The organism is Rhizobium sp. FG113 (assembly GCF_057809895.1).
Map to the genome: position 1 here is coordinate 56,106 of NZ_JBMDKV010000010.1, position 113,268 is coordinate 169,373.

The window sequence follows — 113,268 nt, forward strand, 5'->3', positions numbered from 1 at the left end:
ACTGCATGAAGACGAGGTTCCAGATCTCGATGAAGCGATCGCCATCCTCTTCCGGCGAGCCGGGAGGGCCGCCCCAGATGTGGTCGCCGTGATCGTAGAAGATTTCCGAACAGGGGCCGCACGGGCCGGTGTCACCCATCGCCCAGAAATTATCGCTGGTCGGGATGCGGATGATCTTGTCGTCGGAGAGACCCGCGATCTTCTTCCAGAGATTAAAGGCTTCGTCGTCGGTGTGATAGACGGTGACCAAAAGGCGCTTGGCGTCGATGCCGAATTCCTTGGTGATCAGCGTCCAGGCATGCTCGATCGCCTGCTCCTTGAAGTAATCGCCGAAGGAGAAATTGCCGAGCATTTCGAAGAAGGTATGGTGGCGCGCGGTATAGCCGACATTGTCGAGGTCGTTATGCTTGCCGCCGGCGCGCACGCACTTCTGCGCGGTCGACGCCGTCTTGTAGGGGCGCTGCTCGAGGCCGGTGAAGACGTTCTTGAACTGCACCATGCCGGCGTTCGTGAACATCAGCGTCGGGTCGTTGCGCGGCACCAGCGGGCTCGATGAAACGATCTCGTGGCCGTTCTTCTTGAAGTAGTCGAGGAAGGTCGACCGGATTTCGTTCACACCGCTCATGCTATGCCCTTCAGTGCTGCCCAAGGCAGGTCAAATCTTGAAAATTCAGTGGCTTTTATCGCTGACGTTAACCACTGTCCAGCAGACAAACAAAACCGGCTGCATTCTGATCAAGGAATGCAGCCGGCTTTGAACTATTCAGTCGTGGATCGAGGCTTATTCGCCGTCGGAATCGTTGGCGTCGGGACCGCCATTTTGCAGCTGATCGGCGATCAGGCCGGCGTTCTGGCGGATCGAGGTTTCGATCTCGCGCATCAGCTCGGGATTATCCCGCAGGAAGGTCTTGGCGTTCTCGCGGCCCTGGCCGAGACGCTGGCTATTGTAAGAGAACCAGGCGCCGGACTTCTCGACGATGCCTGCCTTGACGCCGAGGTCGACCAGCTCGCCGGTCTTCGACACGCCTTCGCCATACATGATGTCGAATTCGACCTGCTTGAAGGGAGGCGCCATCTTGTTCTTGACGACCTTGACGCGCGTCTGGTTGCCGATCACCTCCTCGCGCTCCTTGACGGCGCCGATGCGGCGAATGTCGAGGCGAACCGAAGCGTAGAACTTCAGCGCGTTACCACCAGTCGTCGTTTCCGGCGAACCGAACATGACGCCGATCTTCATGCGGATCTGGTTGATGAAGATGACCATGGTCTTCGACTTCGAGATCGAGGCCGTCAGCTTGCGCAGCGCCTGGCTCATCAGTCGCGCCTGCAGACCAGGAAGGCTGTCGCCCATTTCGCCTTCGATTTCGGCGCGCGGCGTCAGTGCCGCAACCGAGTCCACGACCAGCACGTCGACAGCGCCGGAGCGCACCAGCGTGTCGGTGATTTCGAGTGCCTGCTCGCCGGTATCCGGCTGCGAGATCAGGAGATTGTGCAGATCGACGCCGAGCTTGCGAGCGTAAACTGGATCGAGCGCGTGTTCGGCGTCGACGAAGGCGCAGATGCCGCCCTTCTTCTGGGCTTCCGCGATCGTCTGCAGCGCCAGCGTCGTCTTACCCGAGCTTTCCGGCCCGTAAACCTCGATGATACGTCCCTTCGGAAGACCGCCGATCCCGAGTGCGATATCCAGTCCGAGAGAGCCCGTCGAAACGGTCTCGATCTCGACCACGCCCTCGTTCGAGCCGAGCTTCATGATAGAGCCCTTGCCGAACGACCGCTCGATCTGTGAGAGTGCCGCTTCAAGTGCCTTGCTTTTGTCCACCGATTTGTCCTCTACAAGCCGCAATGTATTCTGTGACATTCGATCCACCTTTAGGTTATTGAAGCCGCTCAAGCAATGTCGCCGCCGATGTCGATTTTGTACCGCATTTGTTCTCATCGCGCAAGTGCTGTTCAAAGCATTGAAAGAAAGAGGTAAAACGGCCTGTGTTCTACATTTGTTTTATCCATGCAAAGCAAGAGCTTACAGCACCTGGACGGCGGCTGACCGCGCTTCAGCAGGCCGCTCGATTCGGCCAAGACGGCATTTCGGAGCGATGAGATGAGCAAGAAGATTCTCGTTCTTGGCGGCGCCCATGTCGATCGCCGCGGCCGCATATCGGGCGCGACGGCAGATGGCGCCAGCAACCCCGGCTCCTGGTTCGAGGAAGCAGGCGGCGGCGGCTTCAACGCGGCCCGCAACCTCGCCCGCCTCGGCTTCGACGTTACGATGATCTCGCCGCGCGGCGGCGATCCGACCGGGGAGATGGTGAGCGAAGCGGCAGATCTCGCCGGCGTCAACGACCGCCCCTTCATCTTTCTCGACCGCAAGACCCCAAGCTATACCGCGATCATCGAGCGCGACGGCAATCTGGTGATCGCGCTGGCCGACATGGATCTCTACCGCATGTTCGTGCCGCGCCGCCTGTCGATCCGCTCGGTGCGCGACGCGTTTTCGGCGACCGACATGATCCTCTTCGATGCCAACCTGCCGGAGGAGACGCTGGTTTCGATCACCGCCCGTGCCAAAGCGCTCGGCAAGCCGGTGGCGGCGATCGCCATCTCGCCGGCGAAGGCGGTGAAGCTGAAGGCCTGCATTGATGGCATCGACTATCTCTTCCTCAACGAGGCCGAGGCCACCGCGCTGACCGGCGAGCGGCCGGAAAACCCCGTCCATTGGCCGTCACTGCTCGGTGATATCGGCCTCAGGGGCGGTGTCGTCACCCGGGGGCAGCGCGAGCTGATCGCCTTTTCCGCAGGCCACGTGGCGGCGCTGCAGCCGGCCAATGTCGAGCATGTGTCCGATGTGACCGGCGCCGGCGATTCCCTCGCCTCGGGCGTCATTGCAGCGCTTTTGCGCGGACTGCCGATGAACGAGGCAATCCGCGAGGGGGCCGCTGCGGCGGCGCTGACCGTCCAGTCGCCCAACGCGGTCAATGAAAATCTATCCGCCGATCTCCTAAAACAGGCTCTTGCTCTTGTCCCGCAGGCGAGAATTCTGCATTGAAACCCGATCAGACGAAATGGAAGATCCGATGACGAACACTCTCTCCTCCAAGCTGCCGATCACCTATTCCAAGGAAGTGGCGAGCGCCAAGCAGCGTGGCGCGCCGATCGTGGCGCTCGAATCGACGATCATCACCCACGGCATGCCCTACCCCGGGAATATCGAGATGGCCCGCAGCGTCGAATCGATCATCCGCGAACAGGGTGCCGTCCCCGCCACCATCGCCGTCATCCACGGCACGCTCCACATCGGGCTTGAAGCCGAAGAGCTCGAGCAGCTGGCCAAGGCCAAGGATGTGCTGAAGGTTTCGCGCGCCGACCTCGCCTTCGCGATCGCCGAGCGCCGCCATGGCGCCACCACCGTCGCCGCCACGATGATCGCCGCCGAACGCGCCGGCATCAAGGTCTTCGCCACCGGCGGCATCGGTGGCGTGCATCGCGGTGCCGAAGAGAGCTTCGACATCTCCGCCGACCTCGAAGAACTTGCCCGTACCGGCGTTATCGTCGTCTGCGCCGGCGCCAAGGCGATCCTCGACGTACCGAAGACGCTGGAAGTGCTGGAAACATCAGGCGTTCCCGTGGTCACCTACGAGAGCGAAGAATTCCCGGCCTTCTGGTCGCGCTCCTCCGGCCTGCGCAGCCCGCTGACGCTGAACAGCCCGGCGGCCATCGCCAATTTCCAGACGGTGCGCGAACAGCTCGGCATCGACGGCGGCATGCTGATCGCCAACCCGGTGCCTGAAGCCGACGAGATCCCGGCCGAAGAGATGGAGATCTACATCCAGCGCGCGCTTGATAGCGCCGAACGCGATGAAATCTCCGGCAAGGCGGTAACGCCCTACCTGCTGAGCACCATCTTCGACCTCACCGATGGCCAGAGCCTGAAGACCAATATCGCACTGGTGGAAAACAACGCCCGCCTCGCCGGCGAGATCGCGGTTGCGCTCAACGCCTGATATTTGATGGGGTGTGCCGCCGTGGCATGCCCCATTCATCCAGCGGCCTTCGCCAAATCATAAGATTGGAGCGAGCGGTCGCCTCCAGCCAATCTCCCTCCTTGTGGGGGAGATGTCCGGCAGGACAGAGGGGGGCTTCACACGGCACGCCCTATACAGGGACCGCCGACCGGCACAACGCTGCCAGCGCCCTCACCTACCCCTCAAGCGTCTCCTTGACCACCACAGCCAGCTGCTTCAGCGAAAACGGCTTCGGCAGGAAGCCGAACTTGGACTCTGGCGGCAGGTTGCGGGCGAATGCGTCCTCGGCATAGCCCGAGACGAAGATGAACTTCAGATCCGGATATTTCTTGCGCAGTTCGCGCAACAGCGACGGCCCGTCCATTTCAGGCATGACGACGTCGGAAACGACGATATCCACCTTGCCATCGAGTTCGTCCATGATGTCGAGCGCTTCGACACCCGATCCCGCTTCGTGAACCGTGTAGCCGCGCGTCTCCAGCATGCGCTTGCCGCCGCGACGCACCGCCTCCTCGTCTTCGACCAGGAGGATGACCGCAGATCCCGTCAGATCCTCCGGCTGCTCCGCCTTCGCCGACGACAGAGCAACGACGTTGTCTGCGCTTGGGGTGACCGCATCGGCCTCGGCAGCAATCGCCGGCTCGACGATGTGACGCGGCAGGAAGACACGGAAGGTCGTGCCCTTGCCGACTTCCGATTCCGGCTGGATGTAGCCGCCGGATTGCTTGACGATGCCGTAGACCATCGCAAGCCCAAGACCCGTGCCCTTGCCCACCTCCTTGGTGGTGAAGAAGGGTTCGAAGATCTTGTCCATGATCTCAGGCGCGATGCCGGTGCCGTTGTCGGACACCTCGACCAGAACCATGTCCTCATGCGGCATGTAGGAGTAATTGAAGGCAGCGACCTCGGCGGCCGTCGCGTTCTTCGTGCGCACCGTCAGCTTGCCGCCCTCCGGCATCGCGTCGCGCGCATTGACGCAGAGGTTGATCAGCACCTGCTCGAACTGCGACAGGTCGGTCTTCACGGGCCAGAGATCGCGCCCGTATTCGACGTCGAGCTTGACATTGGTGCCCGACAGCAGCCGGTCGACCAGCATCCTCAAGTCGCCGACGACATCGGTCAGATTGAGCACGCTCGGCCGCATTGTCTGCTTGCGCGAGAAGGCGAGCAACTGGCGCACCAGCACGGCGGCGCGGTTGGCGTTGCGCTTGATCTCCATCAGATCCGCAAAACCAGGATCGGCCGGCCGCGCCTGCAGCAGCAGATGGTCGGAGGAGAGCAGGATGGCGGTCAGCACGTTGTTGAAGTCGTGCGCGATGCCGCCGGCGAGCGTGCCCACGGCGTTCATCTTCTGCGTCTGCGCCATCTGCGCCTCAAGCGCCTTCTGCTCGGTCACCTCGACGGCGTAGACGATCGCCGCCTCTTCCGGCGCTTCGTCGCTCTGGTCGATGACGGCGTTGACATAGAAGCGGAAATGCCTGTTGTCGTCGGCCTGCGTCTTGGAATCGAGCGGCGGAATGTCGCCCTGCCGGTCCTTGGCAGCGGCAAGCGCGCCTTGCAGCCTCGGCTTGTCGACATCCTGCACGATGGTTTCGAACAGCGCGCCGTTCTCGACGTCATCGCGCGACACGATGCCGGAGAAGAGTTTGAGGAACGGCGCATTGGTCCTGAGGATACGGCCGTCGCCATCGACGGAGGCGATCGCCATCGGCGTATTGTTGAAGAAGCGCGTGAAACGCATCGACGCAGCCGACGCCGACTGGTCGCCGTCAGTGCTGTCGCGCCGCGTGAGGACGATAGAGCGGCTCTCGCCTGGCGCACCGTCGCGCATCGAGGTGACGCTGTGAACGATCTGCACCGGAACGCCCTGGCCGTTCGATTTCTTCAGGTCGAGATCGAGCGTCACCGTCTTCTGCAGGCCGGGATCGGCCTGCACGGACTGGATCAGCGCCAGCCCCTCGCCGGCCACCATGTCGCCGATCGTCATCGAGCCGGGAATGAACTTGGTGAGGTCGATCCCCAGCCACTCGGCAAGCGTCGCGTTGAGATAGAAGATTTCGCCCTTGCGGCCCGCCGAAAAGAAGCCGGCAGGCGCGTGGTCGAGATAATCGATGGCGTTCTGTAGCTCCTTGAAGAAACGCTCCTGGTCGTCGCGCTCCGAGGTGATGTCGCTGATCTGCCAGATATGCAGCGGCCTACCGCCGCTTTCTTCGCTCTGCAGGATACGCGCCTTCAGCCGGTACCAATGAGCACCGGAACCGTTCGGCGATGGCCCGAGCGCGCGCAGCAGCCGGAATTCCTCGCGTCCCTCGCGGCCCTCGCGCAGCCCGTTCGAGAGCCTATACAGCGCCTCGTTGGATTCGCGGTGGCGCGACAGAAGCGCTTCCAGCGTCTGCACCTCGGTCGGCTTACGCGCGCCGGTCAGCGCGCCATAGGCGGCATTGGCGTAGACGATCCGGCCCTTCTCGTCGGTGATCAGCGATCCGTCGGGATGGCTGTTGAGAAAGGCGCGGGCAAGGCTGTCCGACTGACGCTGCGGCATCACCTCGATGAAGCCGATGATCGACGACACCAGGAAAAAGATGCCGACCATGGCCAGCACGCCGAGAACGCCGAGCACCATCTCGTTGTCGAGCGAGGTCTTGAACACCACGAAGGCGGCGGCGACGCCGATCAGCACCAGCGCCAGAAGCAGGATCCGCACGGCGGTTCCCGCGCGCCCTCCCCGGTCCACGAGCGGTTCGCTAAAATTGTCGGCCTGACGGGATTTCGTCATGTACTTCCTCGCATTGCCCGCCGGCCTTCATTCGTGACTAACAGACGAAGCAGGAATCAGGCGCCTTTTCCTTCTTAGCAATTTGCTGCCTCGCCAAAAACACCACACTCCATGAAGAGTGATTGAATTCACAAGCTACAGCGCCAGTTTTGCCGTTAAATGTAGATTGAGACGTTCCACAGACATTGCGTCGCATCGTTCGGTGACTGGACAAGCCGCCTCCCCCTTGTCTAGGAAGCTTAAAAATCGTCATGTGGTTGAACGCCGCAAAGGAGTACGTGACTATGTTCGATGGCATCATGGAATCTTATGGCAGCCGCTTCATCATTGCCGCGGGCGGCGTGGCCATCGCCCTGCTGCTGCTCGTCGCGGTCCTCTGGATCATGCGCAACCGGGCATCCTCGCCCTTCGTTCGCGGCGGCCGCAACCGCCAGCCACGTCTTCAGGTTCTCGACGCCGCAGCAGTCGACGCCCGACGCCGCCTTGTGCTGGTGCGCCGCGACGATGTCGAACATCTGATCATGATCGGCGGCCCCTCCGATATCGTCATCGAAAGCCGCATCCTGCCGGATGGGCAGATCGAGACCGTCAGCGAGCCGGCACGCCCGGAAGCACCGCAGCCGGCCGCCCCCAGCGAGCGGCCCGCCGAGCCCGTGATGACGTCCGCCGTGACTGAGCCCGAGCCCGTGGTCATTGTCCCACCCGCACCGCGCCCGGCCCCCACGCGCGGCCTGTCGCCGATCGAAGAGTTTGCGCCAAGCGCCGAGCGCCTGGACACCCCACCGATCGCGCCGCCGCCGGCACCGCAGCATCAGGTCTTCGAGCCCGAGATCGAACCCGCTCCGCGCCCCGTCCCCGTGCCAGCCGCGCCGGTATCGATCACGCCGGCACCCGTCGCACCACGCCCGCAGCCTCCGGTATTCTCGCGGCCGGAGCCTGCGCCGATCGAAACGGCCGAAGCCGTCGATATTCTCGATTCGGCGCGCCAACGCGTCCTGACGCCGCAGAGGATCGAGCCGCAGGTGATGAGCCCGCCCACGCCGCCGCAGCGCGTCGACCTCTATCCGCCGGCACCGCAGGCGCCAACGCCGCAACCAGCCGCGTTCCAGCCCGTCGCTCGCCCGGCGCCTTCAGCCCAGCCCAGCGATTTCCAGCGTGTTCTGGAAGAGGAAATGACGAGCAATCTGGCGGCTGAGCGCCCAATGGCAGCGCAGAACATGCCGATGCACAATGCGCCGCCGGTTCAGAGCGCGCCCGCTCGCCCCGCGCCCTCAAACATGCCGCGCCGCGATCCCGAGATGGCTCCGATCACCGGCGCCGACGCCGCCCTTCAAAACGAGGTGGCCCGTATCTTCGGCGAAATGAGCGTCAACCGCGACAAATGACCGGCGGCGGCAACTGCCGCCCCTTTCATGCAAACAAAAAGGCACCGCGCGATGGCGGTGCCTTTTTTAGTTTGTGATGTAACCGGGATTATTCGTCCCGGTAGACTTTTTCACGACGCTCGTGGCGTTCTTGCGCTTCGATGGACAGCGTTGCGATCGGGCGAGCGTCGAGACGCTTGAGGCCGATCGGTTCACCGGTTTCCTCGCAATAGCCGTAAGTGCCTTCCTCAATACGCTGCAGTGCGGCGTCGATCTTGGATATCAGCTTTCTCTGGCGGTCACGGGCGCGCAGCTCGATGGCTCTGTCCGTCTCGGACGACGCCCTGTCGGCGAGATCCGGATGGTTTGCGCTTTCCTCGGCAAGATGCTCGAGGGTTTCGCGCGCCTCTCTGAGGATGTCGTTCTTCCAGGCAATCAGCTTCGCCCTGAAATAGGCGCGCTGGTTACCGTTCATGAACTCCTCCTCTTCCGAGGGCACGTATTTGCTAAGATCGATCTTCTCACTCAACGCGATTCTCCTGAAGAACATCTCATCTGGCGGCTGTATATCCCGACCACGGCGTCCGATTCAAGCCCAATCCGCTAGGTAAACACATTTTTAAATCTGTCACAATTTTGAGCTAACAGGCTATTTTTACGTCACTATTTTTTAAAGCCATCGTTTCAGCTTGCCAGCTGAAGTAGCAGGGCCTGTGCAACTTGCCCACTGGATTCCGCTCGCCGGTTGACGAAGACACCGGGCTGGCGCTACTGAAATAGATCAATCGACCGGGGACTTTCCGATGACCGCAATCGTGCCGCCGCCTTCCCGGATTTATCTTTTGAGACATGCCGAAGCGGCATTTCCCGCCCCCGGCCAGAGCGATTTCGACCGCCCGCTGAGCGAGCGCGGTTATGCCGCGGCCGAGATCCTGGCCGAAAACGCGGCCGACAAAAGCTACAAGCCCGACCTCGTCGTCAGCTCCACCGCCATACGCTGCCGCCAGACGGCGGACGCCGTGCACCGCGCGATGGGCGAAAACCTCGATATCCGCTTCGTCGACGCGCTTTATAACGCGACGCCCGAAATCTATCTCGATATCCTCGGCGCGCAGCAGGACATGGGCGCCGTCATGCTCGTCGGCCACAATCCCGTCATCGAGCAGACGCTCGAAGCGCTGATCGGCCACCAGCTACTGGCGCAGGCGCTGCCGAACGGCTTTCCGCCGGGCGGTCTGGCGGTGCTCGATTTCGACCAGGGCCGCAACAACTGGCGCCTGATCGACTTCATGATCGACTGACAGGCGCGCAACCTTCTTTTTCTTCGGCGTGCCGGTTCCTATATGGCGTCTACCAGCAATCGGAATTTCGCCTTGCCGCCAAGCATGACATCCTTCACCGACGACGCGCGCATCGCCTTCGACACCCTGTCGGACCGCGCCTCCGGCCTCGTCAACCCGACGATCCGCCTCGGCGTCACCGGCCTTTCGCGGGCGGGCAAGACGGTTTTCATCTCCTCGCTGGTCCATAACCTCCTGCATGGAGGCCGCCTGCCGCTGTTCGAGGCCGTCCAGTCGGGCCGCGTCTCCGCCGTCCGGCTCGAAGAGCAACCCGACGACAGCGTACCGCGCTTCCAGTATGAGGATCACATCAAGGCGCTGGTGAAAGACCGCATCTGGCCCGATTCCACGCGCGCCATCTCAGAGCTTCGGCTGACAATCGATTACCAAAGCGCCAGCGGCTGGAGCCGCTTCTTCTCGCCAGGCAGGCTCTCGATCGACATCGTCGATTATCCCGGCGAATGGCTGCTCGACCTGCCGCTGCTGGCCAAGGACTACCGCACCTTCAGCGAAGAGACGATCGCGCTGGCCCGCACCGGCATCCGCACGGAACTCTCCCAGCCATGGCTGGCGCTGACCGACGATTGCGACATCGCCGCCCCGGCAGACGAAATGCGCGCCCGCGAGCTCGCCACGGCCTTCGCCGATTACCTCAAGGCCTGCAAGGCCGACGAGCGTTCCCTCTCGACTCTCCCACCTGGCCGCTTCCTTCTGCCTGGCGATCTCGACGGCTCGCCGGCGCTGACCTTCGCGCCACTGGTGCTGCCGCCGACGGGAAAGCCCGAAAAGGGCTCGCTCTGGGCGATGATGGAACGGCGCTACGAGGCCTACAAGTCCGTGGTCGTCAAGCCGTTCTTCCGCGAACACTTCTCGCGCATCGACCGCCAGATCGTGCTTGTCGATGCGCTCCAAGCGATCAATCGCGGCCCAGAGGCCGTGCAGGATCTCGAGCGCGCGCTGACGGACGTGCTCGCCTGCTTCCGCCCGGGCACGAACTCGCTGCTGTCGTCGCTGCTCGGCCGCCGCATAGACCGCGTTCTGGTCGCGGCCACCAAGGCCGACCACCTGCATCACGAAAGCCACCACCGCCTCGATGCGCTGACGCGTCGCCTCGTCGACCGCGCCATCCAGCGTATCGGCATGGCGGGCGCCGGCATCGACGTCATGGCGCTTGCTTCGGTGCGGGCGACACGCGAGGCGACCGTCAAGCGCGACGGCCACGAATTGCCCGTCATCGTCGGCACGCCGATCGAGGGCGAGACGATTTCAGGCGAAACCTTCGACGGCATCAGGAAGACCGCGATCTTCCCCGGCGACCTGCCCGAAGACCCCTCCGCCCTCTTTGCAAGCATCGAATCGGGCGACGAGAATGTCCAACTGCCCGACGTGAACGTCGTCCGCTTTCGCCCGCCGAGCCTTGAGGAGACCGGCGGCGGCATCAAGCTGTCGGTGCCGCATATCCGGCTCGACCGGGCCATGCAGTTTCTGTTCGGAGATCGCCTCGCATGATCAAGCCGCCCGCCGACCAGCCCCCGCGCCGCGCGCCTGCCGCCTTCGCCTATGAGGACGAACGCGAGCAACCGGAGGCCAAAACCGGCCGAACGCCGGAGCCCCGCAAGCCGGCCGCCTTCTCAGGCGAGATCACGCTGACACCAGACGAGGACGATCCCTTCATCAATCCTGAAAAGGACATCCCGGCCCTGCCCGTCGCCCAGCCGCGCAAACGCGGCACCTCCTTCGGCAAGATCGCGCTTGGTGCTTTTGGCGTGCTGTTCTCGCTCGCCTTCGGGCTCTGGACCGACAGCCTGATCCGCAACCTCTTCAGCCGCGCCGATTGGCTGGGCTACACCGCGCTTGCCGCCGTCGGCATCGGCATCCTGGCTGTCATCGCCATGGTCGTCAGGGAAACGGCGGGCATGATGCGGCTGGCCGCCGTACAGACGATCAAGGCCGAGGCGGAAGCGGCGATCCTCGAGACCAAGCCCGCCAAGGCGCGTGCGCTGGTCAAGAGCCTGGAGCATCTGCTGTCAAACAAGCCGGAGACCGCGCGCGGTCGCGCCACGCTGAAGGCGGCCGAGACCGACATCATCGACGCCCCGCATCTGGTGGCGCTCGCCGAACGCGAACTGCTCGCACCGCTCGACCGACAGGCCCGCAGCCTCATCCTCAACGCCTCAAAACGCGTCTCGGTCGTCACCGCCGTCAGCCCGCGCGCCATCGTCGACCTGCTCTACGTTCTCTACGAGGCCGCCAAGCTCATCCGCGCCATGGCCGATCTCTACGGCGGCCGGCCCGGCACATTCGGCATGCTGCGGCTGATGCGCGACGTTCTCGCCCATCTCGCCGTCACCGGATCGATCGCCGTCGGCGACAGCCTCGTCCAGCAGGTTCTCGGCCACGGCTTGGCATCCAGGCTCTCGGCGCGTCTCGGCGAAGGTGTGATCAATGGATTGATGACCGCCCGCATCGGCATCGCCGCCATGGACCTCTGCCGCCCGCTGGCGTTCCGCGCCCTGAAGCGCCCGGGAATCGGTGACTTCATCGGCGATCTCACGCCATCGATGACGAAGAGTGATGGCAAAGGGCGGAATTGAGCCGAGATCCGTAAACCATTCGCTCCGAACGGTCGACTTCATAAATCCGATGCGATTCAATAGCTTATGCGAGGCAGGCCAGTGGCCTTCGGGCACCGAAAAGCCCGCAAATGCGCCGCTGTCGCCCCATTAGAAACCAAGCATTAACCATTTTTCGGCAAAACTTGGCACCAGTTAAGCGATATGGTTCGCCAAGGAAAATCCATGTACTCGCGCAAGTTTCTCTATCTCTTCGGTCTCGCGGCAATCGCCCTGTCGCCATTTGCCGAAACGGCTCCAGCAGCCACCGCCGCCACGCGTGACAAGGCATTCTTCGAATCCGTCGCGGGCTCCTGGAGAGGTCCAGGCGAAATCGTCGCCGGCAAGTACAAGGGCACCAAATTCACCTGCAACCTGATCGGCGAGCCCGTCACCGACGGCACCGGCGTCAAGCTCGACGGCAGCTGCCGCGTCGGCGTCTTCAAGCAGCCGATGAGCGCGCTGATCACCCAGTCCGGAAACAGCTACAAGGGCAAGTTCCTCGACGGCGCCGCCGGCAAGGGTCTCGACGTCGTCTCTGGCACCGTAACGGAAGACACCGTCGTGGTCGGCCTGAACCGTGCCAAGCTCAACGGCGCCATGATCGCCCGCGTCCGCGACGACAAGACGATGAACGTGACCGTCTCGGTCAAGGTCGAAAGCCAGATGATCCCCGTGATCGGCCTGACCCTGTCCCGCCAGGTCGACGAAATGACCGTCGGCTCGGTCGAATAATCAATAGAGACAAATGAAACACACGACGAAGCGGCCCAACGGCCGCTTCTTTCGTTTCAGGCGCCACGCCACCAATCCATGCTCTGATCGGCAACCTCGATCCCCTGGATATCGGCGCGAGCCAGCCAGTCGCGAACCGCGACACCCTTGACGATCAGATCGGGCGCGAAGTCGGCGAGCGGCATCAGCACGAAGCCGCGATCCGTCATCCGGGGATGCGGGAGCTCCAGCCTCGGCGCATCCTGGCTGATATCGTTGTATGTCAGCACATCGATATCGAGCGTGCGCGGCCCCCAGCGCTCGATGCGCTCCCGCTTCATGCCGCGCTCAATGTCGAGGCAGACATCGAGCAGCGCTTCCGGCTGAAGCGACGTCGACACTTCGGCGCAGCAATTGAAAAAGAACGACTGGTCCGTTTTGCCCCATGGCGGCGTGCGGTAGAGCCGGGAGACAGCGACGACGCGGCAATCCGCCCGCGCATCCAGCGCCTTGAGCGCCTGCGCCATGGAGTGGACGGGATCGCCGATATTGCCGCCAAGCCCAAGCGTGGCGGTCTCAAAAGCCATGTCAGACAAAATGTTCGACGCTCACCTGGACGAAATCAAGCACGCCGGGAACCGGCGCGTTCGGCTTGCGGACGGTAATCTTCGCCCGCTTGATCTGCGGGAACTTCTGACAGAGCCCCTTGGCGATATCGAGCGCCAGCGCCTCGATCAGATAACGTCGCTTGCCGGTGACGATTTCCTCGATGACGGTGAAGGCGATGCCGTAATTGACGGTATCATCGATCGAATCCGTCTCCAGCGCGGTGCCGGTCACGACATCGAGCTCGGCATCGACAAAGAAACGCTGCCCCAGAAACTCCTCTTCGTCGTGAACGCCGTGGCGGGCGAAGAAGGCGCAATTCTGCAAGGTGATAGTGTAGGTGGTGCTCATAACGTGCCCTTCCGCTCGAATGCGTCGCGTGCCTTCAGCATAGCATCAGTCACGGCAAGCGCGTCCCTGTTGATTGCGACATCGTGTACCCGAAAAATAGCGGCGCCCTTCAGTCTCAGGAGCACGCTGGTGGCCGCCGTGCCCGCATCGCGATCGGCCGCCTCGCGGCCCGTGACCGCACCGACGAACCGCTTGCGCGACGTGCCGGCCAGGATCGGAAAGCCAAGCCGCTGAAGCTCGTCGCAACGCGCCATCAGTTCGAGATTCTCTTGCGTATCCTTGGCAAAGCCGAAGCCGGGATCGAGAACGATGCGATCCCGCGCCACGCCGGCGCGTCCGGCGATCTCCAGGGACCGCTCCAGGAACAGAAATTGATCGGCGATAACATCATCCAGCTTGTCGCGGTCACGGCCCGTATGCATCACACAGATCCCCGCGCCGGTCTTCGCCGCGATATCGGCGATGTCAGGCTCCTTCTGCAGACCGAAGACATCGTTGACGATATGCGCACCGGCCTCGACGGCAAGGCGCGCGGTCTCGGCGCGATAGGTATCGATGGAAATCAGCGCCTCGGTCTTGCCGCGCAGCGCCTCGATGACAGGCAGCACCCGCGCCTGCTCCTCCCGCGCATCGACGCTCTCGGCATCCGGCCGCGTGGATTCGCCGCCAATGTCGATAATGCCGGCACCAGCCTCGACCGCATCCAGCGCATGCGCCACGGCCTTGTCGACGCTGTCGTAGCGACCGCCGTCGGAAAACGAGTCCGGCGTGACGTTGACGATCGCCATGATGACCGCGGTCGAGCCGAGCTCGATCTCGCGGCTGTGCCCGACGCGCCAGAAACTGCTGCCAAGCTTTGCCACCTGCATTCATCCTATCGATCGAAAAAACAGCGTCATCATATTGCGCTAGCGGTGGCTATGCCCCAAGCTCCCGCAAACTTCAACATGAGTATTTGCAGAATGCCGTCCGTGTCGCGTTATATGCCGCTCCTCCTCGCCATTTCCGTCTCGCTATCCGCTGGCTATCCCGCAAGCGCCGCCGTGGTGGCCACCAAGAGCTATTCCTATTTCAACATCAAAGGCAAAACCGCCGACGAACTGGACGAGCAGCTGAGCACGCGCGGCCCGACGGCCAACGGCTCGTCTGCCCGCCACCCCGGCGCCACCAAGATCCGTTTCGGCGGCGACGCCACCTATGTCGAGGAAAACGGCCGCTGCCGCGTCAGCACCGCGCGCGTGACCGTGCATACGCAGATCATCCTGCCGCGCTGGAACAACCGTCGCGGTGCCAGCCCTGAGCTGTCGATGATCTGGGACACGCTGTCGAGCGACATCAAGCGGCATGAGGAACGCCATGCCGAGATCGCCCGAACCCAGGCGCGCAACATGGAGCGCAAGATCCTGGCACTCCCCTCGCAGCCCAATTGCGAAGCCATGCAGGAGCTGGTGACGGAGGTATCGACACGTGGAATTGCCGAGCACGACAGGCTCCAGGCGCGATTCGATCAGGTCGAGGCGGTCAACTTCCAGAAGCGCATGCTGCGCCTGCTGAATAACCGCCTGAAACCATCGGGCGGCGAAAAATAGCTGATTCTCGGGCGAAAATCGACGGCCGAACCTTAGCCGCGCAATGAAAATTGTGCGAAACCGGCACGGCCCCAGCCAATGAATGGTAATTTCTCACCATAGATTTGTGAAACACAACGCGCTAATATTCAGTCATTCGAAAGTTCAGGTCCGTTAGCCGGGACTTTCGTTTTCTGGGTTCTCCTGGCGCGTTGCGAAGCCGCGGTCGATCCTCCCTTGGCCGTAGGTAATGCGCCTACCTCGCCTCGCTCGTCACATCGGCAAGCGAGGCTTTTTTTGGCCGGTTCATCCTCGGGAGGACTATGCTTCGGAGAATTAAGCCTGGCGTTCCGGCACGTGCACGGTCAGCCCATCCAGCGCCGCCTTCATGCGGATCTGACAGGAAAGACGCGAGGTCGGGCGAACGTCGAAGGCGAAATCGAGCATGTCTTCTTCCATCGCTTCGGGCGGACCGACGCGCTCGGTCCACTCCTCGTCGACGTAGACATGACAGGTCGCGCAAGCGCAGGCGCCGCCACATTCGGCTTCGATGCCCGGCACGGAGTTGCGCACGGCGTTTTCCATGACGGTCGATCCCTGATCGACATCAAGATCGAAGCGCGTACCGTCGAAAGCGACAATGGTCAGTTTGGGCATGGTGTTTTCCGGTGATCATCAATGGGATGGGTTTGGATTTTTACTTCCAACAATTACGCGAGGCAGTCAACAACGACCGCCCTTGTGCTCTTCATTCCAGATTTGGAAGCGACACGCTTGTCAGATTGCGCCACGCCAAGAGCAATAAAAAGACCCGCTGCTCCGCAATGGTGCAACGGGTCCCATGATCGAACACCTGATGGCGTCATTGCCGCCTAGCGGCAAAGCTTCAGGATGAAATTCTCCGCCTCGATGACGGCGACGCCGACGGCGGCCATGTTCGAAGCATCGCCGCAATTGCCCTCGAGCGCTTCGGCCGCGTCGCGAACCCTGAAGGCGCCGACGGCGCTTGCCGCGCCCTTGAGCTTGTGGGCGGCTGCTACGATCGCCTTGCCGTCGCCGGAAGACATGTCGTGCAGGCAAGCGCGCGCCTGACGCGCGAACATCTGCAGGACTTCAAGTTCAAGCGCCTTGTCGCCCATCGTCTGGTTGGCCAAGTGAACAAGGTCGACCGGCCGCTGTTGCGAGGGAACCTGTCCCTTGCCATGATCTGGCGCCGCGAACGCAATACTGACTGCTGCCATATGCCAATTCTCCCGTCTTAGGTCCCGCCGTTTGAATGATGTTGCGGGGGCGCAGTGCCAATCGCGTTAAATTCGGGCGCAATCAGGGCGAATTTCTCGTCATATGGTTAACGCCCGTCAAACACTTCTAACACATTGGATTTCAAGGCCGCGCTGGCGTTAATTCGGGTTAATCAAGCGTTAATAACTCGGCATTTGACCGAACGCATTAATTGTCTAGCAGGCCCGGATGTGTCACTACGATACGACTGGGAGAGCTCGGTTGTGGAAGCCTTTGCTCGCCAAGTGGATAATGGTAATGTTTTGATACCGTAAGTGTGCGAAAGCAGCTATCCACTCTGAAATGACATACTTATCCGCTCTACGAATTTTGGGCGGACAGGTTCAGAGGCAAGGTTTGTTCGGGTGACGCGGAAACCCGGATGCGTAGTAAACCGGCTGAGATGTAACGAGGCGTAACGGAATGGCGAACAACAAGTACAACGAATCGATCGAGGACAAGGCGTTCAAGGCGCTGGATGAAGCCCTGCAGATCGACTTCGAGGACGATGATACGCCGTCTCCACAAGTCAGGAAGCAAGACGCCTCGGAGGCAAAAGTGTCCGAAAAGCCAACTGTCCGCAATCAGCGTAAAGACGATGCCAAGCAGCAGCGCCCCGCCGCCACACCCCGCTCCCCGGAGCAGGGATCGCGCGCGCCGGCCTTTGCCGCCAACGACGGCAGCCGGGTCAGCCCCGCTTCGCTCTTGAAATCGCTCGACAACGGCTCCGCCCGTCCGGCGCTGCGCAACGCCACGCTCGTTTCGCTTTTGTGGATCGTCGGCGGCCTCGGCCTGATGTCGCTCCTCTATTCGCCACAGATCTGGCAGATCCGCTCGATTTCCGACCTAGTCGCCCTGCCCGGCGTGATCGCCGGTCTCGTCGGCATCATCATCCCGGTTCTCCTGTTCTACGCCTTCGCCATCATGATGGCGCGCGCCCAGGACATGCGAAACGCCGCCCGCTCGATGGCGGAAGTGGCGCTGCGCCTGTCCGAACCGGAAACAATCGCGTCGGAACGCATCATGACGGTCGGCCAGGCCGTTCGTCGTGAAGTCTCGGCCATGAACGAAGGCATTGAGCGCACCATCGCCCGCGCCTCCGAGCTCGAGACCCTCGTCCACTCCGAAGTCAACGCGCTGGAGCGCAGCTACGCCGACAACGAACTGCGCGTGCGCGGTCTCGTCCACGAACTCGGATCGGAGCGCGAGGCGATCGTCAACCACGCCGAGCGCATCCGCACCTCGATCGTCGGCGTTCACGACCAGTTGCGCGAAGACCTGTCGCTGGCCACCGAAGAAATCGCCGTTCGTCTTGCAACCTCGGGCGAAGCTTTCGCGTCGATGATCGATACGCGCGCCGCCACGATCACCGAGAAGTCGGAATCCGCCATCCAGTCGCTCGGCACCCTGCTTGCCGCCAAGACCGATTCGTTGCTGCAGACCCTGACCTCTTCCGGTTTCGCGCTCGCCAACGAGTTCGATAACCGCCTGGATTCGTTGACGTCCAGCCTCAGCGACCACGGCAACACCATTCTCAGCCAGTTCGAGACGCGTGCGTCCACGATGGACAGCAACGCCGAGAAGCTGAACGCTGCACTCAACGACCGCGCCCGCCAGCTGAACGAGATCCTGATCGCGCGCACCCGCGATATCAACGAGAGCCTGACCGGCGGCGAACGCACGATCACCAGCACGCTCGATGACGTTCTCGCCAAGCTGAACAGCACGCTCGACGAGCGCGGCACAAGCTTCCGCCACAGCCTGCAGTCCAGCGTCGATGACACCATCATGGACCTCGACCTGCGCTCCGGCTTCTTCGACGAGCGCCTGCAGGCGACCGTCGCCCAGCTGTCGACCTCCTTCGACGAACGCGTCGCCGAATTCGCCAACGCCTTCGACAAGCGCGCCGGCACGCTCGACACCAAGCTGATGGAGAGCCTGAACCGCATCAACGACACGCTGACTGGCGGCTCGGACTCGCTGAACGGCATCCTGAGCTCCAGCATCGAGCGCATCGGCTCGTCGCTGACCGACCAGTCCTTCGCGCTGACGACGGCGCTTTCGACCGGACGCGAAATCCTGGAAAGCACCCTCACCGACAAGGTGGACGAAGTGGCCAGCGCCATCGGCGCGCGCACCACGGAAATGACCTCGGCGCTCAGCCACGCCACCTCCGAAATCTCGCTGGCGCTCGCCTCCGGCACCTCTGAGCTTCACAACAACCTGTCGGCCCGCGCCACCGAATTCCGCGACACGCTGCTGTCGACGACGTCGGATCTGAGCTCGGCGGTTTCGGCCGGTACCGACCAGATCACCTCGGCCTTCGGCCGTGCCGATGAGCTGAACACCACGATCTCCAAGCGCGCTGAGGATATCACCCAGGCGCTGGATTCCGCCCATGAGCGCATCGACGACGTCATGTCGGCGCGCAGCGGCGTCTTCCTCGGCGCGCTGTCCGACAGCCAGTCGCGCTTCGAAAACACCCTTGCAAGCCGCTCGGAAGCGATCATCGAAGCCGTCACCGGCAGCCATGACCGCCTCGCCGATACGCTTGACGACAAGGCAATGGCGCTCGCGATCTCGCTCAACGAAAGCCAGAGCCGCTTCGAGGAGACGCTTGGCACGCAGGTCGATGCCATCGCCGGCTCCATCGCTTCCGGCCACGACCGTCTTGCCGAAACACTCGACGACCGCGCCATGGCGCTCGCCATTTCGCTCAATGAAGGCCACAGCCGTATCGAGGACACGCTCGGTTCGCATGCCGGCGCCATCTCGCAGTCGCTGGCAGCAGGCGAACGCAAGCTTGCCGACGCCATCGCTGAACGCAGCGCCGCATTCAACGCCTCCATGAACGAAGGCCGCAGCCTCATCGAGACCGCGCTCGACAGCCGCGCGGAAGCCATCTCGCAGTCGCTCGCCGCCGGCCAGGAGAAGCTAACAGAGGCGATCGACGACCGCGCCATGGCATTCGCCATTTCGCTCGACGACAGCCAGGGCCGGCTCGCCGATACGCTGGCGCACCACGCTGACGGCATCGCTGCCTCGCTCTCCAGCGGTCACGATCGCATTAGCGAAGCGCTCGAAGACAAGTCGATGGGCCTCGCGATTGCGCTCAACGAAGGCCACTCGCGCCTCGAAGACACGCTCGGCCGCCATGCCGGCAACATCGCGACCTCTCTCGCCAGCGGTCACGACCGGATCAACGAAGCCCTCGACGACAAGGCCATGGGTCTCGCGATCGCGCTCAACGAAGGCCATTCGCGCCTCGAGGATACGCTCGGCCACCATGCCGAAAGCATCGCGAACTCGCTGGTCAGCGGCCACGACCGGATCGAAAGCACGCTCTCGCAGAACGCCAAGTCGATCAACGACACGGTTGCCGACGTCCACGACCGCCTCGCCGACACGCTGGCCGAAAAGTCCATGGCGCTCGCCATCTCGCTCGGCGACAGCCAAAGCCGCTTCGACGAGGTTCTGGACGCGCGTACCAACGCGCTGATCGATAGCGTCGCCGGAGCCGAAGCCCGCGTCGCCGGCGCCTTCACCGACAAGGCCCAGGAAATCCGCGGCGCCTACACCGAAAACCAGCAGCGCCTGGAACGCACGCTCGCCGAGCACGCCTCCTCCATCTCCAGCACCATCACCGATGGCACTGATCGCATCGAAGGTGGCCTGACCTCGGCTGCCGACCGCTTCGAGGCGCTGACCGGCAATGCCACGACCAAGCTGGAAGACGGCCTCGTCTCGGCGCATGCCCGCATCCGCGCCACGCTCGATGACCGCACCCAGGCCATCAACTTGACGCTCAACGAAGCGCACAACCAGATCGGCGAAACGCTCTCCGACCAGGCGACGACCATCGGCGCCTCGATCGCCGCAAGCGTCAGCATGCTTGAAATGTCGCTGGAAGATCGCGAAGCCTCGATCCGCCAGGCGATCGACAACAGCGCCCAGTCGCTGGAAGACCGCCTGCGCGACAGCACCGGCAACATCGCCGGTCGCTTCCAGACCGCAGCCGACGAAATCTCCCGCTCTACCGAGAGCTTCGCCTCGCACCTCGACCAGTCGATCGAGGGCATGACCGGCCGCTTCGCCGATACCGGCTCGCGCGTCGAAGCCGGCCTCGCAGCACTTGAAAACCGCATCCGCGACGGCGTCGGCGGTGTTGCCCAGCAGGTCGATGCCGCAGGCGAACGCCTGACCGGCACGCTGACGGATGGCATCTCCAGGCTCGGCGCGCTGAGCGACGAGACCTCCGGCCGCATCGCCTCCGCCGTGGATGACAGCATTGCCAAGTTCTCCGAGACGATTGATGGCCGTACCAGCCACCTCGCCTCCGAGATCGACAGCCGCGCCGCCAGCCTGACTGATGGCATCGACGCCCGCACCGCAGGCATCGGCGAAGCCATGGACCGTGGCACCGCCAAGATCGACGAACGCCTGTCCACCATGGACCGCGCGCTCAACGTCGGCCTTGATGCCGTCAACCGCACCATCGAAGGCAAGGCTGCCGGCCTCGCCGCCTCGCTGCGCAGCGCGGTTGCCGACACCACGCAGGGCATGGACGAAGAAGCCACGCGCGCCGCGGCCTCCCTCAGCCAGACCGGCCAGCAGTTCGCCGAAGGCCTCGACGCCAAGAGCAACGATTTCGCCCGGTCGATGGGTGAGCGCTCCGAGCAGATCGTCGGCCGCGTCTCCGAGGCGCAGAACCGCCTCGCCGGCCAGGCCGCGGCCGTCGCCCAGACCTTCTCCGAAGCGGGCAACGCCATCATTAACAAGGTGGCCGAGGCCGAAACGCTGGTCAGCGGCCAGGTCGGTGCCATCTCCAAGGCACTGAACGACGCGCAGAACACCTTCGCCAGCCACGGCACCGATATCCGTACGACGATCGCAAGCGCCAGCGAAGAGATCGCCTCCACCATGGCCGATGTCGACCGTGCGCTCGAAGCACGCGGCAATGCGATCCGCAGCGGCCTTGAAGAGCGCTCGCGCGAACTCGATGGCACGCTCAACACGGTTGAGCAGGCGCTCGAAGCGCGTGGAAGCTCCATCCGCGCCGCCCTCGACGACCGCACCCGCGAGCTGAACTCCATGCTCGCAGGCCGCACGACCGAATTGTCGCGCATTCTCGACGAGACCGCCCGCCCGATGATCGATCGCTACGCGCAGACCGGCCGCGACGCCGCAGCGCAGATCACGTCTGCCGGCGAACAGAGTGCTGCACAGATCACCGCCGCCAGCGAGCAGAGTGCCGCACAGCTCACGGCGGCGAGCGACCAGAGCGCCGAGCGCCTGCGTGCCGAAAACACCGCTTTGATCGACGCGATCAACGCCCGCACCGAACGCGCCACCTCGGCCGTCGATGCAATCGAAAACAGCCTGCTCTCCAACGTCAACCGCCTGATCGACCGCCTGTCCGACAACAGCATGGTCATGGGCCAGATGATGAGCCGCGCGGCCGAAGAGCTGAGCGCAGTGGACGGCCGCCTCGGCGACACCACCTCGCGCTTCACCGACTCGGCCTCCAAGGCGGCTGAAATGGTCGCGGCCTCGACCCGCCTTCTCGAAGGCAAGGTCGATCGCCTGTCCGACATCTCCGGCCAGACGCTGTCGCAGGTCGGCAGCATCATCGGCCGCTTCGACGAGCACTCCAAGGTTCTGACGCAGGCCTCCAGCTTGCTCGGCGCCGCCCAGTCCAACCTCGTCTCGACGCTGGAAGATCGCGAATCCGCGCTGCAGACGCTCTCGGTCGGCCTCGTCCAGCGCTCGGAAGACATCGAAAAGACGATGCGCGCCCTCGGCAGCATGGTCGACTCTGCCTTCGATCGCGCCGAACAGCGCTCGAACCAGGTCAGCCACAATCTGCGCCAGGACGTCCAGTCCTCCTTCGCCGATATCAGCACCACGCTCTCGGATGCCGAAAAGCGCGCCGCCGAAGCAGCCGAAGCGATGCGCAGCAGCGTCAGCAAGGCCAGCGAAGACGTCAACGCGACGCTCGACACCACGCTTGGCAATGCCGAGCGCCGCTCCGGCGAACTCGCAAACCGCGTTCGCGGCGGCCTGACGGCGTCGCTGTCGGAAGTCGAGCGCATGATGGGCGACGCAGGTCGCCTGTCGGATGGCGCGGCACAGCAGATGCGTGAATCGCTGCGCGAAGCCGTCGACGAGGCCGTCGCCCGCTTCTCCGGCGCCACCGAGGAAATCCGCCGCTCCGCCGGCGATATCCGCAAGGAACTGGACATGACGCGCAGCGAGCTGAAGCGCGGCGCATTCGACCTGCCCGAGGAAGCCAAGGAGAGCGCCGCCGCCATGCGCCGCGCCGTCTCCGAGCAGATCAAGGCACTGCAGGACATCTCGCACATCGTCGGCCGCTCGACGCAGCAGCTCGAGGTTTCCGAGCCAGCCGCCCGCACGCTCGCCCAGCCCCAGCAGCCGCAGCCTGCCCCGCGCCAGGCGCCGGTGCAGCCCGCGATCCAGCAGCAGCCGCAGCCGGCTCCCGTTCCGGCCCCGGCCCCCACGCCGCTGCCGACCCCGGCCGCCGCCGCCATCCCGCCCTCCTCGATCGAAGGCTTCGGCCTGCGCGGTTCGCTCGGCACTGCGGCAGCAACGCCTGCGACGCCGCAGCGCGCTCCTGCTGTGACCCAGGCGCCTGCCGCATCGCCGGCATCCGGTGGTTGGATCAGCGACCTGCTGCGCGGCGCATCGCGCGACGAGAGTGCAGAAGAAGCAGTTGCCCGCCAGCCGGCACCCCGCGTAGAGGCACCAGCACCCCAGGCGCCGCGCGCCGGCGACAACCGCAATCCGCGCCATGTGGTGGAATCGCTGAACTCGCTCTCCGTCGACATCGCCCGCGCCATCGATCACGATGCCTCGGTCGATCTGTGGCGCCGCTACCAGCGTGGCGAACGCGACGTCTTCACGCGCCGCCTCTACACGCTGAAGGGCCAGCAGACCTTCGACGAGATCAAGCACAAGTATGACCGCGAGCCGGAATTCCGCACCGCCGTCAACCGCTACATCGCCGACTTCGAAAAGCTGCTCGCCGACGTCGCCCGCACCGACCGCGACCGGACGATCACCCAGTCCTACCTGACCTCCGACACCGGCAAGGTCTACACCATGCTCGCCCACGCGGCAGGCCGCCTGAACTAAGGCGCAACGAGAGACAAACAAAAAGGCCGCATCGGAAACGATGCGGCCTTTTTGTTCTGTTGGCTTGGGCTGAACGCTCAATGTCCGCAACCATCGCCGCACCAGATAACGGCGCCGGAAGCTCACTCCGCGGCAGCATTCTCCGTCAGCAAATGGCAAAGACTTGCCATTACCTCAGCAGCCTCCTTCAGCCCGGAGGCCACCACATGATCCGGCACGCCGTCGTCGATCAGCGTCGCAAGCTCTGCGAGGTCGTAGACGATGTGGCCGCGCCGTAGCTCGTTCTGGGCGAGATCGATGCCCAGTTCGGCATGCATGCGATGGATCGCTCTCGCGGCCGATATGACGAGCATCCGCTTCTGCGAGGCGTCGGCCACGTCAAGGCGATCCGAGGCTCGCGCGGTCTCTTGCGATTGCAGCAGATACGGGTGCATGACGTCCTCCTACTGGTCATCGAGCGATCGGCGGGCAGATCCTCCATCATGCCAGCGAATCGCCATTTAGTTGCATACTGAGGAATATTCACCAAAAACAACGCGGACTGCAACCCAGGGATTTATCAAGAAAAACAACATCTCTTTCGCCGTCCGCAGAGCCATCGACGTCCGCGCGGAAAGCTCGCTGAGAGCGGCGCCAAGGCCTCCGCAAGTCAAACAAAAAGGGCCGAACCCATAAGGTCCGGCCCTTCTATTTCAATTCACATCCACCCACCGGAAACCCGGTACGCGGAATTCTTACGCCTCGGCGTCCGGCGGCGTTTCGTCACCGGCCTCTGCGGCAGGCTCCTCGCCCGGCACAACGGCGGTCTCGTCGCCGTTCTCGGCACCTTCCTCGACCTCGTCTTCCGGATCGCGGATGCGCTCGACCGATACGACCTTCTCGTCCTTGGCGGTCGAGAAGATGGTCACGCCCTTGGTCGCGCGGCTGGCGATGCGGATACCACCAACCGGCACGCGGATGAGCTGACCACCATCCGAAACCAGCATGATCTGGTCGTTGTCGTCGACAGGGAAGGCGGCGACGAGTTCGCCGATTTCGCCCGTCTTCGACGTATCGGTGGCGCGGATGCCCTTGCCGCCACGGCCGGAGATGCGGAAATCGTAGGACGAGGATCGCTTGCCGTAGCCCTTCTCGGAAACCGTCAGCACGTACTGTTCGCGTGCCTTCAGCTCTTCGTAGCGCTCGTCGCTCAGCTGTCCCTCTTCGGTGACTTCCTCACCGACGAGCGCGATTTCTTCCGCCTCGCCCGTCGTCAGGCGACGCTCATTGGCAGCGCGCTTGAGGTAGGCGGCGCGTTCCCACGGCTCGGCATCGACATGGCCAACGATCGTCATCGAGATGATGCGGTCGTTGTCGCCGAGGTTGATCCCTCGTACGCCGATCGAGTTGCGGCCCGCGAAGACGCGGACGTCGTCGACCGCAAAGCGGATGCACTGGCCGAGCGCCGTCGTCAGAAGCACGTCGTCATGCTCGGTGCAGGTCTCGACGGAGAGGATTTCGTCGCCCTCTTCCTCGAGCTTCATCGCGATCTTGCCGTTGCGGTTGACCTGGACGAAGTCGCTGAGCTTGTTGCGGCGCACGGTGCCGCGCGTCGTCGAGAACATCACGTCGAGCGTTGCCCAGCTGTCCTCGTCCTCCGGCAGCGGCAGGATGGTGGTGATGCGCTCGCCTGGAGCCAGCGGCAGCATGTTGATCATCGCCTTGCCGCGAGAGGTCGGCGTGCCGATCGGCAGGCGATAGACCTTTTCCTTGTAGACGATGCCGCGCGAGGAGAAGAACAGAACTGGCGTATGCGTGTTGAGCACGAATAGCTGGCTAACGAAGTCTTCGTCACGCGTGGTCATGCCGGAGCGACCCTTGCCGCCGCGGCGCTGTGCGCGATAGGTCGTCAGCGGCACACGCTTGATGTAGCCGAGATGCGAGACGGTGACGACCATGTCCTCGCGGGCGATGAGATCTTCATCGTCCATCTCGAGACCGCCATCCATGATCTCGGTGCGGCGCGGCGTGCCGAACTCGTCGCGGACAGCAGCAAGCTCGTCCTTGACGATCGACTGGATGCGCACGCGCGACGACAGGATATCGAGGTAATCCTTGATTTCCTCGCCGATCTTGTTGAGTTCGTCGCCGATTTCATCGCGGCCAAGGGCCGTCAGACGGGCGAGACGCAGTTCGAGAATGGCCCGTGCCTGCTCTTCCGAGAGGTTGTAGGTCATGTCTTCGTTGATGCGGTGACGCGGATCGTCGATCAGGCTGATCAAGCTTTCGACGTCATGCGCCGGCCAGCGGCGGGTCATCAGCTCTTCGCGGGCGGACTGCGGATCCGGTGCCTGGCGGATGACGCGGATGACTTCGTCGATATTGGCGACAGCGATCGCCAGACCGACCAAGACGTGCGCGCGCTCGCGAGCCTTGCGCAGCAGGAACTTCGTACGCCGGCTAACGACTTCCTCGCGGAACGAAACGAAGGCGCGCAGCATGTCGAGCAGCTGCAGCTGTTCCGGCTTGCCGCCGTTCAGCGCCACCATGTTGCAGCCGAAAGAGGTCTGCAGCGGGGTATAGCGATAGAGCTGGTTCAGGATGACGTCGGCATTGGCGTCGCGCTTCAATTCGACGACGACGCGATAGCCCTGACGGTCGGATTCATCGCGCAGGTCGGAGATGCCCTCGATGCGCTTGTCGCGCACCAACTCGGCCATCTTCTCGATCATCGTCGACTTGTTCACCTGATACGGGATCTCGGTGATGATGATCTGCTCGCGATCGCCGCGCATCGGCTCGATCGTCGCGACACCGCGCATGATGACAGAGCCGCGACCCGTCTCGTAGGCCGAGCGGATGCCGGAACGGCCGAGGATCTTTGCGCCGGTCGGGAAGTCTGGACCAGGGATGATCTGCATCATCTCGGGCAGTTCGATCGCCGGATCGTCGATCAGCGCGATACAGCCATTGATGACTTCGACGAGATTGTGCGGCGGAATATTGGTCGCCATGCCGACGGCGATACCGCCGGCGCCGTTGACGAGCAGGTTCGGGAATTTCGCGGGGACGACCACGGGCTCGGAGAGCGTGCCGTCGTAGTTATCGCGGAAATCGACCGTTTCCTTGTCGAGATCGTCGAGCAGCGAATGCGCGGCCTTCTCGAGGCGGCATTCGGTGTAGCGTTCGGCCGCCGGCGGATCGCCGTCGACGGAGCCGAAATTGCCCTGGCCGTCGATGAGCGGAAGGCGAAGAGACCAGTCCTGCGCCATACGCGCCAGCGCGTCGTAGATCGCGGTGTTGCCGTGCGGATGGTATTTACCCATCACGTCCCCGGTCACGCGGGCGCATTTAACGTATTTCTTGTTCCAGTCGATGCCGAGCTCGGACATGCCGTAGAGGATGCGCCGGTGCACGGGCTTGAGGCCGTCGCGCACGTCAGGAAGCGCGCGGCTGACGATAACGCTCATCGCGTAATCGAGATACGACCGCTGCATTTCCTCCATAATGGAGATGGGCTCGATGCCTGGCGGGAGCTTCCCGCCGCCGGGGGGTGTTTGCTCAGTCAAAATGGATCACATCTCTTCTAGAATCACTTGAAGATTTATAGCGGAAAGGCTGTTCCTAAGCCAATTTTGCAGGAAGTTTTGAACAGGCTTTTACGGTCTAATCAGGGCAAATCGAGGCTTATCCGCCCCAGTCACCATCACGCACGCCGCGACATTTGCAAAATCGGTTTGCCCACATCACAATCGCGCGAAAACCAAGCCCGGATATGGGTATACGGAGACATGATGGCAAGCGCCGACCAACTGATCAACGCCTTCACAACCCTGCTCGTGACGATCGATCCGCCCGGCCTCGCGCCGATCTTTCTCGGCCTCACGGTCGGCATGAGCAGAGCCCAGCGCAAGCAGGTGGCGTTGCGCGGCACGATCATCGCTTTCATCATTCTTGCCGTCTTCGCACTCTTCGGATCGAGCGTGCTTGGCGTGCTCGGCATCTCGATCGGCGCCTTCCGCATCGCCGGCGGCCTGCTGCTCTTCTGGATCGCCTTCGAAATGGTGTTCGAGAAGCGCCAGGATCGCAAGGAGAAGACGGGCACGGCCGCGATCACCGTCGACCATATCCAGAACATCGCCGTCTTCCCGCTGGCGATCCCGCTGATCTCGGGCCCGGGCGCCATCTCCGCGACCATTCTGATCGCGGGCTCGATGCAGACGGCTTTCGAACTCGCGCAGCTGATCATCGTGATCGCCGCAAGCCTGCTCTTGCTCTTCCTCGCGCTGCTGATCGCCGACCGGCTGGACCGTTTCCTCGGCGTCACCGGCCGCGCCATCCTGACCCGCCTGCTCGGCGTCATCCTGGCGGCGCTCGCCACACAGTTCGTCGTGGATGGCATCAAGTCGGCGATGAACCTCGTTCCCTCGCCCGTCTGAGCTTTCAGTTAAAACGCAAACGGCGCACCCCAAGGCGCGCCGTCTGAATCCTTGCGATCGGTTGCACGATCAAAACGGAATATCGTCGTCGAGATCGCGCGAGAAGTTGCCGCCACCGCCGGAAGACGAACCACCGCCCGAGCCGCCACGGCCCGACGACTGCGAAGGCGAACCGTAATCGTCGCCATAACCGCCGCCGCCACCGAAATCACCACCGCCGGCATTGCCGCCACGGCCACCGCCGTAACCGCCGCCAGAACGATCGCCGCCACCTTCGCCGCGTCCATCAAGCATCGTCAGCGTCGACCCGAAGCCCTGCAGCACGACTTCCGTGGAATAACGGTCCTGGCCCTGCTGGTCCTGCCACTTGCGGGTCTGCAGCGCGCCTTCGATATAGAGCTTGGCGCCCTTCTTGACGTACTGCTCGACGACCTTGCACAGGCCTTCGTTGAAGACGACCACGGTGTGCCACTCGGTCTTTTCGCGGCGCTCGCCGGAATTGCGGTCGCGCCAGGTCTCCGATGTCGCGATGCGGAGGTTGGCGATCGGCCGGCCGTCCTGCGTCCGACGGATTTCGGGGTCTGCACCCACGTTTCCGATCAGAATTACCTTGTTCACGCTGCCAGCCATACTTTTCACCTTCTTGTCGTGTTGCCGATATTGCGAAGATCGCAACATGCGCAACGAAATTGACAACACCTTACCCCATCGGCCTTCGCCGGTGTGCGGTTGAGCTTCGTTAATCCACAACGAAATTTGTTCTTTATTTGTTCTATTTTATCATTATCATCGTGTCAACGGAATCGAAAAGCGTGAACCACAGGGATATTCAGCCTCGACTCGCCAGCCGGCATCACTACATAAAGGCTCTTCTTATCCCCCCGAGACATTGAAGCAGAAGACGATGAGCGAACTGAAGACGATTTCAATCCGTGGCGCGCGCGAGCACAATCTGAAGGGCATCGACCTCGATCTGCCGCGCAACAAGCTGATCGTCATGACCGGCCTGTCGGGATCGGGCAAATCCTCGCTCGCCTTCGACACCATCTATGCCGAGGGCCAGCGCCGTTATGTCGAGAGCCTGTCGGCCTATGCCCGCCAGTTCCTCGAGATGATGCAGAAGCCCGATGTCGACCAGATTGACGGCCTCTCGCCGGCAATCTCGATCGAGCAGAAGACGACCTCGCGCAACCCGCGCTCGACTGTTGGTACCGTCACCGAGATCTACGACTATATGCGCTTGCTCTTCGCGCGCGTCGGCGTTCCCTATTCGCCGGCCACCGGCCTGCCGATCGAGAGCCAGACCGTCAGCCAGATGGTCGACCGCATCCTGGCCTTCGAGGAAGGCACGCGCCTCTTCATCCTCGCGCCGCTCGTGCGCGGCCGCAAGGGCGAGTACAAGAAGGAACTCGCGGAGCTCATGAAAAAGGGCTTCCAGCGCGTCAAGATCGATGGCCAGTTCTACGAGATCGCCGACGCCCCTGCGCTCGACAAGAAGTACAAGCACGACATCGATATCGTCGTCGACCGCGTCGTCGTGCGCGCCGATATCTCGGCCCGCCTTGCCGACAGCCTTGAAACCTCGCTGAAGCTCGCCGACGGCCTCGCCATCGCCGAATTCGCCGACAAGCCGCTACCGGTGGAGGAAACCGCCGCCGGCGGCTCCGCCAACAAGTCGCTCAACGAGACGCACGAACGCGTGCTGTTCTCCGAAAAGTTCGCCTGCCCGGTCTCCGGCTTCACCATCTCGGAGATCGAGCCGCGTCTCTTCTCCTTCAACAATCCGGCCGGCGCCTGCCCGACCTGCGACGGCCTCGGTGCGCAGCAGAAGATCGACGCCAACCTGATCGTGCCGGAACCCGAGCGGACGCTGCGCGACGGCGCGATCGCTCCATGGGCCAAGTCGTCCTCGCCCTATTACAACCAGACGCTGGAAGCGCTCGGCAAGCATTTCGGCTTCAAGCTCGGCGCCCGCTGGAACGACCTCTCCGCCAAGGCGCAGGACGTGATCCTCAACGGCACCGAGGAGAAGATCGAGTTCCATTATGTCGATGGCGCCCGCTCCTACACGACGCACAAGAATTTCGAAGGCATCATCACCAACCTCGAGCGCCGCTGGAAGGAAACCGACAGCGCCTGGGCGCGCGAGGAGATCGAGCGCTACATGTCGGCAGCACCCTGCCCGTCCTGCAACGGCTTCCGCCTGAAGCCGGAAGCGTTGGCCGTGAAAGTCAACAAGCTGCATATCGGCCAGGTCACCGACATGTCGATCCGGATCGCCCGCGACTGGTTCGAGACGCTGCCTGACAGCTTCAACGCCAAGCAGAACGAGATCGCCGTCCGCATCCTGAAAGAGATCAGGGACCGCCTGCGCTTCCTGAACGATGTCGGCCTCGAATATCTGAGCCTCTCGCGCAACTCCGGCACGCTCTCGGGTGGCGAAAGCCAGCGTATCCGCCTGGCCTCGCAGATCGGCTCCGGCCTCACCGGCGTTCTCTACGTGCTCGACGAGCCATCGATCGGCCTGCACCAGCGCGACAACGCCCGCCTGCTGGAAACGCTGAAGCACCTGCGTGACATCGGCAACACCGTGATCGTCGTCGAGCATGACGAGGACGCCATCCTGCAGGCTGACGACGTCGTCGATATCGGCCCGGCCGCAGGCATCCATGGCGGCCAGGTCATCGCCCACGGCACGCCGCAGGACATCATGGCCAACCCGAAGTCACTGACCGGTAAATACCTGTCGGGTGAACTCGGCGTCACTGTTCCCGAGGAACGCCGCAAGGTGAAGAAGGGCAAGGAAATCAAGGTCGTCGGCGCCCGCGGCAATAACCTGAAGAACGTTACGGCATCGATCCCGCTTGGCGTCTTCACGGCGGTCACCGGTGTGTCCGGCGGCGGCAAGTCCACCTTCCTGATCGAGACGCTCTACAAGTCCGCCGCCCGCCGAGTAATGGGCGCGCGCGAAATCCCGGCGGATCACGACCGCATCGACGGCTTCGAGCATATCGACAAGGTCATCGATATCGACCAGTCGCCGATCGGCCGCACCCCGCGCTCCAATCCGGCCACCTATACCGGCGCCTTCACGCCGATTCGCGACTGGTTCGCCGGCCTGCCGGAAGCAAAGGCGCGCGGCTATCAGCCTGGCCGCTTCTCCTTCAACGTCAAGGGCGGACGCTGCGAGGCCTGCCAGGGCGACGGCGTCATCAAGATCGAGATGCACTTCCTGCCTGATGTCTACGTCACCTGCGACGTCTGCCACGGCAAGCGCTACAACCGCGAAACGCTCGACGTCACCTTCAAGCAGAAGTCGATCGCCGACGTGCTCGACATGACCGTCGAGGAAGGCGTCGAGTTCTTCGCCGCCGTCCCCGCCGTGCGCGACAAGCTGCAAGCCCTCTTCGATGTCGGCCTCGGCTACATCAAGGTCGGCCAGCAGGCGAACACGCTGTCGGGCGGCGAGGCCCAGCGCGTCAAGCTCGCCAAGGAACTCTCGAAGCGCTCGACCGGCCGCACGCTCTACATTCTCGACGAACCGACCACCGGCCTGCACTTCCACGACGTGGCAAAGCTGCTGGAAATGCTGCACGAACTGGTCAACCAGGGCAACTCGGTCGTCGTTATCGAGCACAACCTCGAAGTCATCAAGACCGCCGACTGGGTCCTCGACTTCGGCCCGGAAGGCGGCGACGGCGGCGGCGAGATCGTGGCGTCTGGCACGCCCGAGGCGATCGTCAAGGAAAAGCGGTCCTACACCGGCCAGTTCCTGAAAGAGCTGCTGGAGCGGCGGCCAGTGAAGAAGGTGCAGGCGGCGGAGTGAGCGATATCCTCTCCACGGTGCGTGTGCTGATCGCTGACGGCAAGTTCAGGGTCTCGGCACACGCACTGCAGGAGTTGTTGAACGACCATCTGCTGATCGAGCCGTTGGTGATGGATATATCGTCGGCGCTCGTCGTGGAGGAGTATCCTGAGTATCACAGGGGTTCCTGTGTTCTGGTCCTGCAGACGGACGAACGCGGACGCCCCATACATTTGCTTTGGGGCATCCCATCAGGCGCATCCGAACCGGCGGTGTTGATAACAGCATACATTCCCGATCCAGATCGCTGGAATGACGATTTCACCAGGAGGAAGCCACAATGACGAGACAGGCGTCGCAACTCATTCGTGAGGGGGAATATGCCGCCGAGGTCGTCGTGGAGCTTCACGACGATGGCGGCGAATGGTCCCCGACGGTAAGCCCGGAAGATATCCGCAAGCTTGATCGCGTACGTCGGGCTCTTCGTGCGCATGATTTCGAAGGTGCCGAGAAGGATGGACGCGTTTACCGCCTCGTGCCGCGCGAGGCTGACTATCCGAAGAGCGGTTTTGGCGAAAACGAACAGGATGGATTGAAGTCATGAAAAAACCCGGCACCATTCGCGTCGGCATCGGCGGCTGGACCTTCGAGCCCTGGCGCAACCACTTCTTCCCGTCCACGCTGAAGCAGAAGGACGAGCTGAATTATGCCAGCCGGCAGCTGAAGGTCATCGAGGTCAACGGCACCTATTACAGCTCACAGAAGCCTGAGACTTTCGCCAAGTGGGCGGCTGATGTCCCTGAAGGCTTCATCTTTTCGCTCAAGGCCAGTCGCTTCAGCACCAACCGCAAGATCCTCTCCGAGGCCGGTGAATCGGTCGAGCGTTTTCTCGGCCAGGGCATCGTCGAACTCGGCCCGCATCTCGGCCCCATCCTCTGGCAGTTCGCGCCGACGAAGAAGTTCGAGCCGGAGGATTTCGAGGGTTTCCTGAAGCTCTTGCCGGACAAGCAGGATGGCCTGCCGCTGAAGCATGTGGTCGAAGTCCGCCACGACAGCTTCAAGGTGCCTGAGTTCGTGGCGCTGCTGGCGAAATACGGCGTCGCCCCGGTTGTCGCCGAACATTTCGATTATCCGATGGTGGCGGATGTCACCGCCGATTTCGTCTATACGCGCCTGCAGAAGGGCTCGGACGAAATCAGGACCTGTTACCCGCCGAAGGAGCTGAAAGCCTGGGCCAAGCGCCTGGAGACATGGGCCGAGGGCAAGGTGCCTGATGATCTGCCGCTTATCGATAGCGACCGCAAGGTCAAGGTCGAGCCGCGCGACGTCTTCGCGTTCATGATCCACGAAGGCAAGGTCAACGCCCCCTTCGGCGCCATCGCGCTGCAGGAAGAGGTCGGCAAGTAGTCAGAGTGGCAAGACGTGGCTGACGAGGTCTTCCGCCGTCAGTCCCTTGCCAGCCCGGTTGCCCGCTTCGGCGTGCATGTAGACGCCGGCGGCGGCCGCCTCGAAGGCCGGCAGCCCCTGCGCCATCAGAGCGCCGATTATCCCCGCCAGCACATCGCCGGAGCCGGCGGTGGCTAGCCAGATCGGCGCGTTGGTGTTGATCAGCGCCCGACCATCCGGCGAGGCGATCACGGTGTCGGGCCCCTTGTAGACGATGGCCGCATTGGCCCGCGCCGCGGCCGCCAGCGCCTTGTCGGCCTTGCCGAGATTGGCATCCGCAGCGATATCCGGAAACAATCGCGAAAACTCGCCCTCATGCGGCGTAAGAACCAGCCGCGTCTCGCCTTCCGCGAACAATGCGAACAGCGCCTCGGGATCCTCGCGGAAGGATGTGATGCCATCCGCGTCGAGAACCAGATGCCGATGGGACAGTGCTGCCACGAAACCACGCGCCTTCTCGCCTGCCCCGAAGCCTGGCCCGAGCACGAAGCTGCGCAACCGCTCGTCCTTCAGCCAATCCAGGAGCTCGGCGTCCCCATCGACGCCGTGCAGCATCACGGCCGTCAGATGCGTCGCGTTCTCGTCCATGGCATCCGCGGGCGAGGCGATCGTCACCAGCCCGGCGCCGGCCTTCAATCCGGACATGGCCGACATCCGCGCAGCACCCGTCTTGCCCTTCTCGCCCGAAAAGACGACGAGGTGGCCGCGCTTGTACTTGTGCGTCTCCTGCCCGGATGATGGCAGCCACCGCTGCCACCGTTCCGGCCGGTTCTCCGCCAGCTTGCCCGATGCCTGCCCACGCACGATGCGTGCAGGTATACCGATATCGAGCACCTCAAGCACGCCGGAAAGCTCCCGACCCGGCATCAGCAGATGCCCCGGCTTGCGTGTCATGAACGTGATCGTGCGCTCGGCGGCAAATGCCGCCCCCAGCATCATGCCCGTCCGGCCGTCGATGCCGGATGGCAGGTCGACGGCAAGCACCGTCAGGCGAGCTTTCTCGATTCTTGCGATCACCGCTATGACCGCCTCGGGCACCGCCCGCGTCAACCCAGCCCCGAACAGCGCGTCGATAACAACATCACCTTCGGCAGGCTGGTATTCCTCGATAGGCGCCCCTTTACCCGACCAACCGCTAAAGGCCCGCGCAGCGTCGCCCTTCAGCCGATCGGGATCACCCAGATGAAACAGCGCGACCTCTACACCGCTATCCTGCAGGCACTGCGCCGCCACATACCCATCGCCGCCATTGTTACCGGGACCGCACAACACGACGGCCCGCCGCGCAGAGGGATAGTACCGCAGGAAGGCCGCCGCCACCCTGGCGCCTGCCTGCAGCATGAGGCCGAAACTGTCGATGCCCGAGGCCGCAGCGGCGGCATCGACCGCGGTCATTTCTGCGGGGGTGAGGAGAAGGTCTGCGAGTTGATTGTCCATTCAGCCATTGAAGCAGAATCCGCCTAAAAAACAACCGATTGGCGCAAAATCTGGAAGATCATTATTTGTTCATTTGCACATATTTTAATCGTGACAACAAGCCAGAAAGAAAGCATGAGACATCGTGAATATTCCTCGTTTCGGTCGAAATTTAAGCTTTTCGCTTGCAACCTGCGCCGTTTTTGACAAAAAAATCGTTGAAATTGCTGAAAATCGCTCGACTTTCGGTCTCCGGCTGCCATTTCCACGAAGATTCCGCTTTCCAACTGGCACGATAACTGCATTCTATCGGGGGGTGGGTATGAGCCTGCTATAACGGGAGAAGCGGAGAGTCATTTTCTCATGAAAAAGATCGAAGCGATCATTAAGCCCTTCAAGCTGGACGAAGTGAAGGAAGCCCTTCAGGAAGTTGGCCTGCAGGGGATCACAGTCACGGAAGCAAAGGGCTTCGGTCGCCAAAAAGGCCACACGGAATTGTACCGTGGCGCGGAGTATGTCGTCGATTTCCTGCCGAAGGTGAAGGTCGAAGTCGTCCTCGCCGACGAGAACGCGGAGGCCGTCATCGACGCGATCCGCAAGGCCGCGCAAACCGGCCGTATCGGCGACGGCAAGATTTTCGTATCCAATATCGAAGAAGTCATTCGTATCCGTACCGGCGAAACCGGTGTCGATGCGATCTGACCTGTTTGGTCCAGGCGAGGCAATCGTCTCGTCTTCTCAAATGAAGGAACCATTTTATGGCGACCGCAAGCGAAATCCTCAAGCAAATCAAGGATAACGACGTCAAGTTTGTTGACCTGCGCTTTACCGACCCAAAGGGCAAGCTGCAGCACGTCACGATGGACGTGGTTTGCGTCGATGAAGACATGTTCGCCGATGGCGTCATGTTCGACGGCTCCTCGATCGGCGGCTGGAAGGCGATCAACGAATCCGACATGGTGCTGATGCCCGACACGGAAACCGTCCACATGGACCCGTTCTTCGCGCAGTCCACCATGGTCATTCTCTGCGACATTCTCGATCCGGTCTCCGGCGAAGCCTATAACCGCGATCCGCGCGGCACCGCCAAGAAGGCTGAAGCCTATCTGAAGGCATCCGGTATCGGCGACACCGTCTTCGTGGGTCCTGAAGCCGAGTTCTTCATCTTCGACGACGTTCGCTACAAGGCCGACCCCTATAACACCGGCTTCAAGCTCGATTCGACCGAACTGCCGTCCAACGACGATACCGAATACGAGACCGGCAACCTCGGCCACCGTCCGCGCGTCAAGGGCGGCTATTTCCCGGTTCCGCCGATCGACAGCTGCCAGGACATGCGCTCCGAAATGCTGACGGTTCTCTCGGAAATGGGCGTCGTCGTCGAAAAGCACCACCACGAAGTGGCCGCTGCCCAGCACGAACTCGGCATCAAGTTCGACACGCTCGTTCGCAACGCCGACAAGATGCAGATCTACAAATACGTCGTGCACCAGGTCGCCAATGCCTATGGCAAGACGGCAACCTTCATGCCGAAGCCGATCTTCGGCGACAACGGCTCGGGCATGCACGTCCACATGTCGATCTGGAAGAGCGGCAAGCCGAGCTTCGCGGGTGATGAATATGCCGGTCTCTCCGAGAGCTGCCTCTACTTCATCGGCGGCATCATCAAGCATGCCAAGGCGCTGAACGCCTTCACCAACCCGTCGACGAACTCCTACAAGCGTCTCGTCCCGGGCTATGAAGCACCGGTTCTGCTCGCCTATTCGGCACGCAACCGCTCGGCCTCGTGCCGCATTCCGTTCGGCAGCAACCCGAAGGCAAAGCGCGTCGAAGTCCGCTTCCCGGATCCGATGGCGAACCCATACCTCGCCTTCGCCGCCATGCTGATGGCTGGCCTCGACGGCATCAAGAACAAGATCCATCCCGGCAAGGCCATGGACAAGGATCTCTACGACCTGCCGCCGAAGGAACTGAAGAAGATCCCGACGGTGTGCGGTTCGCTGCGCGAAGCGCTGGAAAGCCTGGACAAGGACCGCAAGTTCCTGACCGCCGGCGGCGTCTTCGACGACGACCAGATCGACTCGTTCATCGAGCTGAAGATGATCGAGGTCATGCGCTACGACATGACCCCGCATCCGGTCGAATACGACATGTACTACTCGGCGTAAGCCCTCAGAAAGCCCCGGTTCGCCGGGGCTTTCGTCTATCCGACGTCACGGAAACCTCGCGTTGATGTGACACTCATGTGACGAGTTCTCGCACAAATCTTGATTTGGGTGAGATCAATCACCAAATCAGGTGATGAAAGGAAGTCGTACCATGAAAGAAAGACTAGCTAAGTTCAGTATCGGCGAAGTGGTTCGGCACAAGGTATTTCCGTTTCGCGGCGTCATCTTCGATGTCGATCCGGAATTCGCGAATACGGAAGAATGGTGGAATTCTATTCCCGCCGACGTGCGCCCCAGCAAGGACCAGCCCTTCTACCACTTGCTCGCCGAAAACGAAGAAAACGAATACGTCGCCTACGTATCCGAACAGAACTTGATGAATGACGAAAGCGGCGAACCGCTTCGTAACGAACAGGTCTACCAGATTTTCGATATGGCACCGACGGGGCAGTTCAAACCCAAGATGAGCTTCACCCACTAAGTCGCTGCATATGCATTTCAAACCCCGCCTTCCCAGCGGGGTTTTTCTTTGGCCTGAACCCGGCCTGCAGGCAACAAAAAACCCGGCGCTAAGCCGGGTTTTTCGACAATCCATAAGGATCGATATTACTGGGCCTTGGCAGCCTTCTGGGCGTCTTCAAGCTTCTTGCGCGCTTCGTCGGCCTTCTTCTGCATGCTGTCCTGCAGGCTCTTCTGGCTTTCGGCGAGCTTGGAAGCGGAAACCGCTTCGCCGTCGAATGCGCCGGTGAAGCCTTCAAGCGAGATCTTGATCGGGTTCGGCGCACGGCGGAAGTTGATCGAGGTCAGAACCAGATCGGTGCCCTTCTTCAGGCTGGCGACCATGGCGTCAGTCAGCGGGATCTGCGCGACGCAACGATCCGGCATGCACATCAGGTAGTCGATCTTCTGCGGCTTGCCGCCGTCGATCTGCATGCCGATGCCCGGCGGGATCAGACGTGCCGGAGGAACGGAAACCTGCAGGCTCTTGTTGTTCACCTTGCCGGAAACGGTGATGAGGCCAACGCCCGTAACGAGCTGACCGCCGGTGGCCAGAACAACGTTCTGCACGACGCAGACGTCATTGTCTTCCTGCTTGTTGCAGGTCTTGTACCAACCAAGGCGCGGTGCGCCAGCAGCCTGTGCGCCAGCGTCGGCAGACGCATCCTGCGCATAAGAAGACACCGGAGCCACTGCGGCGCCAAGCATCACTGCCATTACGGACAGGGCTGCCCGTGTTTTCTTTTCAGACTTGAACATCATAACGAATTCCGTCTCCTGATATCCCGTTGGGACAGCCCATTTGCCGTCCTCACCAACAGGGTTGTTCGCATCTGACCTCTTAAAACAATGAGGCAAATGCATGACCCCCCGACTTCGGGGTCCCTGTTACATCGCGTTGCTGGAGATTTCCAGTGTTTCTTTGGCGTTTTGGGTATCGCCGGAAAGAATTTGCTCCTGATAGTGAATTGCGCGGCTGGCATGTTAGTCTGCCGCCGAATCGCGCCGTTTTCCGGAAAGGATTTCGACTATGCTCCGGATCGTTCTCCCCGTCGTCTTCACCCTGGTTTGCGGGGCAGCCGTTGCCGAACCCGTGCATGGCATCGCAATGCACGGCGCCCCTGCTCTACCTCAGGATTTCAAGCACCTGCCCTATGTCAATCCTGACGTGAAGAAGGGCGGCAAGATCTCCTATGGCGTCGTCGGCACCTACGACAACCTGAACCCTTTCATCCTGAAGAGCATGCGCACCACGGCGCGCGGCATGTGGGACCCTGAATACGGCAATCTGGTCTACGAAACGCTGATGCTGCGCTCGCGCGACGAGCCCTTCACGCTCTATGGCCTCCTGGCGCAATCCGTCGAATGGGACGACGACAGGACCTATATCCAGTTCAATCTGAACCCAGCCGCCAAATGGTCGGATGGCCAGCCGGTCACGCCCGATGACGTCATCTTCTCCTTCAACATCCTGAAGGAGAAAGGCCGCGTGCCCTTCAGCACGCGCCTCAACGCCGTCGAGAAGATGGAGAAAGTCGGCGATCACAGCGTCCGCTTCACCTTCAACGACAAGGCCGACCGCGAATTCCCACTGATTCTCGCCGGCTCGACGCCCATCCTCCCCAAACACGCGATCGACGCGGAGAATTTCGACCGCTCGACGCTGAAGCCGCCGATCGGCTCCGGTCCCTACAAGATCAAGTCGCTGAAGCCCGGCGAAAGCATCACCTTCGAGCGCGACCCGAATTACTGGGGCAAAGATCTCCCGGCCAAGGTCGGCCTCGACAATTACGACCAGATCACCGTGCAGTATTTCCTGCAGGACACGACATTGTTCGAATCGTTCAAGAAGGGCGACGTCGATATCTATCCGGATGGCAGCCCCGGCCATTGGGCGAGCGCCTATAATTTCCCGGCGGTCACATCGGGCAATGTCGTCAAGGATGAGTTTCAGCCCAAGCTGCCTTCTGGCATGTTCGGCTTCGTCTTCAACACCCGCCGACCGCTCTTCGACAATGTGAAGCTGCGCGAGGGCCTGTCGCTGATCTTCGACTTCGAATGGGCGAACAAGAACCTGTTCTCCAGCGCCTATATCAGGACGCAGAGCTACTGGCAGAACTCAGAGCTCTCCAGCTTCGGCGTACCGGCCGACGAGCGCGAACTGAAGCTGCTCGGCCCGATCAAGGATCGCATCGATCCTGCCATCCTCGACGGCACCTACAAGCTTCCTGTGACCGACGGTTCCGGCCGCGACCGCAATGTGCTGAAGCAGGCCGTCGAGCTCCTGAAACAGGCAGGCTACACGATCAAGAACGGCAAGATGAGCGACGCCAACGGCCGCCCGCTCGCCTTCGAGATAATGACGCAGAATACCGACCAGGAAAAACTCGCCGTCTCCTACCAGCGCTCGCTGCAACTGCTCGGCATCAACGCCTCGATCCGCACCGTCGATGATTCGCAGTATCAGAGCCGCACCAACACCTTCGACTACGACGTCATCGTCAAATCCTTCACCTCGTCGCTATCGCCTGGCATCGAGCAGGTCGGTCGCTGGTCGTCGGCCTCACGGGATCGCGACGGCACCGACAATTTCGCCGGCGTCGCCGATCCCGATGTCGATACGCTGATCCAGCACATCCTCAACGCGCGTTCGGCCGAGGATTTCACCGCCGCCGTCCGCTCGCACGACAGGCTGCTGCTGTCGGGTCACTACGTGCTGCCGCTCTATCACGTCGACAACCAGTGGGTCGCGCGCAGCAAGCGCATCGGCCACCCCGACCAGGTGCCGCTATACGGCTATCAGCTGCCCGCATGGTGGGATCAGAGCGTCCAATAACAGGTGGTTCTCTTTTCCTGCCTGGTTGAACTGGCCACCCTCAGCGACTAGATGGCTTCAAACGCCCTTTCGGGGCCAGCAATTCAGAAAAGGAAAGCCCATGGAACGCATAGTCATCGACGTCGTCTCGGATGTCGTCTGCCCCTGGTGCTATCTCGGCAAGGCGCGGCTGGAGCTCGCGATCGCGGAAGTCCAGGACGAAGTCGGCGTCGACGTCAACTGGCGCCCCTATCGCCTCAACCCGGACTATCCCCCGGAAGGCGTCGACCAGAAGGCAGCGCTTGAGAAAAAGCTTGGCGGTGCCGAGCGTGTCGCCGAAGGTCACAAGATGCTGACCGAACTCGGCCGCGAAGTCGGAATCAACTTCAATTTCGACGCCATCAAGATCGGCCCGAACACCCTCGACGCCCACCGCCTCATTCACTGGGCGATGATCGAGGATCGCGACAAGGCTGACCGCGTGGTCGATGGCCTGTTCAAGGCGAATTTCGAACAGGGCCTGAATGTCGGCGATCACGCCGTGCTGCTCGACATCGCCGAAAAATCCGGCCTCGACCGCGCTGTCACCGCCTCGCTGCTCACGTCGGATGCCGACAAGGGTCTCGTCGTCGAGGAAATCGAATCGGCGCAGAAGATGGGCGTCAACGGCGTCCCCTTCTTCATCTTCGACCAGCAATACGCCGTCAGCGGCGCCCAGACGCCTGATGTCATCGCGGGCGCGCTGCGCGACATCGCCAAGGCCAAGGCCGAAGCCCGCGCCGGGATGAACTAAGCAACATCTCTCCCCAAAGCAGCCTCACACTCTTCCCTCATCCCGGCCTTGAGCCGGGATCCAGCAGGCCCAAGTCTTTGGGCCGGAAGAGTCTTTTCGCCGCGCGGACGCGCGTCGGCTGGATCCCGGCACAAGGCCGGGATGAGGGGCGTAAGGGCGCTCGCACGACCACGACTGTGTGGCCGACGCCTGATCCGCCCTACTTCGCCAACTCCGCCAGCTGCGTCATGATCACAGCCGCCCCCTGCAGTCGCTTCTCCGGCGTCGGCAGGTCGCGGGTCAGGAACACGCTGTGGTCGGGGCGGATCTTCGCCATCGAGCCCTGCTTGGCGATATAGCCCACCAGATTGCCGGGGTTCGGGAATTCCTTGTTGCGGAACTGGATGACCACGCCCTTCGGCCCGGCATCCACCTTCTCCACATTGGCGATACGGCAGAGCGATTTGACGTAGACGATCTTCAAGAGATGCTGCACCTCGATCGGCATCGGCCCGAAGCGGTCGATCATCTCGGCGCCGAAGGCATCGATTTCCTTGAGCTCGGTGATCTCGCCGAGACGCCGGTAGAGTGCCATGCGCAGATGCAGGTCCGGCACGTAACCGTCGGGGATCATCACCGACGTGCCCACAGAAATCTGCGGCGACCAGCCGGTATCCTGGATTTCGTCGACGCCCTTCACCTCGGCCACCGCCTCTTCCAGCATCTGCTGGTAAAGTTCGAAGCCGACCTCCTTGATATGACCGGACTGCTCCTCGCCGAGCAGGTTGCCGGCGCCACGAATATCGAGGTCGTGGCTCGCAAGCTGGAAGCCGGCGCCGAGCGTATCGAGCGATTGCAGCACCTTCAGGCGCCGCTCGGCCGTCGCCGTCAGCACCTTGTTGACGGGCAGTGTGAACAGCGCGAAGGCGCGCACCTTGGAGCGGCCGACGCGGCCACGCAGCTGGTAGAGCTGCGCCAGGCCGAACATGTCGGCGCGGTGCACGATCAGCGTATTGGCCGTCGGCACGTCGAGACCGGATTCGACGATCGTCGTCGATAGCAGCACGTCGTAACGCCCCTCATAGAAGGCGTTCATGATGTCCTCAAGCTCGCCCGGCGGCATCTGGCCGTGGGCAATCGCAACCTTCAGTTCCGGCAAGTCGGACTGCAGGAAGGCGTGAACCTCTTCGAGATCGGCCAGACGCGGGCAGACATAGAAGCTCTGGCCGCCGCGATAATGCTCGCGCATCAGCGTCTCGCGGATCACGAGCGAATCGAACGGCGAGATGAAGGTGCGCACTGCCATGCGGTCGACCGGCGGCGTGGTGATCAGCGACAACTCGCGAACACCCGTCATCGCCAACTGCAGCGTGCGCGGGATCGGCGTCGCCGACAGCGTGAGCACGTGAACGTCGCTCTTCAGCTCCTTCAGCCGCTCCTTGTGCTTGACGCCGAAATGCTGCTCCTCGTCGATGATCAGCAGGCCGAGATTGGCGAACTGGATGCCGGAGCCGAGCAACGCATGCGTGCCGACGACGATATCGGTCTTCCCATCGGCGATTTCCTTCTTCGTCAGCGCCAGCTCCTTGGAGCCGACGAGGCGCGAGGCCTGTTGCACGCGCACCGGCAGACCGCGGAAGCGCTCGGAGAAGGTCTTGAAGTGCTGGCGCGACAGAAGCGTCGTGGGCACCACGACCGCCACCTGAATGCCGTTCATCGCCGCCACGAAGGCCGCGCGCAGTGCAACCTCGGTCTTGCCGAAGCCGACGTCACCGCAGACCAGGCGGTCCATCGGCCGCCCGGCGCCGAGATCGGAGCGCACCGCCTCGATGGCGTTGTCCTGATCTTCCGTCTCGTCGTAGGGGAAGCGCGCGGCGAACTCGTCATAGAGCCCCTCCGGCGTCGTCAGCACCGGCGCATGCCGCGTCAGCCGCTCGGCGGCGATGCGGATCAGGCCGTCAGCCATGTCGAGCAGGCGCTTCTTGAGCTTGGCCTTGCGCATCTGCCATGCGCCACCGCCGAGCTTGTCGAGCTGAGCCTCTGTCCCCTCGCCGCCATAGCGCGACAAAAGATCGATGTTTTCGACGGGCAGGAACAGCTTCGCCTCGTCGGCATATTGCAGCTCCAGGCACGCATGCTGCGCGCCGGCCGCCTGAATGGTCCTGAGCCCAATGAACCGGCCGATACCGTGCTCCGCATGCACGACAACAGAGCCTTCGTCGAGACCCGCGACCTCGGAGATGAAGTCGGCGGCCCGCTTGCGGCGCTTCGAGCGGCGCACCATGCGGTCGCCGAGAATATCCTGTTCGCCGATGACGACGAGATTGCCGACCTCGAAGCCCGTCTCCAGGCTGTAGACGCCGGCCGCAGCCTCGCCCTGCTCGAGCTTGTCGATCTCCTTCAGCGCCGCGATCGGCTTGACGCGCGCCAGCCCATGCTCGGCGAGAACCTGAAGCAACCGCTCCAGCGACCCTTCCGTCCAGGCAGTGATCAGCACCTTGGCGCCGCTCGCCCGCCTGTCGGCGATATGCTTGACGACAACGTCGAACACATTGACGCGCTCGGCATTGCCGCCGCCCTCGGCACTCGGCCGCGCCCAGCGTTCGCCCTGGCGGGCATCGAGGTTGACGACGCGGCGCGCCTCGCCCTCATGCTCGTTGAATGGCGTGATCCGCATCGCATCGAAAGCGTCGAGCGTTGCCGCAAACGTCTTGCCGTCGAGATAGAGCTGGCCGGGCACCACGGGCTTGTAGGGCGTGCCCTGCGACATGCCCTTGACCGGCTTGCCCGAATTCAGACGCGCATCGTAATAGTCGAAGACCAGCTTCGAGCGCTCCTCGGCAGCTTCCCGCACCGTATGGTCGGTGACCAAACGGAAGCCCTTGAGATAGTCGAAAACCGTCTCCAGCCGGTCGTAGAACAGCGGCAGCCAGTGTTCCATCCCAGGATAGCGCCGCCCTTCCGAGATCGCGAGATAGAGCGCGTCGTCGCGGGTCGCGGCACCGAAGGTCGAGAGATAATTCTTCCGAAAGCGGCTGATCGTATCGGGCGTCAGCGTCACCTCGCTCATCGGGTTGAGGTCGAGCGAGCGCACCTGCCCCGTCGTGCGTTGGCTGGCCGGATCAAAGCTGCGGATGCTCTCAAGCGTATCGCCGAAGAAATCGAGCCGCACCGGCTCTTCCGAGCCCGGCACGAAGACGTCGAGAATGCCGCCGCGCACAGCGTATTCGCCGACTTCGCGCACGGTGGCGACGCGGTCGAAACCATTGCGCTCCAGCCGTCCGGCGATGTCGTCCATCCGCACCTGGTTGCCCGGCCGCGCCGAGAACGTCAGGCTCTCGATCACATCCTGCGGCGCCACCTTCTGCAGCATGGCGTTGACGGTCACCAGCACGATCGCCGCATGCGGCTTCTTGCGGTGCGCGATCAGCCCGCCGAGTGCGGCGAGCCTGCGTGCGGAGGTGTCTGCGCTCGGTGACACGCGATCGTAAGGCAGACAGTCCCAGGCAGGCAGCGTCAGAACGGGAATGTCGGGCGCGACGAAACCGAGCATCTGCTCCAGATCGGCCATACGCTGCCCGTCGGAGAGCACATAGGCGACCGGCGCGCCGGCGCGGGCAAGCTCGGCCAGCAGCATCGGCTCCAGTCCGGCGGGCACATTGCCTATCGTCAGCGGCACGTTCAGCGCCGTCAGCTTCTTCGCATCAAAACCGGGGATCATCATCCATTCCTGGGCAGGCTGTCGGCGGGGTATTCGAAATCGGGCTTGTAGGCGCACAGGCGCGTAAACATCGGTGTCTGGAAACGCTCAGGGATCGGCCAGGTTCCCATGATCCAGCGCACCAGATCATTATCCTCTTCCGCCATGATCGTCTCGAACTCGTCGAGTTCCTCATCCGAGAGATCTGCGATCTCGCGCTCGGCGAACTGGCCGAACACCAGATCCATCTCGCGGATGCCGCGATGCCAGCAGCGGAACAATATCCGGCGGCGGCGGGGATCGAGATCGGCGCTCGAGAGTGTGACACCTGTCATGGCATAGCTTCCTGTTGATGCGCCTCTATAGACCCTCGAAAGCGGCTTGTCAGCCTTGCCAAGCACGCATTGTTCGTCGCATTTTGCCGGCATGCGCCCCGCCATTCTCGATCCGCTGTTCTCCTCCGTCTCCGGCCTGCCCGGCGTCGGCCCAAAGATCGCCGAACTGCTCGCCAAGCTCTTCGGCCGCGAGACGCCGGAGGATTGCCGTGTCGTCGATCTGCTCTTCCATGCACCGCACTCGCTGATCGACCGGCGCAACCAGCCGGGCATCGCGCGCGCGCCGCAGGGCGCCATCGTGACGATCACCGGCCGCGTCGACCGCCACCAGCCGCCGCCGAACAAGAAGAGCAACGTCCCCTACCGTGTCTTCCTGCACGACGAGACCGGCGAACTGACGCTCGTCTTCTTCCGCGGCCAGTCGACATGGCTGGAAAAACAGCTTCCTCTCGATGAAGAGGTCACCGTCAGCGGCAAGATAGACTGGTTCAACGGCCGCGCCTCGATGGTCCACCCGGATTACATCGTCAAAGCCAGCGAAGCGGAAAACCTGCCGCTGGTCGAGCCGATCTACCCGTTGACGGCGGGTCTTTCGCCAAAGACACTTCGCAAGATCATCGAAGCCGCCCTGCCGAAGACACCTGATTTCCCCGAATGGATCGACGCGGCGCTGGCCCAAAAGCAGGGCCTGCCCTCGACCGCCGATGCCTTCCACGGCCTGCACGAGCCGCGCGACCCCGCCGATATCGATCCGCAGGCGCCGGCCCGCCGCCGCCTTGCCTATGACGAGTTCCTGGCCGGCCAGCTGTCATTGGCGCTGGTGCGCCAACGATTGCGCAAGGTCGCCGGCCAGCCGGTGCATGCGACCGGCCATCTCAGCCGCCAGATCCTCGAAGCCTTGCCGTTTTCGCCCACGGCTAGCCAGACCGAGGCGATCGCGCAGATCCTGAAGGACATGGCGGGCGACGACCGCATGCTGCGCCTGCTGCAGGGCGATGTCGGCTCCGGCAAGACGCTGGTGGCGCTGATGGCGATGGCCGCCGTCATCGAAAGTGGCGGCCAGGCCGTGCTGATGGCGCCGACCGAAATCCTCGCCCGCCAGCATCACGCGACCATCGCCAAGTACACGGCCGCCGCCGGCATCCGCATCGAGGTGCTGACCGGCCGCACCAAGGGCAAGGAACGCGATGAGATCCTCGAGAGGATCGCGTCCGGCGAGGCCCAGATCGTCATCGGAACCCACGCGCTGTTCCAGGATACGGTCAACTACAAGAACCTGATGCTGGCTGTCGTCGACGAACAGCACCGCTTCGGTGTCCACCAGCGCCTTCGCCTGACCGCCAAGGGCATCACGCCGCACATGCTGGTCATGACCGCGACGCCGATCCCGCGCACGCTGGTGCTGGCAGCCTTCGGCGACATGGACGTCTCCAAGCTCACCGAGAAGCCCGCCGGCCGCAAGCCGATCCAGACGATCACCATCCCCACGGAGCGTATCGGCGATATCGTCGGGCGCCTGAAGGCGGCTTTGCGCGATGGCAAGAAGGCTTACTGGATCTGCCCGCTGGTCGAGGAATCTGAAGAGAGCGACCTGATGTCGGTCGAGGAGCGTCACGCCACGCTGGTGTCCGCACTCGGGCCCGGCATCGGCCTGATCCACGGCCGCATGAGCGGTGCGGAGAAGGACGCGGTGATGATGGCGTTCAAGTCAGGCGAAATCCGCCTCCTCGTCGCGACCACGGTCGTGGAAGTCGGCGTCGACGTGCCGGATGCGACGATCATGGTCATCGAGCACGCCGAGCGTTTCGGTCTGGCACAGTTGCACCAGCTGCGCGGCCGCGTCGGGCGCGGCGACGAGCCCTCCACCTGCATCCTGCTCTATCGCGGACCGCTGGGCGAAACCGGCCACGCGCGTCTCACGATCATGCGCGATACGGAAGATGGTTTCAGGATCGCCGAAGAGGATTTGAAGCTCCGCGGAGAAGGCGAATTGTTGGGAACGCGGCAGTCGGGAACCCCGGGCTTCAGGATTGCGAGCCTCGAGGCGCATGCCGATTTGCTGGAGATTGCCCGCAAGGATGCGGCCTATCTGATCGAGCGCGATCCGGACCTGACGTCCGAAAGGGGCAACGCCGTGCGCACCCTGCTCTACCTCTTCCGCCGCGACGAAGCGATCCGCTTCCTCCACGCCGGCTGACCGCCGATATTACCAGACATCGACAGCTTGAAAGGCGCCGCGCGACCAATAAGCCGCGCGGCGTATGACATCAGATCTGGGCGCCACGCGCCTTGGTCGTGGCGTCGAAGGCCTTCTGCACGTAGGTGTCGCGGTCGTAAACGTCGTTGAAATACTGGACGACGCCGTTCTTGTCCGGCCAGGCCGTAAAGTAGGCGATGTAGACGGGGAACTTCTGCGGCACCTGCACCGCGTGGTTCTTCCCGGTCGCGATTTCCTGACCGATCTTGTCGACCGTGGTGTTCAGAACGGCGGCCGCCATCGCGCGTGGATCTGCGAGACGCACACAGCCGTGGCTGAGCGCACGCATGTCACGCTTGAAGAAGCTCTTCGACGGCGTGTCGTGCATGTAGATCGCATGCGCGTTCGGGAACAGGATCTTCAGTTCGCCAAGCGCGTTGTCACCGCTCGGTGGCTGGCGCACGGAGACGTTCGCCGTCGAACCGTACCAGTCGACGCTGGACGACGGCACGGCGCGGCCGCCGACGGCGACTTCATAGCCCATGCGATCGAGATAGTTCGGGTCGGAGCGCAGCTTCGGCAGCATCTCGTTGATGATGATCGACTGCGGCACGCCCCAGAACGGGTTGAATTCGACCGTCTGGATCTGATCCTGGAAGAAGAATGTCTGGTGCGACGGCTGGCCGATCACCACGCGCATCGACAACTGTTCCTTGTTGTCGTTGTGGTAGTAGACCATGAAAGCCGGCTGATTGATGAAGACGTAGCGCGGGCCGAGATCGGCCGGCAGCCAGCGAGCCTGTTCCATCGCCACGACAACCTTCTCGATCTTCGAGCTGTTGCTGTCGCCGCCAGTCATCGTGCGAACGGTCGCCTGGCCGACGATGCCGTCAGGCTTCAAGCCATGTTCCTTCTGGAAGGCTTCGACCAACGTCACGATCTCGGGCGAGTAATCGATACCGCCGGTGTAGGCGGCCAGCGTCGCGGCGTTCTCGCTCTTCAGCGCGGCCGAGCCGTGCTTGTCGATCGCCTTGACGATGTTGGGGATTTCCGAAGAGGTTTCGCCGGGATGCAGCACGCCGCTGAGTTCGATCTTGATCGGCTGCTCGCCATTGCCCTCGCCCTTCAGCTTGGCAAGCTCGGCCTGCAACGCGACGAACTGCGGACCATTTGGCGTGCGGCTCGAGAGATAGGCGCCGACATCGGGGCTCATCCGTGCCAGCTTCAGCACAGGATCGAGATTGACCGTCTTGCGGGCGAAGTCGTGATAGCCGGAGAGCTTGTTCGGGTCGACGCGACCACGGATCGTGTCCTGCACATAGGCCAGGACCTTGGCCGACAGCGCCAGCTCGAACTGCGTCAGCGCGCGGTCGCGCATCGCGGGATCCGGGTTGGCCGGATCGACAGCGGGAACCTCGACGGTATAATCGGCCGGGTCGAGACCGACGGAACCGGCATTGGCGAGGAACGCCATCGCTGCCTTGGCGCGATCGTTGACCTCGGTGCCGGTAAGCCAGACCAGTTCGTTCTTGGTGTCGCCGTAGTAAGTCTCGAGAGCCTTGGCGACTTCGACAGGGGCGCGGACCTTGGCATCGATCAGATAGCGACGCTGCACCGACGGCGTGGCATCGCTCGGCGTACCGACGGCTGCGACCGCGCCGGTGACGACAGGATCGGTGAACTTGCCGGTGTCGACAAGCCGCATCGGATCCACCTTGTAGGTGTAGTAACGCGGTGCGGACACCTTCGGCAGCGGCGCGCTGGTATTGGCCTGCGGCGGCAGCATTTCAGGAGCCGGATTGATGATGGTGCTCTGGGTGCGGGCACGATCACCTCGGATCATGTCCATCAGCGTATAGGCATGCGCGGGTGCGACACCCATCGCGGCCATACCGCAGGAAAGTGCCAGTGCGGAAACCGCACCTTTCAAGAAGAATGTCATGCTTTTTCCAGTCCCAGTATCATGCTGTCTTCGGTCATGGGCATCGCCCAGCTCAAAACTCTCAACCACCCGTCGCTGTCAGGTGACATGGCAGAAACGGGACGCCACCGCCAGCCTCGAAGAACTCACTCTTCCGTAACGTAGCAAACCCGCCGCCTCCCGGCAGTTCACACAAAATTATGAAATTATTGGTTAATTTTTTACTTTATTTTCGCTTGCTCACACAGTCCCCCAAAAGACGTTGTTGGATAAAAAATAAGACGTGGCCAAAAAACCACGTATAGCGCAGTCGCTAATATGACTTCTCGGCTCATATTTTTTGATCCCCGCTGTTTTCTTAAGCTGGCTTGAGACCTATAAGACGGCATCTCCGCAGCCGCTCACGCGAAAGAAAGGCATGGCCATGACTTCCACCCGTATCGAAACCGATACTTTCGGCGAGATTGAAGTACAAAGCGACAAGTATTGGGGCGCGCAGGCGCAGCGCTCGCTCGGCAATTTCAAGATCGGTTGGGAGAAACAGCCGCTGTCGATCGTGCGCGCGCTGGGGATCGTCAAGCAGGCCGCCGCCCGCGCCAACATGGCGCTCGGCAAGCTCGAGCCCGCGGTCGGCAACGCCATCATCGACGCCGCCCAGGAAGTCATCGACGGCAAGCTCAACGACCACTTCCCGCTGGTCGTCTGGCAGACCGGCTCAGGCACCCAGTCGAACATGAACGCCAACGAGGTGATCTCCAACCGCGCGATCGAAATGCTTGGCGGCGTCATGGGCTCGAAGAAGCCGGTGCACCCGAACGACCACGTCAACATGAGCCAGTCGTCGAACGACACCTATCCGACGGCCATGCACATCGCCTGCGTCGAGCAGATCGTCCACCACCTGCTGCCGGGCCTGAAGCATCTGCATGCCGCGCTCGACATGAAGGTCACCGAGTTCAGCCACATCATCAAGATCGGCCGCACGCATACGCAGGACGCGACGCCGCTGACGCTTGGCCAGGAGTTCTCCGGTTACTCCGCGCAGGTCGCCTCCGCGATCGCCAATATCGAGCTGACACTGCCGGCACTCTCCAAGCTCGCCCAGGGCGGCACCGCCGTCGGCACCGGCCTCAACGCGCCCATCGGCTTTGCTGAGAAGGTCGCGGAAGAGATCTCCACTATTACCGCCCTGCCCTTCGTCACCGCGCCGAACAAGTTCGAGGCGCTGGCCTCGCATGACTCGATGGTCTTCGCCCATGGCGCAATCAACGCTGCCGCCGCCGCCCTCTTCAAGATCGCCAACGACATCCGCTTCCTCGGTTCCGGCCCGCGCGCCGGCCTTGGCGAACTGTCGCTGCCGGAAAACGAGCCCGGCTCCTCGATCATGCCCGGCAAGGTCAATCCGACGCAATCGGAAGCGCTGACGCAGGTCTGCGCCCACGTCTTCGGCAACAACGCCGCACTCACCTTCGCCGGCAGCCAGGGCCATTTCGAGCTCAACGTCTACAATCCGATGATGGCCTATAACTTCCTGCAGTCGGTGCAGCTGCTCGGCGACGCCGCCGTTTCCTTCACCGACAATTGCGTCGTCGGCATCGAAGCGCGCGAAGACAACATCAAGAAGGGCGTCGAGAACTCTCTGATGCTGGTGACGGCGCTCAACGGCCGTCTCGGCTACGACATCTGCGCCAAGATCGCCAAGACCGCGCACAAGAACGGCACGACGCTGCGCGAGGAAGCCGTCGGCGGCGGTTACCTGACGAACGAGGAGTTCGACCAGTACGTTCGCCCGGAAACCATGATCGGCCCCAAATAACTCCATCCCGGATCACAGATGAACCACCAGACACCGCCACGGCCTCCGTGGCGGTGTTTTTTTCATGCATTCTTGACCGTTTTTCGAAGGTTTTAGAATGATTGCAATTCGCACATTGCCCGCATAGACCGTCTGCGATTTCCATTCCGGCCCGCATGAAAGGTCATTCGATGGCTGACGATCTCTTCCCCCTTGGCAAAGACTCCACCCAGTACCGCAAGATCAGCAGCGACCACGTCTCTGTCGACAGTTTCAAGGGCCAGGATATCCTGACCGTCGAGCCCGAGGGCATTCGTCTGCTGGCCGAGACCGCCTTTGCCGACATCAACCATTTGCTGCGCCCCGGCCACCTGAAGCAGCTCGCCTCGATCCTGGACGACCCCGAGGCCACAGACAACGACCGCTTCGTCGCCTACGACCTCCTGAAAAACGCCAACATCGCCGCCGGCGGCATCCTGCCGATGTGCCAGGACACCGGCACCGCGATCATCATGGGCAAGAAGGGCCGCCGCGTCTGGACCGAGGGCGAGGACTATTCGGCGCTGGCCAAGGGCGTGATGGACGCCTACGAGAAGAAGAACCTGCGCTACTCGCAGCTGGCGCCGATCAAGATGTTCGAAGAGAAGAACACCAAGAACAACCTGCCGGCACAGATCGACATCTACGAAGAAGGCACGGACGAATATAATTTCCTCTTTGTGGCCAAGGGCGGCGGCTCGGCCAACAAGACCTTCCTTTATCAGGGCACGCCCTCGCTGCTCACGCACGACCGGATGATCGACTTTCTTAAGGAGAAGATCCTCACGTTAGGTACAGCAGCCTGTCCTCCCTACCATCTGGCGATCGTCATCGGCGGCACTTCGGCCGAGATGAACCTCAAGACCGTCAAGCTCGCCTCGACGCGCTATCTCGACGATCTCCCGACCGAGGGTTCGGAAAGCGGCCACGCCTTCCGCGATGTCGAGATGGAAAAGGAAATCCACAAGCTGACGCAGCAGATGGGCGTCGGCGCTCAGTTCGGCGGCAAGTATTTCTGTCATGACGTCCGCGTCATCCGCCTGCCCCGCCACGGCGCCTCGCTGCCGATCGGCCTCGGCGTCTCCTGTTCCGCCGACCGCCAGGCAAAGGGCAAGATCAACCGCGACGGCATCTTCGTCGAGCAGCTGGAAACCGATCCGTCCAAGTACATGCCTGAGATCGACGAGGCGAAGCTGTCGGAATCGATGGTCAAGATCGATCTCAACCAGCCGATGGCCGATATACTTGCCGAACTCAGCAAGCATCCGGTGAAGACCCGCCTGTCGCTGACAGGTACGATCATCGTCGCCCGCGACCTCGCACATTCGAAGATCCGCAAGCGGCTGGAAAAGGGCGAAGGCATGCCCGACTACATGAAGAACCACCCGGTCTACTACGCCGGCCCGGCCAAGACGCCCGCCGGTTACGCATCCGGCTCCTTCGGCCCGACCACGGCCGGCCGGATGGACAGCTACGTCGACCAGTTCCAGTCCTTCGGCGGCTCGATGATCATGCTCGCCAAGGGCAACCGCTCGCGCGCGGTCCGCGAGGCCTGCAAGACCCATGGCGGCTTCTATCTCGGCTCCATCGGCGGCCCGGCCGCCCGCCTGGCGCAGGATTGCATCCGCAAGGTCGAGGTGCTGGAATATCCGGAGCTCGGCATGGAAGCCGTCTGGAAGATCGAGGTCGAGGACTTCCCCGCCTTCATCGTCACTGACGACAAGGGCAACGACTTCTTCCAGGAATTCAACCTCGGCTGATTGTTTAGTGCGCAGTTGCGGTCACGCGGCCGCCAGCCACGTCGCTTTTGCTTGTCGCGATGTAATCGCTCGCGACAAGCACATCTTCGGCATTGACGCTTGCCAGTATTTCCGAAGTAAATGCACCATGAAAGAAGCCTTGTTGCTGGATCAGAAAAAGAGATCCGGCAATAACAGCGGCAGCGAGCACGGCTGGAGGCGAGTTATGGGACGTTTGCATGGCCTGTTGCTTTCTCCTGACACCGCTATGGTGCCTTGAAGCATAAGTTGCCACCTTATCGTCGTTCACAAAAGAACCGAGATCAGTAACCGATTGTCAATGAATCATTGACGACGCCAAGCACTGCGAATATCTCGCCCAGTTAATTTAAAGAAACATACCATCAGAACGCGCAGCCTCCATCCGACGTCGCGTGAATTCCGATATAAAAATCATATGGATAAGAACAGATCCGGAAACCGGAATAAAATTCACATGTAATCTCTGGTATATCCAACCTTAATCATTTCAAAACAATTGTAGCTTAAGAAATAAGAGAAGACTTTTGAGATGTACCAAAGGAGTGGCCGAATGACGACGGCTGTGGCGCCAAAGACGCAGGTCCCCGATGTGGCGAGCCAGATCACTTTTGCGATGCGCTCCATGGGTGTCGCGCCCATTCCGCGGAATTACGAACTCTTTTACGAGGCCTATATCGGCTCGAACCCGGCGCTGACCCGCGATCTCGCGGCTCTTGGCAATCTGGCGACGCAGGAAGAGCTCGATGCGCTGGGCAGCCAGCACTTCAGCCACGGCGCCGGCCGCGTCTTCGATGACGCACACACCCGCATCGCCGCCGAACTCGAATCGGTGCTGCGCGTTCTGCGCCAGGAGCAGACATCGCTCGAAAGCTACAACAGGCTGCTCGGCGAGACCTACAACCGCATCACCTCGAAGAACACATCCAGCGCCGACCTCATTCAGAATGCCTTGCATCTCCTGACCGAGGCGACCGGAAACACCATGGCGCACGGCGAGCGCACGGTCGAAAACGTCGTGCAGCGCTCCAATGAAATGGATCAGGTCCGGAAAGAGCTCGACGAATACAAGCGCATCGCCAATACGGATTCGCTGACCCGCCTCTCCAACCGCCGCGCCTTCGACGATCGCCTCGCCGCCGTCTTCAACAACCCGGCGATGCGTCCGATCACGGCGCTTGTCCTTGCCGACATCGATAACTTCAAGAAGATCAACGACACCTACGGCCATCCCGTCGGCGACAAGATCCTGGCGACTGTCGCCTCCGTCATCCGCGCCAACGTGCGCCGTGATGTCTTTGTCGCCCGCACCGGCGGTGAGGAATTCGCGTTGATCATCGAGGGCAATACGGCCGACGAAGTCATGGCCGTCGCCGAGCGCATTCGCCGCACGCTTGAAGCAACGCCGTTCAAGAACTCCCGCACGCGGATCAACTACGGACCGGTTACGGTATCGGTCGGCATCTGCATGGCATCGAGTGCCGAGGATGCGGGTGAGCTCTATCACAAGACCGACGTCGCGCTTTACGGCGCCAAGAACGCCGGCCGCAACTGCAGCATCCTCTTCGAGGACGGCATGCAGAAGGAATTCACCAAGAGCTGGCTGATCTACAAGGCCTGAGCCGCGACGCACCGCGGCCCGATATCGATGGCTACCACATCGTCCTGGCCGCGCGGGCGGCCCATTCGCGATCATAGGTCTCGTGATCGAACGCTTCCGTCGCCGCCTTCAGCATCAGGCCTGGCGTTGGAAGGCCTTTCGGATCGACGAACTTGTCGGGATTCCACAATTCGGAGCGGATCAGCGCCCGCGCGCACTGGAAATACACCTCCTCGATCGTCACCACGATAACAGTGCGCGGATGCTTGCCGTCCATCTCGAAGGAGGACAGCAGATTCTCGTCGTTGGAAACGACACCGCGTCCATTGATCCGCATCGTGGTATTCGACCCCGGAATGAGGAACATCAAGGCGAGCCTGGGATCGCGCACGATGTTCGACAGCGAATCGACCCGGTTGTTGCCGCGCCAGTCAGGCATCTGCAGCGTCTTGTCGTCGATGACGCGCACGACGCCGCCAAGGTCACCGCGCGGAGAACAGTCCAGCCCCTCTGGACCGACGGTCGCCAGCGCAACGAACGGCGAAGCCTCGATCATCTGCCGGTAGAGCGGCGTCAGGTATTTCGTCACCTTCGCCACGGAAGCTTCCGACAAGCCGCCGCCATAGATGGCGGTCAGTTCTTCGACGGTCTCGATGATTTTCATGGCCGTTCCATCGCGTTGTTTCTCCACAGTAATTAGCCGCCTAAAATGACGCTGGCGTGACATGCGCCATCTCGGTTGAGGTTAGGCGCGACGTCGCGCTCAGCGCGGCTTTTCCGATGTGTCGCGGTTCATGCCCTTCTCCCGCAACTCGTTCTCGTAGACAGCGAAAAGCTCTTCGCCGCGCTCGCCGAGTTCGCGCAGATACGACCATGTAAAGATGCCGGTGTCGTGCATGTCGTCGAAACCGATCCTGACGGCATAATTGCCTGTGGGCGTCATCGAGATGATCGCGACGTTGCGCTTGCCGGGCACCGTGACCTTCTGACCCGGCCCGTGGCCCTGCACTTCCGCCGACGGCGACAGGACGCGCAACATCTCGGCGCTGAGCGTGAAACTCTCACCATTATTGAAGGTGATGACCAGATGTTGCCGGTCTTTCGATACCTTCAGCTCCGTCGGCCAGATGTCGCTCATATGCTGCTCCTCTTCGTTTTGAGGAGTAGGCAATGCGCCTGTGCGAGGCAAGTTCAATTTATTGTAAGCGAGTGGCCTCTTGCTTGACGTTGCGGTGCACAGTACGCACATTGTCGGAAGATTGGAGACTGTAGTGAACAGCAAGGTTGGAACAATCGCCAACGCCGCACCCCTGGTGGCCGATGCGAAACCGATGATCGACCCGTTTCAGCGGGCCGTCACCTATCTGCGCGTCTCGGTGACCGATCGCTGCGATTTCCGCTGCACCTATTGCATGGCCGAGAACATGAACTTCCTGCCGAAGAAGGATCTTCTGACGCTGGAAGAGCTGAACAGGCTCTGTTCCGCCTTTATCGCCAAGGGCGTTCGCAAGCTGAGATTGACCGGCGGCGAGCCGCTGGTGCGCAAGAACATCATGCATCTCGTGCGCCAACTCGGCCAGCAGATCGGCTCCGGTCTCGACGAGCTGACGCTGACCACCAACGGCTCGCAGCTCGCGCGTTATGCCGACGAGCTCTATGATTGCGGTGTTCGCCGCATCAACGTGTCGCTGGATACGCTCAATCCCGACAAGTTTCGCGAGATCACCCGCTGGGGCGACTTCCACAAGGTCATGGAAGGGATTGACGCCGCCCAGAAGGCGGGCCTGCACATCAAGCTCAACGCTGTCGCCTTGAAGGATTTCAACGACGTCGAGATGCCCGAAATGATCCGCTTCGCCCACGGTCGCGGCATGGATCTGACCGTCATCGAGACGATGCCGATGGGCGAAATCGAGGAAGATCGCACCGATCGCTATCTGCCGCTCTCCAAGCTGCGCGCCGATCTCGAGAAGCAGTTCACCATGAGCGAAATCGGCTACCGCACCGGTGGCCCTGCCCGTTACGTCACCGTCGAGGAAACCGGCGGTCGCATGGGCTTCATCACCCCGATGACCCATAATTTCTGCGAGAGCTGCAACCGCGTGCGCCTCACCTGCACCGGCACGCTCTACATGTGTCTCGGCCAGAACGACGCCGCCGATCTGCGCTCCGCCGTGCGCGCCACCGAAGACGACGGCTTGCTCTACGCCGCGATCGACGAGGCGATCTCCCGCAAGCCCAAGGGCCACGACTTCATCATAGACCGCACCCACAATCGCCCCGCCGTCAGCCGCCACATGAGCGTCACCGGCGGGTGACCTTCTGCATGCGGTAGGTTGAGCAGCGTCATTGTGCACTGCGCAATCGAATTATGACAGCTGTGTCCAGCATTCGATTCCAATCGTCCCGCTCTCGCTCTACAAGAGCGCGGGATGGAATCGGAATCGCCTTATGCCGCGGTCAAGCAATACTCAGGGTGCGATCTATATGACGATCGCGATGGCCTTCTTTTCTGCGGGCGATGCGCTGTCGAAATCGGTCATAACGGAAATGAACGCAGGCCAGATCATGTGCATGCGCGGCGTCATCACCAGCGCGCTGGTCTACCTGATCGCCCGCCATATGGGCGCGCTGCGTTCCTGGCGCATCCTGCTACAGCCCATGGTCGCCACCCGCGTCATCTGCGAAATCCTCGCCGCCGCGACCTATATCACCGCGCTTGGCATGATGCCGCTTGCCAATGCATCCGCCATTCTCCAGTCATTGCCGCTGGTGGTCACCTTCGGCGCGGTCCTGTTCTTCGGCGAACCGGTGGGCTGGCGTCGCATGCTGGCCATCTTCGCCGGCCTGATCGGCGTGCTGATCATCGTTCGTCCTGATGCCGATGGCTTCACGCCAGCCGCATTGCTTTGCATCGCAAGCGTGCTCGTCACCGCCGGCCGCGACCTCGCCACCCGCAAGATCGATCCCGAAATCCCCTCGCTGATGATCACTGTCATCACAGCGATGGCGGTAACAGTATTCGGCGCGCTGCTCACGCCCGTGCTCGGCGGCTGGAAGCCTGTCACCACCACGTCCTTCTCGCATATTGCCGTGGCGGCGATCACCGTGCTGGTCGGCTATCAATGCATCATCGCCGCAATGCGCACAGGCGAAATCTCCTTCGTCGCGCCGCTGCGTTACACCAGCCTCATCTTCTCGGCTTTGCTCGGCTGGCTCTTCTTCTTCGAAGTCCCCGACAGCTGGACCGTGATCGGCGCCGCAATCGTCATCGCCTCCGGGCTCTACACCTTCTATCGTGAGGCCAAGCGGCGCGGCGCGCCGGTCGCACAGGAATCCGAACCGAGAGTACCGGTCTGATGGCCAAGACCCCAATCATCAACCCAGCGAGCGGCTTCACGCTCGACCGATCCAACATTCCGGGCGTCGTGCTTGCGGGCGGGCGTTCCTCGCGCATGGGCCGCGACAAGGCAGGCGTCACGCTGTCGGGCCGCACGCTTTTGGATCGCGTCATCGAGCAACTGTCGCCGCAGGTCATCTCCGTTGCCGTCAATGCCGACGCCGCACCAGAACGCTGCAACCGGCCGTTCATTCCCGATATCGTCCCCGGCAAGGCCGGCCCGATGGCCGGCATCCACGCCGCCATGGCGCATGGCGCAAGCCTGCCCGGCGTTACGCATGTCGCGACAGTCTCCGTCGACAGCCCATTCTTCCCGCACGATCTCATCGACTGGCTGGCGGCCGCCATCGACACCCCCATGAAGATCGCCATCGCCACCTCCGAGGGTCGCAGCCATCCCGTCTTCGGCCTCTGGCCGGTGGCGCTTGCCGACGACCTCGAAAGCTGGATCGCAACCGATGAGAAGCGCCGCGTTCGCGACTTCCTGTTACGGCATGACGTTACGGAAGTTGCCTTCCCGCTGCGCCCCACCCGCGCAAGCCTGCTCGACCCGTTCTTCAACGTCAACACGCCCGATGACCTCGCCGAGGCCGAACGCTGGATGAAGGTGCTGACATGACCGAGCGGCCCAAAATCTTCGGTATTTCCGGCTGGAAGAACTCCGGCAAGACAGGGCTTGCGGTTCGCCTCGTCGAGGAGTTCACCCGCCGCGGCTACCGAATCTCGACGATCAAGCATGCCCATCATGATTTCGACATCGACAAGGTCGGCGCCGATAGCTACCGCCATCGCCAGGCGGGCGCCCATGAGGTGACGATCGTCTCCGGCACGCGCTACGCCATCATGCACGAGCTGCGCGGCGCGGCCGAACCCAGCTTCGAGGAAATCCTCGCCCGTATCGCCCCTTGCGATCTCGTCCTCATCGAGGGCTACAAGCGCGAGCCGATCCCGAAGATCGAGGCCCGCCGGCTGGAATCGGCAAACCGCGAGCCGCTGGCGTCAGGCGATCCCCACATCGTCGCCATCGCCGCCGATCATCCGGTGGCAGACACCACCCTGCCCGTGTTCAACCTCGACGACACGCTTGCCATCGCCGATTTCATCGCGGCAACCGTCGCTCTCCCGCCTCTGAATTAAACACCGTCGGAAACAAGAAAGGCCGCCGATCGCCCGGCGGCCTTCCCATTGTCGATACTGCTGCGCGCTCTTAGTTGCGCGAGGCCACCGGCCGCACCAGCGCCGTCACGCGGCGAATGGTGACGCGGCGGTTTTCCTGCTCCGGTCCCTGCGTGTTGACCTTCAGGTAACGCTCGCCATAGCCCTGGGTCGCCAGGTTTTCCGGCGGGATGCCGTAGACGTCGGTCATCACGTTGGCGACCGATTCCGCGCGCTGGTCGGACAGGATCAGGTTGCTCTGGTCGGAACCAACAGCGTCGGTATGGCCTTCGATCAGGAAGGTCTCGGTCGGGTCCTTCTTCAGCACCTCGTTGATCGCGTCGGCCACCTTGCGCAGGCTGCGCGCCTGGCTCATCGGGATCTCGGCGCTACCGGTCGCGAACGTCACGGTATCCAAGTCGATACGGCGAACCTTGTCGCGGATACGTGCCGAATACTTCACTTCGTTCAGCGAGTAGACACGCTCGACAGGCTCGACCGGCGGCTCGCGCAGGAAGTCGTAATAGTCGCGATTGTCGTCGCTGCTGGTGTCCATGATGTAGTCCTGCAGCGGAATGCGCAGGCGCATCGGCGGCAGATCGGCACCCGGATCCTCGAAGTAGTCGCGGTCAGGATTATCGTAGAGGTCAGGCGTATAGTAGAGCACGTGCTCGCGGCCGCGATTGTCGATGCGCGAACGCTGGATGATGTCGCCGTAGCGGTTGCGCACCGTCACGATCTGGTAGCCGTCGCGATCAATCGTCTCGCGATAGCGGTCACGCGGCAGCTGCTCGTAGATCGGACGCTCGCCATCGCGCAGGAAGCGGCGGTCGTCATCGCCGCGAACATAGGTCTGGTTGTTGAACTGGATGATGACGCGGTTGTCGTCACCACGCTGGCCGAAATTCGCGCCATCGGGACGGGCGAATTGCGGGCGCTGGTCCAGACGCTGTCCCTGCTCGGCGGTGATCGCTTCGATCTTGATCGGCGCGGGCTTCGCGGCACCGGGCGCCGCCAGCTGCGCGTCGGCATCAGACTTCGGCACGCGTACCTGCTGCTCCTGACCGCGCTGCTTGTCACGGTCACGACGCGACTGCACACCGCCGGAACGATCCGCATCCTTGTCACTGTCGAGAACGGCCGCACCGTTCTGCACAGGCAGAACGACGGTTTCCGTGCTCTTGCTCGGATCGGCGGCGATTTCCTTGCGACGCTCCAGTTCCTGCGGCGTCACTTTTTCAGGGGCCGGGATCGGCTGCTCGGTCTGGGCAACGGGTGGCTGACCTGCCGGCGGCTGGCCGGCCTGATCAGCGGGCTGACCGGCTGGTGCACCCGGCTGGGCCGGAGCGACCTGTTCGCCCTGCTGCTGCGCGGGTGCTTCACCTGGCTTGCCCTGACCGGGCGCCACCTGGGGCTGCGCTTCGGCCGGCTGCTGAGACGGAACGGACGCCTTGCCCGCGGGTGCTTCCTGCGGCTTGGCGGCGTTATCGGGAGCCGGCTGCTCGGTGGCGGGCGCAGTCTCTGCGGCCGGCTTTTGCGCGGGCTCGGCCTGCGGTGCTTCGGCCGTCGGCTTCTTGTGCGGCTTTGCAGGCTGTTCGCTGCCATCGGCGGCGGCCGGCTTGCCGTTCTTGCGTGGCGGCTTTGCCTGTTCGGGCTGCGCCTGCTCGGCCTGCGGCTGTTCCGCCTGCGGGGCGGCCTGCTCGGCGGGCTGCTGCTGCGGCGTGGCTTCTTCCTGCTGCGGCTGCTGGTCACGCTTCTTGCGGCGCGGCTGTTCAGCCGGCTGCTCGGCGCTCGGTGCTGCCTGCTCCTGCTGTTCGGCGGCGGGCTGCTTCTGGCGGCGCGGCTTTTCAGCGGGCGCTTCCTGCTGGGCGGGCTCGGCTGCCTGCGGTTCTGCGGCAGGCTGTTCTGCAGCAGGCTGGCGCTTTCTCGGCTTCTCGGCGGGCGCTTCGGCCTGCGGTGCCGGTTCGGCGGCAGCCGGTGGAGCCTCGGCTGGCGCTTCCTGCTTGGGTGCCGGCGGCGCCTCGGCGGGAGGTTCAGCGGCCTTTGGCGCTTCGGCCGGTGCCTGCTGCTGTTCCTGTTCCTGCTGCTGGCGCTTCTTCAGAATCTCCTCTTCGGAGGTCGCATCCTGTGCTACCTCGAAGCTGCCCGCGACGGCCCGATGGCCTGCTCCGACCTCTTCGACGCTCGGCGCTGCCGCAAACACGTGCGCCGGGGGCAGCACAAGCGACAGGGACAGAAGCGGAAAGGCCGCGCTGGCAAACAATCTGGATTTCATTCCCATAAGGTTTCCTCGTTTCTTGTTTATTCTTCGCGTTCGCAACGACGTCTCTTTTCGGCACGCAAACAAGCCTTGCTAAACTGAGCACGCCAGGATTCGTTCCACGGTCTTAAGAATTGCCGCATTAACCCGGTATGAATATGACGGTCTGCAAAGGTTCAGCTTCGCCATAGTTGGCCAGCACGACAAGGCAGTGAAAGCAGTTGCAATCCGCGTAAAAAAGGTTTGATTATCGCGGCAAGGCGTTGCAAAGCAGCGTCCTGCTTCATGCCACCAAAAAAACAAAGGGATGGCATGCGGTAACCAACAGAGAGGACTCACATGCATATCTCCACCCGTTTTCTCGCAGCCGCCTCGATCGCCGCGATGTCTCTTTTCGCGGGCTCGGCAATGGCCGATGGCGAGAAGTATGTCATTGGTACGGACTCGACCTACCCGCCCTTCGAATATGTTGACGCAAGCGGCCAGTTCCTCGGCTTCGACATGGACATCGCCCGCGCGCTCTGCACCCAGATGAAGGCCGACTGCACCATCGTCAGCAGCGATTGGGACGGCATCATCCCCGGCCTCAACGCCAAGAAGTTCGACATGATCATCTCGTCGATGTCGATCACGCCCGAGCGTTCGAAGCTCGTCGACTTCACCAACAAGTATTACAACACCCCGCCGGCAGTCGCCGTGCCGAAGGACTCCACCGTCACCGACGTTGCCGGCCTCAAGGGCAAGACGATCGGCGCGCAGACCTCGACCACGCACGCCAACTACGCTGAAAAGCACCTGGCCGACACCGAGCTGAAGCTCTACCCGACGGCAGACGAGTACAAGCTCGACATCTCCAACGGTCGTATCGATGCCGTCATCGACGACGTCGTCGTTCTGTCGCAGTGGGTCAAGTCGGATGCCGGCGCATGCTGCAAGATCCTCACGACCCTGCCGGTCGACAAGGAAATCAACGGCGTTGGCGCCGGTATCGCTGTTCGCCAGGGCGATCCGCTCCGCGAAAAGCTGAACACGGCGATCGCGGCGATCCGTGCCGACGGCACCTACAAGAAGATCCAGGACAAGTATTTCGATTTCGACGTCTACGGCGCCGAATAAGCTGTAGGCCTAATAAATGCGATGGCGGGAGGCTTGCCCTTCCGCCATTTTTGTTTGACAAAGAGTGCAATATCAAGGCGGCAAAAGCCGCGAGGGGAAACTTGGCATGGGCGGATTGTCCTCCGCACTGGGTTCGCTCTGGACCTGGATTGGATATGTGTTTGACCCGCTATGCGGACCCGTCGGCATTTTCACATGGCTCGGCCAATCGACGATTCTGGCCTGTGGCGACACCGGCTGGGGCGATGAGATCGCCGCCGGCCTGAAGGTCACGGTCGCCGTCGCCCTTGTGACGCTCCCGATCGGCCTGTTGATCGGCTTCTTGGTGGCGCTCGGCCAGCAATCGGAAGAAAAGGCGGTACGCCTTGCCGCCGGCATCTACACCACCATCTTCCGCGGCCTGCCCGAACTGCTGACGCTGTTCATCATCTATTACGGCATGCAGATCCTGCTCCAGTCGCTGCTCGCCTGGTTCGGCTATGACGGCCGCATCGAGATCAACGCCTTCGTCTCCGGCGTCATCGCTCTGTCCGTCGTGTTCTCGTCCTATTGTTCGGAAGTGCTGCTGTCGGCGTTCCGCGCCATTCCCAAGGGCCAGTACGAAGCCGGCGACGCGCTCGGCCTGCATCGCGGCCGCACGATGGTGCTGATCATCCTGCCGCAGCTGGTGCGCATCGCCCTTCCCGGCCTCGTCAATCTCTGGATGATCCTCTTGAAGGATACGTCCTACGTCTCGATCATCGGCCTTGCCGACGTGCTGCGCCAGACGGGCGTGGCGGTGAAGGTCACCAAGGAGGCGTTTCTGTTCTACACACTGGCCTGCGGCATCTATCTCGGGCTTGCCATCATTTCCTCGTTCGGCCTGCGCTATATCGAACGTTGGGCGAAGCGCTCGGAGATTAGCCGATGAGCCACGCAGAGGTGCTGATCCCCCCGCAGCCGGCCCCGAAAAACCTCGCCAAGCCGCTGACGCTCGCCCGCGTCATGGGTTGCCTCGTGGTCGCCCTGTGGATCATCCTTGCTATCGCGCTGATCGGCATGATCATCGAGGGCTGGGATGTCGAGAAATTCACCCGCTACGGCCCGCGCTATCTGCACGGATTGATGACCACGATCGTGCTGGTTGCCGTCTCCGTCGTCTGCGGCGCAGTTCTCTCCGTTCCGCTCGCCTTCGCCCGCATGTCGAAGAACAAGGTCATCAACGGGCTTGCCTTCTGCTACGTCTACGTCTTCCGCGGCACGCCGCTGCTCGCCCAGCTCTTCCTGATCTACTACGGTCTCGGCCAGTTCCGGCCGCAGTTGGAATCCGTGGGCCTCTGGTGGTTCTTCCGCGATGCCTGGTATTGCGGCCTGTTCTCGATGACCATTAACACCGCCGCCTATCAGGCCGAGATCCTGCGCGGCGCTATCGAGAGCGTACCGCGCGGCCAGCATGAAGCAGCCTCCTCGCTCGGCATCCACAAGATCATCGCCTTCCGCAAGATCGTGCTGCCGCAGGCGCTGATCGTGGCGCTGCGCCCCTATGGCAACGAGATCATTCTGTTGATCAAGGGATCGGCCGTCGTCGCCATCATTACCGTACTCGACCTCATGGGCGAGACGCGCTACGCCTTCTCGCGCACCTTCGACTACCAGACCTATCTCTGGGCGGCGATCTTCTATCTCGCCATGGTCGAAAGCCTGAGGCACCTGTGGAACTGGATCGAGCGCCGCCTCACCCGCCACCTGAAGCGATAGGCCTCTTGGCAGCACTCTCGACAGAGGGCTGCCAAGCTATTGAAAATAAATAATGTTATCCATTTTCTTGTAGCCTTTTCGCAAGCTTCGCGTAACCATGTCATGCTCTCATTTAAACGGACGCTAATAAGCGCCGAATGGGAACAGCGAGGCATCAAATGCACAAGGACATGGAAAGACAGCTTCAGGGTTACGGCCTGACGACGGCCCAGATCCTCTATCGCATGCCGGATCATCACGCGATCCTGCAGACCTACATCTGGCAGGATTACGATCTTGCACCCGACTTTCCCGAAATGCGCGGCTTCCTGAAATTCTGGCAGGAGACGCTAGACGGACCGCTGCACTCGGTGCGCTACATTCACCGCAAGCTGATCTCGGCCACGGAATGGCGCGCTCTGAAAGGCGAGTTCATCATCAACTGAGCAGCCGCCATCAACGTCACCATTGCAAAACCGGGCCGCTCGCCTTAGAGGCAGGGCGACAAACGAATGATGGTGAGCAGACATGGCCCAGAAGATCGACGAAGAGGCACTCGCGGAAGCCTATAACCGCGCCCTTTCCCTGGAAAAGGCCGGCGATGTCGATGCCGCCGTGAAGGCCTACGAGGAAGTCCTGGCGATCGATCCCGACGATCACGGCGGTGCCGCCGTCCGTATCGCCGCCATGGGTCGTGGCGAGACACCGGCCAAGGCACCCGACGCCTACGTCGAGACCCTCTTCGACCAGCACGCCGAAGTCTTCGAGGACGTCCTCGTCGAGCAGCTCGGCTATCACGTACCCATGCTGGTGCGTCAGCGCCTGCAGGCGCTGAACCTCGGCCCCTTCAAGCGCCTGCTTGATCTCGGCTGCGGCACCGGCCTCACCGGAGGCACGCTGCGCGATCTCTGCGAGGAGATGACCGGCATCGACCTCTCGGAAAACATGGTCGAGATCGCCCATGAGAAGGACCTCTACGAGACGCTGTTCGTCGCCGAGGTCGAAGACTTCCTAGACGACAATGACGAAGAGCCCTTCGACATCATCACCGCCACCGACGTCCTGCCCTACCTGGGCGGCCTCGAGCCCCTGTTCTTCGGCGCCGCCGAGAACCTGACGCCCGGTGGCCTCTTCATCTTCTCCTCGGAAACCCTGCCCGCCGAAAAGCTAGCCGGCCGCGCCTACATGGTCGGCCCGCACCAGCGCTTCGCGCACTCCGAGGCTTACGTCCGCGAACGCCTCGACGCCACCGGCTTCGAATTGATCGAGATCACCGACATCAACGTGCGCATGGAAGACGGCCAGCCGACGCCGGGGCACCTGGTGATCGCGAAATTGCGCTAAACCCCGCGCAGGCGGATAATCGCTTGCCGCTTACATGACGACATGCTGATATCGCGCCATTCGACATCCCGGAATGGCGCGAAGGATCCGTTCTCATGACACTCGTCCTGCATCAGCATCCGCTTGCCTCCTTCTGCCACAAGGTGCTGATCTCGCTTTACGAAAGCGGCACGCCATTCGAGCGCGTGCTCGTCAATCTCGGCGACGAAGCCTCGCGTACGGCCTTTCTGGCGCTCTCGCCGCTCGGCAAGATGCCGGCGCTTGAGGATAAGAGCCACGGACGCACGGTTTTCGAGACCTCCATCATCATCGAGTATCTCCACCGCTATCATCCCGGCAGCGCGCGGCTGATCCCAGAGGATTTCGACGCGGCGCTGGATGTGCGTTTATGGGATCGCTTCTTCGATCACTACGTTCAGGAACCGATGCAGCAGATCGTCAGCGAGCGCATGCGCGCCGATGGGAGCGAGGCCAGAGCAGAAGAAGCCCGGCAGGCGCTGAAACGCGCCTATGCCGTGATTGAGGACCAGCTTGCGGCCGACGGCTGGATCACGGGAGAGAGCTTCACCATGGCCGATTGCGCCGCCGCACCCGGCCTGTTCTACGCCGAGACGCTGGTGCCTTACGGCAGCGACGTCCCGAAGCTTGCAGCCTATCATCAGCGCCTGATGGAGCGCCCGTCGGTGGCCAGGGTGCTTGAGGAAGCCATGCCCTATTTCAAATATTATCCCTACAAGGAAAACCTGCCCGCCCGCTTCAGGCCCACCGACGCCGAAGCTTGAGGCCCAGACTGAAGCATGACGGTCACCGATCAGTGACCGCCATCCGTTCCAAGAATGGCCGACAGCAACCGCCCCTCAAGCTCCGCCAGATCGGCATTGCCGTGACGGCGCGGATGCGGATGGGGAATGGCGAGGTCGAGCGACACCCTGCCCTCGTCGAGCACGATCACCCGGTCCGCCAGATGCACGGCCTCGCTGACATCATGCGTAACAAGCACGGCGGTGAAGCCGAGCTCCCGCCAAACGCGCGCCAAAAGCTCCTGCATGCTGATCCGGGTCAGCGCATCGAGCGCGCCAAGCGGCTCGTCCAGCGCCAGCACACCGGGACGGCTCACCAGCGCGCGGGCAAGCGCCACGCGCTGCCGCTGTCCGCCCGAAAGCCGCGCCGGCCACTCGCCGGCCTTCTCCGCCAGCTGCACTTCCGAGAGCACGGCCTCGACCTCCCGCGCCGCCAGGCGCCGGTCAATTTTGTCGCCAAGCCCGACCGCGACGTTATCGGCAACATCAAGCCATGGCAGCAGCCTCGGCTCCTGGAAGACGATACGCGCATTGGCCTCGCCGCCATCAGGCGTATCGAAAGTGAGCTCTCCCGACGTCGGCTCGTCCAGGCCCATGAGCGTGCGTAGAAGTGTGCTCTTGCCGCAACCACTCTTGCCGATCACGGCAACGAACTGCCCGGCTGGAATGTGCAGGTTGATCCCCCTGAGCACCCTGTTGGCACCAAAGCTCTTCTCCAACCCTTTCAGGGTGATCGCGGCGGCACCGCTGCGCGCGGGCCTATGCGCGTCGTGCGTATATTCCGGCGCATCGGCAACGCCCTGGAAGCGCTCATGTGCAATGAGGGTCATGGCCACTCTCCTACTTCTGATAGACCGGGTTCCACTTGAGCGCCCGGCGCTCGAGCGAACGGGCCACGACATCGGCGAGCTTGCCGAGAAGCGCGTAGATGACGAGCGCCAGCACAACGACATCGGTCATCATGAATTCGCGCGCATTATTGGCCATGTGGCCGATCCCCGACGACGCGGCGATCGATTCCGAGACGATCAGGGTCAGCCACATGATGCCGAGCGCATAGCGCAGCCCGACGAAGATCGACGGAAGCGCGCCGGGAAAGACCACCTTGCGAAACAGCGTCCAGTTGCTCATCCCGTAGACCCGTCCCATCTCGATCAGATCGCGATCGACATTGCGCACGCCGTGATAGGTATTGAGATAGACGGGAAACAGCACGCCGAGCGACGTCAGGAACAGCTTCGATTCCTCGCCGATCCCGAACCACAGGATGACGAGCGGGATCATCGCCAGATGCGGAATGGTGCGCAGCATCTGCAGCGTCGTATCGGTCAGCTGTTCAGAGAGCTTGGAGACGCCATTGGCGATCCCGAGCAGAAAGCCGATCGCCCCACCGACGACGAGCCCGGCAAAGGCCCGGCCGGCGCTGACGAGAATATCGTGCGGCAGCTGCCCTGAAAGCGTCGTCGACCAGAAAGCCAAAGCGACGTCAGCTGGCGACGGCATGATGCGCGACGAGATCCAGCCCAGCGAACAGCCGAGCTGCCACGCCGCGATGATGGCAAGCGGCACCAGACAGGGCAGCAACCGATCGCGCCCCGGCACCGGCAGCCGGAAACCTTGTTTCGGTGCCGTCCTGCCTGCTGTCCGCTCCGTCAGCGCGCGGCCGATCGGCGTATCGAATGTCGACATCGAGTTCTTCCTCGCCTCTGTGTCGCCACGGCCTCAAGCCCGCTGGCAGACATGCATGCGTTCATTGAAGCGCTGCCCGCGCGTGGCCGGCAGCGCATCCGTTCGATCAGGATCCGGAGACCACCTTGAGATTGCCGCCATGGCTGCCGCCACCGAAGACCTGCCGCTTGCCGAAATCGCTGTCGAAGCCGTGGCGCTGCTCCTTGCGGGTGATGCCGAGCTCCGGGAACAGCAGTTCGGCGACGCGATAGGCTTCTTCCAGATGCGGGTAGCCGGAGCCGATCACCGTATCGATGCCGACCTCCTGGTATTCGCGCAGCCGCGCGGCCACCGTCTTCGGCGAGCCGACCAGAGCCGTGCCGGCGCCGGCGCGCACCAGCCCGACGCCCGCCCACAGGTTCGGCGACACTTCGAGCTTGTCGCGGCGTCCACCATGCAGCGCCGCCATGCGCTTCTGGCCGACGGAATCGGATTCGTTGACGAAGCGCTGCTGCGCCTCCTGGATCGTCTCGTCGTCGAGCTTGGAGATCAGCCGGTCGGCCGCGGCCCAGGCCTCCTCGTCGGTTTCGCGAACGATGAAATGCAGGCGGATGCCGAAGCTGACCTCCCGGCCCTTCTCTGCAGCGGCGGCGCGCACCTTCTGAACCTTCTCGGCCACCTGCGCCGGCGGCTCGCCCCATGTCAGGTACTTGTCGACCCGGCCGACAGAGAAATCGATCCCGGCATCCGAGGAGCCGCCGAAATAGAGCGGAGGGCGCGGGTTCTGCACGGAGGGGAAACCGAGGCGCGCATTGGTCGCCTTGATATACTTGCCGTCATAGCTGGCGACACCCTTCTCCAGCAGTTCCTCGAACACAGTGAAGAACTCGTCGGCATGGGCGTAGCGCTCATCATGCGCCAGCGTGATGCCGTCGCCGGCAAGCTCGCCCGGACTGCCGCCGACGACGATGTTGAGCAGCAGCCGCCCGTTCGAGATGCGGTCGAGCGTCGTCGCCAGCCGCGCGTAGTAAGCGGGCGATGCCGTGCCGGGGCGGATGGCGACAAGGAACTGCAGCTTCTCCGTCTTGGTCGCAAGCGCTGCCGCCGTCACGAAGGATTCCTCGCAGGACACCCCGGTGGGGAGAAGTACGCCGGAATAGCCGAGACGGTCGGCGGCTTGAGCGATCTGCGTTAGGTAGTCGAATTCCGGCGCGCGGTTCAGGTCGTTGGAGCCGAGATAGGCGCCGTCTCCCGATGTCGGGATGAACCAGAGAAAATTGATGGGATCGTGCTTGCTGCTCATGGAAATGATCCTCTTGATCTCGAAAATTCGGGTCAGCTTGCGGGATGCCAGACGATATCGCTGACGGTCAGTTGCTTCGGCACGACGCCGAGCTTGAAGAAATCGTCGGCAAGCGCCTGCTGGTAGGTGAGTGCTTCATCGGGGACGAGCGAGACCTTGCCGAGATCGGCCTGGCTGCGCGTCAGCGTCACGCGGGTGATATCGGCGGGAACGCCGGTGATTTCGGCCAGTATCTTCACGGTCCCGTCGAGGTCCGCCTGCGCCGCCGCGCCGACCTTGGCGAGTTCATCGATCACATCGGCAATGACGTCGGGATGCGCTTCGGTGAAGGTAGCGTTGCCGAGGAAGTAGCCCCAATTGTCGAGCAGACCCTCGGATGTGGTGACCACGCGCGTCTGCGGATCGGCCTCGGCCACGGCGAAGAACGGATCCCAGATCGCCCAGGCGTCGATCGCCCCGTTCTTGAAGGCAGCACCCGCATCGGGTGGCGGCAGGTCGATTTCGGTGATGTCGGACAGCTGAAGCCCGGCCTTCGACAAGACCTTCAGCGCGAAGTTATGAGCGCTGGAGCCGCGCTTGTAGGCGACCTTCTTGCTCTTGAGGTCCTCGATCGTCTGGATCGGCGAATCCTTGTGGACCAGCAATCCATGAAACGCCGCCGGACCGCGATAGGCACCGACATAAAGCAGATTGCCGCCGGCAGCTTGCGCAAATAGCGGCGGCACGTCGCCAGTCACGCCGAAATCCAGCGCATCGGCTCCAACGGCCTCGAGCAAAGGCGGCCCCGAGGTGAATTCGTTCCACTCTACGGTCACGCCCCTGGCGGCCAGCCGCTTTTCCAATGCGCCGGTGCGCCGCGCCAACGCCAGCACGCCAAATTTCTGCCAGCCGATCCGGATCGTCGTCTCAGCGGCTTTTGCCGTCCGCACCTGAGGCAAGATCGTGGTCGCGGCAGCGGCCCCCAAAAGGCCGAATGTCTGTCTGCGGGTGAACATGCTGGGCTCTCTCCTCATGGCCACGCTTTGCGCTCTCAGGCCGTTTTCATGAGGCAATGATTTCATAGACTACTAATTAGATCGACATTATAAATTTTCTAGCCGAAACCAATGTGGGGAATAATTTTCCATATTCGCGGCACAAACCAACAGCCCGTGCCGCAACGTCACGACGCCCGATTTCGTCTCGGTGATCAGCTCGCCTTCGGGCGCCAGACGATATCGCCGGTCTTCAGCTGCTTCGGCACGATGCCGAGATTGTAGAATTCGTCGGCCAGCGCCTGCTGGTATGCGGCCGCGTCGTCGCTGATGGTCGACACGCCGCCAAGATCGGCACCCGCCCGTGTCAGCGTCACGCGGGTGATATCGGCGGGAACGCCTGTTATCTCGGAAAGCTCCTTGATCGTGTCGTCGAGCTTGCCCTGCGCGGACCGGCCGACCTTGGCGAGTTCATCGATGACATCGCTGACGACCTGCCCATTCGCATCGGTGAAACCGGCATTGGCGAGGAAGTAGCTGTAGGACGGCACGATCCCCTCAGCCGTGGACAGGATACGCGTCTGCGGATCGGCCTCGACGATGGCAAGATAGGGATCCCAGATCGACCATGCGTCGATGCTGCCGTTCTTGAAGGCGGCGGCCGCGTCCGGCGGCGACAGGTCGATAGGCTCTACGTCGTCGATCTTGAGGCCGGCCTTGCGCAGGATCTTGACGGTAACGTTATGGGCGCTCGATCCGCGCTTGAAGGCGACCTTCTTGCCCTTCAGGTCTTCGACTGTCTTGATATCGGAATCCGTGCGGACAACGATCGCCGAGCCGGCGGCACTGCCGCGATAGGTGCCGACATAATAGAGCTGGCCGCCGGCCGCCTGTGCGAATAGCGGCGGCACATCGCCCGTCGCCCCGAAATCGAGCGCGCCGGCCCCCAGCGCTTCCAGCAGCGGCGGCCCCGAGGTGAATTCGGACCAGCTGACGGTGATGCCCTTGTCGGCAAGCCGCTTCTCCAGCGCCCCTCTGCGCTTGGCGAGCGCCAGCACGCCGTTCTTCTGCCAGCCGATGCGAAACTCGGTGGCGGCGGCGCGCGCCGGCCGGATGGCGGGCAGTATGGCGGTTGCTGCAGCAGCGCCGAAAAGCCCCAGTGTCTGTCGACGAGAAATCATGGCTGTCCCCTTTCGATCAGCGTGCTCCGGGTCTGATCTCCGAAGCCGCTGTGTTGCGATGAGGGAAATTCTGCTGAAATCTATAAATTATATCGACAATTATGTTTGTGATTTTCGGCCCGCTCGAAATTATCCTGACCCGATTTCGGGCGTTGAACGGAAATTTGTTCCAACAGCGAACGCCTCGCATCATTTCGGCGGCTTTTCGCCCCGCCCTATTTGGGCTACTCCTCTTGCCGGCATTCATGAAAGGATAGGTACATGGCAAAAGTCGCATTCATCGGTCTCGGCGTCATGGGTTTTCCCATGGCAGGTCATCTGAAGGTGAAAGGCGGCCATGATGTCACGGTCTATAACCGAACCGCCGCCAAGGCGGCCGCCTGGGCCGAGAAATTCGGCGGCAAGTCGGCCCCAACGCCGGCCGAGGCCGCCCGCGACGCTGATTTCGTCTTCACCTGCGTCGGCAACGACGACGATCTCCGCTCGGTGACTTCAGGCAAGGACGGTGTTCTGCAGACGATGAAAGCGGGCGCGATCCTGATCGACAACACCACCGCCAGCGCCGATGTCGCCCGCGAACTCTACGCCGCCGCCAAGGAAAAAGGCGTGGGCTTCATCGACGCGCCTGTATCGGGCGGCCAGGCCGGCGCCGAGAATGGCGTGTTGACGGTCATGTGCGGTGCCGAGGACACCGTCTATGAGAAGGCCAAGCCCGTGATCGATGCCTTCGCCCGCATGGTCGGCCTGATGGGCGCGCCGGGTGCCGGACAGCTCACCAAGATGATCAACCAGATCTGCATCGCCGGCATCGTCCAAGGCCTCGCCGAGGGCATTCATTTCGGCAAGCGCGCCGGTCTCGATATCGAGAAGGTCGTCGATGTCATCTCCAAGGGTGCGGCCGGCTCTTGGCAGATGGAAAACCGCCACAAGACCATGAACGAGGGCAAATACGACTTCGGCTTCGCCATCGACTGGATGCGCAAGGATCTCGGCATCGTTCTCGACGAGGCCCGCAACAACGGCGCCAAGCTGCCCCTCACCGCGCTCGTCGATCAGTTCTACGGCGACGTCCAGGCCATGGGCGGCAATCGTTGGGACACGTCCTCGCTGCTCGCCCGCCTCGAAAAATGATCGGCCCCTCCTCCAGCGCAGCGGATTTGATCGCGCATCTGCGCACGTTGCGCTCGGAGGAAGCGATATTAGGAATGCGCCGTTTCGGCATCGTGACCGATACGGCGCTCGGCATCTCCAACCCGGCCATGCAGGCGATCGCCCGCACGGTGAAGAAAGACCACGCGCGGGCGTTGGCACTGTGGCAAAGCGATATCAGGGAAGCGCGCCTGCTCGCGCTTTACACGGCCGACCCGAAGCAACTGACGCAGACACAGGCCCGAAAATGGGCCGACGACTTCTGCTCCTGGGAGATTGTCGATACCGCAGCCGACCTCTTCGTCAAGGCAAGGCTGCTGTCGCTCATTCAAGATATGGCGGCTGATGATCGCGAATTCGTCCGCCGCACAGCCTTTGCAATGATCGCCAGCGCAGCCGTTCACATGAGGACGGAGCCGGACGAGACGCTCATCGGCTTTCTGCCGCTCATCGAACGCCACGCCACCGATCCGCGCAACTTCGTACGCAAGGCCGTCAACTGGGCGCTCCGCAACATCGGCAAGCGCAACCAGCATTGCCACGCCTTTGCGGTGAGATTGGCGGAACGGCTAGCCGCCGACGCGGACAAGACCGCCCGATGGATCGGCAAGGATGCGGCAGGGGAACTGACGAGCGAGAAAATTCTCGCCCGCGTTCAAAAGAAGGGCTCAGTCCTCAAGGGCTGAACTCAGTCTTCGTTGGACTTCGAGTTGTCGAGGATCATGTAGTCGAGCGGCAGCTGCGTCGAATACTTGATCTGCTCCATCGCAAAAGCCGAGGAGACGTCGCGGATTTCGATCTTGGCGATCATCCGCTTGTAGAAGGCGTCATAGGCCGCGATATCGGGCACGACGACGCGCAGTAGGTAATCCACGTCGCCGCTCATGCGATAGAATTCGACGACTTCAGGGAATTCCGCCACCACTTCCGAAAACCGCCGCAGCCATTCGATCGAATGCGTCGCGGTGCGGATGGAGACGAAAACCGTGACCTTGGTATTGACCTTCTCGGGATCGAGAATGGCCACACGGCGCTTGATGACGCCGTCTTCTTCCATTTTCTGGATACGGCGCCAGCAAGGGGTCGTGGAAAGGCCGACCTTCTTTGCGAGATCGGCAACCGCCAATGTGGAATCTTCCTGCAAAAGGCGCAGAATCTTGCGGTCTAGACGGTCCATTTATCCCACCCCTACGAATTATTTTCTATGTATAGCGCGATTCCGGCCAGTGGAAAGAAATTTGTTTCAGTTCACAAGCATTGTGATGCGCGCCCGCAAGGCTGGCAGCAATTCCTCTTCGAACCACGGATTGCGCCGGATCCAGCCTGTGTTCCGCCAGCTCGGATGCGGCAGCGGCAGGAAGGCCGGCGATCGATTGGCAAACAGGATCTCCCGCCACATCCGTACCGTCTCGGTCACGCTGCCGCGCCGCTCGCTCCCCAAATGCCAGGCCTGCGCATATTGCCCGATGACGAGCACCAGTTCGATCTGCGGCATCGCGGCGATCACGGGAGACCGCCAGCGAGGCGCGCATTCGCGCCGGGGCGGCAGATCGCTGCCCTTGGCATCATAACCCGGAAAACAGAAGCCCATCGGCACGATGGCGAAGCGATCGCGATCGTAGAACGTGTCGCGATCGACCTGCAGCCATTCGCGCAGCCGGTCGCCCGATGCATCGTTGAAGGGAATGCCGCTCTCGTGCACCTTCAGCCCCGGCGCCTGCCCCGCGATCAGTATCCTCGCCTTGGTCGACATCACCACTACCGGCCGTGGCTCATGCGGCAGCCGGTAGTCGGGCCCGCGCAGCGGAGCGTCGCGACAGATCCGGCAGGCGGCGATCGCCTCGCGCATCTCCTCCAGCCCATCCGCCGCACCTACCATCCGAAAAACCCTCTGACGCCGCCCGCGCGCTCGGCATCCTGCCTGTGGTCGCGGAAGTCACGCGGCCTCTCGAATGCGCCAGCCCAAAGACCAATCTTCTCCGCCCGCGCCTCAGCCTCCTCGTCACCATAGGCGCCATAGGAAACCGCCATGCCCCTCCGCACCATCGCGGCATTGAGATCGGCTCCACCCGCATGACACACCACAAGCAGCCGCTGAAAACGATCCCTCTCCGTCCCTACGCAGCGCGCATCATCAGCAGCGACAAGGCTCTGCAGCAAGCGCTTGGCCTCCTGCCCGCATGCCCACCGCGCCCCGCCTCGCTCGCAGGTCTGCGCAAGCTCGGGCGCATCGATCCCTTTCAGCCGCATCCTCTCCTCGCCGATCGCAAGGCTGTCGCCATCAGCCGCGTGGAAACGGCCGGAATGGGAAATCTCGGGCACATCGTTCAGCTTGGCCGCGATCAGCCAGATGAATGCGAGCAGCGCAAAGGCCGTCACACCGTCACGAACGGTTCTGAAACCCCGCGTCACGGTTTCGCCTCCTTCAAAAACAAACCCTTGGGAAAATTGGCAAACAACTTCTTAATATTTGAGTCCTAATGTTCACGTACCCGCAGATCAAGCGTCACGTGTATAATGAGTAACGGCGTAAGCACATCGACAGATAAGAATATCGTCGACAAATCACGGAGTCACCGCAACAAGCCCGTCGCAAAGGCTGTGCGCGTGACGCGTGAGCGCCTGCAATCGAGCCATGCGCCGAGCGGCGCCTTCGATCGTGATGTGCTGAACCTCTATATCAATGCCGTGCTCCAGGGCGCTTCGATCATCCCGCTCTTCGTGATCATCATCGCGATCCTCGGCATCTATTTCACCGGCGACACCCAGATCGTGCTCTGGGCCATACTGACGCTGACGGCCCATGCCGCCAACGTGTTTCTCGCGCGCCGCGCCCGCAAGCGCGAGATGACGGCGATCCGCACCCGCAAATGGCGCCGCCTGCTGCTGCTCGGCCAGTTCCTGATCGGCTGCTGCTGGGCCTATTTCGCCATTCAGGACTGCGCCGCCTGCGAACCGGCCAACCTCGTGCTCTACAAAGGCGCGACGCTTCTGATCGCGCTGTCGCTGACGGCCATGTGGAACTATATGCTGACGCTGTGCGTGCTGGTGACCTTCTCGCCCGTCGTCTTCGCGCTCGTCGCCAAATCCGGCATTTCGCGTGAGATCCTCGAGATCAGCCTGACCGCGACACTGACCACGACGGTCATCTTCTTCCACTACATCAGCGACCGCCTCTTCCGGCAGAACCTGCGCATCCTCTCCTACCAGGCGGAGAAGGACGACCTGATCGCCGAACTCGAAGTCGCCAAATCCATGTCAGACGAAGCCCGCCGCCGGGCCGAAGAGGCAAACCTCGCCAAGTCCCGTTTCTTGGCATCCATGTCGCACGAGCTCAGAACGCCGCTGAACGCCATCCTCGGCTTCTCCGAGGTGATGTCGGCGGAAGTGATGGGACCGCTGAACAACGCGACCTACAAGGAATATACCAGCGACATCCACCGTTCAGGTCAGCATCTCTTGAACCTGATCAACGAAATCCTCGACCTCTCCCGCATTGAGGCCGGCAAGTACGAACTCAGCGAAGAGGCAATCTCGCTGCTCGATATCTCGGAAGACTGCATCGGCATGGTGCAGCTGCGTGCCCGCGGCAAGAACATCACCATTTCGCAACAATTCGAGCTCGAACTTCCGGCCGTCTGGGCCGACGAGAAATCGATGCGTCAGGTGATCCTCAATCTTCTGTCCAACGCCGTGAAGTTCACCCCACAGGGCGGCGAGATCATGGTCAAGGTCGGCTGGACGGCCGGCGGCGGCCAGTACATCTCGATCAAGGACAACGGACCGGGCATTCCCGAAGACGAAATCCCGGTCGTCCTTTCCGCCTTCGGCCAAGGCTCGATCGCCATCAAGAGCGCAGAACAGGGCACCGGCCTCGGCCTGCCGATCGTTCAGGCAATTCTTGCCAAGCACGACGGCCAGTTCATCCTGAAATCGAAGCTCCGCGAAGGCACCGAAGTCATCGCCATCCTGCCGGCGCGACGCGTGCTGCAGTCGGTTCCGGCCGTCGAAGACGCCCAGGCCGTCTCCCGCAAGCGCCGCAGCTTCGCCTGATAGGCTCAGCCGAACATCAAATGCTTGCCGATCGTAAACAGCATGAAAATGCCGCAGGCAGTCAGCATGCAAAGCACGGCGAATGAGCCGAGATCCTTGGCGTGCTTGCCGACGCTTGAGATCTCCGGCGAAATGCGATCGATGACTTCCTCGATCGCGGTGTTGAGCGCCTCGATGGCGAAGACGATCAGGAACAGGACGACCGCGATCATCAGTTCGACCAGCGTCGCGCCCACCGCCAGAAGCAGGATCAGCGCGACGGCGGCGAAGAGTAGCTCCTGCCGGAACGCGGCCTCCTTGATCAGTCGCTTGAAGCCGCCGAGCGAGTAACTGGCGGCAGCAAAAAAGTGGCTGATGCCGGTGAGTTTGGTCACGGCAGGTTTCATCAGGCGTCCTCGTCGTCAGGTAGATGGCGGCAATGCCTGCCGCTTCATATCAGAAGAATGCGAATAGCGTGTACACGCTTGCGTCGCAAGCCATCTGTCATAAACCTGTCACGAACCTGAACGCCGCCCTGAACTCGGGCGATGAGTTCAGTGTTCGGGCTTGTTTGTCACACCGGCCTGCGCGAAGGTCGCCATGCCGGAGTGGCATGCCGCGGCCGCCTTGACGATACCGGCGGCAAGCGCTGCCCCCGTGCCCTCGCCGAGCCGCATGCCGAGCGCCAGAAGCGGCGTCTTGCCGAGCATCTCGATCGCCTTCAGATGACCCGGCTCGCCGGAGACGTGACCGATCAGGCAGTGGTCGAGCGCCGAAGGGTTGGCGGCCTGCAGGATGGCGGCGGCGGCCGTTGCCACGTAGCCGTCGATCAGCACCGGGATGCGCTCGACGCGCGCGGCAAGGATCGCGCCTGCCATCGCGGCGATCTCACGGCCGCCGAGGCGGCGCATGATCTCCAAGGGATCGTCGAGATGATCGCTGTGCAGCGCCACCGCCTTTTCGACGGCTGCAACCTTGCGCTCGAACATCTCCCCTTCCGAACCCGTGCCGGGGCCGACCCAGTCACGGGCATTGCCACCGTAAAGCGCGTAGTTGATCGATGCGGCGATCGTCGTGTTGCCGATGCCCATTTCGCCGATGCACAGCAGATCGGTGCCGCCTGCGATCGCTTCCATGCCGAAGGCCATGGTGGCGGCGCAATCGCGCTCGGAGAGTGCGGGCTCCTCGGTGATATCGCCGGTCGGGTAATCGAGCGCCAGGTCGAACACCTTCAGTCCGAGATCGTAGGCCACGCAAATCTGGTTGATCGCAGCACCACCGGCCGCGAAGTTTTCGACCATCTGCTGCGTCACTGTCGGCGGAAACGGCGTGATGCCCTGCTTCACGACACCATGGTTGCCGGCGAAGATCGCCACCAGCGGCCGGTTGACGGCGGGCGTGCGGCCCGTCCAGGCGGCCAGCCAGAAAGCGATCTCCTCAAGGCGGCCGAGCGAGCCCGGCGGCTTGGTCAGCTGGGCATCGCGCTCGCGGGCAGCGACAAGCGCCCGTGGATCCGGCCCCGGCAGATCGCGCAGAAGTGTCCGGAAATCGTCGAACGGCAGGCCTGAAACGCTCATGGATGCGGCTTCCTTGTCTCGTCTGTAAACTTGTCTTATGGCTGCAAATCAGCTTCTTTCGCGGCCACTCTTAAATCCAGCCGCGAAGCGGAACAACTCTAAAAAGCGCCAGACATCATCCCCGGGAGCGGACGCGCCATGAACATCGCAACCTATGTGGCCGATATCGCGCGCGCCGTCGCATTCCTGAGCCGTATTCCGATGCCGAAGGCAGCCTTTGCGGGCTATGACGGAAAACTCGGTCGCGTCGCGCGCGCCTTCCCCGTTGCCGGCATCATCATCGGCCTGCTGCCGGCAATCGTTCTGCTCGTCATGCTCGGCCTGCGCGCCGACCGGCTGATGTCGGCGCTAGTGGCTCTGGCGGTACAGGCGATCGTCTCGGGCGCGCTGCATGAGGACGGCCTTGCCGATTGCGCCGACGGCATCGGTGGCGGCCGCGACCGCGCCCAGCGGCTGTCGATCATGAAGGACAGCCGCATCGGCACCTATGGCGCCATCGCGCTGATCCTCTCCTTCGCCATTCGCGCCGCCGCCATCGCCGCGATCGCGCGCGGCGTCGTGCCGTTTGCCGCCGCACTCGCCCTGCCCGCCATCGGCTGCATCAGCCGCGGCGCGCTCGTCTGGCACTGGCACCGCCTGCCGCCGGCCAAATCCGATGGCGTGGCCGCAGCAGTCGGCCAGCCCAGCGAAGGCGTTATGCAAATGGCGGTCGTCTCGGCCTGCGCGCTGGCGGCACTCATGATTTGGCCGAGCCTAGGCCTTCTGCCGCTCATCTGCGCCCTGCTCGCCTGCGGCCTCAGCGCTATGATCTTCACTCGAGTGGCCCGTGTGACTCTCTCCGGCCATACCGGCGATACGCTGGGCGCGACCGCTCAAATTTCCGAGATGGCGGCGCTGTGTGCTCTTGCCATGGCCTTGTGAAACAACGATATCATTTGTCATGATAAGCCCGTGCATCAACATCTGCTCCATTGATTCATCCAGCGGCTTTTGCGCGGGCTGTGGCCGAACGATCGAGGAAATTGTTGGCTGGGCGGCGTTTTCGGATGAAGAGAGGCACGCGGTCATGCGCCTGCTGCCCGCCAGGATGAAAGCGATCCCATCAGCGGCATCGCGCGAGACGATGGCAAGCACGGAGCTCACCGCATGAACAGGCTGACGATTGGACTTGGCGGTCTCGGCATCGGCCTTCTCATCTTGCTCTTCAACCACGACAGCCCCAAGATCCTCGGCGTCAGGACCGACGATTTCGGCCGCATGCTCTATCTTCTCCCCATCGCGCTGATGCTGGCTGCCGGCATCTGGGGACGGCGCATCAGCGTCGGCGAGACGATGCGCCACATGATGATCTGGCTGGTGCTGATCCTCGGCCTCGCCACCGCCTATCTCTACCGCTACGACGCGCTCAGCGTCGGCAATCGTCTGCTGGCGGGCCTCATTCCCGGCCACGCCGTGGTCGTGACCACCAGCGAGGGCGGCAAGGAAGTCATCCTGCACAAGCTGCTGAATGGTCATTTCGAGGCCGATGTCGAGATCAACGGCCAGACCATCACGATGTTGGTCGACACCGGCGCCAGCATGATCGCGCTCTCGCGCGAGGACGCCGAGCGCGTCGGCATCATCCCCGATAACCTCACCTATTCGATGAGCGTCATGACCGCCAACGGTCGCGCCCAGGCGGCCCCCGTCACGCTGTCTGAAGTGGCGATCGGCCCCATCGTGCGCAACAACGTCGCCGGCAGCGTCGCCGAGGACGGACGGCTGGACCAGAGCCTGCTCGGCATGAGCTTCCTCGAGACGCTGGGTTCGCTGCAGATGCAGACCGACGAACTGAGGATGCGCGACTAGCGTCGCAAACTGCCTAGCGCAGGACGGGAAAACGAACCAGCACGCGCGTTCCGGGCTGGTTGTCCTCCAGCATCACCTCGGCCGAATGCAGATCGGCAACAGCCTTGACCAGGCTCAAGCCCAAACCGCTGCCCGCCGACGTGCGGCTCTTGTCGAGCCTGTAGAGCCGGCGAAACACCTTCGTGTGCTCCGCGGTAGGAATCCCGACGCCGTTGTCCGCCACTCGGGCCAGAAGCAGATTGTCGCGGCGCGCCAGCGAAAGCTCGATCAGCGTTCCTGTCCCACTGTGGGTGATGGCGTTTTCGATCAGGTTGACGAACATCTGGATCAGCAGCTCGCGGTCCCCCATCAGCTGCATGCCGGCACCATCGACCGCGACAAAACGCAATGTCTGGCCGGCATCGACGGCCACGTCGCGGTAAATCTCCGTGACGGATGACATGACGTCGGCCAGGTCGACCGATTGGAAACGCGCCCGCCGGGCACCGGCCTCGATCTGGGAAATCCTCAGCAGCGCTTCGAACGTGGCGTTGATCTGATCGCTTTCCATGCAGGCGTCCGCGATCAGTTGCCCGACCGGCTCACCGCGTTCCGTCCGTTCCGCCGCGTCTTCGAGCGTCATCTTCAACCTGTTGAGCGGCGTCTTGAGCTCGTGCGCGATATCGGCGCTCACCTGCCGCATGCCCTCCACCAGCCCCGACAGCCGGTCGAGCGCATGATTGATCTTCTCGGACACCAGATCGATATCATCGCCATTCCCACGCAAGGGAATGCGCGTTGCAAGCTCGCCATTCGACACATCGATCATGGTGCGCGCCACCGCGTCGAGACGCCGCTGCGCTCTGGTCGCCAGGAAAGCGCCGCCACCAACAGCGATCAGCACGATGACGCCGGCGGCCCAGCCGAGGCTTACCAGCAGGATTTCGCCAAGCCTCTCCTTCTCCGCAAAGCTGCGGCCTACCACCAGCCGGTTGCCGCCGACAAGACCGCTGCGCACGCGATAGGAATGTCCGTCAGGCAACCCCAGCGCCGCCGCACCGACGCTCGACAGACCTTCGCTCGCAACGGGGAGCGCAATATTGCCGGCCAAACGCTTGCCGTTCGGGTCGCTCAGCAAGAACACGCCCTGATCCGGCGACCGCAGGCTCGAATAGGTGTTCACCGCCGCGATCAGGTCCTCGACATCGTTCTGCGCATAGGTCGAGGCGATCGCGCTGTAGATCTCGTTGACGGTATCGTCGAGCTGACGTTCGAGACCGCTGTTGAGCATGTGATAGGTGATCGCGCCGGCAACCAGGAAGGCGGCGACGAAAAGCACGCCGAAGGTCATCGCCAGGCGAAAGGGCGTGCTGCGCAGGAGATTAACGCGGCGCATGCAGACTGTAGCCCGTGTTGCGCACCGTATGCAGCAGTTGCACCGGAAACGGCCGGTCGATCTTTGCCCGCAAGCGGCTGATATGCGTTTCGACCACGCTCGTTTTCGGATCGAAGTGGAAGTCCCACACGCGTTCCAGCAGCATGGTCCGCGTCACGACACGCCCCTCGCCGCGCATCAGCACTTCAAGCAGCGTAAACTCACGCGGCTGCAGGTCGATGATCTGCCCTGCCCGCGTCACCTGGCGGCGCAAGAGATCGAGCTCCAGATCCGCCACACGCAGCACCGTCTTCTGTTCCTGCAGACGCGGCCGCCGCGCCAGCGCGTTCGCGCGCGCCAGAAGCTCCGAGAAGGCAAACGGCTTGACCAGATAGTCATCCCCGCCCGCCTCCAGTCCATCCACGCGATCGTCGACGCCGCCGACAGCAGTCAGAAACAGCGTCGGCGTGCTGATCCGCGCGGCCCGCAAGGCCTTGACGAGAGACAAGCCATCAAGCCCCGGCAGCATGCGGTCGACGATGACGACATCATAGGCCTCGCGCGTAGCCTGAAACAGCCCGTCGCGCCCGTCATGAACGACGTCGCAAGAATGGCCAACCTGGATAAACCCTCTCGCCACGTAATCGGCCGCCCGCCGGTCGTCTTCGACCACCAATACCCACATGCCTGAAGTCCGTTGCTTCCGCCTACAATTCGGCATCGCCAAGCTACCCGTTTCCGGCGGGAATGCCATCGCGCTTCGCAAACCTTACGAAAACGTATGGTGGCGGCGAGGCCAGCGTATGGCCGCGCCCCTAGTGTCTGTTTGCGGATCGGCGAGCAAAGCCTCGCACCGCTCAACACGACCACTCAACAGAAGGACACGCAACATGAAGACCATCGCCGCAGCAGGTATCCTGAACGCCCTCGTCGCCCTGGGCTTCGTTCTCGTCTCGATGCCCGCGCATGCAGCACCGGCACCTTGCGAGGACATGCTGAAGGACATGCGCGCCACGAAGGCAACAGCGAAGCTCGCAGATGCCGACGCAAAGAAGGTGAACGACCTGGAGACCAAGGCCGTCGAACGCTGCAACGCCGACGACGATGCGCGCTCCGACAAGTTTCTGGCCGAAGCCATGAAGATCATGGGCAAGTAAGAAGCGAGGCACCGTGATGACAAACGCCATTCGAGCGGGCCACGAGCCCGCCAACCGCGTTCCGAACGTGACGGTCGATTTCTGGCTGATCAAGCTGATGGCCGTCACCATGGGCGAGACGGCCGCCGATTATCTCGCCGTCAATCTGGGGCTTGGCCTGACCGTGACCTCCGTGATCATGGCGGCCATCCTCACGGTCGCCATCGCCATCCAGTTTTCGATGAAACGATACGTCCCATCGGCCTACTGGGCCGCCGTCGTCCTGATCAGCATTGTCGGAACCTTGGTCACCGACAATCTGGTCGACAACTTCGGCGTCCCGCTTGATGTCACCACCATCGGCTTTTCGAGCGCGCTCTTTCTGACGTTCCTCGGCTGGTACGCGCTCGAAAGCACGCTCTCCATCCACACCATCTTCACGACACGGCGCGAAGCCCTTTACTGGCTGGCGATCCTGTTCACCTTCGCGCTCGGCACAGCCGCCGGTGATCTCATCGCCGAACGGATGGAGCTCGGCTATCTCAGCACAGCCTTGCTGTTCGCCGGCGTGATCGCGGCCATCGCACTCGCCTACTATCGCGGCGGCATGAACGCCATTCTCGCCTTCTGGCTGGCCTATATCGTTACGCGTCCGCTTGGCGCATCGCTGGGTGACCTGCTGTCACAGCCGGTCGAGTATGGCGGTCTCGGCTTTGGGACGATCTACACAAGCCTTCTCTTCCTCGGCGCGATCGTGGTCATCGTGACCTACATGACGCTGAGTGCCCGACCGGAACGCGACGAGGATTCCCCGTCGCGCGAGGCCATCGATCGGCAATGAAGCTGCATCAGTTGCGCAGCTTGTAGCCGGTCCTGAACATCCAGCCGAGCGTGCCCAGGCAGATTGCCAGGAACAGCGTGATCATACCGAGGCTGATCAGCGGATTGACGTCGGCGATGCCGTAGAAGCTCCAACGGAAACCGCTGACCAGATAGAGCACCGGATTGAAATGGCTGACCGCCTGCCAGAAGGGCGGCAGCATGTTGATCGAATAGAAGCTGCCGCCGAGGAAGGTCAGCGGCGGCACGACGAGCATCGGGATCAGGTTCAACTGCTCGAAATTGTTCGCCCACAGCCCGATCATGAAGCCGAACAGGCTGAAGGTGACGGCCGTCAGCACGAAGAACAGCGCCATCATGAACGGGTGTTCGATCCTCACCTCGACGAAGAAGTTCGCCGTCAGCAGGATGATCACCCCGATCATCAACCCCTTGGTCGCGGCCGCCCCGACATAGCCGAGCAAAATCTCGGCCATCGCCACCGGCGCCGACAGCACTTCGTAGATGGTGCCGGTGAATTTCGGGAAGTAGATGCCGAAGGACCCGTTGCCGATGCACTGCCCGAGCAGCGTCAGCATGATCAGGCCCGGCGTGATGAAGGCTCCATAGGAGATCCCCTCGACTTCCTGGATGCGCGACCCGACGGCCGCCCCGAAGACGATGAAGTAAAGCGACGTCGAAATGACCGGCGAGACCACGCTCTGCAACAGGGTGCGGCGGGTGCGGGCCATTTCGAAGAAATAGATGGATTTGACGGCTTCGAAGTTCATTTTGCGCCTCCCACGAGCGCCACGAAGATGTCTTCGAGCGAACTCTGCTGCGTCGACAGGTCTTTGAAATGGATGTTGTGTTCGGCAAGACGCGTCAGCAGCGCGGCGATGCTCTCCTGGTCGTTCTCGGCGTCGAACTCGTAGGTCAGGCGATTGCCACCCGCCGTGATCGCAAGGCCGTTGCCGGCGAAGCTCGCGGGCAGCTCTTCAAGCGGCTCGGTCAATTCCAGGATCAGCTGCTTGCGGCCGAGCTTGGCCATCAGCGCCGTCTTGTCCTCGACGAGCAGCAGCTCGCCGCCATTGATCACGCCGACGCGGTCGGCGATCTCCTCGGCCTCTTCGATATAATGCGTCGTCAGGATGATGGTGACGCCCGCCTCGCGCAGCTTCTCGACGACGTGCCACATGTCCTTGCGCAGCGCGACGTCGACGCCGGCCGTCGGTTCGTCGAGGAACAGGATTTCAGGTTCGTGGCTGAGCGCCTTGGCGATCAGGACGCGCCGCTTCATGCCGCCGGAAAGCTGGCGCAGCGTATTGTCCTTCTTGTCCCACAGCGACAGGTCGCGCAGCACCTTTTCGATATGTGCGGGATTGGCCTTCTTGCCGTGCAGGCCGCGCGAGAAGCTGACCGTGTTCCACACCGTCTCGAACTGGTCGGTGGTCAGCTCCTGCGGCACAAGCCCGATCATCGACCGCGTCGCCCGGAAGTCCTTGACCACGTCGTGGCCGCCGACAAGCACCGTTCCCCCGCTCGGATTGGCAATGCCGCAGACGATCGAGATCATCGTCGTCTTGCCGGCGCCATTCGGACCGAGAAGCGCGAGGATCTCGCCCTTCTCCACATCGAGATCGATGCCCTTCAGTGCCTGGAAGCCGTTACCGTAGATTTTCGTGAGATTGCGGATGGAAATGATGGGGGCCATGAAGGGCTCTTGCAGACGAAAGGAAGGATTTCGCCGCTATATAGCCGCTCCGCGACAGTTTTACATCCCATTGACTGCGAACAGAGTATTCATTTGCTCGAAAATGATGCAATTGAAAAACGCGGTTCCCCGATCGTCAGGACTTCAAGGCCCCCACAGCCTTCCTACCAGGCGCCGTTCACGCTGCAGCCAGCCGGCGGCAAAGTCTTGCCTTCGAAGCGCGCCTTCAGCATCTCGCAGCCTTTGATGCGAATGAAATCGGGCATCTTCATGTTGAGGCTGATGCCCACTTCATCGAACGGATCGCTCGCATAGGCCACGTAGGCATACCAACGGCCGCCGAACACCGCAACGGCTGCGATCACCACGATCACGATGAAAAACAGAATATTCGGGCGCTTTTTCTCGGCCACAACGATCTCCTCTTACTGACAGGGAGCCCGTTTAAAGCGATTCCCGCAGCCGCATCGATGCCGGGCCGCGAATGCCGTCAGTCGCAATAGACCTTGCCGCTCTTGCGCTCGCGAAGGTCGAAATGGAAGTGGTTCCAATGCTCCGGATTGCTGCCGGGGCCGAGCACCGTGTTGAAATACTTGCAGCTGTCGGTCCGCACGGCCTTCAGCAGCTTGCCCTCGCGGAAGGAGAACAGGCCCTTCTTGCGCACATCGATCTCATGGCCGCTCTTCAGCACGAACTTGCCGACATCGATCGCGTTGCCGTGTGCATGCTCGGACATCGGATTATAGCGCTGGCGGCTGTTGTTCATGCGGCGGCAGCTATAGCCGCCAAGCGGCTGGATCGTCTTGATGCCGGACCAGTAGCGAAACCGTGCCGATGGCGCGAGCTCGTTCTTCACCCACTTGGCAAAGGCGAGCGTCACCTGGCAGTTCAGCGTCACCGCCGGGCGAACGCCGATATTGCCGGACAGGCCCTGCAGCGAGATCGGGTAAGGCACCTGGCATGCCGGTCCGTTGGAGATCGGCGGCTTGTCGGTGAAGACCACCCCCATCCGCTTCAGTTCGCGCCGGCAGGAAAGTTCGGAACTCGGCATCACGCCGGGCACAGCCGGTGCCGGTTGGCTCATCTGCGGCTCGCTGTCCATCGGGTTGTTCGGCCGCAGCATCGCCACTTCCTGCGGCTCGCTCTCTTCAGGCACGCGCGTCGGCGCCACGACGGCGCTGCCGTCGCCCCACACCTGCTGCTGTTGCCCCATCGCAGCCTGGCTCGCCGGCCGTGGCGCGCGCATGCGGTTCATCTGCGTCGGGTTATCGGTGCCGACGCCATCGACGACGGGCTGGTCCGATTGTCCCTCGGCGATCTGCTGCTGCTCTTCCTGCGCAAGACCGGTCACCGGCTCCGCCCCAAGCTCCGCATCCATGTTGACGCCCTCGGGCGGCACGGCAAGCGTCTGCGTCCCGCCCCAAGTGGCCGGCTGGCCGCTGAACTGGCCGGCAGCACCGCGCGCACCGGCGGACGCCTGATCGTTGGTCATTGGAGGGGCTGCGCTCGCCTGGCCGCGACCGGCAAGATTGGGCGTATTCATATAATCGACGGAACCCTGGACGGGCTGGCTGCCGGCGGGATAGGCCTGATCGATGGCGCTGGAGGGCATGTTGACCGGCGCCTGGCGCCGCGGCGGCGAGATGGAGCCGACCTTCGTGCCGCTATCCACGCTGCCGGGCGGAACGAGCGCATCCGTCGAGCACGTCGTCAGCGCTGTAGACAGCAGCACGGGCAGCACATAACGCCGCATGATGGAAACAAACGCCATACTCTCATCGCTTCCGAAGATCGGCAGTGACCAAAAAACTTCGGTGCAAATTTAATAAAAAGCGGTGAACGAAACCTTACCCCCAGCCCGGACAAGTCCGGCCCGGCCGATCACGATTGCGGAAGCGTTTGAAACAAAAGCCCTATTCCGGGTCGAAAAAATCCGGGATCAGCGCGCGATAATCACCGATCGGAGATATGCGCAGACTTGTTCATCAGGCCGGAAAGAGGCGTGCGAACAGCACGCCGGGAAACGCGACGGGCGAGCAAAAGCGTCAACTGACGTAACGCAGATCCTTGTCGTCGGACAAGTTGATCGCGGCGCGACGAACCGGGCGGCCGCTGCCATAGATCTCGTTCATAATCTTGGCGACCTCGACGGCATGACCTTCGGTCAGTCCGTTAAGAACCTGACCGCCAAAGCATGCGGGCTCCTCCGCCTGATGGTCCCAGACCATCCACATATCGAGCGGATCGCAAATGACATCGTAACGGGGTCTGGAGCTATTCATCGGGTAACGCCTTTATTACCCCACTCTCTTAGGTTGCGGTAAATTAATCGTTTACTTGCGTCGCCCACAAAAACAAATGGGTAATTTATTGCAGTCGGGCCCGATCAGGCAAAGTCAGCCTTGGTGGTATTGGCAAAGCCGCCCTAAGCGGCTTCGCCGGATCGCAGAGAATTACCGCGCCGGCACACTTCCGGTGACGATGCGATCGGTCTTCGTCAGTTCCATCTGCGGCCAGTTGGCCGCGGTTTCGGATGCAGGACGGCTGCCGATCGCAAGGATCGTGATCAGGCCGGCAACGACGGCGGAAAGAAGCAACCCGCTATAGGTCATCAGTTTGAACCTCAAAGATGTGGTTTCCCAGCCACTCCGGCGCAAACTGCTACGGGAGCCTAAACGAACCCATAAGAAACGTGGTTAATCACGATCATATTCCCGCTTATGAACAGTCGAACCGACACAAACCGCCACCGCGCCACCCGACCTCAGTCGTTCCCGCCTTGAGCGGCCGCTTGCGCGAAACGCGTCTTCAGCGCCGCCACCTCGCCGGGATCGACCGTCAATGCGGCAACGGCGATCCAGGCGTCGATATAATGTTCGGGCGCATAGACATGGCCGTAGCCCATCGGCGACGTCGTCGCGATCATCAGGTCGAACAGCAGCTGGAACATGGTCAGCACGGGAAACCACCTGAGGCTCGGCGACACATCCGGCCCGCGCGGCGCCTGCATCCATGCCGGCTCTCGATAGAAGGAGTGCGGATCGAAGAACGTCACCGCATCGCTTGCATATTGCAGATAGACGATCCGCATCGGCCCCCATTGCGCAGCACTCGGCAGGTCCAGATGGTTCTCCTGATTGGTGAAGCGGATCATCGAACCGTCGCGGAAGGTCGGCAGCCATGCCGGCGATTGTGGATTGCGCCCTGCCGTAACCGCATTCCACATCCGGCTCTCGAAAGGCGGACCGCTCCAGAGCGCGCCCTGAAACGGATCGGCGATCACATCGAAGATATCGGCCGAAAGCTGCGAGTTCAGCGCACCCAGACTCAAGCCATGCAGGTAGAGCTTCGGCCGCTTATCGTGAGGCAGCGTCGTCCAGTAGCCGTAGACCTCGCGAAACAGCGCCTTGGCCGACTGCGCGCCATATTCGGATTCAACCAGCAGCGAAAGCCAACTCGAGAGATAGGAATATTGCAGCGCCACGCTCGCGACATCGCCCTGCGTCAGATATTCCAGCGTATCCATCGCCGCCGGATCGACCCAGCCGGTACCCGTCGGCGCGATGATAACGAGCATCGACCGCTCGAAGGCCCCGTCCCGCTTCAACTCCTCGAGAGCAAGCTTGGCGCGCGCCTCGATCGTATCGGCATTGTTGAGGCCGACATAGACGCGAATGGGCTCGCGCGCCTCGCCCTTCCAGAAGCCGCCGATATCGGACGCGCTCGGCCCCGACGCCACGAAGTGCCGCCCCTGCCGCCCAAGCCCGTCCCATGCGACCAGAGACGCCTTGCTTCCCGTCTTGGCCGGATCGGCGGGCATCGGAACGTTATCCTCGATCAGCGCATCCAGCCGCTGCATCGAGGAATCGATCGCATGCAGCGCCCCGCGCATCAGAACCCCTTCGGCCACCGACCAGAACACTGCCACCGCGATCACGAAACCGATGACATTGGAAACGCGCCGCGGCACGAAACGATCGAGCCGCCGCGATGTCCACCGGAAGGTCAGCAGGAACAAGCGTCCCAGCAGCACCGCGACGAGAAAGACGACGAAGGCAAGCGCTCCGAGCTTGAACGGCTCGGCGCTTTCGAGCGGCTCCATATGCCAGAGCTCGCGGATCGAGTTCTGCCAACCGGCCGCCTGCCAGAGGAAGACGACGGCGACGATCAGCCCGCAGATCAGCACCGCTATCCTCTGCGACAGCAGCGGCCCACGATAAGGCAGTTCGAGATATTTCCAGAGACTGACGGCAGCGCCCCCGATGAGATAGCCGACCGCCGCGCAAATACCCGACAGCGCCCCCTGCACGATATAGGATCGCGGCATCAGCGTCGGCGTCAGCGACGCGGCGAAGAAGGCGAAGGCGAGCGTCAGCCCGATCACCGACAGAGAGCGAAAAAGACCACCGAGCAGACGCCTCATGCAACTCCCCAACCTTTAGCCGCAACGACCGACGGCGATCTCAGACGAAGATAAGCCCTGCGCCCCGCGCCTTCTACTCACCAAGGCCAAGAAACACGAAGGGCTTGGCATCCTTGAATTCCGATGTCGCGTTGCCGGAGTAGGTGTGGTCCTGGCTCTCGCCGAGGTCGAGCCGTTTCACCTTGCCGGTCTCTTTGGCGAAGTCGATCGTCTTCAGATCGACCCAGAACGTGTTGGGCGTCAGCGCCGACTCGAAGAAATAGAGCTTGCGCTTATGATCGAACACGGTGCGCCAGCGCGTCGAGGAGATGTTCGGCTCCTCCGGCGTGTTCAGGCCATAGGGCACCGAGACATTGCGGATGACGCTGAAGACGCTTGCGAGCGCCCTATTGGGGCTCTCGTCCTTGGGGATCGCGTTGACGTAGAAGGAGGCGCGCGCGAAGCGGTCGGCGGCCCGGTTGGTGCCGGGCAGCATGACGGTTCCGCCGATCTGCTGCCAATAGGAGTTCAACGCGAGTTGCTGGTCGAAGATCGGCGAATTGGTCATCACCTGATATTTGCGATCGTGGTGGATGACCTGCTTGCCGCCGATATACTCGACGATCGCGCTATCCCCTGTCGCATCCGACATCGACAGATGCAGCGTCGTCAGCCGGTTCTCGCCGGGCACATTGTCGGTGACGACGGTGAATGGCTCCTGGCTGAGCGCCGCCACCGCCTCGTCAACCGTCGCGAAATTGTCGAGCACATATTGCGCCCAGGCCGCGATGGTGAGGCCGGGCTTGCTGGACTTTTCGAAGGGCGGGTATTCGGATTCGACCAGCCACAAAAGGTTGGCGTTCAGCCCCGCCTCGTTCACCCCATCGGTGGTCGACACATCATAGCCGGTCGCGACGACGCTCCCGTATTTCGAGGTCCAGTGAATGGAATTCGGGCCGGCCTTGCCGCTGCGCTCAGTGCCGCGTGGAAGGATGTAGAGATTGGTAGTGATGTCGCTCTTCCAGTCCATCGACCGCGCGGTGATGACGTTCGCATCCGGGCCGAGATAGACCAGGCGGGTGCATGCATCGGCGACATCGGCGAAAAGCAGAGCGGACGCGATGACGGCGGTCGCGACCGTGCGAACGCGTGAACGGGATGGACGGCGGTTCGAAGACACGGGGCTTCTCCAATATCGGTGATCGCGGAAGCTAAAAGCGCATGGAAAACCCGATCGCAGGGCCGTGCTGGCTGACGTCCCATTTGAACTTGTTCGCGCCGGTGAAGTCGTCGTTTTCGTAATCCTGGTAGAGAAGCCTGTATCCTGCCCTAAGCACGGTCGGATGACCGAGCATCATGGTGCGATAGCCGAGATAGGCCTGAGCGTTGACGCTCACCTTTGACCCCACACCGAAGCCACCGACATCGGCCTCGGCAAACAGGTTCCAGCGTTCGGTGAGATCGGCATTCATCCGCAGGCCGACGAAGGGATCGGTCCAGTCGGAACTCTTCGACGCGCGAAGGCCGAAAGCCTCGACATCAGCCTCAAGCTTTGTCCAGCGCACGCCGGCGGTCGGCTCGATCGACAGCGTTCGCGGCTTGCCGAACACCGTGTCGCCGCCGAGAACCGCCTCATAGGCTTTGAAGAAGGCGCCCGCCGACAGCGTGGTCGTGGTGATGTCGAGCCCGATCTCGTGTGAGAACACCTGCTCGTCCTGGCTGGTCTTTACATGCTGGCCGTCGAAATAGACGCCCCACTGGCCATTGGTGATCTCGATATTGCCCATGAGAGCAAAATCGAGATGGTCGAAGATGTCGGAGAAAGGAACGTCGACATCCGTATCGAAACCGGCCAGCGATCCGCTGCCATTCAGCGATGCGGCCCACACGTAGGGACTGACGATGACGGCCCACTCGCGCTCCGGCGCGATCCTGCTGTTGTCGAAATCGGCGGCGACGGCCCGTCCTGAATTGAATGAGAGAGCGGAAAACAGCGCAAGGCTCACGGTCGCCACACCCATCGCCAAAAGCCGCATCGAAAGCCCCCATTTTCAATGTCCCACCGCGACCTTACTACCGGAGGGCGAAAACTCAAGCGAGATCAGCAGGATTGCTCGCTGACGGCGATCGAATGACGATTGCGGAACTCAAAGAGACGTGTGGTCGCAAGGGCGCGACACTTTTGCCGAAACGCTCCGATTTCGGTTTTTCAGCCGATACGCTAGGGTCCGCAGGAATCGACCTGAAAATCTGCCTTCAAAAGGAGCGCCAATGACCGAAGACCCCAAGCCGAAAGGCACGCTGACCCTGAGGACCATGGCGATGCCCGCCGATGCCAATCCGGCCGGTGACATCTTCGGTGGATGGGTCATGGCGCAGATGGACCTTGCATCGGGCATCTCGGCCGCCGAGCGCGCCAAGGCGCGCGTCGTCACCGCCGCCGTCAAGGAAATGGCCTTCGCCCTGCCCGTCAAGATCGGCGATACCCTGTCCATCTATACCGAGATCGAGCGCGTCGGCCGCACCTCGATCACCCTCTGTATCGAGGCCTGGGCGACTCGGGCACGCTACAACAAGATGGAAAAAGTCACCGCCGGCACCTTCATCATGGTGGCGCTCGACGAGAATGGCCAGCCCAAGCCGGTTCCGGCCGAATAGACCAAACAAGAGAAAGGCAACTTTTCGGTTGCCTTTCTCAACGAACCAAGCGATAAAAAGGCAACCAGGAGGTTGCCAATATGTCCGATCGCATCGAAAAGACCATTGAACTCAATGCACCTGTGGCCCGCGTCTGGCAGGCCATCAGCGACTATCGCGAATTCGGCGAATGGTTCCGCGTCAAGATCGACGCGCCCTTCGTCGCCGGAGAGGAAGCCACCGGCAAGATCCTCTATCCCGGCTACGAGCATCTCCGCTGGACAGTCACCGTCAAGCGCATCGAGGAACCAACGCTGTTTTCCTTCACCTGGCTCCCCTATGCGGTCGATCCGGATAGAGACTATTCCACCGAGATCCCGACACTGGTCGAATTCCGTCTGGAGCCGATATCGAAGGGCACCCGGCTGACCATCACCGAATCCGGCTTCGACAAGGTCCCCGAATACCGCCGCGCTGAGGCCTTCCGCATGAACGACGGCGGATGGGCCGAGCAGATCAAGAACATCAAGGCCCATGTCGAACGCTGAGCAAATGCCGAACCTTGGCGCCACCACGGCCGGCCGAGACGCCGCCGCACTTTTCGCGGCTCTCGGCGACCCAACCCGCCTCTCTCTGCTCACCGCGCTGAGCGACGGCCGCCCATCCTCTATCGCCGGCCTCTCCGGCGGCACGGAGCTGACACGCCAGGCGATCACCAAGCACCTGACTGTCCTGGAAAAAGCAGGTCTCGTCGAAAGCATAAAGGTCGGCCGCGAAAGCCACTACAGCTTCCGCCGTGACCGCATCGACATCATGCGCGCCTATCTCGACGGCGTCTCCCGGCAGTGGGATGACGCGCTGGAGCGCCTGCGCGCCTTCGTCGAGCGTTGAGCCCGGCGAAACCAGCCAACCGGCTCAAGCCCGCAGAAACTGCGATCCCTTGTCGAAGGTCACACCAGGAAATATCTTGGCCGTCAGATCATCCACCGTCACGTCGAACTGCCGGTAAAGCATTGCGGCCGCAATCTCCCGCACGTCGGCGGTCGGCGCCAGATCGCGCTCATCGAGAAGCTGCTGATCGCCAAGCCCCGGCCAGCGGCCGAGGATGCGACCGCCATTGATCGCGCCACCCGCCAGCACGGCACAGCCGCCCGTGCCATGGTCGGTCCCTCCGGACCCGTTCTCCCGAACCGTCCGGCCGAATTCGGTCATTGCGAGCACCACGGTCTTCGACCAGATATCCGGCCCCAGCGTCGACTTCAGCGTGGTGATCGCCTCCGTCAGGTCCTGCACCGGACGCTTGAACTGTCCGATCTGGCCGACATGCGTATCCCAGCCGGTGATCGAGAAGCTGGCGATCCGGTAGTCGCCCTTCAGCATGTTGCCGGCAAGGGCTGCCACATCCGCCACCTTCTGGCCGCGCGGCCCGCCGGGCTCGGCCACCATGGATGCGCTGTTTGCGCGCGTCGCCTCCTCCATCGCCTTCGCAAAGGCCGGGTCGCCGGCGTAAAGCCGCTGAAGGAACTGCGTCTCGTCGCGGGCAGGCCCGAGATTGGAATCCGACGCCCAGACGTCGACGTTGTTGGGCCCGGTCAGGATCAGCTCCGTCGAGGTGTTGACGTCGATCGCCTTGCGCGCATCCGATCGCGGGATGACGGCAAGGGCCCGGTTCAGCCACCCGGTCTTCTCCTCCGAGACATGCTCGCCGCCCGATTCCAGCATGTCCTGACCGTCGAAATGGCTGCGTTGGTCGCGATAGGGCGTCGACACAGCATGCACAAAGGCGAGCTCCCGGCTTCGCCACAGCGGCATCAGATCGGCGGCGGAAGGATGTAGACCGAAATGCCCGTCGAGATCGATAAGCCCGGTCTCGGGTGTCAGCGCCAGCGTCGGCCGGAACGCCGCGAAACCGGCATCGCCATAGGGCTGCACCAGCGCCAGCCCATCCATCGCCCCGCGCAGCACGATGGTGACGAAGCGCTTGTCTCCCGGCATCGACGCGAAGGTGACGGGGGTGAGGATCGGGGCCGCAGCGAGGCAGCAGGCGGAAGCAAGGAAGCCGCGGCGCGATAGCGTGAAATCGGTCATTTCAAAGCTCCTATCGACGATTGAACTCGGGCGACGCCAGCGCAAGCATCAGGCCGGTTGTCTTGTTGGGTGCCTGGCTGACGACGCGGATCGTATCGTCACGCGCGGCATCGCCAAGCGTTGCCTTCAGGAATTCACGGGGATCGAGCCCCTGCCCGAACTGTGCGGTCGCCCGCCGCGCCCAGCCGAGCCGCTCCGCCAGCTGGCTGGCCGTGATCCAGGCCGAAAAGCTCTCCTCGAAGCCGGCGGGACTCGGCGGCACCCAGATCGGTTGCCCCATACGCCTCAGCGCGCCCTGCCCGAGCGCCCTTGCCGTCTGCATCGCCTTGCGGCGCTTCACCCTGTCCTCGTCGCCGGGATCGATCATCGACGGCCCGCCGCCATCAGCGGTGTCTCCGCCCTTCATATCGGCCTTGGCGCCACCATTCATCGCGCCGCCCATATCAGGAACGCTCGGGGCCATATTGCCCTGGGCTCCCATGGTCTGCGCGTCATCGTCCTGCTGGTTATCCTCGAAAAAGGCGACGACGGTGCCATCGCCAGAGCCCGCATTCAGCGCCCTGAGGCCGGCGACGACGAAATCGAATGGCTGGCGCGCCTTCGCGCCCTCGTTCGCCCAGGCGGCGGGATGGTCGAGCATGGCGCCGTAGACTGCCCTGAGATCGCCGTCGGTCTTCTTCCAGGCGCCGGTCATCTCTGCGATCAGCCCGTCATCAGGCTGATCGGCAACGAAATGCACCGCCAGCTTGCGACAGATATGCGCCGCCGTCTTCGGATTGGCGGCGAGATCGTCGAGCATGGCAAGATAATCGCCCGGCCGCCGCCTGTCGCCACCATAGCTGACGCCGAGAACCTCGTGCCGGCCGGGCTCGGCGATGTTGGGGCGAAACGCCATGTCCATTTCCTGCCGGTCGATCGTCAGCCCGGTGAGCACCATGGCGGCGGCCCGCACATCGGCCTGCGTATAGCCGCTGCCGGCCCCAAGCGTGTGCAGCTCGAGCAATTCGCGTCCGAGGTTTTCGTTGAGCCCCTTCTTCTGCCGCATGCCGCCCTTGGAATCCGGCCCGAGCGACTCCGCCTGATCGAGATAGATCAGCATCGCCGGATGCTCGGTGGCGCTGCGCAATAGGTCGGCGAAACGCCCGCCGATACGCGGCCGGATCGCTTCGGCCTCGTAAAGCGGCACGAGCAGCCGCATCGGCAGGCTCTTGTTTGCACTGGTGGAGAAATGATTGGTCCAGAAGGTTGAAAGCCGCTCCTGGAAACCGTTGGGCGACATCACCGCCTGCAGCAGCCGCGCATTCGCATCCTGCTGGAAGGCCCGCTGTGCCTGCTTCTGCAACACCTTGCGCCGCTCGCGACGCGCCTGGTCATCGTCGCCGCTTTGCCTAAGATCGCGCAGGTTGGCCTGCAGGTCGGCGATCACTTGGTGCCGTTGCTCGATACCGCCGACGGGAAAGGCGACCGGTGCCCGCGCATCCGCGTTCACCTGCCGCAACAGGTCGTCCTCGTTCTGCGCCGCCGCCTCGCCCGGCCGAAAACCGTAGCCGAAGCGGATGGCCGCCATCGTCGGAAAGGAAAGACTCATGACCTGTCACCTCCATATCCCTGGATGGTGACAGGCTGCGGTCAAAACCGTCGCAAATTGAGGCAGAGACGTGACATGGACAATTTGTAATTCAAGGACTTACCCGGTCCCATCAAGCGGGGACCGCAATCAGCCACGAAAGATGAAAGACGCTCCGACCGCGATCAGTGCAAATCCGATCGCATGGTTCCAGGTCAGGCTCTCGCCCAGCCAAAACACTGAGAAGCCGGAGAACACCAGAAGCGTGATCACCTCCTGCATCGTCTTCAATTGCGCCGTCGAATAGACCGCCGAGCCGATCCGATTGGCCGGCACCGCCAGGCAATATTCGAAAAAGGCGATCGCCCAGCTGACGATGATGGCGACGAAAATCGCCGTCCCCTTGTGCTTGAGATGCCCGTACCAGGCGAATGTCATGAAGACGTTGGAGGCAAGCAGCATGACGATCGGCCAGATGGCCGCGGGGCTGAGGGCAAAGGGCATGTGTGATTCCCGAGAGTTGAAGCTGGCGGCAGCATGTACCGCTGAACGGAAAGGCTTCAAGAGGTCCGACCGCCTCCGCGAAATATATCGTCTCCGGGGCATCAGAACGTCACGCGGACCGGAACATTTCACCGGACAGGCCGTTTGTGGCAGCACCGGAAGCCAGGCCGGCCGAATGATGTCTCTGGCAATCGCGCTCCACAGGCCCTTTGGCGGAGACATGGCGTGAACTCAGTTTCGAACAGTGGTCTGTCCGGTCGCTCGCTGGTGGCGCTAGCGGTTCTCAATTTCTTCCTCGCAGACGCCCGCGACGGCCTCGGCCCCTTTCTCGATGGGTTCCTCGCGACCCACGGCTGGAGTCCGATGACATTGGGTATCGTGGCAACCCTTGGCGGCGTTCTCGGCCTGATCGCCACGCCGCTATTCGGCGCCCTCGTCGATGCCTCGCCGCATAAGCGCCTGCTAATCGTCATCCCGGTTACGCTGGTCACGGCGGCGGCACTCTGGACGTTTGCCAGTCCCGATAATGCCTCGGTTTTCGGCGGCCAGTCGATGACCGCGATCGTCGGCGCGGTGATCGGCCCGGCGCTGATGGGCCTGACGCTCGGCCTCGTCGGCGAAAGCGCCTTCTCCCAACAGGTCGCCCGCAACGAATTCTGGAACCATGCGGGCAACGTCTTCTCGCTCGCCTGCGTCTACGCCGCCACCATAGTCTGGGGGCTGAACGGCGTGATCGGCCTGATGCTCATCACCGCGCTCGCCGCGATCATCGCGACGCTGGCAATCCGCCCTGACGATATCGACAACGACGTCGCCCGCGGCCTAACCAAGGACAAGGACCCAGACGACAGATCTGGCGCGGCAATCAGCCCCTCCGGCTATTCGGTGCTGGCGAACTCGCGTGGTCTCGTGCTGCTGGCGCTGACCTTGCTGGTCTTCCACTTCGGCAACGCCCCGATGAGTCGGCTCATCGCCCAGAACTTCTCCATCCAACTCGGCACGCCCTTTCGCACCACGGCGATCGTCACCGGCGTGTCGCAGCTGTCGATGATCGCAATGGCGCTGCTTGCTCCCGTCCTCATCAGACGCTTCGGACTGGCATCCGTCTTCATCATCGCGCTCTGCGCGCTACCCCTGCGCGGCGCTATCGCCGGCAGTGTGCCGAGCTTCGGCTCGATCTATCCCGTGCAGTTCCTCGATGGGGTCGGCGCCGGCCTGATCGGCATCGCAACGCCGATCGCGGCCGAACGGATTCTCGCCGGCACCGGCCGCTTCAACGTCGGTCTCGGCGCAGTGATGACCGTGCAAGGCATCGGCGCATCGCTGAGCAACGTGGTCGCCGGATGGCTGACCGACCGGGGCGGATATGGCCTTGCCTATTGGGTGCATGGCAGTGTCGCGCTCTTCGCGCTGGCGCTTTTCATGCTCGGCCGCGAGGCAATCGCGCCGCGTGCATCGGCAAAGCCCCAAGTATGCGCAGCCTGATCGCTAGATCAAACATTCGAGCACGGCGATCCAGGGGATGTCCCGCCCGGAACTGTTCACCCGGTCCCTGAGATAACCGGTGCTCGTGAGCTTCAATCGCTTCTGCGTGACGCTGTCGCTGACATTGCCGCCGATCGTTAGTGCAAAGCCATCGCTGATGGTGTGGATGATGTCCCCGTGCGACGGATAGAAGCTGTCGGCTTCATAGACCAGCTCTGCCTTCTCGTAGGTGAATGCCAGCGCATACTCGCGTCCTCCGACGGCGACGTCGCCGGGCTTCGGCTTGTATTCGTCGGTCTTTCGGGCGCGGTAGCCATAGCCAGTGATCGCGCCGCTCGCCTGCTGCATAGCCTTGTTCACATAGTGGCAGTGCGCCTCCGTGTAGAAGAACCGTGTTCCCGCACCGGCCTTCTTCATGCAGAAGGACACGCAAGCGGACGACCATGCAGGCTTGATGCCGCCGACGATTGTGCGCCCGTCGAGCCTGTTGTTTCCGACCGCTTGCCAGTATTCTTTGACGAAGAGGTAATAGTCTTTGGCATGCTGCGGCGTTCCCCAGGTCTCCCGCCCCTCTCCATTGTCCCAGCGGGCGTATTCCCCCTTGCACACGCGCACGAGTTCGTCGGTGAACTGTGTCATCTTGCTCCCCCTTGAAGACGGATTGTCTCGCCGTCCTCATGAAGACGCAGTCCAATAGGCGCGTCAATAAACTAAACCATATAATTGCAATTATGAAATCTACCACAATCAAAGATAATTCTCAGCCATCGAGAAGGCTGCAGAAATGCCATCAAATGTTTGGCTTGGAGTGACGCGAGGCGGTTCAAGACGCCACGTGAATGGCGGGCGCTTCCCGCGCCGGCGTGCCTTCCAGCATCACCCGGTTGCGCCCGGCATCCTTGGCCGCGTAGAGGGCTGCGTCCGCGCGGTCGATCGTTTCCGTCAGCGACGCGTCGCTGGATGCCACGCAGGCGACGCCGAAGCTTGCGGTGATCTTGCCGACACCGGCGACATCGGGCTGTCCGGCCACCGAAAACGCAAGCCGGATCGCGTTCGCGACCTTGCCGCCATCGGCGAGCTCCGCGCCCGGCAGAAACGCCACGAATTCCTCGCCGCCGAAACGCGCGGCAAAGGCGCCATCAGGCAGACGCGCTTTCAATAGTTCCGCGAGACCCGCGATCACGCTGTCGCCGGCGGCGTGGCCGAACGTGTCGTTGATCCGTTTGAAATGGTCGATGTCGCACAGGAGTATTGCGCCCTTCAGCGCGCCCCGCGCCCTCAGCCGCCTCGCCGTTTCCTCAAAGCCGCGCCGGTTGAGCAGGCCAGTCAGGGAATCGCTCTCGGCGGCATCTCGGTAGCGCTCGATCGTGTCGAGCGTCGTTGCAGCCAGCGCCGAAAGCGCAAAGAGCAGCGCGATGACGGAAGCACCCGCCTGCATGACAAACGCGTAAGTGGAGGTACCGAAGCTCTCCAAGTCGCCCCCAGGCGAGAATATCACCAGCAGGATGGCATTGCGGACGATCGCCTCAAGCACGATCAGCGAGGCGACGCCGAGCAGAATGCGGTCGATCGCCCTGCGCGTGCTGCGCAAGGAGGAACCGATCGCGAAGATAAGCAAGGCCGAACAGGCGATATCGCTGATGAGGAGCTCGGCGGGCAGGCTTTCGAGCACCAGCACCGCATAGGCGAGTGCCGCATAGGCAACGACGCAAACGCCCAGGCGCAAGGCGGTACGCAATGGCCGGCGAAAGCGTCTCAGAAGCGCGCCACTGTAGAAATAGAAGGCGGAGAGAAAGAGTGCGTCGGCGCTGAGCGCCTGAACGGGGATCGGCAGCCAGGAGAAAAACATCGGCACCGAGAAGGCGACGGCCGCGGAGAGAAAACCCACTGCCCACAGCCCGGCTTCGCGCGATCCGAACCTTGAAACGACGAGGAAGGTGCAGCCGAAGGTCAGCATCATGACCGGAAGCATAAAGGCAAAATTCACTGCGGCACCCATCGAACGATGATGACGAGGCCCGGTGCGCAAAACACCGCCTCGATGAAAAGCGCTAGCCACTCAACGTTAACAAAAGCCTACCTGCGGTAGACTACATATCGATCGATACGGGTGCAAGGGGCAGCCCCAGATTGTCGGAGGCCGCCCCTTGCCGCTCACGCGCGCAGGGCGCGGTGCGGCTCTCCGGCATCCTCCGAGCCGAAGCGCACATCTTTTTTCTCGTAGCCGAACGCCGCCAGCACGGCCACGACGACGGCCACGATGCCGGCGACGATCAAGAGCGCATAGGCGTAATCGCCGTTCCAGTGAGCCGCGAGGCCGGACTGGATCGTGGCATTGCCCGATGCCAGCAGATTGCCGAGCTGATAGGCAAACCCCGGAAAGGTGCTGCGAACTTCATCCGGCGAAAGCTCGTTGAGATGAACAGGCACGATGCCCCAGGCACCCTGCACGAAGAACTGCATCAGAAAGGCGCCGATCGCAAGCAGCACCGGACCCGGCGCATAGACCCACAGCGGCGCCACCGGCACCGCGATCAGCGCGGCAATGACGATCGCCTTCTTACGACCGATCCTCTGCGACAGCGCCCCGAAGAACAGCCCGCCGCAGATCGCGCCTATATTGTAGACGATGGCGATCGCACCAGTGGTGTAGCTGTCATAGTTGCGCTGTGTCTCGAGGAAGGTCGGATAGAGATCCTGTGTGCCGTGGCTGAAGAAATTGAACGCCGTCATCAACAGCACCGACCAGATGAACAGCGGGATGTTTTCCCTGAGCACCGTCAGGAACGGCCGACGTCCCCGCTCCTGCTGCTTCAGGAAGGCCGGGCTCTCCTCGACGCTGCGGCGGATGTAAAGCACCAGCAGCGCCGGTGCGGCGCCGACAAAGAACATGCCGCGCCAGCCGATGATGGGAAAGAGCAGGAAGAACACGATCGAGGCCAGGAGATAGCCCGAGGGATAGCCGGCCTGCAGAATGCCGGAGACGATGCCGCGGCTCTCCTCCGGCACGGTCTCCATCACCAGCGACGCACCGACACCCCACTCGCCACCCATGGCGATGCCATAGAGCGCGCGCAGCACGATGAACATGGTGAGCCCGGTGGAGAAGCCGGTGAGGAATTCGAATATCGAATAGAGCAGCACATTGACCATAAGCGTGATCCGCCGCCCGTATTTATCCGACGCCAGCCCGAAGAGCAGCGCGCCGACCGGCCGCATGGCCAGCGTCAAGAGGATCGCCACCGAGACGGCGGGAACGTCGGTTTTGAATTCTGTGGCGATATATTTGAGAACGAAGACGAGTATGAAGAAATCGAAGGCATCGAGCGTCCAGCCGAGATAGCTGGCGATAACGGTATTGCGCTGCTGCGGCGTCAGCCGGCGCAGGCTTTCCAATGCGGACATAACGGATCCTCCGTCCGAAAGCGGCGGCGAAGCGGGCAAATCCGGATGCCGTCGAAGAGAGGGATCGCCCTGATATGGGCGGGGTGGAGCTGTGACAGGCAGCGTTCTCGAAACGTCAGCAACGCTGCCCTTGTTCCATCACGTTTGTCGTGATCGCACCTTGCTCGTGGAAGGTCCCAACGTCGGCACACGCAACCTCTCGCTAAGCGACCACCAAAGGGCGAGCGTTTCATTCTGGCGCAAAAATTCCGGCCAAGTACCTGCTTCTAAATAGCTATTGCGATTATTAGCAAAATGTGAGATATAAATGTCAGGTTGCATATGAAACCATAAAAAGCAAGCACAGATAGATTGCATCCATACCGGCAATGCGCCCGCCAGTCTCTGGCGGCGATGATACCGCTTGCGAAAAATCGATGAGTTTAGACCTGAGCAAGACAACAGCAGATCAACCGTCGGTCTGAGCAGTTCCAGCTATGCGCATGAAGACATCCTAGGCCGACCAGCCCCGAGGAGGAGGAGCCATGCCTTTCGATCTGACCCAACCGCTTTCATGGGAGAGCGCTGCGGGAGACGCCGCCGTGATGCTCGACGAGCTTCAACCGAATATCGTCAAGGTCCACACCCGCGAATTCCTGACCATCCTGTTCCTGAAATTTTCCGACCCCGCCGGCGGCCGCGCGCTATTGAAGGCGCTGTCGCAGCCACCGACAGGCACGCCGCTCCTGAAATCGGCGAAAACCCACCTGCAGGAGGTCAAGGCCTTCAAGGCGACGGGCACCAAGGGCACGCCCTATGTCAGCGTCGGCCTCACCGGCGATGGCTATGCGGCGCTGCAGATCCCCGCCCCGAAAATCCCGCCGGACGCCTCGTTCCGCTCCGGCATGAAGAACGCCGGCCTGAACGATCCGGCACCCGCGAGTTGGGAGCCACATTTCCGCGACATCATCCACGCCGTCATCCTCGTCGGCGACCAGATGTCCGGCCCGCGCAACAAGGCGCTGACGGCGGTGCGTCACCTGATCCAGGCATGCCACGGCGTCCATATTCTCGGCGAGGAAAAGGGCCACGGCCTGCACAACAGCAATGGCGACGGCATCGAGCACTTCGGTTATGTCGACGGCCGCAGCCAGCCGCTGTTCCTGACCGAGGATATCGACGACGAACGCCTGACGGCCGACGGCGCCACCAACTGGGACCCGGCCTTTGCGCTGAACCGCGTGATCGTACCCGATACCGCCGCCCCCGATCCGGCCAAGCACTTCGGCAGCTACTTCGTGTTCCGCAAGCTCGAGCAGAACGTCAAGCAGTTCAAGAAGCAGGAAAAGGCCCTGGCCAAACGGCTGCACCTGAAGGGCGACGATGCAGAACGGGCGGGCGCCATGCTGGTCGGCCGCTTCGAGGATGGCACGCCGCTCACCACCCAGTTCGCAGACGGCAACCACCACCCGGTGCCCAACGACTTCGACTATGACAGCGATCCCAACGGCGCCAAATGTCCGTTCTTCGCCCATATCCGCAAGGTCAACCCGCGCGGCTCCGGCGGCTTCGAACCCGTCGACGGCGAACGCCTGCACATCATGGCGCGGCGCGGCCAGACCTATGGCGTGCGCACCGACCAGCCCAATGACGGCCGCATCGAAAACAAGCCGAGCAAGGATGTCGGCCTGCTGTTCATGGCCTTCAACGCCGATATCGCCGAGCAGTTCGAGTTCGCGCAATCGACCTGGGCCAACAACCCCGGCTTCCCCCGCGTCCCTCCAGGCGCCGGCGCCCCGGGCCTCGACCTCGTGATCGGCCAAAGCCCCAACCCGCGCCCCGACATCCACTGTCCGGTCGAATGGGGCGGCACGACCACCGCGACCACGACCGCGACACCGCAGGCGGTGACGATGAAGGGCGGGGAGTATTTCTTCATGCCGTCTTTGGCGTTTTGTCGGAGTTTGTAGGGGGGCAGCGAACGGACGGGGCTGGTGTGTCCATCGAACAGTTTCGCCGTGTGGCGCCCCCCTCTGCCCTGCCGGGCATCTCCCCCACAGGTGGGGAGATTGGCTGGGAGCAGCCGCTCGCTCAACTCTCATTGCTTGGGGATGCCGCCACCACGATTCGATCTCCCCCCTTGTGGGGGAGATGTCCGGCAGGACAGAGGGGGGTATCCCGCGGCACCACGCTCAAAAACGCAGGCAGTCAAACCTCAAGCGCTAACCGCATCCTCCACCGCACCGGAAAAATCCACCGCCGCGAAAGCCGCCGCGATCACCTCTGGCCCGGCCCCGGCCTTCACCGCATCGGTGGACAGAATCTGCCGATAACGCCGCGCCCCAGGCAAGCCCGTAAACAGCCCCACCATATGCCGCGCCACCTGCTGCAGCCGGCCACCATCGGCGATATGCCGAGCCGCGTAGTCCATCATCCGGTCGCGCAGAAGCTCCCAGTCGAAGGCCTGCGCCTCCGCCCCGAAGAAGCGATGATCGACATCGGCAAGTACGCCCGCATTCTGATAAGCCGCCCGCCCGAGCATGGCGCCATCGACATGCCGCAGATGTTCCTCGGCCTGATCCAGCGTCTGGATGCCACCATTGATGCCGATGAACACATCCGGCCGCGCCTGCTTGGTGCGGTAGACGATGTCGTAATCGAGCGGCGGGATCTCGCGGTTTTCCTTTGGCGACAAGCCCTTGAGCCAGGCCTTGCGCGCATGGATCCAGATCGCGTCGGCACCGGCATCGAGCACCCGGTCGAGAAGATCAGGCAGCGCCTTCTCCGGCTCCTGCTCGTCCACACCGATCCGGCACTTCACGGTAACCGGCACCGAGGACACCTTCTTCATCGCCCGGATGCAATCCGCCACGACATCAGGCGTCAGCATCAGGCAGGCCCCGAAGGTGCCCGATTGCACCCGGTCCGAGGGACAGCCGACATTGAGATTGATCTCGTCGTAGCCGTAAGGCGCCGCGATCTCCACCGCCTTCACCAGCTTCTCCGGATCGGACCCGCCAAGCTGCAGCGCCACCGGATGTTCGGCGGCGTCGAAGGACAGCAACCGCTCGCGCGGCCCGTGGATGATCGCGTCGGCCACGACCATTTCCGTGTAGAGCAGCGCGTTGCGGCTGATCTGCCGGTGGAAATAGCGGCAATGCCTATCGGTCCAGTCGATCATCGGCGCAACCGCGAAGACCGGCCGCTTCGTTTCAAGCGCCTGTTTGTAGAAATGCGATGTTGTCATGCCGCGCTCATAGCGCAAAGCGCGCGAAAACGCCAGTTTCCCCGCGCAGGGCAGCAATGCCGGAACGCGCGTACCGCAGCACCGCCTTCCAAGCTTTCCCCCGCTTCGATTTTGCGGCTAAGATGATCGGACTCACGAAAACAGCAAGAGCATCCCGTCCCAATGTCCACCTCCTCTTCCGCCCCGGCCGCCGGCACCGTCATTCCCCTGCCCGCGCCCGTCCTCATCCCCGTCGAAGGCACCACCGATCGCTTTCCGGTCCGCCGCGTCTATTGCGTCGGCCGCAACTATGCCGACCATGCCATCGAGATGGGTCATGATCCGAGCCGCGAGCCGCCCTTCTTCTTCCAGAAGAACGCCGATAATCTGCTCGCCGACGGCAAGGACTTCCCCTACCCGCCGCTGTCGAACGACGTCCATTTCGAGGTCGAATGCGTGCTGGCGCTGAAAGCGGGCGGCAAGGATATCGCGCTCGAAAACGCGCTCGATTGCGTCTACGGCTATGCCGTCGGCATCGATTTCACCCGCCGCGACCTGCAGGCCGAAGCCAAGAAGCTCGGCCGTCCGTGGGAGCTGGCGAAAGCCTTCGAACATTCCGCTCCGGTCTCTTCGATCGTCCCGGCCGCAAAGCTCGGCCACCCCGATGCCGGCCGCGTCTGGCTCGATTTGAATGGCAAGCGCGTCCAGGATGGCGATCTCAACCAGATGATCTGGAAAGTGCCTGAAATCATCGCCGAACTCTCGAAGTTGTTCGAACTCGCCCCCGGGGACGTGATCATGACCGGCACACCGGCAGGCGTCGGCGCCGTCAAGCGCGGCGACCATATCGATTGCGGCATCGACGGCATTGCAAAGCTGTCGATCAACGTCGCCTAAGGAGGAATGACCATGCCGATCTATGCGCTCTCGGGCCACGAACCGGATTTGCCGCCATCAGGCACGTACTGGATCGCGCCCGATGCGCATGTGATCGGCAAGGTCACACTGGGCAGTGATGTCGGCGTCTGGTTCGGCGCGGTGCTGCGCGGCGACAACGAGCCGATCACGGTCGGCGCGGCGACCAATATCCAGGAAGGCGCCATGCTGCACACCGATCCCGGTTATCCCCTCACGATCGGCGAAGGCTGCACCATCGGTCATCATGCGATTGTCCATGGCTGCGTGATCGGAAACAATTCGCTTGTTGGCATGGGCGCCACGGTGCTGAATGGCGCGAAGATCGGCAACAACTGCCTCGTCGGCGCCAATGCGCTGGTGACGGAAGGCAAGGAATTCCCCGACAACTCCCTCATCGTCGGTTCCCCCGCCCGGGTCATCCGCACCCTCGACGACAAGGCGATCGAAGGGCTCAGGCGCTCGGCGGAAAAATACGTCGCCAACGGGCAGCGGTTTGCGCGAGATTTGAAGAGGCTGGATTGATCACGAGAAGCGACCTAATTCCGCACTTAATCCATCTCAAACCTCAGGAGAGAATATAAGAATCAGCCAGCATCCGTTGCGTCCCAGCGCCAGCAGACTTTTTTATCGCATTTCACACTGAACGCACTTTGAAGCACCTGACGATGTCCTCCGACACCTGTGCTTTGCGTCATATCTGAGTAGCAAGCATACAGGTCGCCAACTGTTCATCGTGCAGGATGCGGCTATGTTTGCAGAGATAGTGAATGCGCTACTTCCATATGGGCCGCTTGGCTTGTTGACCTTCGCGATGATGAGGTACGCGTACTTGCTGCTTCGCGCCTGGATCGCCGCCCAAAGCACCCGATGCGCTCGATATCAGCTGGGCGAACTGTTGATCGAAGAACGAAACGCCAGCGAGGTCGAACGCCTTATGCGCCTTCACTTTGAGCTCCATGAGGAGATAAACGGCCTGCCTCCCTCCTCGTCCACGCCAAGCGCTACGCCGCGCAAGCCTCGCAAAGCCCGCGGATCTCGATCGTCGTCTTCTCCGCCTTGAACTTTTTGGACTTGGTCCAGTCCGTCAGGCGATGGTCGACCTCGTGGTCGTGGAATTCCATCACCTGGCCGCAGCTCTCGCAGATGGCGAAGGCGACGATGCCGTGGCTGTGGCAATTCTCGCCGGGATGCGCGCAGGCGACGAAGGAGTTGATGCTCTCCAACCGGTGCACGACGCCGTATTCGAGCAGCTTCTCAAGCGCCCGGTACACCTGCAGCGGCGCGCGAAAACCGTGGTCGCGCAGTTTGTCGAGGATCGTATAGGCGCTGAGCGGGCCGTCGGCCTTTTCCAGAACGTCGAAGACAAGCGCCTGGTTCTTGGTCAGTGCGGGTGCGCTCATGAGCCTTGTCCTTCCGTGGCGGCCTGGCTCCGCCCGAACTTGGGCAGCAGGCTGAGAATGAAGAGAATGAGGGCCGCGACCACGATCGACGGGCCCGACGGCGTGTCGTAGGTGAGCGAGCCGAACAACCCACCGACCACGGCGACCGCCCCGATCAGCGAGGCGAGCACTGCCATGATCTCGGGCGTCGACGAAAAGCGCCGGGCAGCAGCGGCCGGAATGATCAGCAGCGACGTGATCAACATGATGCCGACGATCTTCATGGCAATCGCGATGACGACGGCCATCAGCAGCATGAAGAACAGCCGTGCCCGCTCCGGCTTCAGCCCTTCGGCCTCGGCCAGCTCGGGATTGACGGTCGAGGCAAGCAGCGGCCGCCACAGCCAGGCGATCGCACCAAGCACCAGAATGCCGCCGCCCCAGATGAATGCGATATCGGCCTTGGAGACGGCGAGGATATCGCCGAACAGGAAGGCGATGAGGTCGATGCGCACCCACGTCATGAAGGCGACCATGACCAGCCCGATCGCCAGCGTCGCATGCGAGAGAATGCCGAGCAGCGCATCGGCCGACAGCGCCTGCCGCTTCTGCAGCAGGAGCAGCAGGATCGAGACGGCGGCCGCCACGACGAAGACCGAGAGCGTCAGGTTGAACTGCATGAGCAGCGACAGAGCCACGCCGAGAAGCGCCGAATGCGAGATCGTATCGCCGAAATAGGCCATGCGCCGCCAGATGATGAAGCAGCCGAGCGGCCCCGTGGTCAGCGCTAGTCCGACGCCGGCGATGATGGCGCGGACGAAGAAATCGTCAAACATGGCGCTCTCCCGCCGGATGCTTGTGCCCGTGTCCATCATCGGCCGTATGATGATGGGCGTGATCGTGCCGGTGGTCATGATGCTCATGCCCATGGTCGTGAGCATGATCATGCGAGTGGTCCGAATGATCATGGTGATGGCCATCGTCAGGATGGCAGTGATCCGTCACCGAGCCATCCGCATGCAGAACGCGGCCATCCGGGAGATGCGTATGATCGTGATCGTGACTATAGACAGCAAGCGACTGCGCCGCGCGGCTGCCGAACAGCCGCACATATTCCGCACTCTGCGTCACCGCCTGCGGCGTGCCCCGGCAGCAGACATGGCCGTTGAGGCATATCACGGTATCGGTCGCCGCCATGACGACATGCAAGTCGTGCGAAATCAGCAGGATGCCGCATCCCGTCCTGTTGCGGATCGTCTTGATCAGCTCGTAGATGGCGATCTCGCCGGAGAAATCGACGCCCTGCACCGGCTCGTCCAGAACCAGCAGATCGGGCTTGCGGGCAATGGCGCGCGCCATCAGCGCCCGCTGGAACTCGCCGCCGGAGAGATGCTGCACCTCGGCATTGATCATGTGGGAAAGCCCGACGGCATCGAGCGCTTCGCTCATGTCGCTGGCCGAAAGCGGCCCCGTCAGCGTCATCAGCCGGCGCACCGTCAGCGGCAGCGTCCAGTCGATGGCGAGCTTCTGCGGGACATAGCCGACCTTCAGGCCGGAGGCGCGCGTCACCTTGCCCTCGTCGGCCTTTATCACCCCGATCGCCGTCTTCACCGTCGTCGATTTGCCCGAACCATTGGGGCCGATCAGCGTCACGATCTCGCCGCGCGAGACGGAGAAATCGACGCCGCGAACCAGCCAGCGGCCGTTTCTGCGGACACCGACATTGGAAAGCGAAACGAGCGGTCTCGCCTCGGAATTTGCGGGTAATGGCATCATTTTTCCGAAAGTGCTGTTGCGCCCTGCTATCGCACACGTTATAGCATAACGCAATTGATGTAATAACATTACCTATGCAATTCGAGCGGAGCATGCACATGAAACTCGCGACCGGCCTTTCCCTGGCGCTACAAGGCCTCGCACTCCCGGCCCTCCTCCTTGCCGGCACGGCCCGCGGCGCGGACGCTCCCGTCGTCGTCACCTCGATCAAGCCGGTGCACTCGCTGGTCTCCGCCATCATGCAGGGCGTCGGCACGCCGGAGCTGATCGTCGATGGTGCAGCCTCCCCGCACACCTATTCGATGAAGCCCTCCAACGCCAAGGCGCTGCAGGATGCCAAGGTTGTCTTCTGGGTCGGCCCCGGCATGGAAGCCTTCCTGGAAAAGCCGCTGGAAGCGCTCGGAGAAGATGCCAGCGTCGCCGAGCTCGACAAGGCGCCGGGCCTGACCAAGCTCAAGTTCCGCGAGGGCGGCGCCTTCGAAGCCCATGACGATGGCGACCATGATGGCGATGCGCATGAAGCTGGCCACGACCATGCCGAAAAGGCCGGTGGCCACGATCACGCCAAGGAAGCGGCCGGTCATGATCATGATCACGCCGCCGAGGCACATGGCGATCACGACCATGACCACGGCGCCTTCGACACCCATCTCTGGCTCGACCCCGAAAACGCCAAAGCCATGGCCGCCGAGATCACCACCACGCTGGTGGCCGCCGACCCAGCCAACGCCCTTGCCTACCAGGCCAATGCCGAGGCGCTGAACGCCAAGCTCGACGCGCTCGACAAAGAGATCTCCGGCATCGTGTCACCGGTCAAGGACAAGCCCTTCATCGTCTTCCACGACGCTTACCAGTATTTCGAAAACCGGTACAAGGTGCGCGTCGCCGGCTCGATCACCGTCAGCCCGGAAACCATTCCGGGCGCCGAGCGGATCGCCGAAATCCACAAGAAGGTGGCGGACCTTGGCGCAACCTGCGTCTTCGCCGAACCGCAGTTCCAGCCGCGTCTGGTCGATGTCGTGCTCGAGGGCACCAAGGCCAAGGCCGGCGTACTCGATCCCGAAGCCGCAACGCTCGATGCCGGCCCGGATCTCTATTTCAAGCTGATGCGCGGCATCGCCAACAATCTCAAGGACTGCCTGTCGCGCGAAAGCTGAGACCGGCCCCACCGCATATCGAAAAAGGCGGGCACACAGTCCGCCTTTTCCAGGTCCACAAATGTAATATTATAACATTAACTGGAGATCGCAATGAACAGGAAACTGCCGGTCACCGTCCTCTCCGGCTTCCTCGGCGCCGGCAAGACGACGCTTTTGAACCACATACTGGCGAACCGCGATGGCCTGCGCGTCGCCGTCATCGTCAACGACATGAGCGAAGTAAACATCGACGCCGCACTGGTGCGCGATGGCGGCGCCAACCTGTCGCGCACCGATGAGGAACTGGTCGAGATGACCAACGGCTGCATCTGCTGCACGCTGCGCGACGACCTCCTGAAGGAGGTCCGCCAGCTCGCCGAGCAGAACCGCTTCGACTACCTGCTGATCGAATCCACGGGTATCGCCGAGCCCCTGCCCGTCGCCACCACCTTCGAGTTCCGCGATGAGGACGGCATGAGCCTGTCCGATGTCGCCGAACTAGACACCATGGTCACCGTCGTCGATGCTGCCGGCCTGCTCGCCGATTACGCCTCGACCGATTTCCTCGGTGATCGCGGAGAAACCGCCGGCGATGGCGATGTCAGAACGGTGATCGACCTCTTGGTCGAGCAGATCGAATTCGCCGACGTCGTCATCCTCAACAAGGTCGGCACCGCCACCGCCGAACAACTCCAGGCCGCCCGCCAGATCGTCGTCGGCCTGAACCCGGATGCCCGGCTGATCGAGGCCGATTTCGGCAAGGTTCGACCTCAGGAGGTGCTCGGCACCGGCCTCTTCGACATCGACAAGGCCGAGACCCATCCGCTCTGGTACAAGGAGATGCATGGCTTCAACGACCATGTGCCGGAAACCGAGGAATACGGCATCCGCTCCTTCGTCTATCGCGAGAAGCGCCCCTTCGATCCAGCCAAGCTGCAGCGCTTCTTCGACACGGCCTGGCCGGGCGTAGTCCGCGCCAAGGGCTTCTTCTGGCTGGCCACTCGACCGCATCATGTCGGCGAGGTCAGCCAGGCGGGCGCCATCCTGCGCACAAGCCGCATGGGTACATGGTGGTCGGCGGTGCCGAGAGAACGTTGGCCGGACGATCCGCGCTTCATGACCGCGATCGGTCCCTATCTGCACCCCGTCTGGGGCGACCGCCGCCAGGAAATCGTCTTCATCGGCGCCGACCCGATGGACGAAGCCTGGATCCGCACGCGTCTCGACGCATGTCTTGTCCGCGCCGAGGACTTCACACCGGACAAATGGCACGACATGCCCGATCCCTTCGCCCGCTGGGGAGATCAGGCCGCATGAAGGCGCAAGCGATCAGGAGATATCAATGCGTCTGCGAGGAATGCGACCCGCTGCCGCCGATCGAGGGGCTGGCAGTGCCACCCGAGACAGAAGAGCGCAAGCCGGTCACCGGCGTTCTCAGCAAATTGGCGGCGCGGCTGGGGCGCAATGCGCCCGAAAGACAGACATGAAAAAGGGCGGCCGAAGCCGCCCTTTCCACACAAGTCACGTCGAACGATCAGCGACCGACGACGATGTTCGAGATCACATTGCTCGCAATGCTGATCATCAGGTAATCGTTGTTGACCTGCACCCAGCGATAGCCGCGCGGCGGAGGCGCCAGACGGTAGCGGCGGTAGTCGCGCACTTCGCGCATGTTGCGGCGCTCGGCGGGGCTCATGCGATGGCCGCGGCTCCACTTGTACTTGGTGACATGCACGTCGCGCTCGACGACGACGGGACGGCGATGGTGTTCCTGCGCGCTTGCACCCGTCGCGGCAACCAGCGGCGCGGCCAGGAAAGAAGCGGAGAGAAGAACGGCAAACATCTTTTTCATTGGGGTTTCCTCGTGTTGAACACGCCCCGAACCTAGACCTGAAATGATGAACCGAAACTGAAAGTTAAATTAAACTTCAGTAATAAAAACACATGCTTGAAAGCATATATTAAATTAGAAAATGTGACATCACCCAGCGCGAGGTGATGTCACTCTCTTTCACAGCTCGTCGTAATTGAACCAGTCGAAATCGGCCGTCTTCGCGCGCCCCGACGTATCGAAGGCAAAGACGCCGGCGAATGCGCCGGTAAACGAGCCATGCTCACCGCGCCCGCCTTCGTCGGAAACCACGCCGGCGTCGAGCACCGGCCCGATCGCCCGCCACGCGCCCATACCCTCTGTCTGCCAGAAAAACTGCAGGTCATTGTCGCGGATTTCCATGGAAAGCTGGACACGGCCTCCGGCGGGAAGCGCCTCGCCGCTGCCGGCGGGAAAGCTCAGGCGCCCGTTCGGATAGTCGCCGTCGCAGGAGAGGATCGTCACGCAGCGTCCGAGCTTCTCGTGCAGCGTCACCGCAACCGCGTGGAACTTGTGCCTGTTGTAGTAGTGCGTCAGCCCCGCCACCTGCTGGTAGGTATCCGGATCGAATTCGACGACCGTCTCGGCCCTAAAACTGTGATGCTCCTGCCGCCGCGCCACCAGCGCCTGCTCAAACCATGAGCCGATGCTTTCGCGGGCGATCAGCCTGAGGTGACCGGGCCGCTCCGTGAGGTTGAATATCCGCTCCGGCTTCGGCGTGCGCAGCCACTGGAAATCGGCAGGCAGCGTGCCACCATCAAAGCTGTACTCGCTGCGCATCGGCTTCTCTGCCTGCGCAGCGCCGCCAAGTCCCAGCACGGTGACGTCGGGGACCGTGGTGCCATTTTCGAGATAGAGCCAGCCATCATCCTTCCAGACGCATTTCTGCAGGCTGGTTTCGCGCCCGAGCGTGCAGCGCCGCTTCGGAGGCATCGGCCGGCCACAGAGGTGCGTATGATAGACCTGCCCGTCAGGCGTCTCGACATACTGCCCATGCCCTGCCCGCTGCAGAATGGCTTCCGGATGATCCTTCGAGGTGATTAGGTGCTTGTTCGGATGCATCTCATATGGGCCGGCGATATCGCGCGACCGCGCCATCGTCACCGCATGGTCGTAGCCCGTTCCGCCCTCGGCGGTGGTCAGATAGTAATAGCCGTTGCGCTTGAAGAGATGCGGTCCCTCGACCAGCCCGAGCGAACTGCCCGCGAAGATGTTGCGGATCGGCCCCTTCAGCGCTTTCGTCTCCGCATCCCACTCCTGCAGCAGGATGCCATCAAAGGCCGGAGACTTCGGCGCGCCGCCAAAGCTCTCCGTGCGGTGGTTCCATTGCATGTTGAGGAACCACTTGCGGCCGTCATCGTCATGAAACAGCGACGGGTCGAAGCCCGACGAGTTCACATAGATGGGCTCGGACCATTCGCCCTCGATCGTTGGCGAGGTCACGATGTAATTATGCGCATCCTTGAAGTTGCCATCGAAGCGCTTGACGTCGGTGTAGACAAGCCAGAACAGCCCGCCGGCATAGGAGAGACAGGGCGCCCAGATGCCGCAACTATCAGGGTTGCCGCGCATGTCGAGCTGCGACGCCCGCTCCAGCGGCCGCCGCACCAGCGTCCAATTCACCAGATCGCGCGAGTGATGGATCTGCACACCAGGATACCACTCGAAGGTCGAGGTCGCGATATAGTAATCCTTGCCGACACGACAGATCGACGGGTCCGGATTGAAACCCGGCAGGATTGGATTGCGGATCATCAGGGCCACCTCCTCCGAATGGCGATTTTGGTCTGCTATGAGCTTCCAGGAAGGCCACCTCTCCGGTCCTCATCCCTGTGCTCGTCACAGGGATCCAGCCACCGCG

106 protein-coding genes (1 of these 106 cut by a window edge) are annotated in these 113,268 nt (G+C 62.4%); 51 read left to right on the forward strand and 55 right to left on the reverse strand.

The genetic code is table 11. From position 1 onward, the window contains the following. Both alaS and recA read right to left on the reverse strand, forming a co-directional pair. Window positions 1-625 carry the start of an alanine--tRNA ligase gene (alaS, locus tag ACODTZ_RS21540; protein WP_489027909.1) on the reverse strand. The gene continues 2,036 nt to the left of window position 1, outside the view, so the window shows 625 of its 2,661 coding nt (coding positions 1-625); it begins with the start codon at window positions 623-625; the stop codon falls past the left edge of the window. A gap of 156 nt (window positions 626-781) precedes the next feature. After that, window positions 782-1,858 (reverse strand): recombinase RecA, encoded by a 1,077-nt coding sequence (gene recA, locus ACODTZ_RS21545; protein WP_026283682.1) that lies wholly within the window; start codon window positions 1,856-1,858, stop codon window positions 782-784. 240 nt (window positions 1,859-2,098) lie between these two features. On the opposite strand from recA, the gene ACODTZ_RS21550 reads away from it, so the two are divergent. After that, window positions 2,099-3,043, forward strand: a complete 945-nt coding sequence (locus ACODTZ_RS21550) for a carbohydrate kinase family protein (RefSeq protein WP_489027911.1) — start codon at window positions 2,099-2,101, stop codon at window positions 3,041-3,043. A 28-nt stretch (window positions 3,044-3,071) separates the two neighbouring features. Continuing rightward, window positions 3,072-3,998: a pseudouridine-5'-phosphate glycosidase gene (locus tag ACODTZ_RS21555; RefSeq protein WP_489027913.1), complete on the forward strand. Its 927-nt coding sequence runs from the start codon at window positions 3,072-3,074 to the stop codon at window positions 3,996-3,998. Between the two features lie 196 nt (window positions 3,999-4,194). On the opposite strand, the gene cckA is transcribed toward ACODTZ_RS21555, so the two are convergent. Then, window positions 4,195-6,795: a cell cycle histidine kinase CckA gene (gene cckA, locus ACODTZ_RS21560; protein ID WP_489027915.1), complete on the reverse strand. Its 2,601-nt coding sequence runs from the start codon at window positions 6,793-6,795 to the stop codon at window positions 4,195-4,197. A gap of 284 nt (window positions 6,796-7,079) precedes the next feature. On the opposite strand from cckA, the gene ACODTZ_RS21565 reads away from it, so the two are divergent. Further along, window positions 7,080-8,180, forward strand: a complete 1,101-nt coding sequence (locus ACODTZ_RS21565) for a flagellar biosynthetic protein FliO (RefSeq protein WP_489027917.1) — start codon at window positions 7,080-7,082, stop codon at window positions 8,178-8,180. An 88-nt stretch (window positions 8,181-8,268) separates the two neighbouring features. On the opposite strand, the gene dksA is transcribed toward ACODTZ_RS21565, so the two are convergent. Continuing rightward, window positions 8,269-8,688 carry an RNA polymerase-binding protein DksA gene (dksA, locus tag ACODTZ_RS21570; RefSeq protein ID WP_018900535.1) on the reverse strand — a complete coding sequence of 140 codons (420 nt, stop codon included), beginning with the start codon at window positions 8,686-8,688 and terminating at the stop codon, window positions 8,269-8,271. Between the two features lie 274 nt (window positions 8,689-8,962). Between dksA and ACODTZ_RS21575 the strand changes: the two genes are divergently transcribed. The 4 genes from ACODTZ_RS21575 to ACODTZ_RS21590 all read left to right on the forward strand — a co-directional run bounded on the left by ACODTZ_RS21575 (window position 8,963) and on the right by ACODTZ_RS21590 (window position 12,846). Beyond that, a complete protein-coding gene (locus ACODTZ_RS21575) occupies window positions 8,963-9,460 on the forward strand; it encodes a SixA phosphatase family protein (RefSeq protein WP_047512219.1) in 498 nt (165 codons plus the stop codon). A gap of 72 nt (window positions 9,461-9,532) precedes the next feature. Next, window positions 9,533-11,008: a YcjX family GTP-binding protein gene (locus ACODTZ_RS21580; RefSeq protein WP_489027920.1), complete on the forward strand. Its 1,476-nt coding sequence runs from the start codon at window positions 9,533-9,535 to the stop codon at window positions 11,006-11,008. Next, complete coding sequence (locus tag ACODTZ_RS21585) at window positions 11,005-12,093, forward strand: YcjF family protein (RefSeq protein WP_489027922.1); 1,089 nt, start codon at window positions 11,005-11,007, stop codon at window positions 12,091-12,093. Before ACODTZ_RS21580 ends, ACODTZ_RS21585 begins: the two co-directional genes overlap by 4 nt. Window positions 12,094-12,297: 204 nt before the next feature. Next, window positions 12,298-12,846, forward strand: a complete 549-nt coding sequence (locus ACODTZ_RS21590; RefSeq protein ID WP_047512225.1) for a hypothetical protein — start codon at window positions 12,298-12,300, stop codon at window positions 12,844-12,846. A 56-nt stretch (window positions 12,847-12,902) separates the two neighbouring features. On the opposite strand, the gene folK is transcribed toward ACODTZ_RS21590, so the two are convergent. The 3 genes from folK to folP are packed head-to-tail and all read right to left on the reverse strand — an operon-like array spanning window position 12,903 to window position 14,651. Next, complete coding sequence (gene folK / locus ACODTZ_RS21595; RefSeq protein ID WP_489027924.1) at window positions 12,903-13,412, reverse strand: 2-amino-4-hydroxy-6-hydroxymethyldihydropteridine diphosphokinase; 510 nt, start codon at window positions 13,410-13,412, stop codon at window positions 12,903-12,905. A 1-nt stretch (window position 13,413) separates the two neighbouring features. Then, window positions 13,414-13,782 carry a dihydroneopterin aldolase gene (gene folB / locus ACODTZ_RS21600; protein ID WP_018900541.1) on the reverse strand — a complete coding sequence of 123 codons (369 nt, stop codon included), beginning with the start codon at window positions 13,780-13,782 and terminating at the stop codon, window positions 13,414-13,416. Beyond that, complete coding sequence (gene folP, locus ACODTZ_RS21605; protein WP_489027926.1) at window positions 13,779-14,651, reverse strand: dihydropteroate synthase; 873 nt, start codon at window positions 14,649-14,651, stop codon at window positions 13,779-13,781. The genes folB and folP overlap by 4 nt, the downstream gene beginning before the upstream one ends. Before the next feature lie 93 nt (window positions 14,652-14,744). Here folP and ACODTZ_RS21610 point away from each other — a divergent pair, with 93 nt between their 5' ends. Next, window positions 14,745-15,371, forward strand: a complete 627-nt coding sequence (locus ACODTZ_RS21610) for a DUF922 domain-containing Zn-dependent protease (protein WP_112980468.1) — start codon at window positions 14,745-14,747, stop codon at window positions 15,369-15,371. A 315-nt stretch (window positions 15,372-15,686) separates the two neighbouring features. On the opposite strand, the gene ACODTZ_RS21615 is transcribed toward ACODTZ_RS21610, so the two are convergent. Both ACODTZ_RS21615 and ACODTZ_RS21620 read right to left on the reverse strand, forming a co-directional pair. Then, window positions 15,687-16,007 (reverse strand): 2Fe-2S iron-sulfur cluster-binding protein, encoded by a 321-nt coding sequence (locus ACODTZ_RS21615; RefSeq protein ID WP_018900544.1) that lies wholly within the window; start codon window positions 16,005-16,007, stop codon window positions 15,687-15,689. A gap of 215 nt (window positions 16,008-16,222) precedes the next feature. Further along, window positions 16,223-16,591: an Hpt domain-containing protein gene (locus ACODTZ_RS21620; RefSeq protein ID WP_018900545.1), complete on the reverse strand. Its 369-nt coding sequence runs from the start codon at window positions 16,589-16,591 to the stop codon at window positions 16,223-16,225. Between the two features lie 463 nt (window positions 16,592-17,054). Here ACODTZ_RS21620 and ACODTZ_RS21625 point away from each other — a divergent pair, with 463 nt between their 5' ends. Next, a complete protein-coding gene (locus ACODTZ_RS21625) occupies window positions 17,055-23,783 on the forward strand; it encodes an apolipoprotein A-IV repeat region-like domain-containing protein (protein WP_489027928.1) in 6,729 nt (2,242 codons plus the stop codon). Window positions 23,784-23,905: 122 nt separating this feature from the next. On the opposite strand, the gene ACODTZ_RS21630 is transcribed toward ACODTZ_RS21625, so the two are convergent. Both ACODTZ_RS21630 and gyrA read right to left on the reverse strand, forming a co-directional pair. Next, complete coding sequence (locus ACODTZ_RS21630) at window positions 23,906-24,217, reverse strand: hypothetical protein (protein ID WP_489027930.1); 312 nt, start codon at window positions 24,215-24,217, stop codon at window positions 23,906-23,908. 300 nt (window positions 24,218-24,517) lie between these two features. Beyond that, window positions 24,518-27,331, reverse strand: a complete 2,814-nt coding sequence (gyrA, locus tag ACODTZ_RS21635; protein ID WP_489027931.1) for a DNA gyrase subunit A — start codon at window positions 27,329-27,331, stop codon at window positions 24,518-24,520. 225 nt (window positions 27,332-27,556) lie between these two features. Between gyrA and ACODTZ_RS21640 the strand changes: the two genes are divergently transcribed. Continuing rightward, window positions 27,557-28,201 (forward strand): MarC family protein, encoded by a 645-nt coding sequence (locus ACODTZ_RS21640; RefSeq protein ID WP_018900549.1) that lies wholly within the window; start codon window positions 27,557-27,559, stop codon window positions 28,199-28,201. A gap of 69 nt (window positions 28,202-28,270) precedes the next feature. Here ACODTZ_RS21640 and ACODTZ_RS21645 read toward each other — a convergent pair whose 3' ends face one another. After that, window positions 28,271-28,831, reverse strand: coding sequence for a single-stranded DNA-binding protein (locus ACODTZ_RS21645; RefSeq protein ID WP_047512240.1), 561 nt, complete (start codon window positions 28,829-28,831; stop codon window positions 28,271-28,273). Between the two features lie 274 nt (window positions 28,832-29,105). Here ACODTZ_RS21645 and uvrA point away from each other — a divergent pair, with 274 nt between their 5' ends. From uvrA to ACODTZ_RS21665, 4 genes are read left to right on the forward strand one after another with little or no spacing between them, the layout of a single operon-like run. Next, window positions 29,106-32,027 carry an excinuclease ABC subunit UvrA gene (gene uvrA, locus ACODTZ_RS21650; RefSeq protein ID WP_489027934.1) on the forward strand — a complete coding sequence of 974 codons (2,922 nt, stop codon included), beginning with the start codon at window positions 29,106-29,108 and terminating at the stop codon, window positions 32,025-32,027. Continuing rightward, window positions 32,024-32,350, forward strand: a complete 327-nt coding sequence (locus ACODTZ_RS21655; protein ID WP_489027936.1) for a DUF4258 domain-containing protein — start codon at window positions 32,024-32,026, stop codon at window positions 32,348-32,350. The genes uvrA and ACODTZ_RS21655 overlap by 4 nt, the downstream gene beginning before the upstream one ends. Continuing rightward, window positions 32,347-32,610 (forward strand): hypothetical protein, encoded by a 264-nt coding sequence (locus tag ACODTZ_RS21660; RefSeq protein ID WP_489027938.1) that lies wholly within the window; start codon window positions 32,347-32,349, stop codon window positions 32,608-32,610. Before ACODTZ_RS21655 ends, ACODTZ_RS21660 begins: the two co-directional genes overlap by 4 nt. Further along, window positions 32,607-33,413 (forward strand): DUF72 domain-containing protein, encoded by an 807-nt coding sequence (locus ACODTZ_RS21665; protein WP_489027939.1) that lies wholly within the window; start codon window positions 32,607-32,609, stop codon window positions 33,411-33,413. Before ACODTZ_RS21660 ends, ACODTZ_RS21665 begins: the two co-directional genes overlap by 4 nt. On the opposite strand, the gene ACODTZ_RS21670 is transcribed toward ACODTZ_RS21665, so the two are convergent. Continuing rightward, entirely contained in the window at window positions 33,414-34,889 is a 1,476-nt protein-coding gene (locus tag ACODTZ_RS21670) for an NAD(P)H-hydrate dehydratase (RefSeq protein WP_489027941.1), read from the reverse strand. Window positions 34,890-35,231: 342 nt separating this feature from the next. On the opposite strand from ACODTZ_RS21670, the gene ACODTZ_RS21675 reads away from it, so the two are divergent. The 3 genes from ACODTZ_RS21675 (at window position 35,232) to hspQ (ending at window position 37,517) form a co-directional block, all read left to right on the forward strand. Further along, entirely contained in the window at window positions 35,232-35,570 is a 339-nt protein-coding gene (locus ACODTZ_RS21675; RefSeq protein WP_018900556.1) for a P-II family nitrogen regulator, read from the forward strand. A gap of 56 nt (window positions 35,571-35,626) precedes the next feature. Beyond that, the gene (glnA, locus tag ACODTZ_RS21680) at window positions 35,627-37,036 is read left to right on the forward strand and encodes a type I glutamate--ammonia ligase (RefSeq protein WP_018900557.1); all 1,410 of its coding nucleotides are present in this window, start codon (window positions 35,627-35,629) and stop codon (window positions 37,034-37,036) included. A gap of 151 nt (window positions 37,037-37,187) precedes the next feature. Beyond that, window positions 37,188-37,517, forward strand: a complete 330-nt coding sequence (gene hspQ / locus ACODTZ_RS21685) for a heat shock protein HspQ (RefSeq protein WP_018900558.1) — start codon at window positions 37,188-37,190, stop codon at window positions 37,515-37,517. A gap of 125 nt (window positions 37,518-37,642) precedes the next feature. Here the strand turns inward: hspQ and ACODTZ_RS21690 are convergent, their stop codons facing one another. Beyond that, window positions 37,643-38,296 carry an invasion associated locus B family protein gene (locus ACODTZ_RS21690; RefSeq protein WP_111563521.1) on the reverse strand — a complete coding sequence of 218 codons (654 nt, stop codon included), beginning with the start codon at window positions 38,294-38,296 and terminating at the stop codon, window positions 37,643-37,645. A gap of 268 nt (window positions 38,297-38,564) precedes the next feature. Between ACODTZ_RS21690 and ACODTZ_RS21695 the strand changes: the two genes are divergently transcribed. Then, window positions 38,565-40,370, forward strand: a complete 1,806-nt coding sequence (locus ACODTZ_RS21695; protein WP_489027944.1) for an extracellular solute-binding protein — start codon at window positions 38,565-38,567, stop codon at window positions 40,368-40,370. Between the two features lie 100 nt (window positions 40,371-40,470). Continuing rightward, window positions 40,471-41,142 carry a DsbA family oxidoreductase gene (locus ACODTZ_RS21700; RefSeq protein ID WP_489027946.1) on the forward strand — a complete coding sequence of 224 codons (672 nt, stop codon included), beginning with the start codon at window positions 40,471-40,473 and terminating at the stop codon, window positions 41,140-41,142. A 199-nt stretch (window positions 41,143-41,341) separates the two neighbouring features. Here ACODTZ_RS21700 and mfd read toward each other — a convergent pair whose 3' ends face one another. Beyond that, the gene (gene mfd, locus ACODTZ_RS21705; protein ID WP_489027948.1) at window positions 41,342-44,842 is read right to left on the reverse strand and encodes a transcription-repair coupling factor; all 3,501 of its coding nucleotides are present in this window, start codon (window positions 44,840-44,842) and stop codon (window positions 41,342-41,344) included. Beyond that, window positions 44,842-45,156: an FAD assembly factor SdhE gene (locus ACODTZ_RS21710; protein WP_489027950.1), complete on the reverse strand. Its 315-nt coding sequence runs from the start codon at window positions 45,154-45,156 to the stop codon at window positions 44,842-44,844. Before ACODTZ_RS21710 ends, mfd begins: the two co-directional genes overlap by 1 nt. Window positions 45,157-45,247: 91 nt before the next feature. Between ACODTZ_RS21710 and recG the strand changes: the two genes are divergently transcribed. After that, entirely contained in the window at window positions 45,248-47,353 is a 2,106-nt protein-coding gene (gene recG, locus ACODTZ_RS21715; protein WP_489028091.1) for an ATP-dependent DNA helicase RecG, read from the forward strand. A 70-nt stretch (window positions 47,354-47,423) separates the two neighbouring features. On the opposite strand, the gene ACODTZ_RS21720 is transcribed toward recG, so the two are convergent. Continuing rightward, on the reverse strand, window positions 47,424-49,295 hold the full coding sequence (locus ACODTZ_RS21720; protein ID WP_489027952.1) for a L,D-transpeptidase family protein: 1,872 nt from the start codon (window positions 49,293-49,295) through the stop codon (window positions 47,424-47,426). Between the two features lie 403 nt (window positions 49,296-49,698). Between ACODTZ_RS21720 and fumC the strand changes: the two genes are divergently transcribed. Together fumC and ACODTZ_RS21730 are read left to right on the forward strand one after the other, a co-directional pair. Beyond that, window positions 49,699-51,090, forward strand: a complete 1,392-nt coding sequence (fumC, locus tag ACODTZ_RS21725; protein ID WP_209233786.1) for a class II fumarate hydratase — start codon at window positions 49,699-49,701, stop codon at window positions 51,088-51,090. A gap of 170 nt (window positions 51,091-51,260) precedes the next feature. After that, the gene (locus ACODTZ_RS21730) at window positions 51,261-52,868 is read left to right on the forward strand and encodes a fumarate hydratase (RefSeq protein WP_489027954.1); all 1,608 of its coding nucleotides are present in this window, start codon (window positions 51,261-51,263) and stop codon (window positions 52,866-52,868) included. Window positions 52,869-52,872: 4 nt separating this feature from the next. Here ACODTZ_RS21730 and ACODTZ_RS21735 read toward each other — a convergent pair whose 3' ends face one another. Then, a complete protein-coding gene (locus tag ACODTZ_RS21735) occupies window positions 52,873-53,088 on the reverse strand; it encodes a hypothetical protein (protein WP_413391525.1) in 216 nt (71 codons plus the stop codon). 351 nt (window positions 53,089-53,439) lie between these two features. Between ACODTZ_RS21735 and ACODTZ_RS21740 the strand changes: the two genes are divergently transcribed. Beyond that, on the forward strand, window positions 53,440-54,507 hold the full coding sequence (locus tag ACODTZ_RS21740) for a GGDEF domain-containing protein (protein ID WP_047512262.1): 1,068 nt from the start codon (window positions 53,440-53,442) through the stop codon (window positions 54,505-54,507). 31 nt (window positions 54,508-54,538) lie between these two features. Here the strand turns inward: ACODTZ_RS21740 and ACODTZ_RS21745 are convergent, their stop codons facing one another. Next, window positions 54,539-55,150, reverse strand: coding sequence for a pyridoxamine 5'-phosphate oxidase family protein (locus ACODTZ_RS21745; protein ID WP_489027957.1), 612 nt, complete (start codon window positions 55,148-55,150; stop codon window positions 54,539-54,541). A gap of 99 nt (window positions 55,151-55,249) precedes the next feature. Next, window positions 55,250-55,624: a gamma-butyrobetaine hydroxylase family protein gene (locus ACODTZ_RS21750; protein WP_047512266.1), complete on the reverse strand. Its 375-nt coding sequence runs from the start codon at window positions 55,622-55,624 to the stop codon at window positions 55,250-55,252. Window positions 55,625-55,817: 193 nt separating this feature from the next. Between ACODTZ_RS21750 and moaA the strand changes: the two genes are divergently transcribed. The 4 genes from moaA to mobB all read left to right on the forward strand — a co-directional run bounded on the left by moaA (window position 55,818) and on the right by mobB (window position 59,023). Next, a complete protein-coding gene (moaA, locus tag ACODTZ_RS21755) occupies window positions 55,818-56,804 on the forward strand; it encodes a GTP 3',8-cyclase MoaA (RefSeq protein ID WP_247750188.1) in 987 nt (328 codons plus the stop codon). A gap of 133 nt (window positions 56,805-56,937) precedes the next feature. Further along, window positions 56,938-57,846, forward strand: a complete 909-nt coding sequence (locus tag ACODTZ_RS21760; RefSeq protein WP_489027959.1) for a DMT family transporter — start codon at window positions 56,938-56,940, stop codon at window positions 57,844-57,846. Beyond that, window positions 57,846-58,505 carry a molybdenum cofactor guanylyltransferase MobA gene (gene mobA, locus ACODTZ_RS21765; RefSeq protein ID WP_489027961.1) on the forward strand — a complete coding sequence of 220 codons (660 nt, stop codon included), beginning with the start codon at window positions 57,846-57,848 and terminating at the stop codon, window positions 58,503-58,505. Before ACODTZ_RS21760 ends, mobA begins: the two co-directional genes overlap by 1 nt. Further along, window positions 58,502-59,023, forward strand: coding sequence for a molybdopterin-guanine dinucleotide biosynthesis protein B (mobB, locus tag ACODTZ_RS21770; protein WP_489027963.1), 522 nt, complete (start codon window positions 58,502-58,504; stop codon window positions 59,021-59,023). Before mobA ends, mobB begins: the two co-directional genes overlap by 4 nt. 70 nt (window positions 59,024-59,093) lie before the next feature. On the opposite strand, the gene ACODTZ_RS21775 is transcribed toward mobB, so the two are convergent. Then, window positions 59,094-61,322: an OmpA family protein gene (locus ACODTZ_RS21775; RefSeq protein ID WP_489027965.1), complete on the reverse strand. Its 2,229-nt coding sequence runs from the start codon at window positions 61,320-61,322 to the stop codon at window positions 59,094-59,096. Window positions 61,323-61,640: 318 nt separating this feature from the next. On the opposite strand from ACODTZ_RS21775, the gene ACODTZ_RS21780 reads away from it, so the two are divergent. The 6 genes from ACODTZ_RS21780 (at window position 61,641) to ACODTZ_RS21805 (ending at window position 66,259) form a co-directional block, all read left to right on the forward strand. Then, window positions 61,641-62,417 (forward strand): ABC transporter substrate-binding protein, encoded by a 777-nt coding sequence (locus tag ACODTZ_RS21780; RefSeq protein WP_047512277.1) that lies wholly within the window; start codon window positions 61,641-61,643, stop codon window positions 62,415-62,417. A 106-nt stretch (window positions 62,418-62,523) separates the two neighbouring features. Next, entirely contained in the window at window positions 62,524-63,327 is an 804-nt protein-coding gene (locus ACODTZ_RS21785) for an ABC transporter permease (RefSeq protein WP_489027967.1), read from the forward strand. Next, window positions 63,324-64,154: an ABC transporter permease gene (locus ACODTZ_RS21790; protein ID WP_489027969.1), complete on the forward strand. Its 831-nt coding sequence runs from the start codon at window positions 63,324-63,326 to the stop codon at window positions 64,152-64,154. Before ACODTZ_RS21785 ends, ACODTZ_RS21790 begins: the two co-directional genes overlap by 4 nt. 158 nt (window positions 64,155-64,312) lie before the next feature. Beyond that, window positions 64,313-64,579: an usg protein gene (locus tag ACODTZ_RS21795; protein WP_018900581.1), complete on the forward strand. Its 267-nt coding sequence runs from the start codon at window positions 64,313-64,315 to the stop codon at window positions 64,577-64,579. Window positions 64,580-64,661: 82 nt separating this feature from the next. Then, window positions 64,662-65,477: a class I SAM-dependent methyltransferase gene (locus ACODTZ_RS21800; RefSeq protein WP_489027971.1), complete on the forward strand. Its 816-nt coding sequence runs from the start codon at window positions 64,662-64,664 to the stop codon at window positions 65,475-65,477. 95 nt (window positions 65,478-65,572) lie between these two features. Next, a complete protein-coding gene (locus ACODTZ_RS21805; protein WP_489027973.1) occupies window positions 65,573-66,259 on the forward strand; it encodes a glutathione S-transferase family protein in 687 nt (228 codons plus the stop codon). Window positions 66,260-66,288: 29 nt separating this feature from the next. Here the strand turns inward: ACODTZ_RS21805 and ACODTZ_RS21810 are convergent, their stop codons facing one another. The 5 genes from ACODTZ_RS21810 to ACODTZ_RS21830 form a co-directional block, all read right to left on the reverse strand. Further along, window positions 66,289-67,107: an ATP-binding cassette domain-containing protein gene (locus ACODTZ_RS21810; RefSeq protein WP_489027975.1), complete on the reverse strand. Its 819-nt coding sequence runs from the start codon at window positions 67,105-67,107 to the stop codon at window positions 66,289-66,291. Window positions 67,108-67,117: 10 nt separating this feature from the next. Continuing rightward, window positions 67,118-67,966: an ABC transporter permease subunit gene (locus tag ACODTZ_RS21815; protein WP_489027977.1), complete on the reverse strand. Its 849-nt coding sequence runs from the start codon at window positions 67,964-67,966 to the stop codon at window positions 67,118-67,120. Window positions 67,967-68,072: 106 nt separating this feature from the next. After that, window positions 68,073-69,248 (reverse strand): FMNH2-dependent alkanesulfonate monooxygenase, encoded by a 1,176-nt coding sequence (ssuD, locus tag ACODTZ_RS21820; RefSeq protein ID WP_489027979.1) that lies wholly within the window; start codon window positions 69,246-69,248, stop codon window positions 68,073-68,075. A gap of 32 nt (window positions 69,249-69,280) precedes the next feature. Further along, window positions 69,281-70,243 (reverse strand): aliphatic sulfonate ABC transporter substrate-binding protein, encoded by a 963-nt coding sequence (locus tag ACODTZ_RS21825; RefSeq protein WP_489027981.1) that lies wholly within the window; start codon window positions 70,241-70,243, stop codon window positions 69,281-69,283. A 194-nt stretch (window positions 70,244-70,437) separates the two neighbouring features. Beyond that, window positions 70,438-71,403, reverse strand: a complete 966-nt coding sequence (locus ACODTZ_RS21830; RefSeq protein WP_489027983.1) for an aliphatic sulfonate ABC transporter substrate-binding protein — start codon at window positions 71,401-71,403, stop codon at window positions 70,438-70,440. Window positions 71,404-71,664: 261 nt separating this feature from the next. Between ACODTZ_RS21830 and ACODTZ_RS21835 the strand changes: the two genes are divergently transcribed. Together ACODTZ_RS21835 and ACODTZ_RS21840 are read left to right on the forward strand one after the other, a co-directional pair. Then, window positions 71,665-72,534 carry an NAD(P)-dependent oxidoreductase gene (locus ACODTZ_RS21835; protein ID WP_489027985.1) on the forward strand — a complete coding sequence of 290 codons (870 nt, stop codon included), beginning with the start codon at window positions 71,665-71,667 and terminating at the stop codon, window positions 72,532-72,534. Then, complete coding sequence (locus ACODTZ_RS21840; protein WP_489027987.1) at window positions 72,531-73,238, forward strand: DNA alkylation repair protein; 708 nt, start codon at window positions 72,531-72,533, stop codon at window positions 73,236-73,238. Before ACODTZ_RS21835 ends, ACODTZ_RS21840 begins: the two co-directional genes overlap by 4 nt. Before the next feature lie 2 nt (window positions 73,239-73,240). On the opposite strand, the gene ACODTZ_RS21845 is transcribed toward ACODTZ_RS21840, so the two are convergent. The 3 genes from ACODTZ_RS21845 to ACODTZ_RS21855 form a co-directional block, all read right to left on the reverse strand. Further along, window positions 73,241-73,729: an Lrp/AsnC family transcriptional regulator gene (locus ACODTZ_RS21845; RefSeq protein WP_111563495.1), complete on the reverse strand. Its 489-nt coding sequence runs from the start codon at window positions 73,727-73,729 to the stop codon at window positions 73,241-73,243. Between the two features lie 66 nt (window positions 73,730-73,795). Next, window positions 73,796-74,401 carry a uracil-DNA glycosylase family protein gene (locus ACODTZ_RS21850; protein WP_489027989.1) on the reverse strand — a complete coding sequence of 202 codons (606 nt, stop codon included), beginning with the start codon at window positions 74,399-74,401 and terminating at the stop codon, window positions 73,796-73,798. A gap of 23 nt (window positions 74,402-74,424) precedes the next feature. Beyond that, window positions 74,425-74,964, reverse strand: coding sequence for a thermonuclease family protein (locus ACODTZ_RS21855; RefSeq protein WP_489027991.1), 540 nt, complete (start codon window positions 74,962-74,964; stop codon window positions 74,425-74,427). Between the two features lie 105 nt (window positions 74,965-75,069). Between ACODTZ_RS21855 and ACODTZ_RS21860 the strand changes: the two genes are divergently transcribed. After that, window positions 75,070-76,605, forward strand: a complete 1,536-nt coding sequence (locus ACODTZ_RS21860) for a sensor histidine kinase (protein ID WP_111563492.1) — start codon at window positions 75,070-75,072, stop codon at window positions 76,603-76,605. 5 nt (window positions 76,606-76,610) lie between these two features. Here the strand turns inward: ACODTZ_RS21860 and ACODTZ_RS21865 are convergent, their stop codons facing one another. Beyond that, window positions 76,611-76,991 (reverse strand): diacylglycerol kinase, encoded by a 381-nt coding sequence (locus ACODTZ_RS21865; RefSeq protein WP_018900596.1) that lies wholly within the window; start codon window positions 76,989-76,991, stop codon window positions 76,611-76,613. A gap of 147 nt (window positions 76,992-77,138) precedes the next feature. Continuing rightward, a complete protein-coding gene (gene cobT / locus ACODTZ_RS21870; protein WP_489027994.1) occupies window positions 77,139-78,161 on the reverse strand; it encodes a nicotinate-nucleotide--dimethylbenzimidazole phosphoribosyltransferase in 1,023 nt (340 codons plus the stop codon). A 138-nt stretch (window positions 78,162-78,299) separates the two neighbouring features. Between cobT and ACODTZ_RS21875 the strand changes: the two genes are divergently transcribed. The 3 genes from ACODTZ_RS21875 to ACODTZ_RS21885 are packed head-to-tail and all read left to right on the forward strand — an operon-like array spanning window position 78,300 to window position 80,009. Further along, window positions 78,300-79,082: an adenosylcobinamide-GDP ribazoletransferase gene (locus ACODTZ_RS21875; protein ID WP_489027996.1), complete on the forward strand. Its 783-nt coding sequence runs from the start codon at window positions 78,300-78,302 to the stop codon at window positions 79,080-79,082. A gap of 19 nt (window positions 79,083-79,101) precedes the next feature. Next, window positions 79,102-79,311 (forward strand): DUF1289 domain-containing protein, encoded by a 210-nt coding sequence (locus tag ACODTZ_RS21880; RefSeq protein ID WP_489028094.1) that lies wholly within the window; start codon window positions 79,102-79,104, stop codon window positions 79,309-79,311. After that, window positions 79,308-80,009 carry a TIGR02281 family clan AA aspartic protease gene (locus tag ACODTZ_RS21885; RefSeq protein WP_489027998.1) on the forward strand — a complete coding sequence of 234 codons (702 nt, stop codon included), beginning with the start codon at window positions 79,308-79,310 and terminating at the stop codon, window positions 80,007-80,009. Before ACODTZ_RS21880 ends, ACODTZ_RS21885 begins: the two co-directional genes overlap by 4 nt. Before the next feature lie 13 nt (window positions 80,010-80,022). Here ACODTZ_RS21885 and ACODTZ_RS21890 read toward each other — a convergent pair whose 3' ends face one another. Further along, window positions 80,023-81,384, reverse strand: a complete 1,362-nt coding sequence (locus tag ACODTZ_RS21890; protein WP_489028000.1) for a HAMP domain-containing sensor histidine kinase — start codon at window positions 81,382-81,384, stop codon at window positions 80,023-80,025. After that, window positions 81,371-82,048, reverse strand: coding sequence for a winged helix-turn-helix domain-containing protein (locus ACODTZ_RS21895; RefSeq protein WP_489028002.1), 678 nt, complete (start codon window positions 82,046-82,048; stop codon window positions 81,371-81,373). The genes ACODTZ_RS21890 and ACODTZ_RS21895 overlap by 14 nt, the downstream gene beginning before the upstream one ends. Before the next feature lie 205 nt (window positions 82,049-82,253). On the opposite strand from ACODTZ_RS21895, the gene ACODTZ_RS21900 reads away from it, so the two are divergent. Together ACODTZ_RS21900 and ACODTZ_RS21905 are read left to right on the forward strand one after the other, a co-directional pair. Then, window positions 82,254-82,520 (forward strand): hypothetical protein, encoded by a 267-nt coding sequence (locus tag ACODTZ_RS21900; protein WP_047512316.1) that lies wholly within the window; start codon window positions 82,254-82,256, stop codon window positions 82,518-82,520. A gap of 16 nt (window positions 82,521-82,536) precedes the next feature. After that, window positions 82,537-83,340: a COG4705 family protein gene (locus tag ACODTZ_RS21905; RefSeq protein ID WP_489028004.1), complete on the forward strand. Its 804-nt coding sequence runs from the start codon at window positions 82,537-82,539 to the stop codon at window positions 83,338-83,340. 7 nt (window positions 83,341-83,347) lie between these two features. Here the strand turns inward: ACODTZ_RS21905 and ACODTZ_RS21910 are convergent, their stop codons facing one another. The 9 genes from ACODTZ_RS21910 to ACODTZ_RS21950 form a co-directional block, all read right to left on the reverse strand. Further along, on the reverse strand, window positions 83,348-84,109 hold the full coding sequence (locus tag ACODTZ_RS21910; protein ID WP_489028006.1) for an ABC transporter permease: 762 nt from the start codon (window positions 84,107-84,109) through the stop codon (window positions 83,348-83,350). Then, window positions 84,106-85,032: an ABC transporter ATP-binding protein gene (locus tag ACODTZ_RS21915; protein WP_489028007.1), complete on the reverse strand. Its 927-nt coding sequence runs from the start codon at window positions 85,030-85,032 to the stop codon at window positions 84,106-84,108. The genes ACODTZ_RS21910 and ACODTZ_RS21915 overlap by 4 nt, the downstream gene beginning before the upstream one ends. Window positions 85,033-85,196: 164 nt before the next feature. Beyond that, window positions 85,197-85,445, reverse strand: coding sequence for a hypothetical protein (locus ACODTZ_RS21920; protein WP_489028009.1), 249 nt, complete (start codon window positions 85,443-85,445; stop codon window positions 85,197-85,199). A 77-nt stretch (window positions 85,446-85,522) separates the two neighbouring features. After that, window positions 85,523-86,803, reverse strand: a complete 1,281-nt coding sequence (locus ACODTZ_RS21925; RefSeq protein WP_489028011.1) for an extensin-like domain-containing protein — start codon at window positions 86,801-86,803, stop codon at window positions 85,523-85,525. Window positions 86,804-87,077: 274 nt separating this feature from the next. Then, window positions 87,078-87,314: a hypothetical protein gene (locus ACODTZ_RS21930; RefSeq protein WP_047512324.1), complete on the reverse strand. Its 237-nt coding sequence runs from the start codon at window positions 87,312-87,314 to the stop codon at window positions 87,078-87,080. 171 nt (window positions 87,315-87,485) lie between these two features. After that, window positions 87,486-87,659 carry a hypothetical protein gene (locus ACODTZ_RS21935; protein WP_489028013.1) on the reverse strand — a complete coding sequence of 58 codons (174 nt, stop codon included), beginning with the start codon at window positions 87,657-87,659 and terminating at the stop codon, window positions 87,486-87,488. A 137-nt stretch (window positions 87,660-87,796) separates the two neighbouring features. Then, on the reverse strand, window positions 87,797-89,455 hold the full coding sequence (locus ACODTZ_RS21940; protein WP_489028015.1) for an alpha/beta hydrolase: 1,659 nt from the start codon (window positions 89,453-89,455) through the stop codon (window positions 87,797-87,799). Window positions 89,456-89,528: 73 nt separating this feature from the next. Continuing rightward, window positions 89,529-90,557, reverse strand: coding sequence for a linear amide C-N hydrolase (locus ACODTZ_RS21945; protein WP_489028096.1), 1,029 nt, complete (start codon window positions 90,555-90,557; stop codon window positions 89,529-89,531). A gap of 88 nt (window positions 90,558-90,645) precedes the next feature. After that, the gene (locus tag ACODTZ_RS21950) at window positions 90,646-91,470 is read right to left on the reverse strand and encodes a hypothetical protein (protein WP_489028017.1); all 825 of its coding nucleotides are present in this window, start codon (window positions 91,468-91,470) and stop codon (window positions 90,646-90,648) included. A gap of 235 nt (window positions 91,471-91,705) precedes the next feature. Here ACODTZ_RS21950 and ACODTZ_RS21955 point away from each other — a divergent pair, with 235 nt between their 5' ends. From ACODTZ_RS21955 to ACODTZ_RS21965, 3 genes are all read left to right on the forward strand, one after another. Continuing rightward, on the forward strand, window positions 91,706-92,092 hold the full coding sequence (locus tag ACODTZ_RS21955; protein WP_112980509.1) for an acyl-CoA thioesterase: 387 nt from the start codon (window positions 91,706-91,708) through the stop codon (window positions 92,090-92,092). An 80-nt stretch (window positions 92,093-92,172) separates the two neighbouring features. Continuing rightward, window positions 92,173-92,619, forward strand: coding sequence for an SRPBCC family protein (locus ACODTZ_RS21960; RefSeq protein ID WP_489028019.1), 447 nt, complete (start codon window positions 92,173-92,175; stop codon window positions 92,617-92,619). A gap of 4 nt (window positions 92,620-92,623) precedes the next feature. Then, entirely contained in the window at window positions 92,624-92,962 is a 339-nt protein-coding gene (locus ACODTZ_RS21965) for an ArsR/SmtB family transcription factor (protein WP_489028098.1), read from the forward strand. A gap of 24 nt (window positions 92,963-92,986) precedes the next feature. Here ACODTZ_RS21965 and ACODTZ_RS21970 read toward each other — a convergent pair whose 3' ends face one another. From ACODTZ_RS21970 to ACODTZ_RS21980, 3 genes are all read right to left on the reverse strand, one after another. Beyond that, complete coding sequence (locus ACODTZ_RS21970; RefSeq protein ID WP_489028021.1) at window positions 92,987-94,159, reverse strand: DUF1501 domain-containing protein; 1,173 nt, start codon at window positions 94,157-94,159, stop codon at window positions 92,987-92,989. A gap of 10 nt (window positions 94,160-94,169) precedes the next feature. Next, window positions 94,170-95,747, reverse strand: coding sequence for a DUF1800 domain-containing protein (locus ACODTZ_RS21975; RefSeq protein ID WP_489028023.1), 1,578 nt, complete (start codon window positions 95,745-95,747; stop codon window positions 94,170-94,172). A 129-nt stretch (window positions 95,748-95,876) separates the two neighbouring features. After that, the gene (locus ACODTZ_RS21980) at window positions 95,877-96,230 is read right to left on the reverse strand and encodes a DMT family protein (RefSeq protein WP_047512340.1); all 354 of its coding nucleotides are present in this window, start codon (window positions 96,228-96,230) and stop codon (window positions 95,877-95,879) included. Between the two features lie 225 nt (window positions 96,231-96,455). On the opposite strand from ACODTZ_RS21980, the gene ACODTZ_RS21985 reads away from it, so the two are divergent. Further along, window positions 96,456-97,715, forward strand: a complete 1,260-nt coding sequence (locus tag ACODTZ_RS21985; protein WP_489028025.1) for an MFS transporter — start codon at window positions 96,456-96,458, stop codon at window positions 97,713-97,715. 3 nt (window positions 97,716-97,718) lie between these two features. Here the strand turns inward: ACODTZ_RS21985 and ACODTZ_RS21990 are convergent, their stop codons facing one another. The 3 genes from ACODTZ_RS21990 to ACODTZ_RS22000 all read right to left on the reverse strand — a co-directional run bounded on the left by ACODTZ_RS21990 (window position 97,719) and on the right by ACODTZ_RS22000 (window position 101,120). Then, a complete protein-coding gene (locus tag ACODTZ_RS21990; RefSeq protein WP_489028027.1) occupies window positions 97,719-98,354 on the reverse strand; it encodes a DUF2272 domain-containing protein in 636 nt (211 codons plus the stop codon). A 184-nt stretch (window positions 98,355-98,538) separates the two neighbouring features. After that, window positions 98,539-99,702, reverse strand: coding sequence for a GGDEF domain-containing protein (locus ACODTZ_RS21995; protein ID WP_489028029.1), 1,164 nt, complete (start codon window positions 99,700-99,702; stop codon window positions 98,539-98,541). Between the two features lie 167 nt (window positions 99,703-99,869). Beyond that, window positions 99,870-101,120: an MFS transporter gene (locus ACODTZ_RS22000; protein ID WP_111563470.1), complete on the reverse strand. Its 1,251-nt coding sequence runs from the start codon at window positions 101,118-101,120 to the stop codon at window positions 99,870-99,872. A 524-nt stretch (window positions 101,121-101,644) separates the two neighbouring features. Between ACODTZ_RS22000 and ACODTZ_RS22005 the strand changes: the two genes are divergently transcribed. Further along, window positions 101,645-103,069, forward strand: a complete 1,425-nt coding sequence (locus tag ACODTZ_RS22005; RefSeq protein WP_489028031.1) for a Dyp-type peroxidase — start codon at window positions 101,645-101,647, stop codon at window positions 103,067-103,069. 245 nt (window positions 103,070-103,314) lie between these two features. Here ACODTZ_RS22005 and dusA read toward each other — a convergent pair whose 3' ends face one another. Further along, window positions 103,315-104,346 carry a tRNA dihydrouridine(20/20a) synthase DusA gene (gene dusA / locus ACODTZ_RS22010; protein WP_489028033.1) on the reverse strand — a complete coding sequence of 344 codons (1,032 nt, stop codon included), beginning with the start codon at window positions 104,344-104,346 and terminating at the stop codon, window positions 103,315-103,317. A gap of 162 nt (window positions 104,347-104,508) precedes the next feature. On the opposite strand from dusA, the gene ACODTZ_RS22015 reads away from it, so the two are divergent. Continuing rightward, window positions 104,509-105,222, forward strand: a complete 714-nt coding sequence (locus ACODTZ_RS22015; RefSeq protein WP_489028035.1) for a fumarylacetoacetate hydrolase family protein — start codon at window positions 104,509-104,511, stop codon at window positions 105,220-105,222. Window positions 105,223-105,234: 12 nt separating this feature from the next. After that, window positions 105,235-105,765: a gamma carbonic anhydrase family protein gene (locus tag ACODTZ_RS22020; RefSeq protein ID WP_489028037.1), complete on the forward strand. Its 531-nt coding sequence runs from the start codon at window positions 105,235-105,237 to the stop codon at window positions 105,763-105,765. 250 nt (window positions 105,766-106,015) lie between these two features. On the opposite strand, the gene ACODTZ_RS22025 is transcribed toward ACODTZ_RS22020, so the two are convergent. The 4 genes from ACODTZ_RS22025 to ACODTZ_RS22040 are packed head-to-tail and all read right to left on the reverse strand — an operon-like array spanning window position 106,016 to window position 108,395. After that, a complete protein-coding gene (locus ACODTZ_RS22025; RefSeq protein WP_489028039.1) occupies window positions 106,016-106,189 on the reverse strand; it encodes a hypothetical protein in 174 nt (57 codons plus the stop codon). Window positions 106,190-106,244: 55 nt separating this feature from the next. Beyond that, complete coding sequence (locus tag ACODTZ_RS22030) at window positions 106,245-106,643, reverse strand: Fur family transcriptional regulator (RefSeq protein ID WP_047512361.1); 399 nt, start codon at window positions 106,641-106,643, stop codon at window positions 106,245-106,247. Beyond that, entirely contained in the window at window positions 106,640-107,458 is an 819-nt protein-coding gene (locus ACODTZ_RS22035) for an iron chelate uptake ABC transporter family permease subunit (protein WP_489028041.1), read from the reverse strand. The genes ACODTZ_RS22030 and ACODTZ_RS22035 overlap by 4 nt, the downstream gene beginning before the upstream one ends. Next, window positions 107,451-108,395 carry an ATP-binding cassette domain-containing protein gene (locus ACODTZ_RS22040; protein ID WP_489028043.1) on the reverse strand — a complete coding sequence of 315 codons (945 nt, stop codon included), beginning with the start codon at window positions 108,393-108,395 and terminating at the stop codon, window positions 107,451-107,453. Before ACODTZ_RS22040 ends, ACODTZ_RS22035 begins: the two co-directional genes overlap by 8 nt. Before the next feature lie 101 nt (window positions 108,396-108,496). On the opposite strand from ACODTZ_RS22040, the gene znuA reads away from it, so the two are divergent. The 3 genes from znuA (at window position 108,497) to ACODTZ_RS22055 (ending at window position 111,024) form a co-directional block, all read left to right on the forward strand. Then, a complete protein-coding gene (gene znuA / locus ACODTZ_RS22045; RefSeq protein WP_489028045.1) occupies window positions 108,497-109,555 on the forward strand; it encodes a zinc ABC transporter substrate-binding protein ZnuA in 1,059 nt (352 codons plus the stop codon). A gap of 93 nt (window positions 109,556-109,648) precedes the next feature. Continuing rightward, complete coding sequence (locus ACODTZ_RS22050) at window positions 109,649-110,854, forward strand: GTP-binding protein (RefSeq protein ID WP_489028047.1); 1,206 nt, start codon at window positions 109,649-109,651, stop codon at window positions 110,852-110,854. Continuing rightward, window positions 110,851-111,024: a hypothetical protein gene (locus ACODTZ_RS22055; protein ID WP_413391445.1), complete on the forward strand. Its 174-nt coding sequence runs from the start codon at window positions 110,851-110,853 to the stop codon at window positions 111,022-111,024. The genes ACODTZ_RS22050 and ACODTZ_RS22055 overlap by 4 nt, the downstream gene beginning before the upstream one ends. Before the next feature lie 47 nt (window positions 111,025-111,071). Here the strand turns inward: ACODTZ_RS22055 and ACODTZ_RS22060 are convergent, their stop codons facing one another. Then, a complete protein-coding gene (locus ACODTZ_RS22060) occupies window positions 111,072-111,389 on the reverse strand; it encodes an RcnB family protein (protein WP_047512368.1) in 318 nt (105 codons plus the stop codon). A gap of 159 nt (window positions 111,390-111,548) precedes the next feature. After that, window positions 111,549-113,162 (reverse strand): glycoside hydrolase family 43 protein, encoded by a 1,614-nt coding sequence (locus ACODTZ_RS22065; RefSeq protein ID WP_489028049.1) that lies wholly within the window; start codon window positions 113,160-113,162, stop codon window positions 111,549-111,551. Window positions 113,163-113,268 lie beyond the last annotated feature (106 nt).

Coding starts and splice junctions, on each gene's coding strand:
- recA (WP_026283682.1), bottom strand. CDS start 1,858: ATGTCACAGAATACATTGCGGCTTGTAGAGGACAAATCGGTGGACAAA.
- ACODTZ_RS21550 (WP_489027911.1), top strand. CDS start 2,099: ATGAGCAAGAAGATTCTCGTTCTTGGCGGCGCCCATGTCGATCGCCGC.
- ACODTZ_RS21555 (WP_489027913.1), top strand. CDS start 3,072: ATGACGAACACTCTCTCCTCCAAGCTGCCGATCACCTATTCCAAGGAA.
- cckA (WP_489027915.1), bottom strand. CDS start 6,795: ATGACGAAATCCCGTCAGGCCGACAATTTTAGCGAACCGCTCGTGGAC.
- ACODTZ_RS21565 (WP_489027917.1), top strand. CDS start 7,080: ATGTTCGATGGCATCATGGAATCTTATGGCAGCCGCTTCATCATTGCC.
- ACODTZ_RS21575 (WP_047512219.1), top strand. CDS start 8,963: ATGACCGCAATCGTGCCGCCGCCTTCCCGGATTTATCTTTTGAGACAT.
- ACODTZ_RS21585 (WP_489027922.1), top strand. CDS start 11,005: ATGATCAAGCCGCCCGCCGACCAGCCCCCGCGCCGCGCGCCTGCCGCC.
- ACODTZ_RS21590 (WP_047512225.1), top strand. CDS start 12,298: ATGTACTCGCGCAAGTTTCTCTATCTCTTCGGTCTCGCGGCAATCGCC.
- folK (WP_489027924.1), bottom strand. CDS start 13,412: ATGGCTTTTGAGACCGCCACGCTTGGGCTTGGCGGCAATATCGGCGAT.
- folB (WP_018900541.1), bottom strand. CDS start 13,782: ATGAGCACCACCTACACTATCACCTTGCAGAATTGCGCCTTCTTCGCC.
- folP (WP_489027926.1), bottom strand. CDS start 14,651: ATGCAGGTGGCAAAGCTTGGCAGCAGTTTCTGGCGCGTCGGGCACAGC.
- ACODTZ_RS21610 (WP_112980468.1), top strand. CDS start 14,745: ATGCCGTCCGTGTCGCGTTATATGCCGCTCCTCCTCGCCATTTCCGTC.
- ACODTZ_RS21615 (WP_018900544.1), bottom strand. CDS start 16,007: ATGCCCAAACTGACCATTGTCGCTTTCGACGGTACGCGCTTCGATCTT.
- ACODTZ_RS21620 (WP_018900545.1), bottom strand. CDS start 16,591: ATGGCAGCAGTCAGTATTGCGTTCGCGGCGCCAGATCATGGCAAGGGA.
- ACODTZ_RS21625 (WP_489027928.1), top strand. CDS start 17,055: ATGGCGAACAACAAGTACAACGAATCGATCGAGGACAAGGCGTTCAAG.
- ACODTZ_RS21630 (WP_489027930.1), bottom strand. CDS start 24,217: ATGCACCCGTATCTGCTGCAATCGCAAGAGACCGCGCGAGCCTCGGAT.
- ACODTZ_RS21640 (WP_018900549.1), top strand. CDS start 27,557: ATGGCAAGCGCCGACCAACTGATCAACGCCTTCACAACCCTGCTCGTG.
- ACODTZ_RS21645 (WP_047512240.1), bottom strand. CDS start 28,831: ATGGCTGGCAGCGTGAACAAGGTAATTCTGATCGGAAACGTGGGTGCA.
- uvrA (WP_489027934.1), top strand. CDS start 29,106: ATGAGCGAACTGAAGACGATTTCAATCCGTGGCGCGCGCGAGCACAAT.
- ACODTZ_RS21660 (WP_489027938.1), top strand. CDS start 32,347: ATGACGAGACAGGCGTCGCAACTCATTCGTGAGGGGGAATATGCCGCC.
- ACODTZ_RS21665 (WP_489027939.1), top strand. CDS start 32,607: ATGAAAAAACCCGGCACCATTCGCGTCGGCATCGGCGGCTGGACCTTC.
- ACODTZ_RS21670 (WP_489027941.1), bottom strand. CDS start 34,889: ATGGACAATCAACTCGCAGACCTTCTCCTCACCCCCGCAGAAATGACC.
- ACODTZ_RS21675 (WP_018900556.1), top strand. CDS start 35,232: ATGAAAAAGATCGAAGCGATCATTAAGCCCTTCAAGCTGGACGAAGTG.
- glnA (WP_018900557.1), top strand. CDS start 35,627: ATGGCGACCGCAAGCGAAATCCTCAAGCAAATCAAGGATAACGACGTC.
- hspQ (WP_018900558.1), top strand. CDS start 37,188: ATGAAAGAAAGACTAGCTAAGTTCAGTATCGGCGAAGTGGTTCGGCAC.
- ACODTZ_RS21690 (WP_111563521.1), bottom strand. CDS start 38,296: ATGATGTTCAAGTCTGAAAAGAAAACACGGGCAGCCCTGTCCGTAATG.
- ACODTZ_RS21695 (WP_489027944.1), top strand. CDS start 38,565: ATGCTCCGGATCGTTCTCCCCGTCGTCTTCACCCTGGTTTGCGGGGCA.
- ACODTZ_RS21700 (WP_489027946.1), top strand. CDS start 40,471: ATGGAACGCATAGTCATCGACGTCGTCTCGGATGTCGTCTGCCCCTGG.
- mfd (WP_489027948.1), bottom strand. CDS start 44,842: ATGATCCCCGGTTTTGATGCGAAGAAGCTGACGGCGCTGAACGTGCCG.
- ACODTZ_RS21710 (WP_489027950.1), bottom strand. CDS start 45,156: ATGACAGGTGTCACACTCTCGAGCGCCGATCTCGATCCCCGCCGCCGC.
- recG (WP_489028091.1), top strand. CDS start 45,248: ATGCGCCCCGCCATTCTCGATCCGCTGTTCTCCTCCGTCTCCGGCCTG.
- ACODTZ_RS21720 (WP_489027952.1), bottom strand. CDS start 49,295: ATGACATTCTTCTTGAAAGGTGCGGTTTCCGCACTGGCACTTTCCTGC.
- fumC (WP_209233786.1), top strand. CDS start 49,699: ATGACTTCCACCCGTATCGAAACCGATACTTTCGGCGAGATTGAAGTA.
- ACODTZ_RS21730 (WP_489027954.1), top strand. CDS start 51,261: ATGGCTGACGATCTCTTCCCCCTTGGCAAAGACTCCACCCAGTACCGC.
- ACODTZ_RS21735 (WP_413391525.1), bottom strand. CDS start 53,088: ATGCAAACGTCCCATAACTCGCCTCCAGCCGTGCTCGCTGCCGCTGTT.
- ACODTZ_RS21740 (WP_047512262.1), top strand. CDS start 53,440: ATGACGACGGCTGTGGCGCCAAAGACGCAGGTCCCCGATGTGGCGAGC.
- ACODTZ_RS21745 (WP_489027957.1), bottom strand. CDS start 55,150: ATGAAAATCATCGAGACCGTCGAAGAACTGACCGCCATCTATGGCGGC.
- ACODTZ_RS21750 (WP_047512266.1), bottom strand. CDS start 55,624: ATGAGCGACATCTGGCCGACGGAGCTGAAGGTATCGAAAGACCGGCAA.
- moaA (WP_247750188.1), top strand. CDS start 55,818: ATGATCGACCCGTTTCAGCGGGCCGTCACCTATCTGCGCGTCTCGGTG.
- ACODTZ_RS21760 (WP_489027959.1), top strand. CDS start 56,938: ATGCCGCGGTCAAGCAATACTCAGGGTGCGATCTATATGACGATCGCG.
- mobA (WP_489027961.1), top strand. CDS start 57,846: ATGGCCAAGACCCCAATCATCAACCCAGCGAGCGGCTTCACGCTCGAC.
- mobB (WP_489027963.1), top strand. CDS start 58,502: ATGACCGAGCGGCCCAAAATCTTCGGTATTTCCGGCTGGAAGAACTCC.
- ACODTZ_RS21775 (WP_489027965.1), bottom strand. CDS start 61,322: ATGGGAATGAAATCCAGATTGTTTGCCAGCGCGGCCTTTCCGCTTCTG.
- ACODTZ_RS21780 (WP_047512277.1), top strand. CDS start 61,641: ATGCATATCTCCACCCGTTTTCTCGCAGCCGCCTCGATCGCCGCGATG.
- ACODTZ_RS21785 (WP_489027967.1), top strand. CDS start 62,524: ATGGGCGGATTGTCCTCCGCACTGGGTTCGCTCTGGACCTGGATTGGA.
- ACODTZ_RS21790 (WP_489027969.1), top strand. CDS start 63,324: ATGAGCCACGCAGAGGTGCTGATCCCCCCGCAGCCGGCCCCGAAAAAC.
- ACODTZ_RS21795 (WP_018900581.1), top strand. CDS start 64,313: ATGCACAAGGACATGGAAAGACAGCTTCAGGGTTACGGCCTGACGACG.
- ACODTZ_RS21800 (WP_489027971.1), top strand. CDS start 64,662: ATGGCCCAGAAGATCGACGAAGAGGCACTCGCGGAAGCCTATAACCGC.
- ACODTZ_RS21805 (WP_489027973.1), top strand. CDS start 65,573: ATGACACTCGTCCTGCATCAGCATCCGCTTGCCTCCTTCTGCCACAAG.
- ACODTZ_RS21810 (WP_489027975.1), bottom strand. CDS start 67,107: ATGACCCTCATTGCACATGAGCGCTTCCAGGGCGTTGCCGATGCGCCG.
- ACODTZ_RS21815 (WP_489027977.1), bottom strand. CDS start 67,966: ATGTCGACATTCGATACGCCGATCGGCCGCGCGCTGACGGAGCGGACA.
- ssuD (WP_489027979.1), bottom strand. CDS start 69,248: ATGAGCAGCAAGCACGATCCCATCAATTTTCTCTGGTTCATCCCGACA.
- ACODTZ_RS21825 (WP_489027981.1), bottom strand. CDS start 70,243: ATGTTCACCCGCAGACAGACATTCGGCCTTTTGGGGGCCGCTGCCGCG.
- ACODTZ_RS21830 (WP_489027983.1), bottom strand. CDS start 71,403: ATGATTTCTCGTCGACAGACACTGGGGCTTTTCGGCGCTGCTGCAGCA.
- ACODTZ_RS21835 (WP_489027985.1), top strand. CDS start 71,665: ATGGCAAAAGTCGCATTCATCGGTCTCGGCGTCATGGGTTTTCCCATG.
- ACODTZ_RS21840 (WP_489027987.1), top strand. CDS start 72,531: ATGATCGGCCCCTCCTCCAGCGCAGCGGATTTGATCGCGCATCTGCGC.
- ACODTZ_RS21845 (WP_111563495.1), bottom strand. CDS start 73,729: ATGGACCGTCTAGACCGCAAGATTCTGCGCCTTTTGCAGGAAGATTCC.
- ACODTZ_RS21850 (WP_489027989.1), bottom strand. CDS start 74,401: ATGCGCGAGGCGATCGCCGCCTGCCGGATCTGTCGCGACGCTCCGCTG.
- ACODTZ_RS21860 (WP_111563492.1), top strand. CDS start 75,070: ATGAGTAACGGCGTAAGCACATCGACAGATAAGAATATCGTCGACAAA.
- ACODTZ_RS21865 (WP_018900596.1), bottom strand. CDS start 76,991: ATGAAACCTGCCGTGACCAAACTCACCGGCATCAGCCACTTTTTTGCT.
- cobT (WP_489027994.1), bottom strand. CDS start 78,161: ATGAGCGTTTCAGGCCTGCCGTTCGACGATTTCCGGACACTTCTGCGC.
- ACODTZ_RS21875 (WP_489027996.1), top strand. CDS start 78,300: ATGAACATCGCAACCTATGTGGCCGATATCGCGCGCGCCGTCGCATTC.
- ACODTZ_RS21880 (WP_489028094.1), top strand. CDS start 79,102: ATGATAAGCCCGTGCATCAACATCTGCTCCATTGATTCATCCAGCGGC.
- ACODTZ_RS21885 (WP_489027998.1), top strand. CDS start 79,308: ATGAACAGGCTGACGATTGGACTTGGCGGTCTCGGCATCGGCCTTCTC.
- ACODTZ_RS21890 (WP_489028000.1), bottom strand. CDS start 81,384: ATGCGCCGCGTTAATCTCCTGCGCAGCACGCCCTTTCGCCTGGCGATG.
- ACODTZ_RS21895 (WP_489028002.1), bottom strand. CDS start 82,048: ATGTGGGTATTGGTGGTCGAAGACGACCGGCGGGCGGCCGATTACGTG.
- ACODTZ_RS21900 (WP_047512316.1), top strand. CDS start 82,254: ATGAAGACCATCGCCGCAGCAGGTATCCTGAACGCCCTCGTCGCCCTG.
- ACODTZ_RS21905 (WP_489028004.1), top strand. CDS start 82,537: ATGACAAACGCCATTCGAGCGGGCCACGAGCCCGCCAACCGCGTTCCG.
- ACODTZ_RS21910 (WP_489028006.1), bottom strand. CDS start 84,109: ATGAACTTCGAAGCCGTCAAATCCATCTATTTCTTCGAAATGGCCCGC.
- ACODTZ_RS21915 (WP_489028007.1), bottom strand. CDS start 85,032: ATGGCCCCCATCATTTCCATCCGCAATCTCACGAAAATCTACGGTAAC.
- ACODTZ_RS21925 (WP_489028011.1), bottom strand. CDS start 86,803: ATGGCGTTTGTTTCCATCATGCGGCGTTATGTGCTGCCCGTGCTGCTG.
- ACODTZ_RS21930 (WP_047512324.1), bottom strand. CDS start 87,314: ATGAATAGCTCCAGACCCCGTTACGATGTCATTTGCGATCCGCTCGAT.
- ACODTZ_RS21940 (WP_489028015.1), bottom strand. CDS start 89,455: ATGAGGCGTCTGCTCGGTGGTCTTTTTCGCTCTCTGTCGGTGATCGGG.
- ACODTZ_RS21950 (WP_489028017.1), bottom strand. CDS start 91,470: ATGCGGCTTTTGGCGATGGGTGTGGCGACCGTGAGCCTTGCGCTGTTT.
- ACODTZ_RS21955 (WP_112980509.1), top strand. CDS start 91,706: ATGACCGAAGACCCCAAGCCGAAAGGCACGCTGACCCTGAGGACCATG.
- ACODTZ_RS21960 (WP_489028019.1), top strand. CDS start 92,173: ATGTCCGATCGCATCGAAAAGACCATTGAACTCAATGCACCTGTGGCC.
- ACODTZ_RS21965 (WP_489028098.1), top strand. CDS start 92,624: ATGCCGAACCTTGGCGCCACCACGGCCGGCCGAGACGCCGCCGCACTT.
- ACODTZ_RS21970 (WP_489028021.1), bottom strand. CDS start 94,159: ATGACCGATTTCACGCTATCGCGCCGCGGCTTCCTTGCTTCCGCCTGC.
- ACODTZ_RS21975 (WP_489028023.1), bottom strand. CDS start 95,747: ATGAGTCTTTCCTTTCCGACGATGGCGGCCATCCGCTTCGGCTACGGT.
- ACODTZ_RS21980 (WP_047512340.1), bottom strand. CDS start 96,230: ATGCCCTTTGCCCTCAGCCCCGCGGCCATCTGGCCGATCGTCATGCTG.
- ACODTZ_RS21990 (WP_489028027.1), bottom strand. CDS start 98,354: ATGACACAGTTCACCGACGAACTCGTGCGCGTGTGCAAGGGGGAATAC.
- ACODTZ_RS22000 (WP_111563470.1), bottom strand. CDS start 101,120: ATGTCCGCATTGGAAAGCCTGCGCCGGCTGACGCCGCAGCAGCGCAAT.
- ACODTZ_RS22005 (WP_489028031.1), top strand. CDS start 101,645: ATGCCTTTCGATCTGACCCAACCGCTTTCATGGGAGAGCGCTGCGGGA.
- dusA (WP_489028033.1), bottom strand. CDS start 104,346: ATGACAACATCGCATTTCTACAAACAGGCGCTTGAAACGAAGCGGCCG.
- ACODTZ_RS22015 (WP_489028035.1), top strand. CDS start 104,509: ATGTCCACCTCCTCTTCCGCCCCGGCCGCCGGCACCGTCATTCCCCTG.
- ACODTZ_RS22020 (WP_489028037.1), top strand. CDS start 105,235: ATGCCGATCTATGCGCTCTCGGGCCACGAACCGGATTTGCCGCCATCA.
- ACODTZ_RS22030 (WP_047512361.1), bottom strand. CDS start 106,643: ATGAGCGCACCCGCACTGACCAAGAACCAGGCGCTTGTCTTCGACGTT.
- ACODTZ_RS22035 (WP_489028041.1), bottom strand. CDS start 107,458: ATGTTTGACGATTTCTTCGTCCGCGCCATCATCGCCGGCGTCGGACTA.
- ACODTZ_RS22040 (WP_489028043.1), bottom strand. CDS start 108,395: ATGCCATTACCCGCAAATTCCGAGGCGAGACCGCTCGTTTCGCTTTCC.
- znuA (WP_489028045.1), top strand. CDS start 108,497: ATGAAACTCGCGACCGGCCTTTCCCTGGCGCTACAAGGCCTCGCACTC.
- ACODTZ_RS22050 (WP_489028047.1), top strand. CDS start 109,649: ATGAACAGGAAACTGCCGGTCACCGTCCTCTCCGGCTTCCTCGGCGCC.
- ACODTZ_RS22055 (WP_413391445.1), top strand. CDS start 110,851: ATGAAGGCGCAAGCGATCAGGAGATATCAATGCGTCTGCGAGGAATGC.
- ACODTZ_RS22060 (WP_047512368.1), bottom strand. CDS start 111,389: ATGAAAAAGATGTTTGCCGTTCTTCTCTCCGCTTCTTTCCTGGCCGCG.
- ACODTZ_RS22065 (WP_489028049.1), bottom strand. CDS start 113,162: ATGATCCGCAATCCAATCCTGCCGGGTTTCAATCCGGACCCGTCGATC.